Origin of the sequence: Spirosoma radiotolerans, from assembly GCF_000974425.1 — a bacterium.
GTDB classification, from domain to species: domain Bacteria; phylum Bacteroidota; class Bacteroidia; order Cytophagales; family Spirosomataceae; genus Spirosoma; species Spirosoma radiotolerans.
The window spans coordinates 6850687-6966029 of record NZ_CP010429.1 but is presented as its reverse complement, the minus strand read 5'-3'; the positions used below and the strand labels follow the sequence as shown (position 1 = coordinate 6966029).

The following is a 115343-nucleotide window of genomic DNA, read 5'->3' as shown; positions in this document are numbered from 1 at the left end:
AAAGAAGGCAGACCTGACCGGATCAGTAGCGGTCATTGATGTTAAAGAACTCAATCAGCAACCAACAGCTCAAATAACCGATCAGTTACAGGGACGCGCTTCGGGCGTTACGGTACAAACATCCGGTCAGCCTGGTCAGGCTCCGCAGGTGCGAATTCGGGGTATCAATACGTTTGGGAATAACACGCCCCTCTATGTAGTGGATGGCGTACCGACGACAACGATTAATGATCTCAATCCGAATGATATCGCTTCGATGCAAGTACTGAAAGATGCCGGTGCGGCTTCCATTTATGGGGCGCGGGCCGCCAACGGTGTAATCATTCTGACGACCAAACGGGGAAGTAAAAATGAAAAAGTAAAAGTCAGTTATGATGCGTACTATGGCACCCAGCGGGTTAAGCAGGGGAACGTGTGGAATACATTGTCCCCGCAGGAGATGGCTAACCTCAAATGGGTAGCCTTAAAAAACACGAATCCCGGCGAACCGATCAATGATGCCCAGTATGGAAGCGGAGCCACGCCTGTACTTCCTAATTATATTGCTCCGGCTGGCGCGCAGACTGTTGATGAAGCTTTGTATACTGTCGATCCGAATTATTCGGACCCCGATGACGTGAATAATTTTTACCGGATTGTTAAAGCTAACAAAGAGGGAACAGACTGGTACCATGCCATTTTTAAACCTGCTCCAATCACTAGCCACAATATTTCAGTAACCGGTGGCAGTGATCGGGGTAATTACCTGTTTTCGCTCAATTATTTCAATCAGCAGGGCACGCTGATTGATACCTATCTCAAACGCTACACGATCCGCTCCAATAGCCAGTATAACGTTAACTCTCACATCCGTCTGGGCGAAAATCTGGCTTATTCGGTTACGGATAATCCGCAGGTTTCGATCAACGACCCAGGCGGCACCATCGGTATGGCGTACCGTGCGCAACCGATTATTCCAGTATATGATATTCGGGGAAACTACGCGGGTGGCTATGGTCCGGGCTTGGGTGATGCGTTCAATCCGGTAGCCATGCAGGCACGAACGCTCAACAATCGGGGCTTGTCCAACCGTCTGTTTGGTAACGTATTCGCCGAGGTCGATTTTTTGAAACACGTTACGGCCCGCACTAGCTTTGGTGGTGAAATAGCGTCGTCCAGCTATCACTCGTTTTCATATCCTCAGTACGAGAACTCGGAAAACTCTAAAACAAATTCGTACAGTGAAAACGCTACCAGCAGCAATAACTGGACCTGGACAAATACGCTTACATACCGCAACACAGTCAAAAATGCCCATAACATAACCGTAGTTGTCGGGACTGAAGCGTACAAAAACCGCTATAGGGAGGTTGGTGGGACTACGTTGGGCTTTTTCTCGTTCGATCCTAACTACGTCAATTTATCCACCGGTTCGGGGACCAAAAACAATTACAGCGATATGAATCAGGATGCCCTGTTTTCTTATCTGGGTCGGTTAGACTATAATTTCAAAGAGCGGTACTTGTTGGGCGTTACGCTCCGGCGTGATGGATCGTCCCGTTTTTTAAATTATCAGTACGGCTGGTTTCCCGCTGTGAGCGCTGGCTGGCGTGTCTCCGAAGAATCTTTTATGAAGGGCATTTCCTGGATTGATGACCTGAAAATTCGGGGTGGGTACGGTATAATGGGTAATCAACTCAACGTAGATCCGGCGAATGCGTTTACGACCTACGCCAGTAGCCGGGTGTCCTCATACTACCCAATCACGGGGTCTAACTCAACCATCACGGAAGGCTTTGAGCGGAGCCGGATCGGAAACCCAGATGCGAAGTGGGAGAAAAACATCAATACCAACATAGGCATTGATGCCTCCTTAGTTAAAGGTAAACTCCAGCTAACCGTCGATTATTACCGTAAAGACATTCGCGATCTGCTTTACAATCCTGAGCGCACCGGCACATCAGGTCAGGGCCAGGTTCCATTTATTAACATTGCCCATATGAAAAACGAAGGGGTCGATTTGTCAGCAACTACTGACATCGATGTAACCCGGGATCTAAAACTGAATGCGACACTAACCTTTACTACGTATAATAATAGAATTCTTAACATTTCAAACAATACCCCTTATTTCGACGAACAATCGCTCAATTTCAACGGCAGCTACGTCATTCGTAATGCTGTCGGCCAACCACTGAGCCAGTTTTTTGGGTATCAAGTAGCCGGATTCTGGAATTCGCAGGAAGAAATCAATACTGCCAATGCCCAGGTTCAGCAAACCGCAGGCGATCCGAATGCCGTGTATCAAACTGATGTAGCGGTGGGTCGTTTCCGCTATGCCGATACCAATGGTGATGGTCGGATTACGGATGATGACCGGACATTTTTGGGCAATCCGAACCCCAAATTCAGTTATGGACTTAACCTAGGGGCTACCTATAAAGGCTTCGATTTCAGCATGTTCCTCTATGGGGTCTCGGGCAATAAAATCTGGAACAATCTGAAGTGGTGGCACGATTTTTCCAGCTCGTTCTACTCAGCCAAAAGCCATACCGCCTTATATGACTCCTGGACACCGGATCACCACGATGCCAAAGCCCCCATCCAGGAAACAGTTGGTTCATTTAGCACGGCCAGTGTACCCAACTCGTATTTTGTGGAGAATGGCGGTTATCTACGAGCTAGAAATGTTCAGCTAGGTTACACACTGCCGGCCAATACGTTGCAGAAATTAGGCGTCGGGCGGCTTCGAGTGTATGTACAGGCAGCCAACCTGTTTACAATTACCAAGTACTCGGGTTTAGATCCAGAATTGACCGGTAATACAACCAGCTTTGGCATTGATACAGGCGCTTATCCAAATCAGCGTCAATACCTGTTCGGAATTAATCTTTCCTTTTAGTCGTCGTTCCAACTCATTAAAAATATATCCATGAAACGGTTCTCATACGTATTCATTATAAAGACAACCTTACTCCTCAGCGTAATCTCATATTCCTGTAAAGACGATTTTTTGAAACAGCCCGCGCTGGGGGCTTTAAGCGATCAAGTTCTAACCGACGCCAAAGGTGTGCAAGCCCTTTTGGTGGCCGCCTATGCAGCCTTGGATGGTCAGGCCAGCGATGCTACTGCTTTTGGTGGTGGTGGTGCCTGGGAAGCCTCGCCCGACAACTGGATTTATGGCAGTCTGGCTGGTGGAGAAGCCCACAAGGGAAGTGATGGATCGGATCAAGCCAGTATTGATCCAATTGCCAAATTCAGTGCAGACGCCAGCAACGGTTTTTTTAACAGCAAATGGAAAGCCGTTTATGAAGGGGTGACACGTGCCAATACGGTATTACGGCTATTAAAAGGCGTTACAAATCTGACAGCTGCCGATCGCACTAACATCGAAGCTCAGGCACGCTTTTTACGGGCGCATTATTACTTCGACCTAAAGAAAATGTTTAATAAAGTCCCCTGGATAGACGAAATGACTACGGATTTAAATCAACCGAACACAGCCGATATCTGGCCTAAAATCGAAGCGGATTTTCAATACGCCTTTACTAACTTACCAGAAGGCCAGTCAGACGTTTCACGGGCGAACAAATGGGCGGCTGGAGCTTATTTAGCGAAAACGTTCCTATATGAGCATAAGTACACAGAAGCTCAAACGATCTTTACCCAGGTCATCAGCCAGGGGAAAACAACAAATGGCCTTGCTTATGGGTTGCTCCCTAAGTTTTTCGATAACTTCAATCCGGCTACTGAAAATGGTCCGGAATCAGTATTTGCTATTCAGAATGTAGCGAACGATGGAACAAATACTATTGCCAATGCCAATCAGGGCGATATGTTAAATTTCCCGTATAATGGGCCATTCAGCTGTTGCGGATTTTACCAACCGACGCAGGATCTGGTTAATTCATTCCGAACCGACGCTAACGGCTTACCCTATCTGGATGACTACAATTTGCATCCGATTAAAAATGATATGGGTCTTACTTCGGCTCAGGCATTTACGCCAGATACGGGACCGGTAGATCCGCGTTTAGATTGGACGGTTGGTCGTCGGGGATTGCCCTATTTGGATTGGGGCCTTCATCCAGGACAGGATTGGGTCCGGGCGCAGAGTTATGGCGGCCCTTATGGTCCCAAAAAGAATATTTACTGGCGAGCCACGCAGGCGCAGTATTCGGATCAGAATAGTTGGGCACCAGGTAGTGCGATTAACACCATGCTGATTCGGTTCTCGGATGTGCTCTTAATGGCAGCTGAAGCTGAAGCACAGATTGGTAATTTCAATAAAGCTCAGGAGTACGTAAATCTGGTACGCAAACGGGCTGCTAATAAGGAGGGCTGGGTGTATAAATACAATAATGACGCCGATCCGCTCGCTGGATTTTCTACGACACCGGCCGCCAATTATTCTGTTGCTCAGTACCCGGCTGGCACTTTTGCCGCGCGGGGCAAAGATTATGCCTTAAAAGCCATTTATCTGGAACGGAAACTCGAGCTGGGTATGGAAGGGCACCGTTTCTTTGATTTGGTTCGATGGGGTACTGCTGAGAAGACACTGAATGCTTTCTTTCAATATGAATCGACCATTACGACTGACATCCGGGGTGGTAAATTTGTGGCGGGCACTAAAGATTATTACCCAATACCACAGCGTCAGATCGATTTAAGTGGTCAGGGAGTACTTACTCAAAATCCGGGCTATTAAATGCCTAACATGAACATAATAGGGTAGTTCGTCATCTGAAATTGTCTGCAAGGTTAGGGAAATTCCAGTTGGTTCGAGTAAAAGTCACCATACCGAGCCACTGGAATTTCATTATTTAGGGTGACGTAGCCTTAGCAGCCAGATCTGTAGATGCTGCCGTTTCAAACAAATCCATTCCAACAATGGGTATACCGACTTGTCTGACGCCAGAATATCACTGGATGCATCGCCTACCTACCAGACTTGTTCCCGACTTAATTTAGGCCATTGAGAAAGTACAGATGCTAGACCTTCCATATTTCGAAGGCCGTCAATCCACCCCGTCTTAATAAACAAAAAATTGAGATTGGGCTTCAAGTAAGGACTTATTAAAAAAGTATGAATTGAAATCGATAAGATAAAATTCCGTTAAATTTGCCTTGAAGCTAATTATATTTTGTCATTAACCGATAAAGTATTTATTATTGCTTTTATAATGCTATAGGTAACCTACTTCTATGGACAATAATCAAAGTGACCTACACCTTATTTACTTAATAAAAGAGGATGATAGTAAAGCTTTGGACAGTCTTTTTCGGAAGTATTATTCCTCACTCTGCCAGTTTGCGGCCCAACTTTCTAAACGGGATGATATCGCTCAGGAAATTGTAGCCGATGTGTTTGTCAGGCTCTGGGAGAAGCGCAAAACGTTGAATCTTCAATACCATGTAAGAAGCTACCTCTACAAGGCGACCCGGTACACGGCTATTAACTACATCCACCATGAGCTGAAGGAATTTGAGGAATTAGATGATAACACCCAGGAAGAGACCTATACCCCCCTGGATGCGTTGATGTTTCAGGAACTGGAGATTTACGTAGCAAGCCGGATTAATCAACTGCCCGAAAAAAGAAGAATTATTTTTCAGTTAAACCGGTTCGAGGGGTTTACCTACAGCGAAATTGCGGATATTCTAAACATTTCGGTGAAGACCGTCGAGAATCAAATGGGGCATGCTCTCAAGCAGCTAAGAGTGCTTTTTAATCGCGTTGAACAATCCATGAATTAAAGCGTAATCCAGACATAACTGTCTTCCCCGATGATCTTCGTGCGATTTCCTCTCGGCACTCTCCTCTAGTTACCAGTCATGTATTCGTTCAGTCAGACCAGGCAGTCAAGAAGCCACCTGGTCACGGTTGCATGAAGTTATGCTCGAGTACGATAACATTCGGACCAGTGCCTTTATACGTACCGGGTAGTCGAGGCAACTTGCCACCAACTCCAATGTTACCATCAAGTAACAAGTTATTTATAGATCTACCTCTTACTTCAGTTTACGTTAAACGGTATACGTCCAAAAAATTTGAAAAATAAATTAGTTGGAATAGGGGTACGTCTGCTTTTTTTTTGTCTTACTACCAGAAAGTGAAAAAATACATGTCTGACTCTACGCCATGGGCTTTACTTGCAAAATATTTATCCGGTGAATGTAGTCAGGATGAGCGGCTTCAAGTTGAGCAATGGCTGGAAATTCCTGAAAACTTTACGCTTTTTCAATCGATTGAAGCTGCCTGGAGAAAAGTTACCCCACTTAGGGAAGCTGAACGGTTTTCCCTGGAAGAAGGACAAAATCGGCTTCTGGCCAAGTTGGAGGAGTCCCGCGTAACCCATGCTAAACCTAACGAATTTACCCTCAAACCGATTTATAAATGGGTCATGGCTGCCAGTGTTTCAGCATTACTACTGGTTTCCGTCTTTTGGAAAAACCAATCAGGCCTTTCGGTAAACAGAGAATCGTATCGGCCTATACAGCAAATTAGTCAGGCTGGTCAACGCAAGCAAGTCCGGCTGCCGGATGGATCATTGGTATGGTTGAATGAAAACAGTAGCCTTGTGTTTCCGGAAACATTCGCCGTTGATCAGCGCACAGTTACTCTAACAGGAGAAGGTTTTTTTGAGGTAGTACCCAATAAGAAGAAGCCTTTTATTGTACAGAGCGCGGGGCTGGCAACACGCGTTCTGGGGACATCATTTAATGTCAAAACGTATGCCGACAAATCCGTTGCTACCGTTTCGGTTGCTACCGGCAAAGTGGAAGTAAGTAAGGCAAAAGGAAGCAGTTGGGAAAAAATAGCTCAATTAATTCCACAACAACGGGTTGTAGTTAACCGGGAAAATAACCAAACGTATATAGATACCGTTAGCTTGTCGTCCATTGCTGCCTGGCGAATGAACAGCCTGAATTTTCGGAACAGTACAATGGGTAATATTATTCAGACACTTGAGAGTCATTACAACATTACGATTGAATTGGAAAATGAAGCCTTGAAGCAGTGCAAAATTATGGCCAGTTTCGAGCCTCGAGCCAGCCTGAAAGAGGTATTGTCGTTGCTTAGTCTGTCCGCATCATTCCAATATAAAATAGAGGGGAGCCTGGTGAAGATTTATGGCGGAGCCTGCCAGTAAATAAGTACTACATGTTAAAGTTGCTTTTAATGTAAAAAACTGATTTTCAGTTTTTAAGGGATGTCTTTGTCTATACGCTGAGATACACACACTTTTCTTAACCTTTGATCCTTATGTTATGCCATCAGCACATCTACTCCTGCTAACCGATTTGTTTATACGTTATCGACGGCGAGTTCCGCTGTTCATGGGGATAATTTTAGGGTTAATGAACCCAACTAGAGCTTCAGGCCACGTGATCTATCAAACCATCGATGAGTACAAGATTTCATTGACCTTAAAAGAGGCTAGCCTACAGGAGGCTTTTATTGCCATTGAAAAGAAAAGTCCTTTCAAGTTTATTGCTAGTGTCGATCGACTGAATAACCAGAAAAAAATTTCCTTATTGATCGAAAAAACCCCCGTAAAGGAAGTCCTGAACATGATTTTAAAAGGGACTGAATTAGTCTTTACGCAGGTTAAAACAAACATTATCATCACGGCGAAAAGCGCCAGCACGGTTTCCCAGAAAGCGATCCATCTGTCGGTTGTCCAGCCAGAACGGGCTGTCAAAGAAATCGATGGTACGGTTAAAGATGATAAGGGCACCCCACTGCCCGGCGTTAATGTGCTGATAAAAGGGAACAGCCGGGGCACATCGACAAATGCAGACGGACGCTATTCCATCACGGTAGACGACGAAAACACCACGCTCGTTTTCTCCTACATCGGCTACCGGAGCCTGGAAGTGGTTGTTCGGGATCGCTCGGTCATCGATGTGACCATGAGCGAAGAGGTCACCCAGATTGGGGAAGTCATTGTAACGGCGCTGGGACTGGAAAAAGATACGCGAAGCATCACCTATGCGACTCAAAATATTACCGCTCAGGAACTTAACAGCGTCAAGGATCCAAACCTGATCAATACGCTGGCGGGAAAAACGGCCGGAGTAGTAATCACCAAAGGCAGCGGAGGCCCCGGCTCATCGGCCCGGGTGCTGCTGCGGGGCAATAAATCCATTACGGGTAATAACCAGCCGCTGTATGTGATCGATGGCATCCCGATGAACAATGCCATGGGTTCGCAGGGCACGACCTTGTTTGGGGCTACGGACGGTGGGGATGCCATCTCGAACCTGAACCCGGAAGATATCGAGAGCATGCAGATTTTGAAAGGCGCTTCTGCAGCTGCCCTCTATGGTAGTCAGGCGGCCAACGGAGTAATTCTGATCAGCACCAAAAAAGGCAAAAAAGGAACCGCTAAAATTGATTTTTCTTCCACCGCTACCTTTGAAAACCCAATCGGTCTGCCGCAGACACAAACCAGCTACGGCCAAACCTCACCCGGTGTTAACGACAGCTGGGGAGCCAAAATTACCAATGGCAGCAATCGCCATATCCCGGATTTCTTTCGAACCGGCACCAATTACCTGAACAGCATTTCGGTTTCGAATGGCACGGATGTCAGCCAGTTTTACATCTCTTACGCCAATACAAAGTCGGGCGGCATTGTCCCGAAAAATGACCTGACCCGCCACAATATCAACCTGCGGGGAACGACGCATCTGCTGAACAACAAGCTGACGCTGGACGGCTCCGTCAATTACATCGAGCAGAAGGTCTATAACCGGCCGCAGTCTGGTTTTTACTACAGTCCCATCTTCAGTTTGTATTTGTTTCCCAGCGGGGATGACATGAGTAAGTACAGCGGGGCAAACTTTGAAGTCTGGAATAAGGACCGGATGATGTACGTTCAAAACTGGCCCTACATTCGGAATGAAGCCAGTTCTAACCAAAATCCGTACTGGATTCAGAACCGCAACCAGAGTGATCTGTTCAGAAATCGGACGATCTATTCCTTTACCGCAAAATATGCCATCCGAGACTGGCTCACCCTACAGGGCCGGGCTACCTACGATAAGGTGACAGATACGTACGAACAACGGATTTACGCGTCAACCGATCCGGTGCTGGCGCATGCCAACGGTGGCTACACCAAAAGTATCACCAATAATGATCAGCTCTATTCCGACGTGCTGCTAACCGGAACCAGAAACCTAAACAAGAATCTCTTTCTGTCTGCGACGGTAGGGTTCAGCAACACGCAGAATAGCTTAACCAGCATAAGCCTGGGCAGTACGTCCCAGACCGGGCTTTCGTATCCTAATTATTTCTCCATCTATGGCCTACAGGGGTTGTTTAATTCTACCGAAAGCGAGCAGAATCGGCTGAGTCAGGCCCTGTTTGGCACGGCCACCCTGGGGTATAAAGAAACGCTGTTTCTGGATCTGACCGCCCGAAACGAATGGTCTTCAACCGTCAGACAAGCCTTCTTTTATCCGTCGGTGGGCTTATCGTACGATTTAACGGAAACAGTTAAATCAACCAATGTACTATCATTCGCCAAACTACGGGCTTCGTACGCCGAAGTCGGGAACGCACTGCCGTTTGGAGTGGCGAATCTGACACCGCCGTATTCGCTGGGAAACGACGAAAACGTCAATGCCAGGGGGACGCTACCCTACTTTAGCGGCACGGATACGACCCGGTTAAAACCCGAACGGACCCGCTCCTTCGAATTCGGAACGGAACTGAAACTGTTCAAAAATCGACTGAATGTTAACCTGACGTATTACAACGCAACGACCTACGACCAGGTATTTCAAATTGCAGCCCCGGCGGGTTCGGGGGCGGCTAACTTCTGGATTAACGGCGGCACCATTCGGAATATGGGGGTGGAAGCCGTAGTCGGGTATAATGCCGAAATTGGCGGGCTCCGCTGGTCCCCAACAATTAATTTCTCCCGGAACATCAACCAGATTCGCGAACTGAGCACGCTCCTGAACGCCGAACGGTTCGTGCTGACCGATGCGGGCAATACACGGCTGGTGTCGCTTTTCCTGACCCGGCCCAAAGATGGTCATTACGGCTCCTACGGGGATTTGTTTGGCCGCACGTTCCAATACAATGAAGACGGATCGCAGAAAGTCGATAGCCAGGGGCTCCCTGTACTATCGGCCCAGCCAGATCAGTACGTGGGCAATGCGAACCCTAAATTTTTACTGGGTTTCAACAACCGGTTTGCTTACAAAAACCTTTCGCTGTCTTTCCTGATCGACAGCCGATTTGGGGGTAAGGTCGCTTCGATTACTGAGCAATGGCTGGATTTTAAAGGCTTATCGAAGCGGACCGGTGATGCCCGCGACAACGGTGGAGTCATGGTGAACGGCAAGCTCGTCGACGCCAAATTGTATTACTCGTACATATCAGGAAAAGGTGACCGGTCGGCTGCCGCCGAAAAGTACATGTTCGACGCAACAAACGTGCGGTTGCGGGAACTGGCCCTGGGCTATACGCTGCCGAAGTTCAGCAAAGCCATTAAAGACCTCAATCTTTCCCTGGTGGCCCGTAATCTGTTCTTTTTCTACAAAAATGCGCCATTTGATCCGGAGGTCAGCATCACCTCCGCCAATGGGTTGCAGGGTATAGAAGGCTTTAACATACCGGCCACGCGCTCATACGGTGTTACGCTTCGGGCTTCTTTCTAAACACGACAAATCTATCTTGGAATCATGAAATCGATAGCAACGAATTCTATACGCCATAAATTGATCCTGGGGGTAGGCTTGCTGGTCTGGGTGGCCTCCGCCTGCACCGACTACATGGAAACCCTGAATCAGGATAATAAACTGATTACGGATAAGCAGCTTGAAGCGGATGCCAATGAAGGCGGAATTTTGTTGCCGCTGATGCAGAACCGAATTGTGGCGACGGTCACGGGAACCTACCAGCTACAGCAAAATCTGAATGCGGACGTGTATTCGGGTATGCTGATGACGCCCACTCCTTTTCTGGACAACAAAAATAACACGACCTATTCGTTGGTCGATGGCTGGAATGGTACGGTCTGGAGCGGCCCCGCCGTAGGGGTACTGGATCAATGGTTACAGATGAAGAAGAAGGGGTTTGATACCAAATATCCGGATTTGTACGCCATTGCCCTTATGCTTAAAGTAGCGGCTGCGCACCGCATGGTGGATGTGCTGGGACCACTGCCATATACCAAATACGGCAACAGCAGCGAAGTTGCCTTCGATTCTGAAGAAGAAGCGTACAACGCTTTCTTCGCTGAACTCGATCAGGCCATTAACACCCTGACGGCCGCCGAAGATGCCAACCCAACGGCGGATTTGATTCGCTTTGCCAAATTTGATAAAACCAGCTACGCGGGTGATTATAAACAGTGGGTAAAAATGGCTAACACGCTACGTCTGCGACTGGCTGTCCGGATTGCCAAGGTAAGTCCGGCTAAAGCCAAGACGGAGGCCGAAGCCGCTGTTAATCATAAATGGGGTGTGCTGGCTGACGGGGATAAATCCTTTCAGGTCATTCCGACCAACACCCACCCCCTGGAGCAGATCACGTACTCCTGGTCGGATATCCGGCTGGCCGCACCGGTTGAAACGTACCTGACCGGCTTTAAAGATCCTCGCCTGCCGTATTATGCCGTCGGCGCTAAAGATGGCGCCGTGGCCGGCCAGATCAAAGGCATTCGAGCAGGCGTCGTGATTCCGGAGAAAGGCCGCTACCAAGGCTACTCCGAGCTGCTGTTTACCAAAACGACGCCGATCAAAATTATGGACGTTGCCGAAAGTTACTTCCTGCGGGCCGAGGGCGTCCTGCGCGGCTGGAACATGGGCGGTGGTTCCGCTAAAGATTTCTATGAAAACGGGATTCGGCTTTCCTTCAAAACGCTGGGCGTTGCGGGTGTGGATACGTACCTGAATAGCGTGAGTACGCAAACGGCTTATGTAGATCCGAAAAACGCCGACAATAACTCACCCGCGTTAACAAATATCACGGTGAAATGGGAAGATGGTGTCAGCCTGGAACGGCAGCTCGAACGGATCATTACCCAGAAATGGATTGCTATTTGGCCCGAAGGCGTGGAAGGCTGGTCGGAGTTTCGCCGAACCGGGTATCCAAAGCTCTATCCGATCAAAGTCAACAATAGCGGTGGTGCGATTCCGGATGGCGAATTCATCAAACGGCTGGTGTATCCCACCATCATCACCAACGCCAGTAAAGCCGCCGTCGATGACGCGGTAAAAAAACACCTGGATAATAAAGATAGTCCCTTTACGCCGATCTGGTGGGATATCGATTAGCGGGTACGGGCATACCTGTCTCTCTGGCTGCCCCCTCTTCCATGCAAGTAACTGATTAGTAGTATATGCGTAGTCGAATAATTGTTCCTTTTTTAGTGCTGGGCAGCCTGGGCGCGTTTGCGCTAAGTTCGTTTACCACGGGTACGTCCCCAAAGCCAGAAGCCGCCACAACGGCGACCGATACGCTGAGTCGGTGGAAAGCGCCAGCCTGGGCCGACACGTTAAAAAGCCCATTTCCGTATGAACCCCTGACCATTCAGCAGGGCGAAGAACTGTACAATTTATACTGTGCTTCCTGTCATGGTGAAACGGGTTATGGTGACGGGGCAGCGGGCAGATCGCTGGGCGCTACACCGGCCAATTTCCACAGCAATCCGGTAAAAAGCCAGAGCGACGGTGTTCTGTTCTGGAAACTCTCGACGGGTCGGGGCAACATGCCCGCTTTTAAAGAAGCTTTTGGCGACGAACAACGCTGGCAGTTGGTTGCCTATCTCCGAAAATTAGCCAATTCCAATTAGTCTTTTTCAATATGAAACTCTCAACGCTGTTTCTGCTAAAAGCCAGTCTGCTTAACCTGGCGCTCGTCAGTTCCGGACTGGTTATGGCTCAGACCTCCCCAGGGCAATCGACCCAGCCGCCGGTTGCCCTGCGCCCGGATATTCAAGTCGAACATTACATGAAGGTCGTCCCCGAAGCCGTACGGCTGATCCGGAATCCCGTCACTGGTGCTGTCTACTACACGACGTTTACCGGCGAGGTGTACCAGATTGTGGAGTCGCCGGGGCAGGCCCCTACTTCTCAGAAAGTTTTCTCCGCCGAAGACCATGGCATCACCCGATTGCAGGGCGCTGCTTTTTTAAAGAATACTTTGTTTCTAGCCGGCAACATTAGCGTGAACAACAACAAAGGCACCAAAGGCCGGATGGTTCGCTATGACATGCAGACGACGGGAAAGCCGGAGATGACGGAAGTGTTTAACACGGTGGAATACGGCACCAACAAAACAACCTTTGATCACGGTTGGAATGCACTGGAAATCAGCCCGAATCAGAAATATGTGTATGTGAACACGGGCGCCCGCACCGATCATGGGGAAGTCCAGGATAATGGGGGTGTCTACCCAAACGCGCGCGACAACGCGCTGACGGCCCGGATTTTTCGGTTCCCGGTGAAAGCCAAAAACCTGCTATTGACGAATGATGAAGCTAAGCTCAAAGCCGATGGCTACATCTACGCTGAGGGTATCCGGAACGCTTACGACATGGCATTTGACGCCGACGGTAAGCTGTTCGCAGTGTCTAACTCCGGCGATTATGACCACCCCGAAGATATGTTCTGGGTACGGCAGGGGCGTCATTACGGCTTTCCCTGGATCATGGGCGGCATTGAGAATCCACAGCAGGACCCCAACTGGCAGCCAAATCCCGATAATGATCCGTTTATGAGCAAGTTTGCCCATGCCTGGCTGATGCGCTATTTCCGGAATGACCCCGAATTTCCCAAGAAACCACAGGGAGTCTCGTTTACACCCTCCGTACAAAACCTGGGTCCCGACGCTAATGAATACCGCGACCGGGCAACCGGCAAGGTGATGGATGGCGACTCAACGGGCGTTACCGTTGGAACCTTCAACGCGCACAGCTCCCCGCTAGGCTTGCTTTTCGACACCCACAACGAGCTGGGGAGCGATCTCCAGGGCGATGGTTTTGTGATACGGTACGCAGGGGGCGGTAAAAACGGCGCCAACAATCCAAACCCACTGCGCAAGCAAGGTAAAGACCTGTTGCATCTGCACATGCTCTACGACAAAGCCACTGATAACTATAAAGTCAAGACGACCCGGATTGTCAACGGCTTTACCAGCCCCAGCGATGCGCTACAAATAGGCAATACGGTTTATGTAATCGAATATGGCGGCAAAGCTGGCGGAGACATATGGAAAATTACGCTACCCGCCAACGACAAACTTGCCCGGCGGAAAGATAAAAAGCAGAAGGTTTAACGGAATTACAAAAGCTCCGCCCCGCCACTCAATTATAGCCGGGCACCAAACAAACTCTTATCGATGAAGCGACTTATTTTCTTTGTTTTTACCTTACTCAGCGAACTGGCACTGGCTCAGGACTACGCTGTCGTGATTAAAGGCGGTCACGTTATTGACCCCAAAAACGGCATCGACGCTATCATGGATGTCGCCATTGCCGATGGTAAGATTGCGAAAGTCGCTAAAACCATTGATGCCCAGGGCGCCCGGCAGGTGGTCAACGCCAAAGGACTTTACGTAACACCCGGATTGATCGACCTGCACGCCCACGTGTTTTTCGGCACCAACCTGGATCAGACCTACAGCAATGGACCCAACGCCCTGCCTCCCGATGTGTTCACATTTCGCAACGGGGTGACGACCGTCGTGGATGCGGGCTGCTCGGGCTGGCGCGATTTTGAAACGTTTAAAAAGCAAACCATCGACATTTCTCAGACACGGGTGCTAGCCTTGTTAAATATTGTCGGTAGTGGCATGCGGGGCGGCAAGTTTGAACAGAACATCGAGGATATGGATTCTGAGAAAACGGCTGAGATGGCCAAACGCTACCCCGACCAGGTAGTGGGCGTTAAGCTGGCCCACTTCAACGGGTACGACTGGACACCAACCGACCGGGCGGTAGCAGCGGGTAAGCTGGCCGATGTGCCCGTTATGATTGACTTTGGGGGCAGCAAACCGACCTTGTCCATCGAAGAACTGTATCTGAAACACCTGCGTCCGGGTGATATTTACACCCACTGCTTCGGACAACTGGGAAGCCGGGAGCCGATTGTCGATGTGGCAACCAAACAAGTTAAGCCGTTTGTGTGGGAAGCCCAGAAAAAAGGAATCATCTTCGACGTAGGCTACGGCGGCATCAGCTTTGCCTTCTCGCAGGCCATTCCGGCCTTAAAAAGCCACTTTTACCCCAACACGATCAGCACGGATATTCACACGGGCAGCATGAACAACGCCATGAAAGATATGCTGAACGTCATGTCGAAATTTATGGCAATGGGGATGGATTTGCCGAGTGTAATCAAAGCCAGTACCTGGTCTTCAGCGCAAGCCATCAAACGTCCTCAACTAGGCCATTTGACCGAAGGGGCGGTGGCTGATGTCGCTATCCTGAATCTGGAAAATGGTCGTTTTTTGGCTCGTGACGTTACACCTTTTGGCTTTTTCGATTATACCGGCTATAAAGTGGAAGGCAAACAAAAGCTTAGTTGCGAGATGACCATCCGGAATGGAAAAATTGTCTATGACCTCAACGGTATTGCCAACCCAGTTGTCGTCACCCAGCGTCCACGCTCCTAGGCTGCTTTTAGTGCTGCGTTCGACAGCCCGCGCGCCCACTATTGCAACTAATACAACAAAACCACAGCCTCTATCTCAAGCGCTTCTGTAGTGCACACACGATATGGTTTTTCACCAGCTAGTTTCATTCCGGCTCGTCATATTTTGCTTAGTACTAATTGTTGACACCCACGCCCAAGACGCAGGTCAGCTCGTTGTCAGAAAGACCACTGATTTTAGCCTAACAAGTAACGGGTCAGCCAGCAATTGGGCCAAAACGGAGTGGGTGCCTATAACCGTACAGGAATCGTCGGGTACCGCCTTGGCCACGCGGGCTAAACTTTTGTACTCTGATACAGGGGTCTATTTTTTATTTTTCTGTGAAGATCAGAAACTCACTGCTACGCTCACCGAAGATTTCGCATCCTTGTTTAAAGAAGACGTTGTGGAAGTGTTTCTCTGGCCTGATCAATCAGTCCCTATTTATCTCGAATATGAGATTTCGCCCCTGAACTATGAACTGGCGATTCTGGTACCTAACTTGAACGGAAAATTTCAGGGCTGGCGACCCTGGCATTATCAGGGCGCCCAGCGGACAAGGCACGAAACCAGTGTGCAGGGGGGCGAGAAAAAAAGCCTGTCGGCCATTAAAAGCTGGATGGCCGAGTTTTTCATTCCCTACCGCCTGCTCCAACCGCTTGTTCAGACGCCACCCAAACCGGGTAGCCAATGGCGGGCGAATTTGTACCGAATTGATTATGATCAAGGATACACAACCTGGACCTGGCAAAAGACAACGCCCCGGACAGCTGGTAATTTTCACGAATTTAAAAAGTATGGCACCTTGATTTTCGAGTAATCTGGTCCGCCAGCTATCCGTTAACATCTTTATTTGTAACCCTTCAAATTTTATATTACGTATGCAAACGCAGCGCCGTTCACTCCTCAAACGATTATTTGCTTCCGCTGCCGGCGTAGCCGGTTTGGGCCTTACCATGACAAAAGCTGCCAGTCAGCAGGAGCCAGCCCCTGTGGCCGAAAAAGAAGCCTACAACGTAGTCAACCACCAGGACGTACCTCTTTTTTCGGGATCCACTAAACTTGGCAATCTAGTGTTTGTCGCTGGTAAAGGGTACCATAAAGAAGGCGATATTAAAATTCACACGGACGAGGTGCTCAAGGAGCTGGAAAAAGAACTCATCAAGGCCGGTTCATCTATGGAAAAAGTGCTGAAAGTAACGGTATTTCTGCACGACCTGAACGACTACAAAGCCATGAACGAGGTCTATAAAGGACGATTCGGCAGCAAGCCGCCCGTACGGACTACGGTAGCCGTGTATGGGGGCGTTCCCGGCGATTCACTGGTCGAAATGGATTGCATTGCCTACATCTAACCACTCTTTCCTACTGATTAATGAACCGAAGACCAATGGCCTCGTCTATCCGGGTGTGGATAGTTGCAGCCGCCTTATTGACCGTTACCGTAGCAAATCGATCCGTTGAGGATGAGCTTTTCAAAGCCCGCGTATTTACATCCGTGAACAGTTTCACCTCGGGGGTAGAAGGCCCCGCCGTTGATAAGGCGGGGATGCTTTATGCGGTTAATTTCGAGCGTCAGGGCACCATCGGCCAAATTACACCCGACGGACAGGCCAGTTTATTCGTCACCCTGCCGGAAGGCAGTATCGGTAACGGAATTCGGTTTAACCAACAAGGTGACATGTTTATCGCCGATTACCCCAAACACAACATTTTGCGGGTAGCCAACGGGGCAAAGCAAGTGACTATTTTCGCCAGCGAGCCCCGTATGAACCAGCCAAATGATATTGCCATCGATAACAAAGACCGCCTGTATGCCAGCGACCCAAACTGGAAAGCGAATACCGGTAATCTCTGGCGAATCGATCCGGATGGGAAGGTAACGTTACTGGAAGAGAATATGGGCACAAGCAACGGGGTTGAGGTGAGTCCCGACAGCAAAATCCTGTACGTGAACGAGTCGGTGCAGCGCAAAGTTTGGGCGTATGAGTTGTCTCCCGCTGGAACCATTCGGAATAAACGGCTGCTGATTGAATTCGGGGATTTTGGTATGGACGGCATGCGTTGCGACATAGCGGGCAATCTGTACATTGCCCGTCATGGCAAAGGTACGGTCGTAAAGGTTTCACCTGCTGGCAAAATTTTGCAGGAAATCGTGCTGACGGGTAAAAAACCGTCCAACATTACGTTCGGTGGCAAAGACAACCGTACGGCCTACGTAACCCTTCAGGACCAGGGCAATCTCGAAACGTTTCGCATTGATACGCCCGGCCGTCGCTAATAGGCATATTGCTCATAAACCCGTTGATGGTGACAATAAAAGCTAAACTCTATTGGGGCCTTGTGGCACTCACACTGCTGGTGGCGCTGGGTATGACAGCCACTGGTCATCTGGATCGGGCGGGGCCGCTACTTATCTTATTCTTTCTGAGTATTGCGCTGGCTTTCCGGACCAGCGACGCCCTGAAAGGGTTTGCCTACACGGTCATGATTTTTGCGGCTGTCACGACGGCGCTATATTACCCAGCCTATTTCGTTGACCTAAACGGATTCAAATTCAGCAGGCTGATTACCCCACTGATTCAATTAATCATGTTCGGAATGGGTACGTCGATGAGCGCGGAGGATTTTGTTGGGGTGATCAAAATGCCGAAAGGGGTGCTTATTGGCGTAGGTAGCCACTTCATCATCATGCCCACCATTGGCTTTACCATTGCGAGCCTGAGCGGTTTCCCACCCGAGATTGCGGCTGGTATTATTCTCATTGGTTGCTCCCCCAACGGGATGGCCTCCAATGTGATTTCGTATTTAGCCAAAGCCAACCTGGCCCTTTCTATTACCATAACGGCCATTTCGACCATGCTGGCCCCATTTCTGACACCTCTGCTGATGAAGCTTTTCGCCGGGGCACTCGTGGACATTAACGTACTGGATATGATGTGGGATATTTTCAAAATGGTGATCTTTCCGATTGGAGCCGGATTACTATTTAACCGGTTCCTGAGCGGGAAAGCCAAATGGCTTGATGAGGCCATGCCCCTGGTGTCGATGATCGGAATTGGCTTTATCATTACGATCATTACAGCCGCCGGACAGAACAAGTTACTAACTATCGGTCCTTCGTTGATTGGGCTGGTGCTGCTGCATAATCTGTTCGGCTATTTTCTGGGCTACTGGTCAGGCCGTTTGTTTCGCATGAACGAACGCGACTGCCGCACCATTGCCATTGAGGTGGGCATGCAAAATGGTGGGCTTGCCTCGGGACTGGCCAACCAGATGGGTAAAGTCGCGACAGTTGGTCTGGCACCGGCCGTCTTTGGGCCATTGATGAACATCACAGGTTCGATCCTGGCATCCTGGTGGCACCGGCATCCTCCCAAAGAGAACATGCCTGAATCAGAGCGAATTCTGGTTGATAATGTAGAGCGTGAATTACCATACCATGACAAATAAGACATTAGTGCGGTTCGCTGACTTCAGAGTCAGAGAGATGGCACTCATTGATAAATTAGTTCTTCACTAGTCGAGACAAAATTCGTTGACCTATGAAACGAAGAGAGATTCTAAAAGAATTAAGCTTACTACCCCTGGCGGGTGGTTTGCTTAGCGGTACGGATGCTTTGGCGGAGGGAAATACTCCAACAAACTGGCTTACAAAACCATCCCCGATGATGACAGCCGTAGCTGGTCCGTTGAAGGCGGGGCCACAGATCTACCAATCCATTGGGGTAGAACCTATTATTAACTGCCGGGGTACGTTTACCATCATTGGGGCTTCTATGGAACTGCCCGAAGTAAAGGAGGCCATGGAATACGCCAGTCGGTACAATGTGCAGATTGATGAACTGGCATTTGGTATTGGAAAACGGCTGGCCGAAATCACCGGTGCCGAATGGGGCATGGTTTCATCGGGCTGCGCTGCGGGCATGAATGAGGTAACCGCGGGCATTCTGGCGGGCGGGAACCCCGAAAAGCTCATCCGAATCCCCAACCTGGATGGGTTTGAAAAAACCGAAGTGATCATTCCCCGCTCGTCCCGCAATGTGTATGATCATGCCATCCGTAATTGTGGAGTGACCATCATTACCGTGAACAGCCTTGAGGAACTGGAAGCGGCAATCGGGCCCCGAACTGCCATGATCTATATGATGCCGGGACAGGAGCCCTGGACGGTGCAGAACGTGGCGAAACTGGCCAAACCCCGAAAAGTGCCCATTCTGGTCGATGCGGCCGCCGAGCGGCTGACCATTCCTAATATTCACCTCCAGGCAGGAGCTAGTGTAGTAGCCTATAGCGGAGGAAAAGTGATTCGAGGGCCACAAAGCGCCGGCCTGATGCTGGGCAACAAAGACATTCTGATGTCAGCCTGGCAGGCCAGCGCTCCGCATCATGGTCCCTGCCGCAACAACAAGATTGGACGGGAGGAACAGATTGGGATGCTGGCGGCCGTGGAAGCCTGGGCTGTTCGGGATCACCAGGCTGAAATGAACACCTGGGTATCCTGGCTGGAAACGATTTCGAAAAAAGTATCTGGTATCCCCAGTGTGCAGCTTGACCTGCGTAAACCGGCGGAAGGTGCTCTCGATAACGCTACACCCATGCTCACCATCAGTTGGGATGCAACCAAGCTCAATATCACCGGTCAGGAAGTGGCAGACGAACTGGCAACGACCAAACCCCGGGTGGCCGTAGGTGTGGGTTCCCGCCGGGGGCAGGCTCCAGCGGCCTCTTCCACGACTACCTCGATTTCCATTGCTGCTTATATGATGGGGGCAGGCAACGAGATCATTGTCGCCCAGCGCGTTCACGAGATTCTGAGCCGGAAGCGGAGTGGCCCGGCTGTAGTCGCTGAAATGAAAGCCCCCGCAGCCGATATTAGTGGCCGTTGGGAAGTCACCATTGAGTTTTACACCAGCACCAGTCAACACACGTTTATTCTTGAAAAACAAGACGGTAACTACGTAACCGGAACGCACAGAGGTGAGTTTGCCGACCGGGAATTAATGGGCAATATTGACGGGGATACGGTTCGCTTTCAAAGCCGCTACAGTGTACCGGGGGATAATCTGGTGATGACCTTTTACGGAAAACTAGCGGGCGACACAATCACCGGTGAGATTGATATGGTCGAGTATGTTACCGCGAAATTTACCGCGAAGAAGATAGCGTACTCAACGACTCGGCAGCGTATTAACGTACCCTCGGGTAGACCATTTTCGACCTAAGATGGGATTAAAGGCTGTATATAAGTAGCCTGAATAATCATAATTTAGCCGGGTAAAAAAGACATTCCTTAACGTGAATGATGGATAAATCATGATTTATCCATCATTCACGTTAAGGAACTAGTTTTCTTCATCACCACCCGCCGACTTGCCTTTCTTCACTTTAGCCCCATTCAAATTGCCGATTTTGTAGCTGAAGGTCAGGCGAATACTGGAGTTATAGATATACTGACGGAAATCCTGGTTGAACTGAGCCGAATTCAGCACCGAGGTGAAGCCCATGCCGTTGGTCAGAAAGTTCTCAGCAGCTAAACCCAGGCTACCTCGTTTGTTCGTAAATGATTTACGAGCACCCAATGAATACTGGGCAAATCCGATCCGATATCCTTGCAGCGCGATGTCTTTACCCCGATAGCCCAGATTGGCCTGAATAGCCCAGCCCTTGTCGAATTGAAGCTGTGTATCGAACCGCCCTCCCCAGCGTAAACCCGTGTTGCTTAGTGGAATCGATAGCCCCGATACATCCAGAGCCAGTCCACTAATGTACCGGTACATGATGTCGATGTTTGTATTGACGCTCCATCTGGGCGTAATAGTAATGGTTGCAAACAGGTTGGTGCCGTAATTATATTCCTTACCGATATTTGACCGGCGGCTAACAACCGCGCCAATCAGCGTGTCAGATCGCTGGCTAATCGACTGTATATCATCCTTGTTCAGTCGGGTGTAAAACGTCAGGTTCAGATACGTTTTTTTGACATAGGTGCTATACCCAAACTCAACCCGGTCGGTTATTTCCGGTTTTAAATACGGGTTGCCAATGGAAACGTTGTACGGATTAGCTGCGTTGAAGTTGGGATTTAAATCCTGAACGTTCGGGCGCTGAATCCGACGGTTGTAAGCTAGTTTGATCGTAGTTGTCTCGTTAAGCTTTTTCGACAGGTTAATGCTGGGAACCAGTTTGCCGTAATTCGGGATGGAAATGGGCACTTGCCCGCCAGTCTGGGACCCTCCAGTCTGGGCCTCAATGCTGGTGTACTCATAACGCGTTCCGACCTTAAGTGTGATCTTATTGTGCGTCGTGAGTGTATAAGACAGATAAGCAGCCCCAATGTTCTGATCATACAACAGGGAGCCATCCGGACGCTGGCTGTCTACGGAGTAATCAGACGTTGGTCCCGCCAGTAGATACTGATACTGGCTGTTCACCCTCCGGTAGGTTTCTTTTGCCCCAAACTCCAGTTGTTGAGTCTGACTAATAGGCGTTTGATAATCCACTTGCAGAATAAACTCCTGGCTGGTATTGAAATTCAGATTTCGTTGCCGGGTGGTCAGAATGCCCAGTGTATCCAGGTTATTCGCGTCAAAGTTATTGGTCAGATGGTTCTGGCTGTATTGGGTGGAAAGGCTTAGTTCTTTCTGCGGTCCATCGCCCGTGCCCGGAAAGGTGTGCAGGTAATCGATGTTCATATCGACCGAATTGGACAAATCCTGACTATTTACATCCCGTCTGTTGGGAGCCCTCACGATATCCCCATTGAGTAAACTGGTGAAGAAATGCTGGTCCCGACTTAAGTTACGTATCCCAAATCGAACGCCACCCGTAAGAGATTGATTTTTCGCGATGTCATAGTCCAGACCCAGGGCATACTGCCCGAATAAGCCCTTATCAAACCCATCAGCGTGTTGACGAGTCCGAATGGGGGCAATGGATTCACCCAGAAAAGTGGTCTGGTTTAAATCTGACCCTGAAGGGTTATACACGCCCCGACCATTGCCGTTCAGACTTACGCCCAATTTACCCTTTCGGAAACTACCATTCAGGCCCAGCGTACTCGTTCGATTACCAGCGCCACCATCTACATCGAGGTGCAATCCCTGCAAGGTATTTTTCTTTGTGATGATGTTGATAATACCACCCGAGCCTTCAGCATCATACTTAGCCGACGGGCTCGTGATAACCTCCACCGTTTTGATTAAATCGGCCGGAATCTGCCGTAGCGCATCGGCTAGATTTCCGGCTAGAATAGACGAGGGTTTATTATTGATCAACACCCGCACATTGGCATTGCCTTGCAGAGAAACATTACCCGACAAATCCACCGACAGCATCGGCACTTTTTTAAGAATGTCTGTGGCATCACCACCCTTAGCAGCCAAATCGACATCGGCGTTATACACCAGCCGGTCAACCTTATCTTCCACCAGGGCTTTCGTTCCGGCTACGGTTACTTCATTCAGTGTGCGCGTGCTGGCACTGAGTCGAATAACGCCCACATCTTTGGTCTGACCATTAACAAGCACAAGGTTATCAATCGGTTTGGCATTGTAGCCCAGAAAAGAGATCAGTAGTTTGTAGGTACCGGGTGCTAATTTGGTGAGCATAAATTTACCCTTATCATCGGCTACCGTACCATCAATAAGCTTGTTGGTAGCGATGTTATAGACAGCGATGTTGGCGTATTCAACCGCTTTGGTCAAAGTAGAATCGACCACATAGCCCGAAATTTTGGCGTTGCCTTTTGATAAAGTTTCTCCAATTGGCGTAGTAATTGGCGGACTCGATTGAACCGGAACCGACGGACTGGATGTAACGCCCGGCAGTTGAGCAAATAGACTGGTTGTCGTCAATAAAAGTAAAAAAGCAGTAGTTCTAAGCCACATGACTTGGTTTTGAAAATTTGGATGCTACGAACCGAGCAAAATTGCCCTTGTCTGTTGATGAATAGAAAAGAAAGGTGGCTAATGCCTTTTATCGGTGGGTGAATAGCCATAATGGCTGGTTGAATGAAAAATCAGAAACTGATTATCGATTTATACCGGCCTGGTTTCTGGCAACGTGACCACGAACAGCGACTGGTTGATCTTCAATTAGCCGTATTTTCACTGCGCTCTTCCTTATATCAGTCAAAGTACTATATCAAAACTGAACACATTTTGAAGTTAGCGGTAAATAGGTCTTACAAATCAACTACGACTCGATTATCAGCCCTTAGTTGTCCAGGAAATTCATAACTATATCGGCGGATTTATGCCTTACTCCCCGACTTGTTTGCCACACTGACTGTCATTCTGGCTAAGGTGGATATTGAAGGCGTCAATACCAATCTGGCTACATGCAAGTAGCAGGAATGGTCACTACAAAACCGGTATTGGCTAGTCCAATTAACATACATAAGGCTACATGCGTAACTGGTTTCAGGCTGTAGCCCCGGGTCAATAAATTTGTGGATCGATTTTAAATTCCGGCATTGTTGGCGCGGACGGGGGCCGTATACATATACGCCAAACACGCCAGGCGCCGGCATCTAACCGTCGGCCTAATAGCCAGCTCCGCTCAGGCAAAGGCGGTGCGTTTTGACTACTCAGCGTTATGGTTATTACGAACAAAAAGTATGGTATAGACCTTAGTTGTATGTATTACTTTTTTATGTCGGATCGATTCTGTTGGTGGTTACGGGTGTCATTTCCTGACGCTGTCGGGCGCGTTGCGAATCGTAAAACTTAGCCAGACAATAATAGAGAACCAGCTCGTAAGCACGTTGTTTTGACGGAAACAACCGGTTGACAATCATGTGCATCATGCTACTGCTGATGCTGAGAGACGTGCGGTCGGACTGAACGGTTTGTGCCAATTCCGATAAGGAAATCTGCTGATCGTCAACCCAGTTTTCAAAACCATTCGTCAGCGCAAATGGGCGGTTCAAGGCTTGTTCCAGTAACGGTTTATAGGCTCGGTAATGGTCGTTTAATTGCTGACGAAGCGCCGGACTACGCCCAAATTCAGTAAAAAACTGTTCTTTCATGTTATCCAGTATTGTACAACGCTCGTCAATAGTGGAAGATAAGCCAACCAGTAGTTTGTCTATTTTGTGGGCGGCAAAAGCAAACCGTAAGTTTTCATCAAAAGCCTCGCCGGTTTGTTGCATAAACTGAAGGGTACTGAGGCTATCGTGGTGAAAAAACCATTCATAAACAGGTATCTTGTCCATTCCGTATCGCTCCAGTTCACGCTGGTACGTGTCAGTCTGGATTCGGTGAACCAGACCACTCTGCACAAACGGGTGTAGCACCTGCTCAATACGTCGGATCACGTAGTGGTAAAACTCGATGTACGGATTCCCCCGAAACCGAAGCCGCAAGTGAGGATCCTGGTCTTTGTAACGAACAAAGAAAAACTGCTGGATCGTCTGTTGCTGAAGCAATTCCTGAATCGCGGGGTACAACTGATTAACAAGCAAGGCATCGGACGCTTTTTCACCTGCGTAAATTTTCAGGTACAACCATTCGCTACCAACCGAAAAACGGCGTTGCGGCATGTCGGTCGTGGCAGCGTTGATGGGCGCATAAGCCGGGGCCGACGGATTATGGAAAGGCAATACCAGTTCGTGGATGTAGGCTTTCCCCTGGCTATCGCGAACAGGACATTGGTCAGATTTGGCTAAGCATTCAACAGCCCGGATCGACTCCGTTCGGCGCAGTTCCTGTAACAACAAAGCCAGTGAAACATCCGTAGCCACGTCAATTTTCAGTTCATTATCGCCCTGCGCAATCACAAATTGGGCAGGCAGCCCCATTTCCTGAAGTTGCTGCCGTACCGCTGCCAAATTCTCGGCTTTAAACTGATCAGCGGCCAACTGCCAATTGGCCCGGCTTAGAATAATGTGCCGGTATCGAACGCGGGGCAGATACGCCTGTTGTGTCAGCAGTCCCCAATTCCAGCGTAAATCCAGGTACGCGTCCTGATACTGGAGCGTACTTAGAAACTGATAGACGGGCAGGCCACCCTTGACATTGTGGGCGTTGGACAGCCGGGGAATTACCCGTTTGTTCAGGCGCTTAGAACGCAGCACCAGGCGGTCGTTCCGAACGGAAAGATAAAGGTCTGATAACGGAATTTGGTAATCTGGCGCCACAGACGCTCGGCCAAGATACGGTATTTCATACTGGTAGAGCGTAGGGCGGTGACAGATATTGCCTGCTCTGGCCTCCGGAGAATGCACAATTTCGGCCAGAATTACGTCAGGATGACTGGCTTCTTCCAGTCTGGCGCATTGCTTTAACTGTTCAGCCAGGATAGGATCTGCTTGCCCAAAACGGCTGAGCAGATTAACCGCCGATGGCCCCTGACAGGATGTTAGCGCGAAGAGGTAATCATCGTGGTCGGTGCTATCAGCCGAAGAAGATAGCAAAGTACCGAAGGCATAAAAGCTGCTGGGTAGCGTGTGCATAGCCTCCTTAGGATTACCTACTTTACCCAGATCATCGTCCGTTAAAACAATCTCAGACCGCCCATACCGCAGTGCCTCAGTATACTTGTTCAATACAAATAACTGCCAGTTGGTCAGTACGGCGTCCTGGTCTTTTGCTATGCCCGCCAAGCTCAAACTATCGAGCATAGGCGCATTACCCACTCCTAATGTGGATGTGTCGCCGTATCCAACACCCATTTCATGGTCGAGGGCAAACGCTAGCGGTACTTCTTCAGCCTCGTACCGTAAATAAAACCGGTGCCTGAATTCATCAAGCGCACTGTTCTGATACGGTCGATTTAAGACCAGCAACGCTTTAAGTTGCTGTTGAAAATGATTGAGCCACCGCTCGCTTAGCTGACAGGTATCGGCGGGCAGGGCTGTATCGACCTGAATGAAATCGGTATGTGGCAGCGCAATTCCCTGTTCGGCAAGGTACGTTGGCAGGGCATTCAGCGCCAGCGGCCGACGGGTAAGCCGTTCATTAATTCCCGCGATCACCTGACGGGCGTTGATCACGGCAGAACAAGTCGTAAGTGTGGATAGCCGCTCATTAATAACATTCAGATACGCGTCGCCGGTAAGAGTTGGTTCAAGTTCAAATACCAATAGCTGACTGTTGATCAGTTCATTGACGTAGTCAATCGCATTGTCCCGATCAACCTGATACTGATCGTTCAGAAAATCAATCAGCTCAGCCTGCGTCACACCCGTTTGCGCAAAGGCGAAGAGGTCGGCCAGGAGTTTGTCGCTGCCAACGGCACTGATAAAATAGGTCCGGCCGGCTGGTTCGGGCTGCTGTTCAATGAATCGGAAGTAGTTGCCTGCCAGATACAGCGTGGTATTGAGAAATAGCTTTAACTGAGCGCGAATATCGGGCTGTGCCAGCAGCCATTCTTTAACCGCCTGGAGGTATTCAATGTCTAACCGGGCATGAGGAGCGATGCGGTCCAGCGATCCAGCCATGAATGACGTTTTTCCTCCGACAGAACCCAATGCATACCCGGCAAAAAGACCATAAGGCGTGCTACGGGTTGTCATTCGAATCAGGTACTTGTGCAGTGTATTGATTAGCTTGGCTTCGTCGGACAGTGTCTCACCCGATAGCCACCGCTCTACGCGATCATACAGCCGGGGCGAGGCTGTTGCCAGTGCCTGTCGCTGAACTGGATTAGTAAACCACTGCCTGATGACATCGGAGAGGTTATTGTGCCGATATTGCAAAGACTCGTAAAGAGATTGAAGGGAGTCAAGCGGGAAGAGCGTTCTTCTAAGTACGAAAAAGTTAAAACGTTGAATCATTGGAGGGAGAGTAAATACACCCTACAATATATCTATTTATTCTGGGATGGATATTAAAAAAAAGTCACATTTGACCCAATGTTAATATAACAAGTCGGCACTTAGTAAACAAATAATATACGATGCTTCTATTTATCTTTTCCTGTGGACTTCCTGTTGGTATGCCGCAATACAGTCGGTGAATTTTTTAAAGGAAAAGGGTTCGGTCAGAAAAGCAAACGGTTGCATGAACAGATTTGGGAACTGATGCTTTGGGAAGGGTGACGTAATAACGACACCCGGATGATGAATCAACTGAGCAGCTAGCTCGTCGCGGACATTTTCGTCAGGACAGGTCAGGTGCAGAAAAACAAAATCGCAGGTTAACCACCAGTTCGCTTCGGTAGTATACCCCTCCGGGCTGGTGGCCAGGCTCAATTCCTGACCACCAGCCCGGAGGACGTATTGACTTAACAGAGATTGGCTACCACCATCGTAATTGATCAATAAACAGTGCATAACGATGGGGTAGTGTTTCTTAAAGAGTGGATTTGATTGAATAAGCAGAATGCGTCACGCTTTTGGGTAAGGCATGCCTGCCTGCCCGGTTTCAACTAATCAGTAACAGTAAGCCAACAGGGAAGGCCCGATTTGGTGGAGCTTGTCCGAACCCCTACGGCGTTTAAATTGACAACGCGTTGTACTTTGATAGACGGGCGGTTTGTTTGTACTTGTTGCGCTTGCATGGGAATAAAAAGTTAAGGTTGAGATACAGGAAGATGTTAATTTTTTCAGATCCGTGTGCTGGCTGATTGATGAATCAAATATAACGGGTAGCGGATAAGAGAACCAACTCCCTTAGACTGGTGCATTCCCTTCTTCGACCAATGCCCTTTTTTTTTCGACCAATGAAAAAACAATTATGAATGGGGTGTCTCAACCGTCGCTGAGGCCAGCTGAAGAGTGAGCGTAACCGAGTAGCTATCAGCGGAATGCTCTACGTCGACCTGATGGGCATTGGGGTAGAGCAACGATAGTCGCTGCCGGACGTTGGGGAGACCAATTCCCCCTGATTTCTGATCGGGAAAATGCCGTTGTTGAGACGTCGCCAGACTATTCTGAACCGTAAAGACGAGCGTAGTCGCCTGTTCTATATGCGCTTCGACCCACACATAAGCTTCCTGCTGTTGCCCGCCAATGCCGTGTTTAAAGGCGTTTTCGACAAACGCCAGTAGAATAAGCGGAACAATGACCAGGTTTTCGTGCGTGCCCTCGCTGCTGAAAAGAATTTCGACCCGTTGCCCGTGCCTTGCCTGTTCCAGTTGCAGGTAGTTTTCAATATAATTCAATTCCTGATCGAGCGAAACGGTCGTGGCGTCGGTTTCATAGAGGTTATATCGCATAAGCTCGGCCAGGCGAAGGACCAGATTAGCCGCCTGCTCGTCCGCATTAATTACCCGGACATAAATACTGTTAAGGGCGTTTAGCAGGAAATGCGGATTTAACTGCGCTTTGAGCAGATCGAGTTCCAGCAGGTTATTTTCCTGGTTGAGCGCCAGATTGGTCAGTTCTGTCTGTCGAACGTCGAAGCCTAACGATAAATAATAACGGAACAGAGCGGCTAACAAAAACAGACTGGCATAAAAATAGGGATTTAGCAAAATAAGGCTAATGGCTTCCCACTTATACAACCATCCCAGTATGCCCAATTGATGAATCCGGTACCAGTAAAACAGAGAGGATGTGGACGTACCGGCAGCAATTTTCGATTCGCTTATGTGGGCTGCCGATTGTAGTAGCGGATAGGCACTATAGGTTAGCGTATGAACCGTTCCCAGCAGCACAACAGATCCAATTAAAAATGGAATCCAGCGCGCATTGTAGAGGTAACGTACAAATAACCAATGCACATTGACTTCGTAAATAAGCACAACCAGGCCACACATAGCGATGAGAACCAGGTTTTTTATCGGCTGTTCGTCAGGACGGATGTAGGCACCGTTTATCGCGAATATACTAATACCGATCAGCAACCAGACCACCAGTCGACGAACAATTCGCATGAGTATTGAACGGATGGAGTGGAATTTCATACAGCGAGTGTTGGGTCGGAACCGGCTTTTTCAGACACTGCGTCCAGTTCAAGCTGAAGGACAACCCGGTAATAGTCATCTGTTATGTCGTGCGTAACCGTATACCGGCCAGCATACTGAATATCCAGCCGCTTGTGCACGTTAGCCAACCCTACTCCTCCTGCCCGGCGAGCAGTGGTGATGGTTAGCCCCCTATTGAGGCTGTTTTCGACAACAAACCGCAGGACGTTTTTTTCCAGATGCGCATCAATAAGAATATAGGCCCCACCAGCCGCCGACTTAATGCCGTGCTTGAAGGCATTTTCAACGAACGCGCTGAGTATGAGCGGAGCAATCAGGCAACCAGTGGGTGTGGGTACGGCCGACGAATTGAACGATACAGCCAGTTGATGACCATGCCGGGCCTGCTCCAAAATTACATAACTCTTCAGGTAGTCCATCTCCCTACCCAGCGGTACCCTTGCCACGTTGGCTTCATACAAATTGTAGCGCATCAGTTCGGCTAACCTCAGCACCAGATCAGCCCCCTGATCATCGACGTCAATCATTCGGGAGTAGATGCTGTTGAGTGTGTTAAACAAGAAATGGGGACTAACCTGTGCTTTCAGAAAATTCATCTTCAACAAGGTGTTGTCCCGATCCAGTAATAACCGATTCCGTTTCAGGTCGAATTGTTTCTGGCGGAAAATCATCGTTCCCTGCATGATTTTGATACCCAGTGGAATGAGGGGAGCCACAAGAGTAAATGCAAAATTCCAGAGGAATACCCGCAACGATATAAAGCAGCCGAAGATACCCGCTGGCCCTAAAATAGATTGAATCCGGGTTATGTATTGAGTGGCTTTGGGCAAGGTTGGCTCTACATTGAAAATAGCCGTTCGGTTCAGCAGATAAGCCCCCCAGAAAGTCAGCAGGGAAATTAAGGTAAGCCAACCCAACCGGCGTTTGTAAAAAAAATTGGGTAACGCCCAGTACACGGTCCCGTAAAAAACGAGCATATTATGACTGACCAACAGCCCAACTAATGGAATAAGCACGGGCCAGTCGTTTCCCACAGTTAAGTGAACGATACCTACGTCAATACCAGCAATCAGCAGAATGTTAATTGCATGAAGCGTAATACGGGCTAGCAGAGGTAGGTGACTCGTCCGGGCAATGAGCCGATCAAGAAGGGTACGCTTCGCTGGTTTCACATCAGGTTTTCTTTCATCGCTTCCCATACAGATTCCCGGTAGGTTACCCCAATCGGTACGCGTTTTCCATCGATTGTGGTAATGAGATTACCGTCAATTTCGCGGATACTTCCTTTTCGAACGATATAAGACCGATTGACGCGCAAAAACTGCGCAGATGGCAGCATTCCTTCTATTTTCGTCATGGTCATGTGAGTCGTGATGGTCCGGGCGGGCAAATGAATAACCAGATAATCTTTCATGGCCTCCACAAAGATGATCTCTTCTGGTACCACTTTAATTAGTTTCTTATCTTCTTTTACCAGAAAGAAACTCGCCGACTCCGCCGTGGGCTGGCCGGTCTCCGTAACTGGACGGCTGGTTGAGGTAGCGGGCGAAGCCGATGGGCTACCTGGTAGTGGAACTGATGGCTGTAATTTCGTTACTGCTTTATTGATTGCCCTTAAAAAGCGATCAAACGCAACCGGCTTCAGCAGGTAATCAAGTACGTCCAGTTCGAACCCTTCCAAGGCATACTGTGGTGAAGCTGTAACCATAATAACTTGAGGGCGTGGCGCATTCAGAGACTTCAAAAACTCAATACCTGTCATTTCGGGCATTTCTATATCTAGCAGAATCAAATCAGGTTTTAATTCCTGAACAGCCAGAAGTGCCTCTACGGCATTATAGCTATAACCAACCAACTCCAGAAAGGGTACCCGTCGAATAAACTTTTCCAGTACCGCCTGGGCTGGTTGCTCATCATCAATGATAAAACATCGCAGGGTAAGCGCCATAATCTGAGTGAAGGGCTAAAATCAAATGTACATCATTTTTTGTTAAGTAGTCATGTCGAACAGCGATCACCAGATACGGTACAGCCGATAGCGTATTGACAATTCATTTAACCAATTTCGCCTTGCATATAAACACATGCAAGGCGAAATAGCCACGTACTCCCCTATATTTTTCTATACCTGAATGCCGTGCAACTAAGCTGCCAACTCCATTGTCCGAACGTTCCGAACCACTTCGTCGCAATTGGCACAAGCGCTGCCTCCTTCCTGATGATACCACCGGCAACGATCCCGGATGGCGCAGCTAACCAGTGTGGCTTCTGCTTTTCGGTTCATGGCTTCCACGATCTTGCCTACCAGACTACAACCCGCGCTTTCAGAACTCCAATGACCGCAGCCCGTTTTAGCGCAGTTACTGGCAAAGCGAAAGCGCTCTTCCGGGGCACGGCTCTGTTGCCGGGCGGTGTCGACGAACGTCTGGTCAACAATGACTGGTTCATCGAGGTATTGAATATGACCGGATGCATCCTGCACGCCAAAGAGGGCGGCACCGGGTTTTGCAGTTGAACTGGGACAAAGTAGAGAAGCCATGGGTCAGAAATTAAATGGTCATGTCAGGAGACGTTGGTGGTAACCAGATACCCAGCACGGGTAGGTCGATAATTGGGCTTTTTATATTCATGGGCGCTCCACCATTCACTTGATCCAGCACGTCTTGTGTAAGCTGCCCTTTCTCGTCCAGCTCGGCCAGTTTTTTCATAAACTCGGCCTGATTTTCTACCTTGCTCTGTAAGGCCTTAATCTTGTTGTTCATCGATTTTTTCATAATTTCTTTGATTGATTTAATTTATTTTAACTGTATTTATGTACGCTGTTTTTACTCCGCTATTCCGGCCAGTTAAGACAGAATGAGCCCAAGCCATTTTGGTAGACCGGGCAAACTAATGCCGCCATTAACCATGTTCAGCGCATCGTCGGTGGCTTGGCCTTCTTCGTCCAGTTCGGCGAGTTTTTTCATAAATTCCTCCTGGTTTCCGGACACCTCACGTAGTTGTTTTACTTTGTCTTTTATTTCTTCTTTCATGGCTTTTTGAATTGATTTATAGATTTTTAAATCGTCTATGAACAGAACAAAGGTTGCCATTTAACAATACTGACGCTATAACAAACGCTTGTAATTCAGTCGTTTATATTATTTCTTATTCCCGATAGTTATAAGCAGAAACCGCCACTGGCCGGGATCATTCTTAAGGCGATCCCGGCCAGTGGCGGCTTGCGTAATGAGATCAAGACTGTTATAAGTCCAGGCTCTTGATGTTATCTTTTGGATGCCGGTCAATCAATAGATTGAGGGGGTCAATACCCGCCCGTTCTGGCTTTTGATCAACCCGCACCGTAATCGTTTGCCTGGATTTCATGATGTGGTGCCGCTGGTAATACAATAGCTTTTCTGGTTGATTTCCTTTTGCTTTTGGCGCATACACGCCTACCCATATCCACTCGTTCAGGGGGCGGGGCGTTTCGTTGCCCAGACTGTCGGCACGTACTTTTTGAGCGTCCACGGTCAGGGTTACGTCGTAGGATTTTCCTACTGGCTTGGCGGCTACCTGGTCGGTTTTGAGTTCATACAGGGTAATCGCATTGACCCAGTCATCCAGTAGCCCTCGCAAACTGTCCGGTGTAACGGCCCGTAGTTCAGCCGTCAGGTCGGCGGCTGTGGGATATATGCCTGTTTTAGCCACTCGGGCCGTATTCCAGCGGTTACGGTAGTTCTGCAAAGCCTGGTTGATGGGTCCCTCACCCAGTTGATCCTGCAAGGCATAAAGTACCAGCGCCCCTTTGTTATAGTGGATGTACGACTGATTTTCGCATTGAGAGAGCGGTTGTTCTTTTCGGGTTTCTGCCTGACGACCCCGCAGATAATAATCCAGTTCATAGCCCAGAAACGCCTGCATCCGCTCGTTCGGATAGTGCTGTTTCATCACCATCAGTGCACTGTATTCGGCCAGGGATTCGGATAGCATGGCGCTGCCTTTCACGTTGGCTTCCGTCACCTGATGGCCCCACCACTGATGAGCGGTTTCGTGGGCTGTTACGAAAAAGGGCATATCGATGTCCTTCGTGTCATCAATATCAGCCACGAAGCCCATGTCCTCACCAAATGGAATCGTGTTGGCAAACGATTGGGCATAGCCTCGATACCGGGGGAACTCCATGATGCGCAGCTGGCGGTGCTGAAAGGGGCCGTAATTAGCCTGGTAATAATCCAGCGATGCCTTCAGGGCCCGCATCATGCGGTCGAGGTTATGGGTATGCCCCGGATGATAATAGATTTCCAAACTAACCGGCTTCCCGGACGACCCGGCGTACTGTTCCTTTTTGACCAGGTAATGTGCCGACACAATGGAATAGAAGTTAGCGATGGATGAGTCCATTTGGTAGTTAAAGTACCGTCGGGGCTTTCCATCAGGACCTGTTTTGGTCCATTCTTTCCGGAGGTAGCCGGGTGCAATGGCGGTTTGTTCGGGTGTGGTACTGATGGTCATGGCAAATCGAATCTGATCGGCATCATCCCCAAATACGCTCTGCCGTCGGCCTGTCGGGTCGTTTTGCGCACGCATCCGTTCCGTTGGCTTTAGGCCATTGTCTTTTCGCTTATCGTCGTCTTTTAGCTCGTAGCGTTCATTGTAGCCAATACTCGGGAAGTAATCGTTGGTAAAAAATGTACCATTCTGAACAATGTCGATATTGGCCCGGCCATTCTTGAAGCCTCTGGTCCGGTAGAGCACATCGAAATCGAGCCGTACACTGTCTCCCGGTTGCAGCGATCGGTCGAGGTGATAGATGTGGTACGCGAAATCAGCTACGTATCGATCATCGACCCGATTCGGTACCGAAAGCCGTAGCTGTTTCACCTGCATTTCATCCGCATCATAGGTTTGCAGATGAATTTCAGGAATGGGCCGCGCTGTCTTGTTTTTGAGAATATACCAGCCCGTTGCAGCAAAATCGCGGGTTTCAGGAAACAGATCGACGTTAATCGTTACACGGGTCAGACGTGGCTGGGGCAAGTCGGCAAACTTCTTCAGGGTCTTCTCATACCGACTCAGTTCAGCTTCAGCCGCTTTGCTATTTTTATACTCATTCAGTACGTTGGTGTTGTAGTAAACATAGGAGCCACTGGAGATAAAGACAACCAGCATCATTAGGCCAACGGTCAGCACAGGACGCGTTAACTGATGGCGGCCCATAAGCAGCCGCAATTTTAGTAGCTCCTCCGATCCCCGCACCGATAGCACAACCGCGCCGGCAAAGAGAAGTGCCCCAAACGCTGACCAGTAAAGCGTTGTCCAGGCGAAAGGAGCGACCTGATGCCCATAGCCGTTCATGTCTGAATACGTTCCCAAAGAAGCGGAATCGAATAGAAGCAACCGGTGTTCGATACCGAGGTATGACAAAACGCCCAACGCTACAAAAAACAGCACCAGCAGCGCATGTCCGGCAAACTTATTATTGACCAGCGTGTGGATAAAAAAGCCCAGCAGCATAAACGTCAGCAGGCTCAGCAATGAACCGCCATAAAGGCTCTTGGCATAAACTGACAAGTCGATGAGTGCACCACCTCCCCGAATGACCTGCATGAGCATACCCAACCCGACAGCCAGCGTAATCATCAGGAAAAACGCCAATCCCAGTCCCAGGTATTTACTCAGCAGCGGTACCCAATTAGGCACGGGCAAGGCATCACTAATGAGGTTGATCCGTACGTCACGCTCTTTCCAGATCAGGTCGCCAACGTATAAAATCATCAGGATAAACAGAAACAGGCCCGTGAATAACCCCATTTTACTCAGCATGACATAGGTGGTGGGTAGCGTTCGGGACCCGTACCAGCCACCGGCATTATCGAGGGCCGAAAAAAGGAACATGCCCAATCCGCCAATGCATAGCGCCAGAAAAGGAAGGTCTTTCATCACCACTTTGGCATAGAACAGGGTCAAATGCCCAAGATTGCTAAACCAGGCACCCTGCCCGAAGCTACGCCTAACCTGCGCCAACGGTCGACGTAACGCACTGGCATTCAAATCAGCTCTCTTTTGTGTTTCCTTTTTCCGTTTAAGCAGACCGTTCGTCGGTTGGTAAGAGAAGAACCGATATGTGGCAAGCAATGCTAATCCGGCGATACCCACCCACAACAGCCGATTCCAAAGCAGCATATCCGATAGCGGCAGAAGCTGGTTGTTCTGCTGGCTGATGGACCAGTACTGGGTGCTATATCCGACGGCCCGCAAACCGAATGGGTCGAGCAGAGCCGCCGTTTCGCGCCGGTCCATCTGGGAAAGCAGAGTGCCAGACAGTAAGTAAAGCATCAGAAAAACCATGCCCTGCGTAAAAACAACCAGCATTTTTCGGCTGAGCGCACCGACGGTAAAGAAAATACTGCCAACGATCAGTGCGTTTGGTACGATAATCATCCAGTACGGCTGCCAGTAGGTGGCTGCCTTGAAAGGTAATAACCGGTCGGCGTTGCGCCAGGGAGCAACCTCGCCCAGCATCAACCCTAGCGGGATAGCAGCCAGCGTAACGAGCAGAACGAGCATAGCCCCCAGGTAACGGCCCGTCAAAAACTCCCATCGGCGTATGGGCTTTGTAAAAAACAACGCATCGATGCGGCATTCAAAATCGCGCACCACCGACACACCCATGATGGCCGAACTAATGAGGACGCCCATCAGCATGAACAGAACCAGGCTGATGCGCGCCACCACCATAGTTGCATTATCTTTAATAGCTCCGCCCGATAATCCCTGAATCAGGTCGGTAGCAACGGTGGCGAAGCTAACGCCCAGCAGTAGCGCAAAAAACAAGTACGTTGCCGGGCGGTTTCGGCGGTAGGTGAACTCGAAGCGGAGAATGGATAACCAGTTCATAGAACAGACGGAGAAAACGGATGGACGAAAAAGAGCTTTGGATCAAACGGTCTGCGTATAGGCATCCACGTTAGGCAACCGACGCGGTCTCAATTGGCCGGGAACGATTGTGATTTCTGGCACCGGTTATTTCTGTAAAATAAACTTCTTCCAACCCGGCCTCAACGGGAACAAAGCCGTATCCAGGCATAGATGGAGCGTAGACGTAGATGACTGGTTCGCCGGCAATCATGCGCTCGTTGATGACTGTATGCATCTGCTGCATCAACTCTACATCCTGAGGACGCACAGACTTCTTCCAGATCTGGCCCTTGAGCCGGGCCATGGCCTCGAGCGGATGACCCGTCAGCAGAACCTGGCCTTTATTGACAATCGCCATCCGGCGGCACAGTTCCTGCACATCTTCGACGATATGGGTCGATAAAATGACGATGGCTTCCTGACCCAGCCCAGCCAGCAGATTTAGGAACCGGTTCCGTTCGGTGGGGTCCAGTCCCGCCGTAGGTTCATCGACAATGATCAATTTAGGATTCCCCAACAGCGCCTGAGCAATCCCGAACCGCTGGCGCATACCACCCGAATAACCACTCAGGTTGTTCTTCCGAACGTCCCACAGGTTAACGCGATGGAGCAGCGTTTCGACCGTCTCTTTACGTTCGGCGCGGTTATGAATACCTTTCAACACCGCCAAGTGATTCAGCAGGGTTATGGCATCGATGCGCGGATAAACCCCGAAATCCTGGGGCAAATAACCCAGTACCCGGCGTAATTCATCGGGTTGGCGAACAGCGTCAATATCCTGACCATCAACATCCTGCAAAACCACTCGTCCTTCGTCGGGCAATTGTAAGGTAGCAATCGTGCGCATTAAACTTGATTTACCGGCTCCGTTCGGGCCAAGCAGCCCAAACAACCCTGGTTCGATCGTTAACGATACGCCGTTCAGGGCACGAATCGAACCAGCAGACTGGCCGTTTTGGTATGTCTTGGTCAATTTATCGATTAGTAATTTCATGCTTGTAGGAGAATAAAAGTGAAAGAGGGCGCCAACCATGTCTGGTTTATCGCTTGCTCAGTCAAAGCAAGCTTTCGGGAACTGACCGCGAAAATTATTTCGACCAGTGCGTCTTTTTCATCGACCAATAGAGGAGTCATGTCGACGATGGCAACGTCCGCAGATCAGCTATATCTGCGTAGCATTCATCGTGCATGCGCGCGGCAATTCATCGTATAGGCCGATGGACCGGCTTTACCAAATGCGACTACTGCACCTTTTTATCCTGTTGCAAAACCGCAATAATCAAGTCGTTAAGTGGCAGGCTAAGCAGGTCAATGAGGCTAATGCCGTACAAAGAGGTTACCTGTTGCAGAACGGTCAGAGATAGCTCTGTCCGACCGGTTTCCTTTTTACTATAAGCGGCCTGGCTAACGCCTAACTGAAAGGCGACGTATTCCTGGGGATAGCCGTGGATTTCCCGGAGTTTGCGGATTTTGATAGCAATGTGGTTCATGAGATAGATTGAGAAAGTTTGTGTTGTTTGACCGACACAAATGAAAAGTAGTCGAACAGGAACAGAAACTTGTTTCGACAAATGCATTCAATCCATCGACCAATGCATCATTCCATCGGCTGATTGATTATTGCACTCACGGGCTATATCGATGAATGACAAGTACTTATACAAGATGAGAGAATGCTGGAAATAGAACCCATATAACCTATCTGAATAAACTATATCTCAAGGGGTTACGATACAACCGATGGTTATTGAATCTGGCCTGGGCAGAGGCAACCTTTGTTTCATCAAAACAGCACAAAAATTCAATTCTAAATCAATGTTAACCATAAAGAAAACAAGCCATGAAAAATCGTATCAACTCCGAATTCTCTTTTGAAGTCTGGATCAACAATGACTTTGACTTAATGGCCAACGAAACTGGCTCTTACGATGACAATTGGCTCGTCTCTGCCAGCGACCTCTTTGGCCAGATGGACTTACCGACGGATGACACAGCCAATTATTACGACGAAGCGGCTTAGTCAGTTACCAGTCACCTTACTACATGCTGAAGAATTTTGCTGGAATAGGTAAGAATCTTTCGCTACAGATGGAAATCCAACGGTAACTGGTCGTTATAACCTAATTGACTAAATTACAATGCTTAGTTATTGATAGTCAACTATTTGCCCTACAACTTTGTGCCATCAAAACAGGAATAACTAATACAAAAAAAGCCAAAATAGATACTTTATAAATCAATTAAGTCATGCAAAACAAATCAGTACATTCGAACGAATTAACGCCGTTGAGCGAAGTCGAGCTACAACAAACGACGGGCGGCAGTGACGACATGCCCGTGCTGGTAGACATTAGTTTTCCCCGCCCATTTCCCATCATTAAGTTTCCGCCTATCAAGTTCCCGCCTATCCGGTTACCATTACCACTGCCAATTGATCCAGTTACGCTGTAGGCCAGAAAAGTAATTAGTTATAGTCTAGCATAGAAGTTATACATAGTAAGCTAATCGTAACCTCAACCCGTCATACACCAACGCAGGTCTTTCAGGACCCTAAGAGCACATAGCTCGGCCTAGGTGGTGGCTACGGGATAGCTGATCACAGAAATTAACAGTCGCTTAACGGATGAATACAGGTGGGATAAGATCGGGTAACTCCCCCGCTCTATCTGGCGGGGGAGTTCTTACAATGACCAACCGATCCCAGCATAAATTAGTATCTAAAGCTATATGTTATAACCAATAGTTATTGATATAAAAAACTATATATCAGAAGTTTACATCATAATTCAACTAATACATAACCAGATATCATGACTAAAATGAATCTAGTAGTCGCGGCTGGATTACTGCTCCTGGCGACCGCCTGCAAAGAGAGTTCTCCGGTGTCACCTGCTCATATACTATCAGAAGGAAGCCCCCCCGTTCCAGAATTGATCATTCCATTAAACGATTCGGTATACGTGGACAAAGGCAAGGGTAAACCGATCAAGGAAAAACCCGAAGTGCCTGGCTCACTACGCCATGTCGACGTAATGCCCAAAGAGGTGATCGACGAAAAGTAGGCATGAAGCGACTCTTGCACAAACAGTGTGAACGAACCTAACATAATAAATCAATCCAAAATAAGATGCTAGTAGACTTAACAAAAACAGACTTAGAGACGATTCAGGGCGGAAATTGGCTCAACGACCTGGCTTGCGCAGCCGATACTGTTCTCGACGTATGCGATGACTTTCAAAATAATGGGTCAAACCGTCCATTTAAGAAATACGAATAAACAAATAAACCCATGCAAACAGACAACCAAATTCAGGAACTCACTCAGAAAGAACAACAGGAGCTGACAGGCGGCAACTGGCTGCAGGAGGCTGCGAAAGCTGTTGCCGATGCCATACTGGACATGATCAGCTACAAGGGGCCACAGGCCTAACGCTGGAACGACCGTACTCCACCTATTACGCTGGTGTGGAGTTTTCAATCACGAATTAATTAATGACCACAGGGTTAGCGCGTTATCTGCTGAATAACTCAAGGAAGATGCCTGTAATACGTTTGATAGCTATCGGGCACAGATCCCGTAGGTAACGATCAGGCAGACAGTTTTTACGAGCGATATCCTTCCCCTGGTGGAATAGATTGAGAGTGCCCTTGCAGCCAACGCATTCCGGATTAAGCCGATGCTGAAGGGATATTGTATACGTAATATTCTATCATTTTAACAAACCAAACAATGACTAATTTTAATTTTGACCAAGCTGAAGTTGTCGAATTAAAGGCCAACGAAATGACCGAAGTAGATGGCGGTGGTGCCATCGGAACGATACTCTGTATCGCTGGTGCAATTTGTAATTTTCTCGGACTGTAGGGTAAAGCAACTTGATTAACTACGATCTCAATACTTTGACGAATGTACCTAATTACCCTTAGCGGGAAGATGGCATAGGCCAGTATAAAATTCAGGTAGATTTCTTGTCGAAGAATGATGCAAATGTTAATCAGAATGCAATAACTTGACAATATCCTCCACAGCGAAAGTCGCCCAGACCAAGCAGGATTACGAACAATATAGTTTACTTATTTTATACTAATTTAATCAATCAGACAATGACTAATTTTAATATTGACCAAGCTGAAGTAGTAGAATTGCATGCCGCTGAAATGACCGAAGTTGAAGGTGGCGGTATCATCGGATTAGTACTCACTGTTGCTGGTATCATTTGCAATTATTACGGAGTATAAGGCCGATTAATCTGGCCATGGTTTCAGGTAATATAGTTCAATTCTTATTAACTATCAAAACAAATTAAACAATGACTAATTTTAATGTTGACCAAGCTGAAGTTGTCGAATTGAAAGATGCTGAACTGAAGCAGGTTGATGGCGGGAGCGTCCCCTGGGGCGAAATCCTCAAAAATATCGGTGAAATAGTTGACACAGCGGGTGGCTTTATCGATGGTTTATTAGGCCGCACACCACAGAAATAATAACTTTCTCAATTCTAATTATTTACTAAAAAACTATAACGACAATGACTACTTTTAGCGAAGTAAACGAATTGAACATTCAGGAAGCAAATGAAGTAAATGGCGGTGACTACACGCAGGGATACCACGCTGGTAGTGCTGTTCGCAATCTCATCACCGAAGTTGGTGCTGCGGTAGGTGGCTTTGTTTCTGGCCTGTTTGGTTATTAATTTATTGAAAATCTATATCATCTATTTATAATCTTTTTATAACATGAAAAATTTAACTGAGAAAGAACTTGTTGACATATATGGTGGTAACCCCACAGATACATACAATGCTTTTCATGAGGCTGGCAAAGCTGTTCATGACGCGGTTGTAAACGCCTATAACGCGGTTGTAGATTGGTGGAATAGCTAAGCCAATTACTAAATGCATTGATCAACCTGTGTGTACTGACAACGGTATATACAGGTTGATTTTTTCTGCAGAATTACCCTTTTTTTAAGATAATATTACGATTATTCAAACGGCGTATTTTTTCCGTCTGTTAACAGAAAACGGTTATTGCTTTGATCCACAAGGCAAAATTTTCCAATACTCAGTTCATTCCCAATAAATACCCTGATCGTCTGGTACTTTTGGGAAGTGAATCAATTATTCTCCCCTGTTATAAAGTACAACGGCCCGTTATTGAACGCCGTGTAGCACCGTCCGACCTTTGAGATAAGATTTTATCCCAAACGTCAATACGATGCAACATCAACTACACCCGCCTACCGTTATCGAGCATACGACGGAGGCTTACCTGCCTCAGGTTACGGTTCGGGGGCAGCTTATCTATTGCACAGTTACCCTTGCCATCGTTGCCGCCCTTTGCTCGCTTCCATTCGTACATACGGAGGTATCTGTGCAGAGCAGTGGCATGGTCCGTACGGTAGCTGAACGCAACGAACTTCGCCCTCTCGTGGCTGGCACAATCGCCGAAGTACTCGTCCACGACAATCAGCCGGTGCGCCGGAACCAGCCTATGATCCGGCTCCAAACCGAAGTACTGGACAGTAAACTCCGGCTGAACCGCTCGCAGCAAAGCGAAAAAAATCTCAACATCCACGACCTCGACCGGCTCGTGCACGCTTCCCGCCAAAACCTGCTGTCCGTATCGGGCCTGCAATCACCGGTAGTGCGGCAACAGTATGAACAATTCCGCTTTTTGCTTACTGAGAACACCCAAACGCAAACCAAACGTAAACGTGAGTTAGATGTGACCCAGCAGCTTTACCAGGACAAGGTATTGGCGAAGCAGGAGTTCGAAGACAAAGAATACACTTACAATACGGTGGTTGCGCAATACGCATCGCAGATAGAACGGCAGGTGAGCGAATGGCAGGCCAGCCTCAACCAACACCAGCTCGCCCTCGATGAACTCCGCGCTCAGGAACGTCAACTACTCAACGAGCAAAACCTGCATACCATCAAAGCCCCCGTGGCCGGTACAGTCAGTCAGTTGGGCGGCCGCTATCCTGGCTCCTATGTACAGCCCGGCGAAGTGCTCGGTGTGATCTCGCCCGATTCCAACCTGCTGGTCGAGTGTTACGTATCGCCAAAAGATATTGGCCTGCTACGGCCCGGTATGATTACCCGGATGCAGGTCGACGCCTTCGACTACAATCAGTGGGGCATGGCGCAGGGCAAAATTACCGAAGTCTCGAACGACATCATTGTGATGAACGATACGCCCGTGTTTCGGATCAAATGCCAGCTCGATCAAAACTTCCTCTCCCTTAAAGAAGGCTATAAAGGCTACCTCAAAAAAGGCATGACTGTGCGGGCGCGGTTTGTCGTCACGCGTCGCAGCCTGTTCGACCTCCTCTACGACAATGCCGACGACTGGCTCAACCCGAAGAACACCCCGGCCCTGGCTACGAAATAAAAGCAACTCCCTCCTCAAGAAATCATGGCAAAGAAAACGATAATCAAACAGCACGACATCACCGACTGCGGGGCGGCCTGTCTGGCGTCGATCTCGGCGCATTATAACCTGATGATGCCCATTGCCCGCATCCGGCAGATGGCGTCTACCGACCAGAAAGGAACCAATGTATTGGGCATGATTGAAGCAGCCCATCGGCTGGGTTTCCAGGCGAAGGGCGTACGGGGCACGTTCGAAAGCCTGAGCAAGATTCCCAAACCTGCCATCGCTCACATCATCGTCAAGGAAGTCCTGCACCATTTTGTGGTCATCTACGAGGTGACCGACAAACACATCGTTGTCATGGACCCCGGCCCTGGCAAATTCGTGAAACACACTCACGAAGAGTTTAAAAAAATCTGGACCGGCGTGTTGATTCTGCTGCTGCCCGATGATCAGTTTACGGCAGGCAACGAGAAAGTGTCGGCTATGCAGCGTTTCTGGCAATTGGTACGGCCACATCGCAGCGTGATGATACAGGCGCTCTTCGGCGCGCTGATTTATACCGTGCTGGGCCTCTCGACGTCGATTTATGTGCAGAAGATTGTCGACAACGTCATCGTGGAAGGGAACCGGAATCTGCTCAACCTGCTCAGTATCGTGATGGTGCTGATTCTGGTGCTACAACTCTTCATCGGCAGTATGAAAAGCATGTTTGCGCTCAAAACGGGGCAACAAATCGACGCCCGGCTGATTCTGGGCTATTATAAACACCTGATGAAACTGCCGCAACAGTTCTTCGACACGATGCGGGTGGGTGAAATTATTTCCCGCATCAACGACGCGGTGAAGATCCGGGCGTTCATCAATGATGCGGCTACAGGGCTGGTTGTCAATGTGTTTATCGTGCTGTTCTCCTTCGGCATGATGTTTACCTACGACTGGAAACTGGCAATGATTATGCTGGCGGTCATTCCCTTCTACGGCGCTATTTATTTGATTGTCAACAAGCTGAATAAGAAATACCAGCGGACACTGATGGAAGATGCCGCCGAACTGGAGTCGCAGTTGGTCGAGTCGCTGAACGCGATGGGCACCATCAAACGGTTCGGGCTGGAGGAGTTTGCCAATGTCAAGACCGAGACGCGATTCATCAAACTGCTCAAAACCATTTTCACCTCGGCCCGTAACTCGGTCTGGTCGGGCAACGCTACGGAAATCGTCTCGCGGTTGTTCACCATCGTACTCCTCTGGGTGGGGTCCGGCTTTGTCATCGACAATCAGATCACTCCCGGCGAGTTGCTTTCGTTTTATGCCCTCATCGGCTACTTCACGGGGCCAGCAAGCCAATTAATTGGCGCTAACCGAACCGTGCAGGACGCCCTCATTGCCGCCGACCGTTTGTTCGAGATTATGGATCTGGAACGGGAAGAGACCGAAAATAAAATCGAACTCAAACCGGAGATGATTGGCGATATCCGCTTTACCGACGTCTCATTTCGCTATGGTACCCGTACACAGGTATTCGATAACCTCAGCCTAACGGTGCCTCGCGGGAAGATCACCGCCGTTGTGGGCGAAAGCGGGTCGGGTAAGTCCACCATGCTGTCACTGCTGCAAAACCTGTATCCGCTCCAGAGCGGCAGCATTCACATCGGCGATTACGACATCAAGCACATCAGCAACGATAGTATCCGGCGTCGGGTGAGCGTGGTCCCGCAAAAGATTGACCTCTTTGCCGGAAACGTAATTGATAATATTGCCGTGGGCGAATACCAGCCCGATATGCAGCGGATTGTAGCCATATGCCAGCGACTTGGCATCACAGATTTCATCGAGAAACTACCCAATGGCTTTCATACCTACCTCGGCGAAAATGGGGCGAGTTTGTCGGGTGGACAGAAGCAGCGCATCGCCATTGCCCGGGCGCTGTACCAAAACCCGGATGTCTTGATCCTGGATGAAGCTACTTCCTCGCTCGATTCAATTTCGGAGCAGTGTGTACAGGAAACAATTCAGCATTTGCGTGAACACAACAAAACAGTCATTCTCATTGCGCACCGGCTGAGCACCGTGATGAACGCCGACAAAATTGTGGTTATCGAACAAGGGAAATTAATTGAAGAAGGGTCGCATTTCGAGTTGCTGGCTCAGCAAACCGCTTATTACAAACTCTGGGCCTCCCAGATGCCCCTGACCATTAACATGCTGGCTCAGTCGCCACTGGATTTACTCCAGATCAGCGCCAACGGCGATCAGCCCGTTTCGAGACTTGACAGTACCGACTCTAAAACTGCCTTAGCTGTATGAAAATCATATACCTGCTCCTGCTCGCGTTGAGCCTACTTAACCCGGCCAAGGCTCAGGGTACCGAACCCTCCCTGCCTGCATCCATCGAGCCGCGCTCGACTACATTGACGCTGGAACAGTGCATTACACTGGCGTTAGAAAATCAGCCAGTCCTGCGGCAGTCAGTTCTGCAAAAACAAGTAGCCGACAATACCGTGGAGCAGACTCGCAAAAGTCAGTTGCCAGTCATATCAGCCCTAACCAACCAGGGAATGAACTTCGGGCGTAACGTTGATCCATATACGAATGGTATTACCAACGCCCAGATTGCCACCAGCAACGCCGGATTGGGAGTAAATTGGACTGTTTTCAATGGTTTTCAGCTAAAAAATAATTTGCTTCAGCAAAGCCTGATCGCCCAGGCAAGTCAATTTGACGTGGCCGCCATCAAGAACAGCCTTACGCTTAATACCTTACTGGCTTATTTGCAGGTACTGTCGGCACAGGATTTACTAACGGCTAGCGCCGTGCAGGTATCGGTAGCGCAGGCTCAGGTTGAACGAACCGAAAAACTGGTAAAGATGGGCACCGTAGCTCCCTTCAATCTTTATGATGCCAAAAGTCAACTGGCAATCGATGACATGCAACAGGTACAGGCCAAAACGAACCTGAATGCGGCCCTGCTGGCCTTGTTGCAGGTATTGAACCTGCCCGCCACCACCCCGTTAGAACTTGTTCGGCTGTCGGACACGATGTCATCAATGCAGTCCGGCCTAGCCGATGCACACCATTTGTATAGCCAGGCTCGTACATTCATGCCTGAAGTGCTGGCCGCTGATCTGCGCACGAAAGCAGCACAAAAAGGAATCGACCTGGCCAAAGGAATCGCTTATCCAAGCGTAACACTGACGGCCAATTGGGGAACCTCGTTCTCCAGTGCGGCCCGACAGAATGTATTTGGCACCGACATGATTGAACAAACAACAACCGGCTTTGTCGATGTGGCCGGGCAGTCCTACCCGGTCAGAGTACTGGCTCCAGCGTCATCTGCGGAGCGCATTGGCTATTTTCACCAACTCGACAACAATCAGTATAAAAGTGTGGGTGTCAGCATCCGCATTCCGATCCTGAACGGATTTCAAGTGCGTTACCGAACGACCAACGCACGGTTACAGCAACAATTAGCCGAGTCGCAGGCCGAGGGTGTCCGGCGAAATCTGCGGCAGGCTATTGACCAGGCGGTCAATCAGTTAGAAAACGCTACCGATCGGTATAATGCTTTGAATCGGCAGGTTTCGGCATTAACCCAGTCGTTCAACGCTGCGGAAGCCCGCTATAACGCCGGTCTGCTAAACGCCGTAGACTACAATCTGGCGAAAAGCAATATTGACCGGGCGTCGATTAATTTGATTCAGCTTCACTACGAGACGATACTTCGGGAGAAGATCGTTGATTTTTACAAACGGGGCGAATTATAGGTACGCGTTGGTACCCATTCGGAGCGTAGCCCTGTAGCACAGCCTGGCTGCGATACGCAGCCAATGTGGGAGAGCCGTGGATTCGAATGCTGCCTTCCCAACAACAGGTCGTAAAAGAGATGCAACCACTGCATCTCTCTTTTTTTGCCCTTTCGATAGGATTTCCCTATCTGCCAGCGTCTTCATATGCGACCGTTTCCTCACTGTTTTGCAATAGCCAGAAATAATTTTAACTCTTTTTATGGAATTAGAGAGGCTACGGCATCTATCCTAAAAGAATTTAAGAAGCTCTTTTGGAAAGCACCTTTCAATAATCTTAACAATTATTTTATGACTCATGCTCCGCCTTAACCCGTTATGAATAAGGACTCCGAACAAATTTTTTTTTGTGTGGTAGTTGAAAAACAAGGCGTTATGCCGCCTTTGCCAAAGGCAGGCATTCGAACAAGAAGTGAGTTCTATCCAACTATATGTTGCTGGACTGCAATTAAGGCGAAACAATAGACTTTGAGAATTGTGTTGTTATTGGCAGAAAACACATATTTTTGTGGAGGTTTGAAGGCATTTCCTTTAAAAATTTAGATGCACAAACCGAAAGAGTCTAAATTTTTCACTTTTTTTACCGGGTAAACCAACTTTTAATATTTAACCCTACAGTCCAGTTCCAATGAAAACACAAACTCCTTCTCCAGCACCCGCCAAAGCAGCGGCACCAAAAAAGAAGTCAGGTGGTCTTAACCCCGCGTTCGTAATTCCGGTATTGTTGCTGATCGGTATCCTGACGTACATGTTCGTCTTCGGTGATGGCAGCCACTTCCAAGAAGGCGACAATACGAAAGAACCACTTCCAGGTGACTACTTCGGTACGGTTTACAAGGGAGGCTTTATCGTACCAATTTTATTTACCTGTTTTCTAACGGTACTGGTATTCTCGATTGAGCGTTTCATCACCATCGGCCGCGCAAACGGTTCGGGTTCTATCGATGATTTCGTTCGGAAAATCAAAGGCCAGCTTGACCGCAATGAAGTTGCTGCTGCTATCCAGGAGTGCGACCGTCAGAAAGGTTCGATTGGCAACGTTGTGAAAACAGCTCTGGTAAAGTATCAGCAGTTAGCTACTGACACGCAGCTAGACAAAGAGCAGAAGCTGGTAGCCCTGCAGAAAGAAGTAGAAGAAGCTACGACGCTTGAGTTGCCAATGCTGGAAAAAAACCTGACTATCATTGCTACCCTGGCTTCGGTTTCGACACTGATTGCCCTGCTTGGAACGGTACTAGGTATGATTCGCGCTTTCGCAGCCATGGGTGCTACGGGACAGCCTGATACAGGTGCACTTTCGACTGGTATCTCTGAAGCCCTTGTAAACACGGCTCTTGGTATCGGTACAGCCGCTATCGCTACGATCATGTATAGCTACTTTACGAGCCGTATTGACGTATTGACGTACAACATCGACGAGATCGGCCTGAGCATTCAGCAGAACTTTGCCGCTCATTATTAAAATTTAAGAATAACTTATGCCAGCAGTTAAAGTAAAACGCGCCAGTTCCGCAGTGGATATGACCGCGATGTGCGACGTGGCGTTCCTTTTGTTGACGTTCTTTATCCTAACGGCCCAGTTCCGGTCGCAGGATGCTGCCGCCATCGAAACACCTTCGTCCATTTCCGGAATCAAAGTCCCCGACAACGATATCATGACCATTGGTCTTGGTAGAGATGGCAAAGTCTATTTCGGTATCGACAATGCGCAGAACCGCATTGCCATGCTGGATAACATTGCTGCCGCTAAAGGGCTTACTTTTTCGAACAATGAGAAGAAAGAGTTTTCCCTGATGTCAAACTTCGGTCTGCCAATTAACCAGTTGAAATCTTACCTGAACCTTCCTAAAGAACAACAGGCTAAGGTAAAACAACCCGGTATTCCAACCGATTCGACCGGCGCAGCGCCAACGAATGAATTGAAAGAATGGGTTTACAATGCCCGGAAGGCTAACAACAATCTTCGAATTGCGTTGAAAGGCGATAACCTCGCTAAATTCCCCGAGTTCAAGAATGTATTGGCTACGCTACAAGCGCAAAATATCAACAAGTTCAACCTGATCACGGGCACAGAAGCGCCCCCGGCCGGTTGGAAAGCTGATTAATTGCCTAGCGATTGCGACTATAGTTGATTTTCACCACGCGAATCTGTTAAGAAAACATGGCAGAAATTAATACCGGTGGTGGTGGTGGTAAACATGATGGTGGTAAGGTACGGTCCAAAAAAGCGTCAACCCGTGTGGATATGACGCCCATGGTCGACCTGGGATTTCTCCTGATTACCTTCTTCATTTTGGCCACCACCCTGAGCAAACCATCTTCGATGACGCTCAACGTGCCGGATAAAACAAAAACAGAGGAAACGGAGCCGATCAAGGCATCCAACGTAATGACGATCTTTCTGGGGAAGGACAACAAAGCGCATTACATTTTCGGTAAAGCAGCTAACGAAGACCCCGAAGTAAAGACCGTTGGTTATGGCTACGAATTCCGCCAGGCACTTCAGGAAAATGCCCGGAAAGTAGGTGGCGAAAAGTTTGTTGTGGTTATCAAGCCAACAAAGCAATCAACCTATAAAAACATGGTTGATGTTCTGGACGAGATGGCCATTACCAAACTCAAGCGGTACGCCCTGGTGGATGTACTCACTCCGGACGAGAAGAAACTTCTCAAAGACAAAGTAAAATTAGACGCATAACACCATGGCAGAACTAGAATCCCCGGCAACACTCGATGATATCGTGTTTGCCAACCGGAACCGAGCGTATGGTGCCTATGATTTGCGGAAGTCTTATCCTAAAACTGTAACACGGGCCCTGATTATCGGTGGCATCCTGTTCACGTTAGGCGTATTGACACCAACGATTATAACCGCTCTAACTCCGGAGAAAACCGAACAGGCAATGGTCGAGGTGGACTTGATGAAGCTTCCACCACCACCTATTGACCCGAACGAGCCGCCACCACCGCCACCACCACCGGTAGAACTACCGAAGGTGAACACGGTGAAATTCCTTCCGCCGGAAGTAAAGCCGGATGAGGAAGTACCGGAAGAAACGCCACCACCGGCTGTTGAGGAATTGAAGGAAGCCGTTGCTGCCGAAAAAACGCAGGAAGGTGACCCAAATGCCGAAAACATCATTGCAGCCCCTGAAGCTTCAGCCGCTCCAACGAAAGTGGAAGTCGCTGTAGAAGCTGCCCCGAAAGAAGAGGAAATCTTTACGGTGGTAGAACAGCAACCTGAGTTCAGCGGTGGTATGGCTGCCCTTGGCCAATATCTGAGCAAAAACCTGCGCTATCCGGCAGCTGCTCAACGGGCTAACGTTTCAGGACGTGTGTTCGTTAGCTTCGTAGTAAATACGGATGGTAGTATTCAGGATGTACAAGTGCTGAAAGGCCTGGGCTTTGGCACAGATGAAGAAGCCCAACGCGTAGTAAAAGGCATGCCGAAATGGCGTCCTGGTAAACAATCAGGCCGACCAGTTCGGGTGAAATACAACCTACCGATTAACTTCACGCTGGAATAAACCCTATGCGCGGACAAAATCGAGGTCCAGCGCGGCTAACGCTGTATATATCAGTATTGGCTTCACTGGCATACTTGGGAGGAGGCATCGGACTGATTGCCTCCTCTCAGTCTTTTGGGGTGCTCCCAGAGCCCGGCCCGTTTCGGTACAGCATGGGAGCGTTGCTACTTATTTACGGCGCCTTTCGGGCGTACCGGGCCTATCAACGCTTTCAGGAAGATGATTAAACGATTTTTGGGTATTGCCATCTTAGCTGGTTTAATGAGCTGTGGCAATGGAAAACCGCCGTTAGACAATCCTTCGCGCGGTAACATCGTTATTGCTGCGGATGAATCCTTCCAGCCACTGGTCACTCAACTGACTTCGGCTTATGCCGGAATTTATCCAAACGTTCACTTTGATGTTGTCTTTAAACCTGAGCAGGAAGCGATTAACATGATGCTTCATGACAGTGCGCGGATCGTCTTTACGACTCGACCATTAAGGCCGAACGAACGGGCTGTACTTGATAAAAGCAAGATTAAAGGCGCGACGGAGAAAATTGCAACCGATGGCGTCGCACTCATTGTGAATAAGGCCAATACAGACAGCCTGATTTCCATGACCGAGTTACAACGCATTTTTAATGGGCAGACGAAAAACTGGAACCAACTAAAAAACGGTAACCAAAACAGCCCAATTACCCTGGTGTTTGATAACAATAATTCCAGTAATTTAGAATTTGTTTTGAACACCTTCAAGATTAAAAATGTTACTAACATACGAATTTTCACGACGCGCTCAAATCGAGAAGTTATAAACTTTGTGCGCAAGAATCCATCGGCATTGGGCTTCATCGGCGTCAATTGGATTAGCGATAGCGATGAACCCCTCTCAGTAGAATTAGCCAGCGACTTGCGCGTCATGGGCGTATCGGACAAGCCGAATCCAACGAAACGCGATGATTATTTTCAGCCGTTTCAGGAAGACTTAGGCATGCAGCGTTATCCATTACGGAGACCCGTCTATATAGTAAGCCGTGAAACGCATCCAGGATTGGGTGGAGGACTAATAAACTACATTGCCAGAGACGCAGGTTCGCTAATCATTCGTAAATTGGGCCTTTGGCCCAGAATTCCATATGATCGGATAATAAATCTGACTAAATAAGTAAGTTTTTTGGTTTACTTGTAATTTTTTAGATTTGCTAATTCGTTAAATAGGTACTAACCAAATTTCCTAATTTCCAACTTGAATTACATGATGAACAACCAGAAGCAATCGCTGATGACCATCCTGTTCGTTGGGGCAACTATGACGGCCCCTTTGATGGCGCAGGACGTCCAGACGGCCTTGAAAGATGTAGAGGCTGAGCGATATAATAAGGCGGGGCAAACGCTAACGCAGTTGGCCACCAGCTCGCCGACGGCTGACAATCAGTTTTATCTGGGCTATTATTACCTGAGAAGTGGGCAGCTGGACAAAGCAAAAGAAACGTTTCAGAAGGGTGCTGCCGCTGATGCTAAAAACCAGTTGAACAATATCGGACTGGCAGGCGTGGCCTTAGCCAAGGGTGACGGCGCAACAGCAAAGTCGCTGATCGATAACGCCGTTGCACAAACGAAAAGTAAGAATCAGGATGTTTTGATCCGTGGCGCTGAAATGTATACGCTGTCGGACCAACCCAAACAAAATGATCCTGCTGCTGCGTTGAGCCTATTAACTGTTGCCGACGAAAAGGATAAAAAGAACGAGAACGCCGAAATCGAAATGTTGATGGGCGATGCATACTTCCTGAAAAATGATGGCGGTAATGCCATTACGAAGTATGAAAATGCCCTGGCGATCAGCCCGAACCTAGCTGAAGCTAATTACAAAATCGGCCGTCTATACCTGCGCGGTAAAAACTATGCCAAAGCACAGGAATTCTTCAAACTGGCTATCCAAAACGATCCTGAGTTTGCCCCAACGTATCGTGCTTATGCCGATGCTCTAGCGAACTCGCGTGCGTACAAAGCAGCGGCTCAAAACTATGAGCTGTACGTACAAAAAAGTGGTACGACAGATCCTGAGCAATTACTTGACGTAGCTCGTTATAAATTTCTGGCACAGGACTACCAAGGAGCTGTTGCTTACCTGGATCAACTGAAGGGGAAAGTTAATAACCCAATCATTGACCGCATGTACGGATGGGCTTATAGCGCGTTGGGTAAGAATGCCGAATCAGTTGAAGCGCTTAACCGGTTCATTTCGACAGCACCGCAGAAAGTGATGGCTGACGATTATAAATACCTGGGCCGGGCAGAAGCGCAACTAGGTACTCCAGAGGGTGATTCGCTGAGCATTGTTAACCTGGAAAAGGCAGCTCCAATGGATACAACGGAGAACCTGTATCGTGAGATTGGTAAGAAATATTACGAAACCAAGCGTTACGATAAGGCGGCTAATTACTACGCCAAAACGATCCAGAATGATAAGAAACCACAAAACAATGATTATTTGTGGTTAGGTCTTGCCAATTATCAGTATGCGCCACGGGTTGGCCGGGATAGTTCGGCGGCTCCAATGGATACAGCTCAGATTCGGCAAGTAAAGCAACAGTACTATCTGCGGGCTGATTCAGCGTTTGCCCTTATGGCGCAAAAAATTGAATCAGATGGCAAAAAATACCCATTAGCTTACTACTACCGTGCGGGGGCCAATTACTATGCCTACCCCAAAGAACAGGAGAAAGCAGCTAGCTTGGCAGGCCCATTGTACGAAAAATTCATCGAGCAAGCTCTGTCTCCAGATTCGACGGACAAAACGGATTATAAGCGTTATCTGGTAACAGCCTACAAAGCATTGGCAGGCTTTGCTTTATTGAAGAAAGACGATGCCAAAGCGAAAGAGTATTTTGATAAAGTGCTGGCCATCGACCCCAATGACGAGAGCGTTAAACGGGCACTAGAAGGTCCTAAGGCAGCTCCAACGCCAACAGCGAAGCCTACTCCAAAGGCGCCCGTCAAAAAAAAAGTAGCCACTAAATAACTGGATTTTCTAGTTAACAGTCACAAAAGCGTAGGTTTGATACCTACGCTTTTTCTGTTTCTATGGAATAAAGCGCGTGGCTGTCAGGGAATAGAGTAATTTTACAAAAGGGTATCGTAACTTTGCGAGCGCATTTTTTGACAGATCGACACTACTACGAAAACCGTATGCTTAATCTTGTACTGTTTGGCCCCCCGGGCGCCGGGAAAGGAACCCAAAGCGAGTATCTAATTAAAAAGTATAATCTGATTCACCTCTCAACCGGTGACTTGTTACGATCACAAATTGCAGCCGGTACTGAGCTCGGTTTACAGGCAAAACAATTAATGGATCAGGGTTTATTGGTACCCGATGCGGTCGTGATAGGCATGATTGAGAGTAAATTACAGGAGAACCAGTCGGCTCCGGGGTTTATTTTTGATGGGTTTCCAAGAACGGTACGACAGGCCGAAGCGCTGGATGTGCTGTTAAGCCAGTATAATACGGAAATAACCAAAATGATCGCGCTTGTTGTGGATAGTGAAGAACTGACACGGAGGCTTCTACTCCGGGGGCAAACCTCCGGCCGACCAGATGACCAGAACGAAGAACTGATTCGACGTCGGGTAAAAGAATATAATGATAAAACTGCTCCAGTAGCCGACTACTATAGTCAGCAAGGGAAATTCGCAGCTATCGGCGGTATTGGTGAGATCGACACTATTTTCAAAGAAATATGTCATCAAATTGATGGGTCAGATAGCCAGTAATTAGCAATTATGGCTTCATCAAATTTCATTGATTACGTAAAAATAAATTGTCGCTCGGGTGCGGGCGGTGCAGGTTCTGTTCATTTTCGTAGAGAAAAGCACACGCCAAAAGGTGGGCCCGACGGGGGAGATGGCGGCCGGGGTGGCCACATTATTCTACGGGGCAACTCGCAATTATGGACACTTTTGCATTTAAAATACCGCAAGCATGTAAAAGCAGGTAACGGCGTGGCGGGCGAAGGGGGCCGACGGAGTGGCGCCCAAGGCGAGGATGTGATTCTGGAAGTGCCCCTTGGCACCATTGCCCGAGATCCGGAAACAACCGAAAAGTTAGCTGAAATAACGGAAGATGGTCAGGAAATTATTCTCTTTCCCGGTGGAAGGGGGGGCATGGGTAATGATCACTTCAAAACACCTACCCAACAAGCGCCTGATTATGCACAACCTGGTGAACCCGGTCGTGAAGAATGGGTCGTATTGGAATTAAAATTACTGGCGGATGTTGGCCTGGTCGGATTTCCAAACGCAGGCAAATCAACGTTACTATCTGTATTATCAGCCGCCCGGCCTGAAATTGCCGACTACCCGTTTACAACCCTTGTTCCTAATTTGGGGGTCGTAGCGTATAGGGATTATAAATCGTTTGTCATGGCCGACATACCGGGTATTATTGAAGGCGCTTCGCAGGGCAAAGGCCTGGGCCTACGTTTCCTGCGCCATATCGAACGCAACTCAATCTTACTTTTTTTGATTTCGGCGACATCCGAAAATATTCGACAAGAATATAATACGTTATTAAACGAGTTGCGCGAGTTCAATCCAGAACTTATGGATAAAACTCGTTTGCTGGCTATTACAAAGATTGACCTCATTGATGAGGAAACTCGCCTGAAGCTGGCCAATGATTTACCCAAAAAAGTACCCGTTGCCTATGTCTCGGCCGTTAGCCAGCGAGGCCTGGATGAATTGAAAGACATTATCTGGCAAAATCTGACAAGTATTGAGCCAGTTTAATTAGACCCATATTTGTTTATCAACAACTGGCTGGGCAGGCTGGTTGCGCCTTTAATTATTATGAAAAACGTCTCCGTAACCTTAGGTACGGCCTTTATTTTATTGCTCCCATTCCTGGCAATAGCTCAAATTCAGGTTTCTTTTCCTACAAGCCGAGCGGTTCTTCAACGAAATAATGCCAACCAGGCTACTATCCGTATTACGGGTTATTATACGGCGTCTGTAACCAGAGTAGAGGCACGATTACAGGCGCGTGATGGTCAGGGTACTTCGATAGACTGGCGAACCATTCAGGATAATCCAGCGGGTGGTGTATTCGCGGGCGATATAAGCGGGTCGGGTGGCTGGTATAACCTGGAAGTGCGGGGTATGAACGGTGATCAACAGGTTGGCAATACAACGACCGTTGAGCGGGTGGGCATTGGCGAGGTATTCATCGTAGCGGGTCAATCAAACGCACAGGGAATACATCAAAATGCGCCAAATCCACAAAACGATCGGGTAAATTGTGTAAACTACAGATATCCTGACAATGGTTTTCCAAACGATCCACCAGTCCCTGTTTTTACGCTACTCGATAATTCTCCCGGTTTTACGATTGCCCCCAGAGGTGTGGGAAGCTGGTGTTGGGGCCAGTTAGGGGATCTCTTGGTGAAACGGCTGAATGTGCCAGTTATGTTTTTTAATGCCGCCTATACGGGAACATCATCACAAAACTGGATTGATAGCGCCCCTGAAGGTGGTACAGCCTACGGTCCTGGTGGCGCTTATTTGCCTCGCCAGCCCTATATAAATCTTAAAATTGCGCTGCAATTCTACGCTAATACGCTCGGGGTCCGGGCTATTCTTTGGGAACAAGGGGAAACAGACAATTTGTTGAATATACCAACCAGCCAGTACATTAACCAGCTTCAGGCAGTCATTGCCCGCACCCGTACTGATTTTGGACAAGCTGTTCCCTGGGTTGTTGCCAGAGCCTCATATGGCGATAATTTCGGCGTTGACGCCAATGTGATTGCGGCCCAGAACCAAGTTATTGCCGCAACAGCCAATGTCTTTGCTGGCCCCGCCACAGATGCTATTCAGGTACCTCGAAACCGCCCTCCTCTCAATGATCCCGAGGGGTTCCACTTCGACTTCAATGGGCTTATTGAAGTGGCCAATGCCTGGAATGGTAGCCTGAATGATGCCTTTTTTCAAACTTCAACCCCATCGAGTCCCAAGCCCTCCCCTACTCTCTCGGTTGCCTGCGCCAGCAATAATAATCTGACGCTTGCCGTAAATGGGAGTTATTCAAGCGTGCAATGGGAGTCAGGCGAGTCGGGCAACACCATTACCAAAGGAGCGGGTACTTACCGGGCTAAAGTAAAAGATGCGTTAGGAAATACCCTTTTTACCGGACAGGCTAGAGTGTCTGATGCCCCCGTAGCCGCTACGACTGATAATCGCCCTCCTTCTGTATGTATTGGCAGTAGTCTGGCCCTAACCACAAATTACGATAACGTAACCTGGCTGAACCAGCAAAATAACCAAACAGTAGCTACCACACGATCATTCTCTACGGTTTCGGCGGGAGCATACTATGTTCGCTATAAGGATGTAAGCGGCTGTGATTTTACGTCGAATATTCTGAACGTTGCTGTAAACCCGTTGCCTGCTACGCCCACAATCTCTAATGAGAAATCAACTACCTTCTGCCAGGGTGATAACACAACCCTCCGCGCCAGCGCCGATAATATCCAGTATAACTGGAGTGATGGTCAAAATGGTAAAGTGATTAGTGTTGGTAGTTCAGGAAATTATTTCCTGACCGTAACCGACCAGAACGGCTGTACGTCGGCTCAGTCCAATACAATTGTGGTGACGGCGAATCCAGTGCCGGCAAAGCCAGTCATTGCGGCAAATGGCCCAACGACATTCTGTGCCGATCGAAATATTACCCTAACCGCGCCCCAAAACGTAGCTTACCAATGGACCAGCGGCCAAACTAGCCAAAGTATTACTCTGAATCAGTCGGGTAATTTTTCAGTACGAACCACCAATCAGTTTGGCTGTGCATCCGTACCGTCGGACGTTGTCACGATTAAAGTAAATCCCTTACCAGCCATTCCTTCTGTCAGCGCGGCTGGAGCAACCACGTTTTGTGAAGGTAACCGCGTTACTTTAAACGCGAGCAGCCCAATAGACATCGTTTGGTCAAGTGGACAAACAGACAAAAGCATTACAGTGGCTAGTTCCGGGAATTACGCGGCACAGGCGCGTGATCAGAACGGTTGCCTGTCGCCTTTCTCGTCTGTTCTGGCAGTAAAAGTTAATCCATTACCCGCCACACCAGTCATTCTGGCCAATCCATCACCAATTATATGCGAGGGAGACCGCGCCACCTTACGGGTCGACGGGAATTACACGGTCTTTTGGAGTACCGGCGATTCAACGCAGCGAATTATGACGGGAACACCGGGTACTTATTCGGCTAGTGTTCGTGATGTGAATGGCTGCCGGTCATTACAGGCAGGCTCTATTGTTGTTGAAACAAGACCGCTCCCTCCTCCTCCGACCATAAATATTATTGGTACATACACACTTGAGGCCGTAAGCTCAACGAATGGAACGCAATTTCGCTGGCGCCAGGGTAGCGACTCACTAGCCGCCCAAACAGCAATCATCAAAGCAAACCAATCGGGTGTCTATACAGCCCGTTCCTCTATCGTTTACTCGCAGACACTGACTTGTTTTTCGCTCCCGTCAGCGCCAATCACCTTTACACTTGACCCCAACAATAGAGGTCTGAGTATTTATCCAAATCCAAACCCGGAAAAGATTTTAACCCTGGAAACGCAGGCTAATCTTACGAATGCCACTATTACCATCTATACATTAACCGGCCAAGTGTCACTGACAGCTAACGTTCCTGTATTCGATGAACGTAAACAGCTTATCTTAACAAGCCTGCCATCGGGTTCTTATATTCTGCGTGTTCAGTCTGCCAGCTTCGACGTTTCTAAGCGAATTCTTGTTGGATTGTAATATTAATCGTACAGTGGCCGTTTAATCATAGAAATTAGCCTTAATTTTGCACTTTATCGGGAAAACTATTCTCGCTGAACAGTACTATAGTATATACTGAACAGTGGTCTGTTTTTTGCGTATACTATTGTCTATTACCCAATAGAGGTAATAGCTTATTATAAAGGGCTCTTGAGAAATCAAAAATGAAAAATCGTTATTTTCTAATTCATCTAGTAGCACTCGGTTTGATGGCCGTTAGTACCCGGATATCAGCTCAGACTGCCAGTCAGGTGATAAAAATTACGTATCCAGAAAGCCGGGCTATTTTCCAGCGCGAAAACGATAATACCAGTACCATTTATTTGTCGGGGAGCTTATACCAACCGGTCGATAGCGTTCAGGCTCGTGTTCAGGCCGAAGAAAGTGGTCAGGGCACAAATACGAACTGGGTCACTATCCAGCGAAATCCACAGGGTGGAATTTTTCAGGGCGCTTTACGGGCCAAAGGTGGATGGTATCGTCTGGAGGTTCAGGCCTTCATTGGCGGTGTTGCTACTGCCAGCGATGTGGTACGTAAAGTAGGGATCGGCGAAGTATTCATCATAACAGGCCAGTCAAACGCTCAGGGGTTTCAGAATTATGGGGCTGTAGGTGCTGGGGATGACCGGGTCAACTGTGTTACTTACGATAACAGCACGGCGAACTCATTAGGTGACCCACCAGCACCAACTTTCCAACAGTTGACCGCCACGTCCTTAATTGGCCCCCGTGGCCAAAGTGCTTGGTGCTGGGGATACCTGGGCGACTTACTGGTCAAGCAATACAATGTTCCTGTTTTATTCATTAATACTGCCTGGCAAGGTACGACCATTCAAAACTGGCGGGAAAGTGCCGATGGCAAGATTACAAAAAACTTATTCGCTTTAGGAACACCGAACGAAAATTTTCCAACCGGGATGCCCTACGCGAATCTGGTCATTGCGCTACGCTACTATTGTTCGCTTCAGGGATTAAGAGCCGTCTTGTGGCAACAGGGAGAGTTCGACAATTTCCCTCTACATTCTACCCGAAAAGATTATGCCGACAACATGCAATACCTGGTTAATAAGACGCGCGTCGATACTGACAGGTATCCAGCCTGGGTGCTTGCCCGCTCATCTTACAACAATGGACAGGTAAGTCAGGATATTATTCAGGCACAAAACGATGTCATTAACACGTATAATAACAACGTGTTTGCCGGGCCCTTTACGGATAATATCCAGATTCCCCGTTTCGATGACGTCCACTTTGGCAATCGAGCAACAAACAACCCCGGCGATAAAGGCCTCAACGATTTGGGCCAAGCCTGGTTCGCGAGTATGAATGCGGTTTTCTTCTCCAGTTCACGGCCATTACCCCCCCTACCGCAGCCTACGGTTAATGTAGCGTGTGCTACAGCTAATAATAGTATTACACTTAGCTTACCTAATCTGTACAATTCATATACCTGGAACTCGGGTCAGAAAACCCAGAGCATAACGATCAACCAGCCAGGTGTCTACCGTGCCGTTCTGAAAGACAAAGTAGGGAATACATATCTGTCGCCTGCGCTTGACGTACAAAGTCCTATTCAGCCCGCTACACCAACCATTTCACTGGCCAGTCAGCCGGGTACGGTGGTAGCGAATCAACTACAGGTTTGTGCCGATTCCAGCTTGTCTCTGCTGGCCAACACATCGGCAAACAGCACAGGTGTGTGGAGCGTAAGTACGACGACAACAGTCAGTAAGGCGATTAACTTGAATCAATCGGGGACCTATTCTGTGCAGGCAGTTAATGTATACGGCTGCAAATCAGCCCAGCCTGCCATAATAACCTTGAATGTTCGCCCTAAAGTACCGGTACCCAGTATCGAACAGATCGGGGCCTATAGCTTACAGGCGGTCTTACCCACTCCAACTGGTGGTCAGCCGGACTTATTCGACTGGCGTCGAGGGGCCGAAGTGATTCCACAGCGAAGTGCAGTTGTGAAAGTCGTTGTTTCGTCCAATTACTCAGCCCGCACCCAAACAACCTATACATTATCCAACAGCTCAACGCTAACTTGCTACTCGGATTTCAGTGTTCCTAAAGCGTTTACATTTGACCAGTCGAATGGCGGTTTGAGCGTATACCCAAACCCTGCCACCACTGGTTCGATTACAATAGAAACCATCGAAGACCTTAAAAACGCCGATGTCAGTGTCTTCTCTCTAAGTGGCCAGGAGCTTTTCTCAACGAAAGTACCATCGCTGGATGAGCGGAAAGCGATTGATGTTTCGGGATTAGCTCAGGGAATATACCTCATCCGGGTTCGTTCGGCTGGTTTTGATATATCCCGGCGAATTATTATCAATAGATAGCGCCATTTCTGCCACTTGTTTATAGAAGCCACTCTTTACAGGGTGGCTTCTGCCTTTTAGGCCTAATCTGCTTGTTTAGAGTTGATAAAATAACTCTTGTGGCTTATCTTTGAAAGATAGTGGAACGAACGCCTGCGCGTACATAAATGGCCCTATTGGTTTTATCGCTACCTTTGCGCCGTTCCTGTCAACTACTCCTATGAACGCAACTTATCTGCCGGCCGATTATCTGCCGGTGCTTATTCAATTAGGTCTGGCACTCGGTTTCATCGTGACAACGATGCTTGTTACCCACAACATCGGCCCTAAGCGCAACAGTCAGAAAAAGGATGACCCATTCGAGTGTGGTATCCCTGTGCAGGGTGATGCCCGTACCCCGATCTCGATCAAATATTTCCTGATTGCCATTTTATTTGTCCTGTTCGACGTTGAAGTTATCTTTCTTTATCCCTGGGCCGTTAATTTCAAGGGCTTAGGCATAACAGGATTTATCGAAATGGTGCTGTTTATGGGACTACTTCTGGCGGGTTTCTACTACGTGATCCGCAAAGGAGTTTTGAATTGGGAATAAGCGTATAAATGAATTTTAGAGCATATTTATTCGTTGTTACAGTAAGCAACTACAACGTTTTTTATGGCAACTGATATCAAGCTGGCTGAGGCCCCCGCGAGTTATGATGGCCCGGGATTTTCGGCTACTTCATTCGATAAAATTATTGGCCTAGCCCGGGCAAACTCGCTTTGGCCTTTGCCTTTTGCTACTTCGTGCTGCGGTATCGAATTCATGTCGACGATGGCATCGCACTACGACTTAGCCCGATTTGGATCGGAGCGGCCCAGCTTCTCTCCCCGTCAGGCCGATATGCTGCTGGTAGCTGGAACGATCGCCAAAAAAATGGGACCGATCGTCAAGCAGGTATATCTTCAAATGGCCGAACCCCGCTGGGTTATTGCCATTGGTGCCTGTGCGTCGAGTGGCGGCATTTTCGATACATACAGCGTTTTGCAGGGAATTGATCGCATTATTCCGGTGGACGTGTACGTGCCGGGTTGCCCACCTCGTCCTGAGCAAATTCTGGATGGCGTGATGCAGTTGCAGGAGTTGGCAAAAAATGAGTCGCTCCGTCGGCGCAATACGGAAGAATATACTCAACTGCTTAATTCATATAGCATTCAATAAACAGTAACGGGTGAATGGATCACCTTAATTTTTGCTCCATTCACCCGTTCGCTTAGTCACTCATTCACTACCTGATAATGCTGACCAACGAAGAGGTTGCGCAGATAATAATAAACCAGTTTGGCGAAAGCGTTACGGATTTTGATGATCCGTATAACCTATTAACGTGTTCGACCAGCCGGGATCAGATTATTCCGCTCGTTAAATACCTGAAGGAACATCCAACGCTGAAAATCGGCTTCCTTACCGATATTACAGCGATCCATTACCCAGATTCAGTTGGGAAGGAGTTTTGTGTGGTGTATCATTTGCACAGCCTGCAAAATAATTTCCGGATACGAATTAAGGTTTATCTGGCGACGGATGATATTCATATCCCGACTATGATTCCACTGTATGCCAGTGCAAACTGGATGGAACGGGAAACCTTCGACCTATTTGGCATTCTCTTCGATGGTCACCCCGACTTACGCCGGATTCTGAACATGGAAGAAATGGATTACCATCCCATGCGTAAAGAGTATCCGCTCGAAGACGCAACCCGGGAAGATAAAATTGATGCACTGTTTGGACGATAACTACTGGTGAAAGAGCGAAAAGCGGCATTAGCACGCATTCACTCTTTCGCTCTTTCGCTTTTTAAATATGGTTTCTGAAGAACTCGATATAGCGAATAAAAACTTACCTGCCGAGCAGGGTCCGGTTCAATACGTTAATGAACTGACAACCCTCAATCTTGGCCCGACTCACCCCGCTACCCACGGTATTTTTCAGAACATCCTGCAAATGGATGGTGAGAAGATCGTGTCGGGAGAGCAGACAATCGGCTACATCCACCGAGCCTTTGAAAAAATTGCCGAACGTCGGCCTTTTTATCAGATTACGACCCTGACCGACCGCATGAACTACTGTTCGTCGCCCATCAACAACATGGGTTGGCACATGACCGTAGAAAAGTTGCTGGGCGTCGAAGTCCCCAAGCGGGCGCAATACATTCGCGTTATTATGATGGAATTGGCCCGGCTGGCCGATCACCTCATTTGCAACGGTATTCTGGGTGTTGATACAGGGGCATTTACCGGCTTCCTGTACATTTATCAGGAGCGGGAAAATATCTATGAGATCTACGAAGAAGTTTGTGGAGCCCGACTGACTACCAACATGGGCCGTATTGGCGGCATGGAACGGGATCTTTCGCCCACGGCTATCCGCAAAATCAAAGAATTACTCGTTCGCTTCCCGAAAGTACTGGCTGAGTTTGAAAACCTCTTCAACCGCAACCGGATTTTTATGGATCGCGTCGTTAACGTAGGCGCTATTTCGGCAGAGCGGGCACTAAGCTACGGCTTCACAGGCCCAAACCTGCGGGCTGCGGGCGTTGACTACGATGTGCGGGTTATGAACCCTTACTCGTCGTACGAAGACTTTGAATTCGATATCCCGGTCGGTCAAAGTGGCGACACTTACGACCGGTTTATGGTTCGGAATGAGGAGATGAAGCAAAGCCTTCGGATCATTCAGCAGGCTATCGATAACCTGCCCGAGGGTTCATACTTTGCAGACGCCCCTCAGTATTATCTGCCTCCGAAACAGGAAGTTTATAAAAACATGGAAGCCCTCATCTATCACTTCAAAATTGTGATGGGTGAAATCGATGCTCCTGTTGGCGAGGTTTACCACGCAGTTGAAGGCGGCAACGGTGAGTTAGGTTTCTACCTGATCAGCGATGGCGGACGGGCACCTTACCGTTTGCACTTCCGTCGGCCCTGTTTCATTTACTACCAGGCTTATCCGGAAATGTGCAAAGGACTGACACTGTCGGATGCCATCGTAATTATGAGTAGCATGAACGTCATTGCCGGTGAGCTGGACGCCTAATCTTAAATTAGAAAGCGTTTGGCAACGTAATACAAGTGCTGCCATTGATGAAGCGAAAGCCGAGATGAATTTATCTCGAAAAGACAAGTTTGAACCAGCAACATTGACTTGGAAAGAAGTCTTGACGACGAATACCTGCTGTAAATAATGACAACTGAAACAACTAATCCCGCCGTAACATTTACGCCCGAGCGGGTTGCTAAAGCGCAGGAAATTATTGCCCGCTATCCGGAAGGCAAGCAAAAATCGGCCTTGTTACCATTGTTGCATTTGTTGCAGGAGCAGGAAGGCTGGACCAGCCCTGAAGGCATGGACTACGTAGCCCGAATGCTCAATATTCAGCCGATTGAGGTTTATGAGGTCGCTTCGTTCTACACCATGTACCACCTCAACCCGGTTGGTAAACACGTTATCGAATACTGCCGGACAGGCCCTTGCTGCCTGATGGGAGGTGAGGAAGTATACGCTCACTTAAAACAACGGCTTGGTATTGACACCGGGCAAACAACCGTAGACGGTCAGTTCACACTCAAAGAAGTCGAGTGTCTGGCGGCTTGCGGCATGGGGCCGGTCTTTCAGGTTCGGGAGAAATATTACATGAACCTCACCAACGAACGCGTGGATGAGATCATTGACGAATTGTCGAAATAACCAGTATGGCTACCAAAATACTAACCGAGCATATCAACGTTCCGGGCATTGAGACCTTCGATGTGTACCGGAAACAGGGCGGCTATACGGCCGTAGAAAAGGCAATCAAGACAATGACTCCTGAAGCCATTGTTGAAGAGGTAAAGAAAGCGGGCGTTCGGGGCCGGGGTGGCGCCGGATTCCCGATGGGGATGAAATGGAGCTTTCTGGCTAAGCCGGAAGGCATTCCGCGCTATCTGGTTTGTAATGCTGATGAATCGGAGCCAGGTACGTTCAAGGATCACTACCTGATGAAAAACATTCCCCATCTGCTCATCGAAGGGATGATTATCTCGTCGTTTGCCTTGGGCGCCAATAAGTCATTCATCTATGTACGGGGTGAATTGATGTATGTTATTCATATCCTTGAGAAAGCCATTGCGGAGGCAAAAGCAAAAGGTTTTCTGGGAAAAAACATCCTGGGAAGCGGCTACGACCTTGAGTTAGTCGTTCAACCCGGCGGTGGCGCTTACATTTGTGGTGAGGAAACTGCCTTGCTCGAATCGCTGGAAGGCAAACGTGGTAACCCGCGGAATAAGCCGCCCTTCCCAGCCGTAAAAGGATTATATCAAAGCCCAACGGTGGTTAACAACGTTGAATCTATTGCAACAACGTCATGGATCGTTAATCATGGTGGTGATGCGTATGCGGCTATTGGCATCGGACGTAGTACAGGGACTAAATTAATTTCAGCATCGGGCCATATCAATAAACCGGGTGTTTATGAAATTGATCTCGGCGTTCCAGTCGAAGATTTCATTTATGCGGACGAGTGGTGTGGTGGAATTCGTCCGGGTCATAAGTTTAAAGCACTCGTCGCAGGAGGATCATCTGTCCCCATTTTGCCTGCTAATCTGGCCTTGACGCTGGCGAATGGCGAAAAACGATTGATGTCGTATGAGTCACTCTCCGATGGCGGCTTCGCAACCGGCACTATGCTGGGATCAGGAGGCTTCATCGTTTTTGACGAAACCTCCTGCATCGTTCGAAACACCTGGAATTTCTCGCGTTTCTACCACCACGAATCCTGCGGACAATGTAGTCCTTGCCGCGAAGGAACAGGATGGATGGAAAAAGTGCTTCACCGGATTGAGTACGGACATGGGCACCAGCAGGACATTGATTTGCTGGTCGATGTGGCAAAGAAGATTGAAGGAAATACCATTTGCCCCCTGGGCGATGCGGCTGCCTGGCCGGTTGCCAGCGCCATCCGGCATTTCCGGGAAGAGTTCCAGTGGCACATTGACCACCCAACCGAAGCCACCCAACCGGGCGCTGTTTACCGGGGTGAAATGGCTCTGGTTTAACTATACGGCGGCTGAGATGCCGTTTTAGAACTGAATGATTTGCGGCTTTATGGCCGCAGTATACAATATGGAAGACGTAAAGCCGCAACTATTAAAAGTCACTATTGACGGAATTGAAGTTGAAGTGGAGCCAGGAACGACCATTTTACAGGCCGCTCGTAAGATAGGTCCGGCGGTAGCTCCTCCGGCTATGTGCTACTACCAGCCCTTGAAAGGTAGTGGTGGCAAATGCCGGGCGTGTCTGGTTCGGGTGGCAGCAGGGTCAGCCAAAGATCCACGGCCCATGCCAAAACTGGTTGCATCGTGCCTGACAGCTGTTCAGGATGGCATGATTGTCGAGAATGAAACCAGTCCGCAAGTAATTGATGCCCGGAATGGTATCGTTGAGTTTCTTTTATTGAATCACCCGCTCGATTGCCCTGTTTGCGATCAGGCTGGTGAATGTGATTTGCAAAACTTTGCCTTCGACCATGGCAAAGCGACGACCCGCTACGAAGAAGATCGCCGGACATTTGAGAAACGGGACATTGGCCCTTACATACAACTGCACATGACGCGTTGTATTCTGTGCTACCGTTGCGTATACACAGCCGATCAGATTACAAACAAACGCGTTCATGGCGTCATGAATCGGGGCGATGCATCGGAGATCAGCACCTATATCGAGAAAGCCATTGATAACGATTTTTCCGGAAACGTTATCGACGTATGTCCCGTTGGTGCATTGACCGACAAAACGTATCGTTTCAAAAACCGGGTTTGGTTTACGAAGCCGGTTGATGCGCACCGCGATTGCCCGACCTGCTCAGGGAAAGTAACCTTGTGGTATCGGGGGGAAGACGTGATTCGGGTAACGGCGCGCAAAAATGAGTGGAACGAAGTAACCGAGTTTATTTGTAACACGTGCCGCTTCGATACAAAGAAAACTAGTGACTGGACCATTGAAGGGCCAACCAAGATTTCCCGAAGTTCAGTTATATCAGCAAATAAATATCGGGCGGATACAATCAAACCAAGCTTTGGCGAACGTCTGGCAGCCGCCGATTATAAACCGATTCACGATGAACGCGATACGTCGCAATTGTCGATCCAGCAATTACCCGCTGAGCGTTTTGCTAAAGTATTGCCATCAGCCTTAGAACCAGAGGTTTAACTAATTTAACGTGGTGTCGGGTTCTAAAACTCGACACCCATTTCAAAAGTGTCGGATTCTCAAACCCGATACCACACAAAAATGGACTTAACCGTATTACTCGTTAAAGGCATCATTATCCTGGTCATTTTCGGGATAACGCTCCTGATCGCGACGTACTCGACGTACGCTGAGCGAAAAGTAGCGGCTTTCCTGCAGGATCGTCTTGGTCCAAACCGGGCAGGCCCCTGGGGACTGTTGCAACCCATCGCCGATGCGGGAAAAATGTTCTTCAAAGAAGATTTTATTCCTTCACAAGCCAGCAAGTGGCTATTTATTCTGGGCCCTTGTTTGGCTATGCTAACCGCGCTGATGTCAAGCGCTGTTATTCCGTTTGGCGATAGCATCCGCTTCGATAACTATTCCATTCCTGTACAGGGCATCGAAATCAACATCGGCGTGTTGTACATTTTTGGTGTTGTATCGCTGGGCGTTTATGGCGTGATGGTTGGTGGCTGGGCGTCGAATAACAAGTTTTCACTGCTGGGTGCTATCCGGGCTGCCTCCCAGAACATTAGCTATGAGATTGCCCTGGGTTTGTCGATGATCGCCATCCTGATGATGACCGGTTCACTATCCGTTCGGGCCATTGTTGATCAGCAGGCGAGTTTCTCTGAGTGGAATGTATTTACACAACCGATTGGGTTCATTATTTTTCTGACCTGCTCGTTTGCCGAGTGTAACCGTACACCCTTCGACCTGCCCGAGTGCGAAACAGAACTTGTTGGTGGGTACCATACCGAGTACAGCTCCATGAAACTGGGCTTCTACCTGTTCGCCGAGTACATTAATATGTTCGTTTCATCGGCATTCATCTCATCGCTGTATTTTGGTGGGTTCCATTATCCGTTCATGAACGAAGTTGGCAGCGCTCTCGAAAAATCAATGGGTGCAATCACTGGGCATAACATCGCAACGGCCATTGGCTTTGTGGTATTCTTCGGCAAAATATTCTTTTTCATCTTCTTCTTCATGTGGGTTCGCTGGACGCTACCGCGTTTCCGGTACGATCAACTCATGAACCTGGGCTGGAAAACTCTGATTCCCCTGTCGATTCTGAATGTCGTTTTGACCGGCGCGGGTTTATTATACAATTTCAAATACGCAACTTGGTTAATTGTTGTGGTAATGGTGGTCATGGTTCTGGTATCGTCAGCAAAAGCACCGAAACGCGAGGCTATTCCACAGGCAACAGTCTAAGTCAACTGATTTTTGGTTTATGGTTTTTGGTACCGGGTTAGCTTACGCATAACCAAAGCTGTAAACCAAAGCCAAAAAATTGAACACTAAAAAGAATGCAGTTAACGAATCGCTCAAAACAAGTCAGCAATAAGGAAATGACGCTGGCTGAGAAGATGTATCTACCTGCCATTGTTGGCGGGTTAGCCATCACGATCAGCCACTTTTTCCGGAAGAAGCCGACCATTCAATACCCCGAGGTGAAAAAATACCTTGGCCCAATTTACCGTGGCCACCACGTATTGAAACGAGATGAACAGGGCCGGGAACGTTGTACAGCCTGCGGCCTATGCGCGGTTGCTTGTCCAGCCGAAGCGATCTCGATGGTAGCGGCAGAACGCAAAAAAGGAGAAGAAGGACTATACAGAGAAGAAAAATACGCGGCTGTTTACGAGATAAACATGTTGCGCTGTATTTTCTGTGGCTTGTGCGAAGAAGCATGCCCAAAGCAGGCCGTTTACCTCCGCCACGACCGAATGGTACCGGTTTTCATGGAACGCGAAGATGTGATCTATGGCAAAGATAAACTGGTCGAAAAAATGGACGACCGGTATATCCGGATCGCTAACTCAGAAGTGCAGACCACTCCAACCGAACCAAGTCTAACGCGGGCGGCTACCTAGCCGCCCGTTGTCTCCCCTACCATTCTCTAGTTGATTGAGCTATGACTGAATTTATAACCTTTTTCAAGACATTAACCCCGACTGGCTATTTGTTTCTGGGTTTAACGGCGCTTACGCTGTTTAGCGCCATTGGTGTTGTAACAGCCCGGAACCCTATTTATAGCGTTCTGGCGCTTATCGCCACGTTCTTCTGCCTTTCGGGTCATTATATTTTGCTGAATGCTCAGTTTCTGGCGGCAGTAAATATCATTGTCTACGCAGGGGCTATCATGGTTTTGTTTTTGTTCACGATTATGTTTCTGAACTTGCGGAAAGAAGATGAAGAATCGAAAACAAACCTGACTAAAATGGCTTCGGTCGTTGTAGGCGGTATTTTGATGATTATGCTGATCACCATTTTCCGGGCTAAAAGCGCTCAAGTGCCAACGGTGAGTGCCGCAACGTTTAACAATAAAACGGGACTCGTTGAAAACCTCGGCCGGTTGCTGTACAGCGACTATATCTTGCCGTTCGAATTAGCCTCTGTTCTGTTTCTGGTGGCCATGGTGGGCGCTGTTATGCTTGGCAAACGTGAAGCTGGCGACCGCCATTTTTAACTGGAATTTCGTTGGTTTACGCGATTTCTCTACTTTTTAAGCCGCTCATTGAGCGGCTTTTTTCTTTTCAGTCATTGCGCGAGCGCCCCAAAAAGGTATACTCCACCAAAGTTGCACTTGTGAAAAGAAAATAGTATGCTTGCATAATAATTCGCGAATCTGGTGTAATTTTTCGCCTAAAAAATAAGTTATTGCCTTGAAGTACCTGCTTAATCAGTAAAACAACATCGCATTTTTATGGACGCATACATTGTAGCCGGATATCGTACAGCCGTGGGTAAAGCACCACGTGGGGGACTCCGTTTTACCCGCCCTGATGATATGGCGGCTGAAGTTATTAAGCATTTGTTAAGCCAGGTTCCTTCACTCGACCCGGCTCGGGTTGAAGACCTTATCGTTGGAAATGCCGTGCCTGAAGCAGAGCAAGGTATGCAGATTGCCCGATACATTGCCTTATTGTCGCTGCCCAACAGTGTTCCCGGTATGACAATCAACCGATATTGCGGTTCCGGGTTGGAAGCAATTGCCATTGCCTCCGCCAAAATTCACGCTGGTCTGGCCGACTGCATCATTGCTGGTGGCACCGAATCCATGTCGATGGTGCCGGTGATGGGTTGGAAAACAGCGCTTAATTACGAGATTGCCAAAGCACACCCCGATTATTACATTGGCATGGGGCTCACCGCCGAACAGGTTGCTCAGCAGTTCAATATCAGCCGCGACGCGCAGGATGAGTTTGCCTACGCGTCTCACCAAAAAGCACTGGCGGCTCAGAAAGACGGCAAGTTTGCTGATGAAATTGTCCCCATCAAGGTAAGTGAAACATATTTTGACGCCGAAAGTAACAAAAAGAAAACCCGCGAATGGACCGTTGCGCAGGATGAAGGTCCTAGGAAAGATACAAGTGCCGAAGGGTTGGCTAAGTTAAAACCGGTTTTTGCGGCTGGTGGATCGGTTACGGCTGGTAACTCGTCACAAACCTCTGACGGAGCCGCTTTTGTCGTCGTGATGTCGGAGCGCCTGGTTAATGAATTGAATCTACAGCCTGTTGCCCGCATGGTATCGTATGCTACGGCAGGCGTTGAACCTAAAATCATGGGTATTGGCCCTGTTGCGGCCATCCCCATTGCACTCAAAAAAGGCGGACTCAAACAGGACGATATTGACCTTATTGAACTGAATGAAGCCTTTGCGGCTCAGTCATTAGCGGTTATTCAAGAACTGGGCCTCGACCCCAGTAAAATAAATCCAAACGGTGGTGCTATTGCCCTGGGTCACGCACTCGGGTCTACGGGCGCGCGGTTGTCCGTGCAGTTACTCAATGAAATGCGCCGTCGGGACCAGAAATACGGGATGGTCTCTGCCTGCGTTGGAGGTGGACAAGGTGTTGCCGGAATTTTTGAACGACTGAACTAGAAAGGTTTATCAACCACAGAGGCACAAAGAGCACAGAGCTGTCCATTAGGAACCTCTGTGCTCTTTGTGCCTCTGTGGTTGATAAACTATTACTGCTAAAAAACTCATTATCAGATCCGTTTCATAGGTTTCAATAGTCAGCTTCTGACACTGCAGCGGTCTGCGAAAGTATAATTTCTTCTTACAGTCCACGCTTGACTAAAAATATTATTAGTATGCTTGCATACTAATTTTGAAATGATTTTATTTGTTAACGAATTAGTATGCAAGCATAATAAACTCTTTTCAATATGATCGCGGCAGAACCAAAAGCCTCTTTAAAAGGTGGCGAATTTCTGATCAAAGAAACGCAGGCATCACAGGTTTTTATTCCTGAAGAATTTACCGAAGAGCAGCAGATGATTGCGGCTACCTGCCGCGAGTTTCTGGAGCGGGAAATATGGCCACGTCTGAATGAAATTGACAATGCCAAATCGCCAGAACTGATTTCATCCCTTATGGACAAAGCCGGTGAACTGGGTATTCTGGGCACGTCCGTACCGGAACAGTACGGTGGTTTTGGCACAAATTTCAATACGTCAATGCTGGTCGCTGAAGTAACGGGCGCGGGCCATTCCTTTTCGGTGGCTTTATCTGCTCATACCGGTATCGGTACGCTACCCATCGTGTACTATGGCAATGAAGACCAGAAATCAAAATACCTTCCCAAACTGGCATCTGGCGAGTGGAAAGCAGCTTATTGCTTAACGGAGCCCGATTCAGGTTCAGACGCCAATTCAGGTAAGACCAAAGCAAAGCTGACCGAAGACGGCTCGCATTATATATTGAATGGTCAGAAAATGTGGATTACCAACGGTGGTTTCGCCGATGTGTATATCGTATTCGCTAAAATTGACGAGGACAAAAATTTGTCTGCTTTCATTGTTGAGCGTGGCTACGAAGGCATCACCATGAATGAGCCGGAGCACAAAATGGGTATCAAAGGCTCCGATACTCGTCAGATTTTCTTCAATGACTGCAAGGTTCCCGTTGAGAATCTTTTGTCGGAGCGTGGCAATGGCTTCAAAATCGCCGTCAACATTCTCAACATAGGTCGGATTAAGCTGGGCATTGCTGCTGTCGGCGGATCAAAAGAGGTAATCAATCATGCCATCCGCTATTCAAACGAGCGGAAACAATTCAAAACGGCCATTTCTCAATTCGGTGCGATTAAGCATAAACTAGCCGAGATGGCGTTGAAAGTATACGCGTCCGAAACCGCTTCCTACCGGGCTGGCCAGAACATCGACGACCTGATTGAAGACCTCAAAAGCCAGGGGCTCGACGACGCTTCGGCTAAGTTGAAGGCATTGGAGCAGTTTTCTATCGAGTGCGCCATTATGAAAGTACACGGTTCGGAAGTCCTGGATTACGTAGTCGATGAAGGCGTTCAGGTGTATGGAGGTATGGGCTATTCTGCCGATGCACCGATGGATCGCTCCTACCGGGATGCGCGCATCAACCGGATTTTTGAAGGCACGAACGAAATCAACCGGATGCTCGTCGTAGATATGCTGTTGAAGCGGGCCATGAAGGGCGAACTTGACTTGATGGGTCCGGCTATGGCCGTTGCCAAAGAGATCATGTCCATCCCCGATTTCTCCATGGAAGAGGAGGAAGGCTTATTTGTCGCTGAGAAAAAAGTTATTCGGAACTTGAAGAAAGCTGCCTTAATGGTATCAGGTGCTGCCGTACAAAAGTTCATGATGAACCTCTCAACCGAACAGGAAATCCTGATGAACGTGGCCGATATGGCTATTGAAATTTACGTGGCGGAATCAGTTTTACTACGGGTTGAAAAACTAATTGGTATAAAAGGCGAAGAAGCCGTTGCCCTGCAAAAACAAATGGCGCTGGTGTATTTACATGAAGCGGTTGAGAAAGTCAACAACTCTGGTCGGGCTGCAATTACGTCGTTTGCTGAAGGCGATGAGCTACGGGGCATGTTGATGGGCTTGAAACGATTCACGAAAATTGACCCAATGAATCTCAAAGACGCCCGTCGCCAGATTGCCGACGCCATGATTGCCGAGAATAAATACATTTTCTAGGAAACGTAAGCTCCGGCCTGCTTTTTTCTATAAGGTTGTAAATAAGCCGCTTCTCTGTTCTTAGAGAAGCGGCTTATTCATGTCGACCAGACGGTCAATTTTATTCATGGCTGGTTCCAGGCTTTGGAGTTCTCCGGGTTTATTTCTTTTTAAGCACTTTATCGGTGAGCACGTCATTTAGCACCTGCTCCCGGTAGTTTCGGCTGATGGGAATGCGGTGGGTCTGAATAGATAGTTCATTGCCCTCGATTCCGTCGATTTTATTAATAGCAACGATGTATGATTTATGCACTCGAATAAATAATTTATGATTTAAATCCTGCTCTATATTTTTCAAATAGAGCATTGTTACGTACCTGGCTTTCTGCGTGTAAATGGTCACATAATTCTGCAATCCTTCGATGAACAGGATATCATTGACTACTATTTTCTCGTATTTATTACCGCATTTGATAAAAAAGTAGTCGGCCTCACTTTCTTCTTTTGGCTGACTAGCCGACGTGGCTTTAGTGACCAATCGATGATAGTCACGAGCTTTGCTGGCGGATTTAAAAAAGCGGTCGAACGTAATGGGTTTGAGTAAGTAATCAAGCACATTTAACTGAAAGCCTTCCAGCGCAAAACTAGGGTAAGCCGTTGTGAGAATTACCAGCGGTGGCTTTTGTACCATCTTCAAAAAGTCGATCCCACTCATCTTCGGCATCTGAATATCCAGAAAAACCAGATCCACAGGTTGTTGGTCCAGTATTCTGAGCAAGTCGAGTGGATTTTCGCAGGTACCGGTCAGGTGTAGGAAATCAATGTCTCGTACATAATTCGCCAGCCCCTCCCGAGCTAATGGTTCATCGTCGACTAGTACACAAGTAAGCTTCATCGCGGTCTTCAGGCTATTTGTAGGGTGGGCGTTACAATACAATCCGAAAGGGTTAACGCCAGCTTTACTTCAAACTGATGCTGACCGTGCTGAATCGTAAGTTCATACTGTTCCGGATAGAGTAGATCCAGCCGTCGCTGTACATTTTTCAGGCCAATACCACCCTGACGAATCACTTCAGACGAAGCGTTGGGCGAGGTACTGTTAACTACAGAAAAATGTAATTTCTGACCATCCAGGGCAAGCTTTACCCGAATCCAGTTAGGCTTGTCTGCATGTTTAGAAACGTGCTTAACCGCGTTTTCGACAAAGGTCAGTAGAATAAACGGGGCGATGCTCCATTGTCCGCTAATGGACCTGGGTGATTCAAAACGAACGGTCACATTGCTGTTTTGACGAAGCTTTTCCAATTCGATGAAGTTTTCCAGGTACGTAACTTCGTTCACCAGCGGAATGTGCCGGTCGTTGCACTCATAGAGTTGATAGCGTAATAATCCGGAAAATTTGGCCAGTGATTCTGATGCCATATCCGGGTTTTTATGAATTAGGAAAAAGATGGAATTGATGGTGTTGAACAGAAAGTGCGGGTTGAACTGGTTTTTTAGAAATGTCAGTTCGGCTTCCAGTTTTTCTTTCTCTAAAAGTTGCTGCCGCTGCCGGGTCTGGATCCAATTTTTGGTCAGTTTAATACTCATGGCCAGCGTGGTACTGGCAACAGTCGATGGCAGTGCATTACTAAAAAACGTATTGAAACAGGCCGATTGACCATACAGATCGGCAATCGTTCGTCCACTCAAATAAGCACTGAAATAGTACCCACCAACAATGCAAAGCGTAGCCCATAATACGGTCAGAACCAGGCAGGCTATATACGTGGCGAACTGACTCTTCTCCAGGTATCTGGGAATTAAGTAATAAAGATTGAAGTAGACAGCCAGTGCCTGAAAAATAACATAGAAACTGTACTTGAGCGCGTAGGGTAAGACAACCAGCGACTCAAAAACTCTCACCGGATTGCCCAGCGTAACAACCCACCAGAGGTAATGATATAAAAACCAGAATGGAAGGTGATACAGCTTGTATTTCACAAACCAGCTCCGGCTTAATTGGCTATATGAGAATGCACGCGGCATGGGTAAGCAGAGTTTGTTTGATCAGCTAAGAGCCGTCCTAAGTTACACAGCCTGAGTGAGTTTATACCGATTATATACATGAGTTGACCAAACTAATTGACCAACGACCTGATTGACTAGACGACCGGCACATGGGTACCACTCCGGAAGTTTGTGTTTAGCATATCGTTGATTTTATGCACTTCGTCAACATTACCGGGTCAGTCGTCAATTCGTTTTCCGGTTGATTTTTGTTGGCCGTTTCTTTACCAGGCAGCCCAAATCAACCTTCGTATGCCTACATACAATTTATCAGTCAACGAAAAAAAATACGCCATTAACGCCGATGCTCAAATGCCATTGCTGTGGGTGATCCGGGATATTGTTGGATTGACCGGAACAAAATACGGCTGCGGTATTGCGCAGTGTGGCGCGTGCACGGTGCATCTCAACGGAGCTCCTATCCGATCCTGTTCTTTTCCCATATCCGCTGTAGAAGGTCAGCCCGTTACCACCATTGAAGGAATTTCCAGCAATAATACGCACCCGGTGCAAAAAGCGTGGATTGCCGAACAGGTTCCTCAATGCGGATACTGCCAAAGCGGTCAGATCATGTCTGCTGTTGCACTCTTAAAAACCAATGCGCATCCAACCGATGCCGATATTGACGCGGCCATGCAGGGAAATATCTGCCGTTGTGGCACTTATCCCCGTATCCGAAAAGCCATCAAGCGAGCCGCGGGTATACCTTTTAAAACCAATACGCATGGAAATCAGTAAACAGGAACTGTCCAGGCGGAATTTCATCTGGCAGACTGGACTATCGGGCATCGCCCTGACTCTTGGTGCTTGCCTGCCAGCATCCGGCAGAACGGCACCTGAGCTTATCAATATTCAAACCACCAGTACAGAAACGGCACTCCTCGCCTGGATCTCCATTGATACCACGGGTAAGGTGACCATTATGAATCATCGCTCAGAAATGGGTCAGGGGACGGCCCAGGCGATTCCGCAGATGATTGCCGAAGAACTGGAGGTGGCCATGCATCAGGTCAAGGTTGTATCAGCACCGGCTAACCCCAAAGCGTTCGGTCCTCAACCGCAAGAAGGAAGTTTTTCGGTACGGGGCTGGTACAAACAGTTGCTGCAAATTGGCGCTTCGGCCCGCGAAATGCTCATCGGAGTAGCCGCCAAACGGTGGAACGTGCCGCTATCCGATTGTTACGCAGCCCATGGGCAGGTCATTCATCGCCCAACGGCAAAGAAGATTGGATATGGGCAACTTGTGGAAGAAGCCGCCAGTGCAGAACCGCCACAACACGTACCATTGAAAAAACGGAAGGCATATACGCTCGTCGGGAAGCCCTTACACCGACTGGATATTCCGCTCAAGACAAATGGCAAAGCTCAATTTGGATTGGATAAGAAACTGCCGGGAATGCTATACGCAGTGGTCGAACGAAGCCCCCGGTTTCGTGGAAAAGTAAACGGGTTTGACGACACCCGAACGAAGGCAATACCAGGCGTAAAACAAGTCTTCATCGTGCATCGGCCCGTTTTTGGTGATCTATTCGAAGGTGTAGCGGTCGTTGCTGATTCGCTTTGGGCAGCCATGCGGGGACGAAAGGTACTAACCGTAGATTGGCATGATAACGGATTCGAGCACCTGGATAGTGAACAGATTTCGGCTCAAATGCGGGAAAACCTTAAAAAAGTTGGCCCATCAGTGGCCCTTGACGCAGCGTTGCAACAGGCTGATAAACAGATAGACGCTATTTATGAGACACCATACCAGTCGCATAGCTGCATGGAACCTCTCAACTGCACGGCTCATGTGCAGGACCATCGCATCGACATTTGGGGCCCGATTCAGGAAGCAAACTGGATACAAGCCGACCTGAGTGAGCGCATGAGCGTTCCGATAGAAAACGTCAGCGTAAACATGACCTTTCTCGGGGGTGGTTTCGGCCGCAAAGCCTTTCCAGACTATCCTTACGAAGCAGCTTTGCTCTCCAAAAAAATGAAGGCACCCGTTCAGGTTGTATGGACCCGGGAAGATGACATGAGCCAGGGACCGTTTCGTACTGGAGCGATGTATGCCTGCAAAGGAGGCATTGACAAGGCCGGAAAGATACTGGCGTTTCAGGCTATCACGGCGGCTCAGTGGATCGGGCAGGCATGGAGCCCCGAACCTTATCCTGAACCCAAGCCCTTACAGCACAACATGGGCACAATGGAAGGCATGCTGAGTCCATACCTGAACACAATTCCAAATTACAGTTTTGGGGGCGTAGGTACCCGCGCTCCCATGCCGGTTATGTGGTGGCGTTCGGTGTATGCATCTACCAACGGCTTTGCCTGTGAAAGTTTTATCGATGAACTAGCCCACGCAGTCGAAAAAGACCCGCTGGCATTTCGAAAAAAACACCTTAACAATACCCGATACACGGCTTTCATCGACCAACTGGTGACCGTAAGTGGGTGGGAATCGAGAGGGAAACAAACAGGTTGGGGAGTAGCCATTACGGAGTGTTTCGGTAGTATTTGCGGCCATGTGGTTCGGGTGTCCCGCCAATCGGATAAGAAACTAACCATTGATAAAGTAATTGCGCTTATCGACTGCGGCTGGTATGTTAATCCGGATACTATCCGGGCACAGGTAGAAGGCAGTATCGTTATGGGCCTGGGAGCGGCTATTAAGCATGCTACAACCTTCAGGGAAGGGAAAGCCGTGACGCAAAATTTCAATAGCTACGCAATGCCACGCCTAATTGATACTCCGGAAATTGAGGTCCATATCATGGAAAATGACGAAGGAGCCGGGGGCGTTGGTGAGCCAGGACTGCCTCCGTTTGCACCAGCGTTGTGCAATGCCATTTTCGACCTGACCGGCAACCGCATACGAACATTGCCGTTTAAGCTAGACGAATTGTAACAGGTAAAATTCTTTGTCACACGCTCAAGATCAGTTAGCATGTATAACAATGGTCAGCTAAACCGCCGGGATTTTCTGAAAATCGGTACACTTGCTACCGGTGGCTTGTTGATTGCGTTTGGTGTTCCGGTTGGGGCGAATCCTTTACTGACTGAATTACCTGCGGCACGAGCGGTCCTATTGAACGCGTTTCTGCGAATTGATACGGACAATAGCATTCATATTATTCTGTCGAAAGTTGAAATGGGACAGGGCATTTGGACAACCTTACCTATGCTGATTGCCGAAGAACTGGATTGCGACTGGAAGCACATACAGGTAGCCCACAGCCCATCGGGCATAGCCAGTGATTTCCTGGAAAACGTAGTCTATCGGTCGACGGGTGGGTCAGAGACGACCACTCAGGAGTTCGACCGCTATCGGATGGCGGGGGCCACAGCCCGCACGATGCTGGTGAGTGCGGCAGCCCGAAAACTTGGTGTGCAGCCCAATGAATGTCGAACGGAGAACAGTTATGTCATCGCTGGCGACCATCGGATTAGTTACGGTGCCGTAGCCTCCGAAGCGGCTAGCTCACCCACTCCAATCGTTACTCTTCGTGAGCCGAAAGACTGGAAATACATTGGTAAACCGCAGCATCGGCTGGATACACCCGCGAAAATTGATGGCCGGGCAACTTATGGTATCGACATCCAGTTTCCGGGTTTACTCACCGCTGTCGTAGCTCACTCACCCGTTTTTGGTGGTACTGTGAAGTCATTCGATGCGACGCAGGCAAGAGCGTTTCCTGGTGTACGTGAGGTTGTGCAGATTCCAACGGGCGTGGCCGTACTGGCAGATAATTTCTGGGCGGCTAAACAGGGGCGGGATGCCTTGAAAATTGATTGGAACCCCAGAGCGGATCCAATGATCAACAGTTCGTCACAACGGGAAACCTACAACGAACTGGCCAGAACGGAAGGGCAAATTATCCAGCGAAAAGGAGATGTGTCGACGGCCTTGAGCAGAGCTACTAAAACCATCGACGCGTCGTTTTATTTCCCCTATCTCGCTCATGCTCCTATGGAACCCCTCAACTGTACGGTACGGATTCAGGCAGGCACCTGCGAGGTTTGGGCGGGCACGCAGTCGCATCTACTGCATCAGGCCGAAATTGCGGCCTTTCTGGGCATGAAGCCTGAACAGGTTATAGTTCACCAACCGTTTATGGGCGGGAGTTTTGGCCGGCGCGGCTCGTTCAGTGACGATTGGATCATGGAAGCGGTCCATGTTGCTAAAGCCAGTAAAAAACCTATAAAACTGATCTGGTCTCGGGAGGACGACATCAAAGGAGGCTATTACCGGCCGGTTTACGTCCACCGGGTGCAGATTGGTGTTGGAGCCGATGGATTTCCAATGGCTTGGCAGCACCGAATCGTTGGTCAATCCCTGTTTTCTAATACGCCCTTAGCTGGGCTGATCGTTCAAAAAGGAATCGATTATAGTTCGGTTACCACAGGGGGGCCTTACGCTGATACCATTCCTGACCAGTCTTTTGCGTTGCATACTACAACGGCCAGCGTTCCGGTTCTTCCCTGGCGTTCGGTCGGTAGCACCCACACAGTTTTTGTCATGGAAACCTTGATAGATGAGTTAGCAGCGCTGGCAGAAACAGACTCCGTCGATTACCGACGTTCGTTACTGACAAATCACCCTCGCCATTTGGCAGTACTTAATCTGGCGACCGAAAAAGCCCACTGGGCCAGCCCCTTGCCCAAAGGCCGATTTAGAGGAGTAGCCGTTTGCGAAGCAATGGGAAGCTACGTGGCGCAGGTAGTCGAAGTATCCGTTATGAATCAGTCGGTACGTATCCATCGTGTGGTATGCGCCATCGACTGTGGTTTAGCGGTAAATCCTGACGGTGTTCGCGCCCAGATGGAAGGTGGAATCGTTTTCGGGCTTACGGCGGCTTTGTATGGCGAGATAACACTCGAAAATGGGCACGTGCAGCAAAGCAATTTTCATGACTACCGCATGTTACGCATGGATGAGATGCCGACCATTGAGGTTTACATTGTACCTAGTAACGGCAAAATGGGGGGTGCTGGCGAACCAGGTGTGGCGCCCATTGCCCCCGCTCTGGCCAATGCACTCTTTGCCGCTACCGGAAAGCGAATTCGACAGTTACCCATTAGCCTGGACAATTCCGGCAAGCCCTGATTGGAAGGATACTTCTGCCTAACGCTGGGCCTTGTTTTTTGAGTTACCCACACCTCAATAATAAGTGACGAAGTTAGAATCGTTTAAGTTATTTTCACTGGCCTACCTGGTAAATACCAGAACGAATAATCACTTTATCAATACGAGCCAGCCCTTAAACCGGAACTGGCTCGTTTGTTTATGATCATGCTTAACAAACGCAAACGTTACTGACATAGGGCTGTCAGCGCTCCACGCGATCTTTGTTATGGTCATTTACAAATCCCAACAAATCATGACAACACAATTGGAAATTCCCGAAAAAGCCCTTCAAATTAAAGAAATACCGGCCTTTACCGGTCTCTGCTTTACTACCCGCGCAACCTTGCCAACCTTATCGCGTCATACCAGCGATGTTGTTACTAGGCTGTATGCAGAAGCCAATCATCTCGGTCTGGAAGTAATAGGGCCGGTTCAATGGATTTACACGGGTGTCAACGGTGATGAAACGAATGAATTCCATCTGGACATTGCCCTGCCTATTCGCCAGCCGGGTAGTCAGCCAGATACATTTTCCTATCAGGTCTTTCCTTCGTTTCGATGCGCCTTTTATACCTATAGAGGCCCCTGGAGTGAATTTGGGCAGGTATATGATGCGCTTTTTAGGCAACTTTATCGGGATGGGAATCAGAACGATGGGTACGTGCGTGAGGTATACACTATCATTGATCTGGAAAATCCGTCGCGTTGCGTAACTGAGATCCAGCTTAAGCTCGCCTAAGGCTTTTACAGACATAGAATTACTTGGCACCGAAGTTGGTAGAAAATCCAGCTTCGGTGCTTTTTTTATGGACTCCAGAGCTTATTTAACCAACCTAGCATTAACGGGTCTCCCTAAACGGCTACTCATGAAAAATCAAGACTTCAATTCCCGGCGCACCTTCTTACGAAACCTTGGTGCAGGTGCATCGGCTCTTTCATTACCGCTTCTTGGCTATGGCGAAACGCTTTCTTTCCAGAACGAGCACAGCCGCATTTATTCACTAGCCAGCAACCTTGATTCGGCAGATTTGTCGCAGCCGGGTCGTAAACTGGGGATTGCGCTGGTCGGCCTGGGCAGCTATAGCAAAAACCAGTTAGCGCCGGCCTTACAGCTGACGCAGAATTGCCGCCTGGCCGGCATCGTGACCGGTACGCCTGCTAAAGCCGACGAGTGGATGAAGAAGTACAACATTCCGAAGGAGAACGTCTACGATTATAAAACCTTCGACCGGATCGCCGATAACAAAGACATCGACGTCGTGTATGTTGTATTACCCAACTCCATGCATGAAGAGTATGTTATTCGAGCGGCCCAGGCGGGCAAGCACGTTATCTGCGAAAAGCCTTTGGCAATCATGCCAAAGGCTTGCCAGAACATGATCGATGCCTGCAAAAAGGCGAACAAACAGTTGGCTGTTGGGTACCGCCTGCACTACGAGCCATTTACCAGAGAAGTGATACGGCTTGGGCAGGAGAAGGTATTCGGAGCCGTTAAGTTTGTAGAAAGCAGCGACGGTTTCCGCATCGGTGATCCAACGCAGTGGCGGATGAAAAAGTCAATGGCGGGCGGTGGCCCACTCATGGATGTCGGCATCTACGCCATTCAGGGCGCCCGGTACGTAACAGGCGAAGAACCCATTTCGGTAACCGCCCAGTTTTCGCCCAAAACCGAGCCGGATAAGTTTAAAGACGTTGAAGAGACTATGTTCTGGCAATTCCAGTTTCCGAGCGGAGCCGTTTCCAACTCAACCACGAGCTACACGGCGGGTGTTGAGCGGCTGCGGGCTTCCTGCGAGAAAGGCTGGTTTGAGCTATCTCCTGCTTTTGGTTATGGCCCGCTCAAAGGCATGACCAGCAAAGGTCCCATCGAGCAACCGGTTGTCAACCACCAGGCTGCCCACATGGATGGCGTTTGTAAAGATCTTCTGGCGGGTAAACAATTGCCCGACCACGTGACTGGTGCCGAAGGCCTACGCGACGTTAAACTCTTACAAGCCGTTTATCAGGCTGCCGAAACGGGCAGAAAGATCAATTTAAAGGCCTAGAAAGACTCTGCCCAGCTAGCGACATTTGGCTTAAGAAGCACACGTCACTAGCTGGGCAGCATAAATTAACAATTCCTAAAGCGTTTATCCCAGCGACTGCATCAGCACTTGAGCTTTACGAATGTTCGTATTCTGTCGATCTGTTTCGATAAGGCCGTCCCGGAGACGAATAATGCGGTGAGCATACTCAGCGATGTCTTCTTCGTGAGTAACCATGATGACCGTATTGCCCTTGCTATGAATCTGGTCGAAGAGGTCCATAATTTCGTAGGAGGTTTTGGTATCGAGGTTACCCGTTGGCTCATCGGCCAGCAAAATACTTGGATCATTGACCAGCGCCCGTGCAACGGCTACCCGTTGCCGCTGACCACCCGAAAGCTCATTTGGCCGGTGACCAGCCCGGTTCTCCAAACCTACATTTTTCAGCGCCATCATTGCCTTTTCAGTACGGTCGGCTTTGCTGTAGCCAGCGTAGATGAGCGGCAAGGCTACGTTCTCGAGCGACGTTTGTCGGGGCAGTAGGTTAAATGTCTGAAAAACAAAGCCAATTTCCTTGTTCCGGACCTCAGCCAGTTCATTTTCGCCCATGCCGCTCACATCCTGGCTGTTCAGAATGTACTGACCGGATGTGGGTGAGTCCAGACAGCCGACTATGTTCATCAGTGTGGATTTGCCTGAACCCGACGGGCCCATAAACGCAACATATTCACCCTTCTGAATACTAATCGTGATGGACTTGAGCGCATCGACTACTTCAGTACCCATTACATAACGCTTGGCAATACTGCGGGTTTCAATAATATTCATAGTTTGGCAGGCTGAATAGACAAATCTACTTTATTGTAGAAACTTCTCTCTACTCTTTTCGATTGACGCTAATTTTTCCTGATAAGTCGCCATAAATGCCTGATAATCGGTGGGCGTAGTGGCGGCCTGTAGCTTTGCTAATCCGCTCTCCGCGTAATCGGGCAGGCTTAACGACAGGCACAAGGTGATGTATGTCTTCAGCAGATCGGCATTGTCTTCATTGAAGGGAAGAGCCGTTAAGACGAGATCATAAGCCGATTTCGTTTGATTTTTCCGTTGAGCTAACTGCGCTGCTGCCGAAACAATGCGGGCATTCAAAGGGGCGAGTTGAAGAGCCTGCCGATACATTTTTTGCGCCTGATCAACGCGTCGCGTACGCTCGTACGTTTGTCCCAGCCAGTAATCCCGCTCAGCCTGATGCTGCGGTAAAATGAGCTCTTTCGCCATCGTCTCCGCCGAACCGACGCTCCGCCGAAAAGCCGATAAACGAATGGCTGCCACATTTCGCAGGGAAGTCGCTACGGGGTTTACCTGTTTCGCGTTGGGTAGGCCCGAAAGGACCAACTGGGCATTTCGCCACTGCATCTGCTCCAGATAATCGTTTATCAGGGCCACACCCGCCACCGTTTTCAGACTGGGGTCTAAAATCGTTTCCCAATAAGCTCCCCGGTTGGCGTCATCCAGTCGGTAAATGGCATAAAAAGCCTTTTCCAGATCCGTTTGGGGTTTACGTTCCTGATAGAGCACTTGTTTTAACGCGGCCACAGCCGAATCACTTTTAGCCGATATTTCCCAAAACGACTGCGCCAGGGCGGGATCATTGGCTTTGGTATAAGCCACGGCCCGATAATAGATCGATGTGGTATCTGTATTCTCGCCAAATGTTTCGGCAGCCTGACGATATAAACCCTGCTCCAGCAACCACAACCCCGCTATAGACCGATACGCTGCCCCATTACGCTGGTCATTCTCCGCTAGCTGGCCCAGGAGGCTAAAAGCAACGGGCTGATTATGGCTCTTGTATTCAGCTACAGCACGCGCCAGCAGTAAATCGTCCGTAAAATCTTGGTTGGCAGGATCTTGCGACAGGCGTTTAAGTGTACCCATTACGGCGCTGTCGGGAGTTTGTTCAGCGAGGGTATAATTGTATAAACTGGTAAAACGCCCAACACTTAATCCGTGCTTAGCGGACTCGCTCGCCAGCCAGGTAGGTTTAGTCGGTTGGCTGGTCGTTGTGGGATCAATTAGCCGAAGAGCCAGCGCATTGGCCTGATACGACTCGTAATCCAGCTTTTTCTGATCCGAAAGCAAGCTCGAATCAGCCGCTATAACGTTAGGATTGCGGGCATAAAAAGCCAATAAATTGGATTCCGGAACCTCGTCCCGCTCAGCCTGAGCCGTTGCCGATTTTAAGTAGTAATAAGCCGAATCAGCCACGCTTGTCCGGGCATACAGAAACCCAAGATTATTCTGCAACTCCCCACTTTTCGGGAATGCCCGAATACCCCGCTGGAGTGCTTTTACGGCCTCAAAAAATAGATTCGTTTGCAGATACGTCTGGCTTAACCCCACGTAATCCTGCGGATTTGGTTGCTTCAGGAGCGCCTGCTGGAAGAAGAAAGCAGCCGCCGTTTGATTATTCTGAGATAAGGCCAGCGAAGCCAGCGCGTAGTTTGACTTATGGTTCTGAAACTCCTGCTCTAACGCAAGTTGATAGAAGGCATTAGCCGATCGCAGCTCATTAGCAGCCGTATACAGATCACCCAGCCCGTTGTAATAACCCGCAATGCTCTGCCGGAACGCAATGGCCCCGCCAGACGCGACCAGCACAACGACACCAAACACGCCCACGACTCGAAACAGGCTTAACTCAAGCCGTTTTGGTTTGTACAATATCCGATAAACGGGCAGATTTTGCTGAAAGATTGGCCAGAAATTAATCAGAATATAGGCCACAAAAACAACGCCCATAGCCAGATGGGTGTATACAATTACATCCTCAAACATCTCCACAAGCGGATCATTGGCTGTGGCGAAGGCGTACCCAATAGTGAGCGTCGTGAGTAACGCCATTCCCAAATAGAAGTAAGCCCCGGCGTCGCGAAACGAAAAAGCGTCCTGCTGCTCGATTAGCCGCCGAAAGCCCCATACGCCCAGTGTGACGGAAATAAGATAGAGTACAAATGGGCTGATAGCCAGCACGTCCCAATCAATGAATTTGGTGTTTTTGAGCCAGATGAGCACCAGATTAATCAAATACAGGAAGCTGATGAACAGGAAATTATTCATTCCCAGCACCCGCCGTTGGCTCGTTGCGCCCTCGGTTGCTTCGGAACGCCCGGCCGATGTGAGCCAAACCAGCCCGGCAATGATTTCTGTGGCTATGAAGAAAATGAACCCGATGCTAAAGACCAGCAGCACCGGCATCCCATAACTCACAATGACCAAAGCCGGAAATTTAACGGGCGACAATACCCCCAAACTCCCTACAATAAGCGTCGTAAGCAGGGCAAAGATACTAAGCCGAACAAGGATGGTACGATCGGGCCGGAACGCATGGAAATAGTAGCTGACTGATCCGAAGATAAACGTCAGTAGTAGAAATAGATAATTGCTGCCCAGCCCCGGTATTTCGAGCATTTCCCACCGAAAGAAAGCCAGACCAAGGATCAGCACAGCCATACTGATGAGGTAGCGTATCCGGCTAAAGCGGGTAATGGCGCTCATCAGAAGCACAAATGAAAGGCAGATGCCAACCAGTAAACCCGTAGCTACACCCGGCCGTATCTCCATACGTGAGGGAATAAATTGCTCAGAAACGGCATACGCTTTTCCATCGACAGCATAGTCGAGCAGGCCATCGGAGAAGCTATGAAAAGTAATGGGTAATTCGTTCAGTTCGCTCAGTACGTCCCAATGAACAACGTTCGTAAGCCCCTTTGCCCAGACGATAGCCAGCAAAAGAATACTGATAATGAAGGCAATAAAGCTAAACAGATAGGTAAGCCGATACGGGCGGCCCCAATCTTTCCAGAAAAATAAAGATGACATGAAAGAGAAACGCCATTAGCCTCGGGTTAGTGTCGTTAAACTACACAGGTTTTTCGAAAGCTATCCCCTACCCGTCATCTTTGTCAGTTTCAACAACTTCTCAGCAACCTCTTCTGTTAATTGGCCGGGTTGCAAACGCCACTGCCAGCTCCGACCACCCAGGCCGGGTGTATTCATGCGATTCGTTTCGTCGAGATTAAGAATGTCCTGAATCGGTATAATCGCCAGCCGCGCTACTGACTGCATGGTCAGGCGGCAAATTTGGTCCACCACATTCTCTTCAGTTACCTCAATGCCGAGGTACTCGTTCATACGCGCGCGATGTTCTTCGTCAGACTCCCGAAACCAGCCCAGCGTCGTGTTGTTGTCGTGCGTGCCCGAATAGACCACGAAATTTTCGGCGTGGTTATGTACGGCATAGGTAGAGGTGGGCATGTCCTCACCGAATCCGAACTGGATAACCCGCATCCCCGGAATGCCGTAATGACGCAGATAGGCCTGAATGTCGGCCGCTTTGGCGCCCAAGTCTTCGGCAATAATGGGCAGCTGCACAAACTGCCGGTGCATGGCATGCATGAATGCCTCGATCGGTGCTTTCACCCATTCGCCAACTTGAGCCGTTGGTTCGCTGGCGGGAATCTCCCAGTAGACGGCAAATCCCAGGAAATGGTCTAACCGGGTCAGGCTATACAACGACATCTGGTGTCGCAGTCGACGCATCCACCAGGCGAATCCTGTGCGCTCGTGTTCAGCCCAATCATAAATAGGATTTCCCCAACGCTGCCCATCTTCGCTAAAATAGTCGGGGGGAGCACCCGCTACAAAGAGTGGCTGAAAATTAGTATCCAGTTTAAAGAGCGTTGGATTTGCCCACACATCGGCGCTGTTCAACTGGACATAAATAGGAATATCACCCATAAGGTGAATTTTCCGGGTATAGCAATAAGCCATCAATTCACTCCACTGCCGCATAAAAAAGTACTGAAGGACTTTTATGATTTCAATTCGATCATCCAGCAATTCTCTTTGCCTCGCCAGTTCAACGGGCTCGCGTCGAACAATTTTCGTAGGCCAGCGAATCCAGAAGGGCTCGCCCGTTGCTTCCTGCAAAGCGGAGAAAAGTGCATAATCGTCGAGCCAGTCAGCTTGCCAGCCACAGAACCGGTCATAGTCACTCCGTTGGGCTGGAGTTGCCTCACGCAGAAACGTCTGGGCGGCCTGCTCCAGCAAAGGTCGTTTTTTGATCCAGGCCGCGTGAAGTGTAGATGGAGCCTCTACGAGCGGTGCCGACAGGACAGTCGCCGTTGTATTATCCGATTCAGATGGAACTTCCGATATGGTGACGTCACGAACGGGTTGTTCATTGAAGACGGCTAACTCGTTTGGGTCCAGCAATTTTTCATCGGCCAGCTTTTCCAGACTGATCATTAAGGTGTTACCGGCAAAAGCCGATGGACTGCTATAGGGAGAGAAACCAGCGCCCGGATCAACGGGAGTTAAGGGTAAAATCTGCCAGTAGGTTTGACCGGCTTCTGCCAGGAAATCAGCAAAACGATACGCTTCAGGACCTAAATCACCGACGCCGTGAGCCGAAGGCAGTGATGTAATATGAAGCAATAAACCACTTGAACGTTGTTGCAGCATGAAAAGAGACGTTGTAAGTCGATAGCTTGATGAGCCGAATTTGTGAGCTTTAACCCGTATATAAATCGAAGAGAACAACAAGCTAAAGCCCATGAGCCAGCCCATCCATTAACGGCAGACTTGTTTTTGTACAAATCCGCTTAAAGCTACTTTTGTTTACTTTTTATCGTAAAAACCTTATTGCCAAACCTATTCCGGTAAGAATCAGCGAGAAAATGACTGGGTTGATCCTTGACCTTACGCGGTTTTTCTCCTACTTTTGCAGTCCCAAACAATGGGCAACATATAATTAAAAGAATATCCTATACAAATGAGTACGGCAACGGCAGTCAATACGGGTAAGATTACGCAAATAATCGGGCCGGTCGTGGACGTGAGTTTCGAGGGCGAAGGCTCACGAATTCCGGCCATCCTGGACGCCCTCAAAGTAACTAAAGCCAATGGACAACAGGTCATTCTGGAAGTTCAGCAACACCTAGGCGAAGACCGTGTTCGGACAATCGCGATGGACTCAACAGATGGCCTATACCGTGGTATAGATGTTATTGACTTGGGCCATCAGATTACGATGCCGACAGGTGAAGGAATCCGGGGCCGGCTTTTCAACGTCGTTGGCGAAGCCATTGACGGTATTCCGCAGCCTACCACTACGGGTGTTGGTTTACCTATTCACCGTACTGCACCAAAATTTGAAGACCTTGCTACCTCAACCGAAGTTCTGTTCACAGGTATCAAAGTCATTGACCTGCTGGAGCCTTATGCGAAAGGGGGTAAAATCGGTCTTTTCGGTGGTGCTGGTGTTGGTAAAACTGTATTGATTCAGGAATTGATCAACAATATTGCCAAAGCCTATGCAGGTCTATCTGTATTTGCGGGGGTTGGTGAGCGTACCCGTGAGGGAAATGACCTTCTTCGTGAAATGATCGAGGCAGGTATTATCCGGTACGGCGATGCGTTTAAACATTCAATGGAAGAAGGCGGCTGGGATTTGTCCAAAGTTGATTTGGCCGAAATGACCAACAGCCAGGCGACATTCGTGTTCGGTCAGATGAACGAGCCACCGGGCGCCCGTGCCCGGGTAGCGTTGTCAGGACTTACCATTGCAGAACACTTCCGCGATGGCGATGGTGAAGGCGAAGGTCGTGACATTCTGTTCTTCGTCGATAACATTTTCCGTTTCACGCAGGCGGGTTCTGAAGTATCGGCTCTATTGGGTCGTATGCCATCGGCCGTAGGGTATCAGCCCACCCTGGCTACTGAAATGGGGGTCATGCAGGAGCGTATCACGTCGACCAAACGGGGTTCGATCACATCGGTTCAGGCCGTTTATGTACCTGCCGATGACTTGACTGACCCAGCTCCGGCTACGACTTTTGCTCACTTGGATGCTACGACCGTATTGAGCCGCAAAATCTCTGAGCTAGGTATCTATCCAGCCGTTGACCCACTTGATTCTACGTCCCGGATTCTGTCGGCCGAAATTCTTGGCGACGAACATTACAACACGGCTCAGCGCGTAAAAGAAATTCTGCAACGCTACAAAGAATTGCAGGACATCATCGCAATCCTGGGTCTGGAAGAATTATCGGAAGAAGATAAACTGATTGTAAGCCGCGCTCGTCGGGTACAACGCTTCCTATCGCAACCGTTCTTTGTGGCGGAGCAGTTCACCGGCCTGAAAGGAGTTCTGGTTCCTATCGAAGATACCATCAAAGGCTTCAACCAAATCATTGACGGCAAGTACGATCACTTACCTGAAGCTGCCTTTAACCTGGTTGGTACGATTGAAGATGCCGTTGCTAAAGGCGAACGGTTACTGAAAGAGTCTGGTCAATAAACAATTCGGTAATTTAATGTTTTATTAACCGTTAAGCGGAAACTAATACTCCACTCCTGAGTCTAATGGTCTGAAAATAAAAACTTTCTTAATTTTTATGAAAACGATCAGATTAAAGAGTGGAGTCATTGTGTTATTGGCAAGCTTGTTCGTTGCTACGACAGTATCTGCCCAGCTGGCAACACCAGTAGCACAAATGGCGCTGGGGCTTGGCACGGTTAAATGGACGACAGTTCTACAAGATTCCTCATCGACGGTACACTTAGATAACGCCGTAGCAGCCTTGAATAAGGGCGATAAAGCTACGACAACTCAGGAGCTTCAGGCAGGAATTAGCGGCCTGGAAGCTGAAGCGCAGGCCAAGCCTACTTCGTTTAAAGATAAATTACTCGCTCAGGCGAACAAGCTAAAAGCCTTACTTCCGCTGATACCAACCGGTGCATTGGGCAACGGTGTATTAGGAAAAGCGGTTAGTTTAGCTAAACTTGCCTCAGGTGGTAACAAGCTCGAAGGTATTTTAGCGGCTGGTTCGTTGTTAGGAAAAGGCAGTCAGCTAACGAGCAGTTTATCTGGCATTGGCAGTGCGTTATCAGGCCTGGGTGGTGGTTCATCCGCAGGTCAATCGCTGGTATCAACCGCGTTGGCAACCGTCGGTAAACTTAATCAGGGTGGCTTGGCAGCCAAGGCGGCCGAACCAGTAGCCAAAAGCCAAATCAACAGCATACTTAATTTTGTAAAAGGAGCTTTATAAAAAGATGTATGCTATATGATGTATGCTGTATGACGAGCGTGTTCGACCGACATCATATAACATACATCATATAGCATACATCATACATCTTTCCCGTATGACAGTAGACATTATTACGCCCGACCGTAAGGTTTTTTCTGGAGAGGCCAATGCCGTTACATTTCCGGGTACTCAGGGCCAGTTTCAGGTTCTGAATAACCACGCGCCCTTGGTTAGTACCCTCGATAAGGGACAAATTGTCGTACAAACGGCTTCGGGTCAGCAAACCTTCACAGTGGACGGTGGCGTTGTCGAAGTACTTCAGAATAAAGTACTTGTGCTTGCCGAAGCGATCGTACTCTAACCAATATCTCTTTTTGCCTTAAAAGCGATTCACTTTACCCAAGTGGACCGCTTTTTTTATTGACAGTCCATCTCCTGTTATCTTTGCTATTTAGTCTTGACGAAAACATGACCACCAAACCGTTTATTGTCGGCATCACCGGCGGCAGTGCTTCAGGAAAAACCTCCTTTTTAAGAGGTGTCCTTAATGCCTTTAGCAGTGATCAGATCTGCTTGATTTCGCAGGACAATTATTACCTCAGCCGTGACGTAATTCCGGTAGACGACCAGGGAATTCATAATTTCGATTTACCTGAAACGATTGATCATCACCTCTACGCAAAACATATCGGTCAGCTCCGTAAAGGCGAAACCGTAATGCAGAAGGAATACACCTTTAACAACCCGAATATCGTTCCGAGGATGCTGACGTTTCAGCCCGCGCCCATCATTATTGTTGAAGGCATCTTCGTTTTTCACTTCCGGGAACTGGCTGACCAGATGGATTTGAAAATATTTATCGACGCTAAAAACAGCATTAAGCTCGAACGGCGCGTGAAACGGGATGCCGAAGAACGTGGCTATGACCTTGACGATGTGATGTACCGCTGGAAATATCATGTTAAGCCCACTTACCGGCAATTTATCAAACCCTACCGCGCCGAAGCCGACATTGTAATCCCTAATAATAATCACTACCAGAAAGGGCTGAATGTTGTTATTGAGTTTTTGAAAACGAAAGTATAACGCGATGGCTCGGCATTCCGACATCCTGTCTGCACAGTAACACCTAGCCGATAGAGCTAACAACCTTTACGTTACTTCACGGACAGGATGTTGAAATGCCGAGCCACCGCGTTACATTACACCTCAATCACAACCCCATCACTTTCCGGGTAGCCGGTGCAGGTAAGCACCCAGCCTTCGCGGAGGTCGCGCTCGGTCAATACGTCGTTGATGGTCATGTGGACGCTCCCTGACTGGCAACGGGCTATGCAGGTCGAACAGCGGCCACCCCGGCAACTGTAGGGCAACGCAATGCCTTCATCCAGCGCTGCCTGTAAAATAGATTTATAGGCTGGCACCTGAATGTCGACCTCACGGGTTTCGGCTTCACGTTGCCGAATGCGAAGTAACACCGTCCGGTCCTGGGCAATGAGGGGGGGTGGCGTTAAAACCACTGGTTCAATGACAAAATTTTCCCGCCGGATCTGATCAGGGCGAAACCCACTGAAAACAATCGTGAATTGAATCATCCGCATGTAGTCGGCCGGCCCGCACGTGCAGAAACCAAGCGTTTGCCGATCCGATGCACCGACCAAATTGGGTAATAATCGCTCGAGCATGACATTGTTTAATCGTCCGCGAAGGCCCGTCCAGTCGTCGGAAGGATTGCTCAACAGATGCAACAAGCGAAAGCGGTCTGGGTACTGGCGCTGAAGATCAGCAAGCTCTTCCCGAAAAATAATGGTTCGTTCGCTAGAATTGCTATACAGCAGCGTTACTCGTCGGTGCGGTTCTGTCCATAAGACCTGCTTGATCATAGCAAATAAAGGGGTTATACCGCTTCCAGCCCCTATCATGACCAGATCGCCCGACAGATTCTCATCAAGAACAAACCGTCCTGCCGGATGCAGACTTGTCAACACATCCCCGACCTGCAACGTATCGAGCAAATAGCGAGAGACCTCTCCGTTCTGAATTCGCTTAATTGTCAGGCGTAGCCCCTCGTTTGCCGCTGAGCTGAGTGAGTACGACCGCCGAACTTCATGCCCGTTATGCTGAAGAAGGAGTGTCAGAAACTGGCCGGCCCGATGCCGAGCTGGCCGGCCGTCGACAGGCTCAAGAAAGTAGCTTTTGGCATCTGACGTCTCTGAATGAATACGAACAATGCGAAGTTGAAGAAGGTCGTCGGTCATGAACAGGGCTGCTTTATGCCAAAACTAACCAAATGTTATCCTTTGTTTGAAAGCCCGACTGATTTCGTGAAATTCGCCCCGTCGCCGGTAACATTTTCATATATTAAACAGGTTGTGGGTTATTCGCGTAGCGACGTAATGTTTGTAGCCAGCGCGTTGATCACACCAGATTAAGCATTGACAGAATCAGTAGGTGTTGTCGCTGATAGCGTGACCTTTTATCATGATTCGTTGTTTAGTATAAAAATCGCCTTTAACACCACTAATGGAAGCACTACTGGAAGAAGTTCAACGCGTCGGCTACGTCAACAAACCCGTTGCCGAAGACATAGATTTAGTAGCCGAAATTAATCGGCTTAAGAAAGAAAAGAATGCGGTTATTCTGGCTCACTATTACGTCGATGGGGCTATTCAGGATATTGCCGATTATATTGGTGATAGCCTTGGTTTATCGCAGCAGGCAGCCGCTACACCCGCCGACATGATTGTGTTTTGTGGTGTACACTTCATGGGCGAAACGGCTAAAGTACTATCGCCGGAGAAAAAAGTCGTTATTCCTGATCTTAACGCGGGTTGCTCACTCGCCGACTCGGCCCCGGCCGATAAGTTTGCCGAATTTAAGGCGCAGTACCCCGACCATATTGTGCTGTCATACATCAATTGTTCGGCCGAAATAAAGGCGCTGTCTGATATTATCGTCACCTCGTCCAACGCGCTGAAAATTGTTGAGAGCCTGCCTAAAGATCAGAAAATTATTTTCGCGCCCGATGCCAACCTTGGTCGTTTCGTATCGAAGAAAACGGGTCGTGACATGGTCCTTTGGGATGGTGCCTGCATTGTTCACATCGACATTTCGCTGGAGAAGCTGCACAAGCTCCGAACTGACTACCCGGAAGCGAAGTTCATTGCTCACCCCGAGTGTCAGGAGCATATTCTGAGTGAAGCTGACTTTGTGGGCTCGACAACGGCGTTACTTAAATACGTGGTCGACAGTCCGGAGCAAACGTTTATTGTGGGTACTGAAGCGGGCATTCTGCACAAAATGAAGGAAGCCGTACCGCACAAAAAGATCATTCCGGCCCCAGCCAGCCAAAACAACACCTGCGCCTGCTCGGAGTGTCCGTACATGAAGATGAACACGATGGAAAAGGTCTATAACGCCATGCTCTACGAACAGCCGGAAATCATTGTACCGGAAGACGTGCGTCTGAAAGCGTACGAATCGGTGGCACGTATGCTGGAGTTGAGCAAATAAGGACACTAAATCCAAGCCAATTGCTAATAAACGTATGAACTGGCAAGCTTACCTTATATCAGACCCAACCATCATGTAAGCCTGTTATCAAGGGTACCCGCGTCCCGGTTGACTTAGTTTTGGAAAAGTTGGGGAATGGCGAAACGATAGCTCAGTTGTTAATCTAATATCCTCGTGTGACGGAAGAAGCAATGTATGCCTGCTTACTGTTTGCTTCAGAAACAGTGAAAACCGAAATCGTATTTTAATAGCTTTATTCAATGCAGAATGTAATCATACACCCTCTTGATCAGGAAGAGTTACAGCTTGTAACGCAATTGATGAAGCGCATGAAGATGAAGAAAGATTATTGAAGAAACTGTGTTTCTTTTATTTACGATAAAGTGAAGCTGACACAATCACAGACAAAAAGTTAAAACGTCGGCTTAAGAATGCTGACTTACTTTGAATTAATCAATGCCCCATCAATTCGATTTTCTAGTTATTGGCTCCGGTATTGCGGGCCTGAGTTATGCCACTAAACTGGCCATGCACTTTGAGAAGTTGCAACAGGATATCCGCATCGGCGTCATAACGAAAGTGCAGGCCGACGAAACCAACACCAAATACGCCCAGGGTGGCATTGCGGCTGTATGGTCGGAGGACGATTCGTTCGAAAAGCATATCGAAGACACAATGGTGGCGGGCGATTTCCTGAGTGACCGGCACATTGTTGAGATTGTGGTCAATGAGGGCCCCGGCCGTATTCAGGAGCTGATTAGCTACGGCACGCGCTTCGATAAAGAACATGATGGCGATGAATATGACCTGGCCAAAGAAGGTGGCCACTCCGACTTTCGAATTCTTCATTTCAAAGACATCACCGGGGCTGAAATTGAGCGCGCTTTGCTCGAAAAAGCGAACTCCCTGAAATCAATCGAAATTTTCACTCATTTCTACGCCGTCGAACTGATTACCCGCCATCAGCTTGGCGAGACGGTTCATCGGTACGACACCGATAACAAGTGTTTTGGCGCTTATGTGCTGAATACACAAACCGGCAAAGTTGAGCTGTTTCTGGCTAAAACAACCCTCCTGGCAACGGGTGGCATTGGCAATATCTACCAGAATACAACCAATCCCAGCATTGCTACCGGCGATGGTATCGCTATGGCTTACCGCGCCAAGGGCATTGGGAAGGACATGGAGTTTATCCAGTTTCACCCCACGGCGCTGTATGAACCAGGCAAGAAGCCTAATTTCCTTATTTCTGAAGCCGTACGTGGCTTTGGAGGTATTCTTCGTACGCGTAAGGGAGAAACCTTCATGGAAAATTATGACCCGCGCCTTTCTCTGGCTCCACGCGACATCGTGGCTCGCGCCATCGACTCAGAAATGAAAAAGGCCGGTGATCCGCACGTTTATCTGGACGTAACCCACTGCGACTATGAGAAGTTTATCGAGCATTTCCCAAACATCACGGCTTACTGCCGCGACCATTTGGGGCTCGACTTACGGAAAGATTACATCCCGGTTGTACCGGCTCAACACTACCTCTGCGGAGGCATTCGGGTGAACGAATGGGGCCAAACAAATATTCAGTTTTTGTATGCGGTGGGCGAATGCTCCTGCACGGGTTTGCACGGCGCTAACCGACTGGCCTCAAACTCGTTGCTCGAAGCGGTTGTCTTTGGCCATCGGGCCTACGAAAAAACCGTCGAGCTCCTCGATCAGGCCATTTTACCGGATAATATTCCTGACTGGAACGACGCCGGTACGACTCACCCCGAAGAACTGGTGTTAGTCACCGAAATGAAAAAAGAGCTGGAGTCGATTATGTCCAACTATGTAGGCATCGTGCGAACCAATCGGCGTTTGAAACGGGCCATGGATCGGCTTGAGCTTATTTATCTGGAGCACGAAGAATTGTACCGGCAATCAAAAGTATCGGTGCCCATTTGTGAGCTTCGGAACATGATCGAAGTGGCGTATTTAGTCATTAAAATGGCGATGGCGCGTCGCGAAAATAGCGGCCTTCACTTTAATCTGGATAATGTAAAGTAAAGGTATCGGACAGCCTCCGGCTGTCCGATACCTTTACTTTACTCGTCGCGGTAATTTTCGCGGAGCGGCACCTGTGAGCAAACGCTCGGAAAACCACATGAAAATTGCCCCCGGAAAACACAAGGGATGAAATGGGCAAAGTTTAAGCTGATGTCAGTACCTTTGGCCGACCTCTACTTAGCGTTATTTTCTATAATGGTTCCTTATCAGGTGGTTTTGCTGACCTGCGGGAGCGTTAATTTCCTACAGTTCTACACATCCGGAATTCATGAATCAGCAAGACATCATTGACTTCATCAATCAAAGCGACAGTCCGAAAATCAAATATGCATTTACTGATATCGACGGCGTGTTGCGGGGCAAAATCATTCATCGTCAGAAATTTCTGGACGGCTTGACCGATGGTTTTGGCTTTTGTGATGTAGTTTGGGGATGGGACTCGGCTGATACACCCTATGACAATGGAAAAACCACGGGCTGGCACTCGGGTTACCCCGATGCGCCGGTTCGTCTTGATCTGGCCACTTTCCGCCAGATTCCCTGGGAAGACAATATTCCGTTCTTTGTCGCTGATTTCAGCCCTGGGCCAACCGGCCAGCCCAATCAATATGCCTTAGCTGCCTGTCCGCGAAGTCTGCTCCGGCGCATAGCCAGTCAGTGTCAGGCTATGGGCTTTCATGCCGAATACGCTCAAGAATTTGAGTGGTTTAATTTCCGCGAAACACCCAGGAGCTTGCAGGACAAAAACTTTCAGCAACTGGAGCCCCTCACGCCCGGCATGTTCGGGTACTCCATTCTACGGCCCTCGCTCGAAAGTACGTTCTACCACGATTTGTTCGATTTACTAGCGCAGTTCGACGTGTCGCTGGAAGGCTTGCATACGGAAACCGGGCCGGGGGTTTACGAAGCCGCCATCATGCACGACGAAGTTGTTCGGGCCGCCGACAAAGCCGCTCTCTTTAAAACAGCAGTTAAAGAAATTGCCTATCGGCATGGCATCGTGGCCACGTTTATGGCAAAATGGAACGCTGATTTACCGGGCTGTAGCGGCCATATTCACCAAAGTCTCTGGAATCCCGAGCAGACGAAAAACCTGTTTTATGACCCGGCCGCTCCCAACCACATGAGCGAGATCATGCGCCAGTTCATAGCTGGTCAATTGTACTGCCTGCCTCATATTACACCCATGTTTGCCCCGACGATCAACAGTTACAAACGGCTGGTGGAGGGCGCCTGGGCACCCACTACCGTTACCTGGTCAATTGACAATCGAACAACGGCGCTTCGCATTCTTAACCATAAAGAAGCGTATACTCGTGTTGAGCACCGGGTATCAGGAGCCGACACAAATCCTTATCTGGCCATTGCCGCGTCTCTGGCTTCAGGATTGTACGGCATCCGTCATAAGCTATCTCTCGACATTCCGGCTTCGGTTGGCAATGGGTACGCCGACACCAGCAACGGCACCTTGCCTAGAAATCTGGCTGAAGCTACTCAGGTCATGGCCAATTCGTCGGTAGCGGTTGAACTGTTTGGTTCAGCGTTTGTTGACCATTTTACTCGTACGCGCGACTGGGAATGGCGGCAATACATTCGCCAGGTGAGCGACTGGGAATTGAAACGATATTTTGAAATTATATGACAGGTTTTTGGTTTACAGTATTCAGTATTTCGTTGGCTGACTCGCTAGTATCCCATGCGTTAACCAACCGCATACCTTAAACTGAATACCAAAAATCCACGGCCAAATATGCGTCTCGTTGATTATTCATCTATTATAAAAAAAGCCTGGGCAGAATTTGATGGATCGGTTCAGGTACAGACCATCGAAGATATAAGTGCCAAGGTTTCGACTAATCACGTTTTCAGAGTTACGTTTGAGGATGGTGATCACATCATTGCCAAGCTTTCTTACTTCGGCACCTACGAACAGTTTCTGGAAGATCACCGGATTATTCATGCGTTAGCGAACAACCTGCTTTATCCATTCGAGAACGTATTGGCGAAGTCGCTGGTTCGTGACGGGCAGGTCTATACATACCGGCACAAAGACGGCTTTCTAGACGCCTGGGTTGTATTTTATAATCCTATTCGGATTCAGTTGAAATTGCCCCGTCGGTTAGAAGAGCACCACATCCGAATGCTTGGCCGGGAGGTGGCCCGCTTTCATAAAGCTTGCTCGCGGGTTAGTCCGGTGCTGCCCAAATCCAGTAAAACGTTACGTTCAGACATCTGGGACTTGCTCGATCTACTGGAAACCGAAACCGGTCAGTTTGAACACCGGATGCATACCGACGAACTGAAACGGCAGTGTGAGTTATTTCTGGAAAATCGGCAGAAACTGGTTGCCAAATCAGTTGAAACTATGCCCGTCTTTGTCGACTGGAACATTGGTAATTTTTCGGTTACTGATAATCTGGAACTATACTCCCGCTGGGATTATGACTGGTTCAGGATCAGCTACCGGGTCATGGATTTTTACTTTTTCAGCCGGGTTGTTTCCAACGCGGGCGACCGAACCGTGTTCAGTTACGTCATTGGGCCGCTCATGGAAGACCGGTTTCTACTGTTCTTACAAGAATATCACCGCGTGTTTCCACTAACGGAAAGCGAAATTCGTTTTCTGCCGGAAGCTTATCGTTTTTTTATACTCAACTACGTCATCAAATACGGTCGTTATTTTTTTCACCGGACCTACGCCATCAAACTTCAGCGAGAGGCCTACGACATTTACTTTCCATCGATTGAGACGTTCGATGCGGAGAAGATTCTGAAGGCGTTGGGTATTTAGCTACCGTATGGTCAACAGCAATGCCCGCCTAGGCCTCACTTCACGAAGCCTGGGTGGGCTACATTGACACTTTATTGCCCCGGCCCCAAGAGCTAGTGACCAAGTTGCGTCCATTCGTCTAAGAACGAAAGAAACCAACCGAATCATGAACAAATCACCACTAGCCGTTACACTGAGCACGCTCGCGCTAACATGCTCAGTACTAGCCTTCGTTTCGTGCTCGAAAAGCAACGATACCGTTTCGCCCACGACAACAACGGGCAGCACCAGCACAACGACAACAACCGGTAGTACGAGCACAACGACTACAACATCCATTGGTACGGGTGTAGCGGACGTTTATAAGAAGATTTATGGAGCGTCTCAAATTTATGTAGAAGGCGATTACATTGTCATCAAGTCAACGGGTTTACCAGATCATAAAACACCTTACTATAAAGGTACTCAGTGGGCATCTAGTCTTTATGTAGCAGATACCCGTTCTGGTTTTCAACAGAACTCGAATACGATTTCTTCATTCAGTTACACCTTTAAGATTCCTAAAAATCCGGTAGTAGCCTCTACGCACAAAGCGCTCGGGGCAGCTACCATTGGCGTTGCTATTAATGGCGTCCCACTTTTTAACCAATACCAGATGGAAGGCAACCTACTAACTCCCGGAAAAGATGAATATGTTTCCTTCGATTTGTATGGCGGCCATCCTACTCCGTTCAGTGAATATCATTACCATATTGAACCAAACTACTTAACAGCTACCAAAGGCAGCAGTGCGTTGATTGGGTTTCTACTGGACGGTTTTCCCGTATACGGTCCGGTCGAGAATGGAAAAACGCTAACCAGTAGCGATCTGGATGTTTACCACGGGCATACTACCGCCACCGCCGATTACCCGAATGGCACTTATCATTATCATACTACCGCCGATGCTCCGTATATCAATGGGAATGGCTATTATGGCACGGCTGGTTCCTGGTCGAAGTAACAAAATTTGGTGGCTGGCTGGCGCCCTGGTTGCCTGCCAGCCATCGCCCGAAACGCCCGTTTATTTCGATGCGAATAAGGACCCAATCCGGGTCAGCGAAGGGATTACATCCAGAAAGGGCAAACCCGTTTCGGGGATTGTCTTTGCAACCGATGCTCAGGGCGATACGCTCTTCACCGTGCCTTTTCGGGATGGCAGGGAAAACGGACTGGCTCGTTTTTTTTATCCGGGCAGACGTCGTCAGGCCGAACGACTCTATGTTAATGGCTGGAAAGAAGGAACACACCGAGGCTGGTATTCAAATGGGAGGCCCCAATTTGAATACCATTTTCATAACGATTTATTCGAAGGTAGTTATAAGGAATGGTTTCCGAATGGGAAGCTGTTCAGAAACATGCACTACGAAAAAGGCGAAGAATCGGGCATTCAGCAAAGCTGGTACACAACGGGAAAAGTGAAAACGAACTACATCATCAAAGACAACCGTCGTTATGGGTTGTTGGGCACCAAACACTGCAAAAATGTGGCGGACAGTATTTTCAGGAAGTAGCGTAGTAGCGATTATCCTTTTGCTCATTGCCTGCGGGAAGGAAACAAGCCCGAAACTACCGTATTATAATACGCCCGACTTCAGCCCGATTTTTGTTGAATCGGCAAGCGAACTGGCCGAAAAGATTCCGCACACGATCAGCAATTTTTCGTTCAGAGATCAGAATGGCGTTACCATTAGCGAGAAGGATATTGAAGGCAAAATCCATGTGGCTGATTTTTTCTTCACCTCCTGCGGGAGTATATGCCCCCGTATGACCAAGCACATGAAACTAGTCGAAAAGGCTTTTCCGGCTAACAAGAATGTGGTGTTGCTCTCTTACAGTGTAACCCCCTGGATTGACAGCGTTAGCCGCCTTAAGGCCTACAGTCGGGCCAACAACATCCAATCTGAAAACTGGCATCTATTAACAGGTTCTAAAGCCGCTATTTATCAACTAGCGCGCCAGTCGTACTTTGCCGAAGAGGAATTAGGGTTTACTAAAGACAGCACCGAATTTTTGCACACGGAGCATTTCTTACTGGTCGATAAACAGAAACGCATCCGAGGTATTTATAACGGCACACTCGAACTTGAGATGCAGCAGCTTATTGCCGACATACAGAGCTTATTAAAGGAAAACTGATTGAAGAATCGGCCTATATTGTATTTTTACCAATATTCTTCTGGAATTCCAGCGTCAAAGCAATCGACGTGAACACGCAAGATTGCTTATGGCTATTCATCTTTTACGCGTGCTCCATGCAACTGACTGATTTCAAGACTGTAGCGGCTAAGTATAAAGTGATTTTCTTCGATGCCTTTGGTGTCCTGAAAAATTCGGAAGGCCTCTTACCAGGCATTGAACATACCTTCGATTGGCTCAAAGAAAACGGAAAAGATTTTTACGTTCTCACGAATGATGCTTCGCGCAGTCCACAGGAGTTAGCTGAGTCGTATTATAAGCAAAACTTTTATGCGATCCCGCCAGAACGCATTATTTCGTCAGGCATGCTGGCACGGGAATATTTAGACCTTAAAGTATCTAGTGGTACGGTCGCCTATCTGGGAACGGAAAAATCGGCCCATTACCTCGAAACCACTGGTCTCAAAACACTACCCATCAGCCAGGTCGATTTAAAAGACGTAGCTGATATAAACGCACTGGTTTTGCTCGACGATGAAGGCTTCGACTGGAATACGGACCTGACCAAAACGGTTAATTTGCTCCGAAAGCGCAACATACCAGTCATTGTCGCCAATACCGATTCTACCTACCCAGTATCAAAAACCCGCATTGCCATTGCCATCGGAGCGGTAGCCAGAATGATTGAAACCATTGTAGGAAAGCAGTTTATTCAATTTGGCAAGCCCGACGCACAACTCTTTATGTTTGCCTATGAGCGGTTAGAGAATGCGCCCCAGATTAGTAAGAGCGACGTTTTGATGGTAGGAGACACCCTCCGAACGGATATTCTGGGGGGCAATAAGTTTGGCCTGGACACCGTCCTGGTGCTCACAGGAAACACGCAACCGCAGGATGCCGAGGTTCTTATTCGGAGTACGGGTATCATTCCTACCTACGTTTGCAAGTCAGTTGTAATTCGTTAATTCAGCCTATATTTTTAGCATAAAGCACTAATTACAAGAGCATTAAGCTACCAAAAGAAGTATAAACGAACGATTTTAGGATTAAAAAATTGTTTGATAATACAAAGGTAAATACGTTTCTTTGCGCAGTTTTTTAACTCGAACAGACTACTAAAATGTCGGACATTGCACAGAAAGTAAAGAATATCATTGTTGAAAAATTAGGCGTTGAAGAATCAGAAGTAACGCCTGAGGCAAGCTTCACCAACGATTTAGGGGCCGATTCACTCGACACTGTTGAGTTGATCATGGAATTTGAAAAAGAATTCAACCTGCCTATCCCCGACGACGAGGCTGAAAAAATCTCTACGGTTGGCCTGGCCATCGAATATCTGGAGAAAAATATCGGCAAATAAGTCTCCAAGAGATTTAACAGACGTCATAACGAATTATCTCGGTACCTATCCAATTTCTGCATTGGAGTGGGTACTGAGTTGTGAAGCCAACGCCAACAAATACGGTATCGGCGTTGTTTTTCTTTTTTCATTACGTAGTAAACCCGTATGACAATCAAGCGAGTAGTAGTGACCGGCCTCGGTGCGTTGACACCAATCGGCAATGATGTAGCCTCTTACTGGAACAGCTTAGCCGCCGGTGTAAGCGGGGCCGGTCCCATTACGAAGTTTGACGCCAGCAAATTTCGCACGCGCTTTGCCTGCGAACTGAAAGGCGTAGACGTTACGCAGTACATTCCTCGTCAGGAAGCCCGCAAAATGGATGCGTTCACGCATTATGCACTTATCGCTACTGACGAAGCCGTAAAGGATTCGGGTGTGAACCTCGATTCGATCGACAAAAATAAGGTCGGTGTTATTTGGGGATCGGGTATTGGCGGCCTCAAATCGTTTGAGGACGAGATGATCGATTACGCCAAAGGAGATGGCACACCCCGCATCAACCCGTTCTTTATTGTCCGCATGATTGCGGATAGCGCATCCGGTCAGATTTCGATGCGCTATGGATTCCGGGGAACCAACTATGTAACGGTTTCGGCTTGTGCTTCCACCAACAATGCCATCATTGATGCGTTCAACTACATTCGGTTGGGCCGCCTTAACATGTGCGTGGTCGGTGGTTCCGAAGCTGCTGTTACCAGAGCCGGTATTGGTGGTTTCAATGCCAACCGGGCCCTGTCTGAGCGCAACGATTCCCCCGAAACAGCCTCACGGCCTTACGATAAGGACCGTGACGGATTTGTGCTGGGCGAAGGAGCCGGGGCGCTTATCCTGGAAGAGTACGAACATGCCCAGTCTCGGGGTGCCAAAATTTACGCTGAACTGATTGGTGGTGGTATGTCATCAGATGCTTACCACATCACAGCCCCTCACCCGGAAGGCTTAGGGGCGTTTCTGGCCATGGAAGATGCGCTTCGGGATGCTAACATTGCACCCGATGAAATTGATTACATCAACACACACGGTACATCGACCCCTATTGGCGATCCACAGGAGCTGAAAGCTATCCACCAACTGTTCGGGGAGCATTCGTTCAAGTTGAACATCAGTTCGACAAAGTCGATGACGGGCCATTTGCTGGGCGCTGCGGGTGCGGTTGAAGCGATTGCCGGTATTAAAGCGCTGGAACACCAACTGGTTCCACCAACGATCAACCACGTCACCAACGATGAGGAAATCGACTCTCGCTTTAATTTAACGTTTAATACGGCACAGGCACGCCCAATCACAACGGTGATGAGCAATGCCTTTGGATTTGGAGGTCACAACGCCATCGTTATTTTCCGTAAACTTAGCTGAGTCGTGCAAATCGCTCTGCCACGCAGTTTATTCAACCCCCTCGACTGGTTTCGGTCTGGCAACGCTGATCCTCGTAAGAATCTGCGTCGGTCAATCGCCCATATCATTGGTGCACGCCCTTCTAATTTAGGACTTTACCAACTCGCCTTACGCCATACATCGGCGTCGAAAGCGACGGCGATCGAAGGGTTTCGAGAATCGAACGAACGGCTGGAGTATTTAGGCGATGCCGTTTTGGGTATGGTTATCGCCGAGTTCCTTTTTAAAAAATACCCGTACAAAGACGAAGGCTTTTTGACCGAGATCCGCTCACGCATTGTCAACCGCGAGACGCTGAACGGTATTGCCCGAAAAATTGGACTCGATCAGCTTATTGAATACGACGGCAGCCGAACTCGTAGTTTACCGGCCCGCACATCCATGTATGGTGATGCACTCGAAGCGCTGGTTGGAGCGGTGTATTTGGACAAAGGATTTCGGTTCTCCCGCCGGTTTATCCTGAAGGATTTGCTGGCTCATTATGATATTGAGTCTGTTGTTCAAAACAATGGAAACTACAAAAGCCGCCTGATTGAATGGGCGCAACGGGAAGGAAAAGAAATCCGCTTCGAAATCGTATCGGAGAAGGGCAATAGCCATTTTCGCGAGTTTATATCACAAGTACTTGTCGACGACGAGCCTTTCTCAACGGGCAGCGGCTACAGTAAAAAGAAAGCCGAACAGGCTGCCGCCGAGAAAGCTTTTGAGCTGCTAGCGCTTAAATAGGCCGTTTACTCTCCCCACACATAGCCTACGAACATAAGGCTATCATTGCCAACTTTGCAGACATTAGTACCAAGAGATGCCTCTACAGGCCATTTTGACAGTTCAAATTCCTTTAACTTCCGTTTAAAGCTGCCAAAATAACTGACAGCTGATTGATGAACGAACTGGCACAAAGTTTGAAAAATAGTTAGCATAATTAGTAAACCTATTTTCAAACCTAAAACCATACTTGTCATGAATCCGTTAACGCGCACGAACAACCACTTTCCGTCGTTGATCGAGAATTTTTTCGGACGCGACATGAACGACCTCTTTAACACGAATGGCTCTGGAGTGACAAACGTCCCAGCCGTAAATGTAGTTGAGCACCATGATGGCTTCCGCATTGAAGTCGCTGCTCCCGGCCTTAAAAAAGAAGATTTCAAGCTTAATCTGAACCACAATAACCTCACAATTTCGGGGTATCGGGAGAATCAGAAAGAAGAGCAGGAAAAAAGTGCGGAACGTTATACCCGCCGGGAGTTCAGCTACTCGTCTTTTCAGCGAACGTTTACGTTACCCACCTCAATAGACGCCGAACACATTCAGGCAACCTACACCGATGGGCTTCTAAAAATTGAGGTTCCCAAGCGCGAAGAGGCCAAAGTAAAACCACCCCGGCAAATCGAAATAGGTGGTTAAGAAGGCCTATTTTTGATCAAAAAAAAAGCCCGATGAGCGTCGTGCTCACGGGCTATTTCGTTACCTAATTATACGGCAACAAAGCCCTGTTAAATTTTGTTAAGGACGCACAGTAGCCGGATTTTTCAGACGCTACTTTCCGTTATAGTATCAGACAGACAACCACTGCCTTTAACACAAAAAGAAAGCAATTAGATTTTCCCATTTATTATGAAAAGCAACTGGAAATTATTGGCGTTAATGGCACTCCTGTCGAGTGTTGTAACGTTGGCTGCTTACAACCTGTTGGGCTTCAACAACCGGGATGTAATTTTTAACGAATCGTCGCCAATACAGACGATTACTGGGCGATTAGCCTCCATGCCCGGAAATAACCCAAGTGGTGTTCCCGGCGATTTCTCTACTGCGGCCGAAGCCGTAACACCAATGGTTGTGCACATCCGGACCACCATGACTCGTACAGTACGCCAACAACAGGTTCCTGATATTTTCCGGGAGTTTTTTGGGGATGAGTTCGGTGGTGGTAGCCAGCGGCAGCCACGTCGTCAGCAAGGTCAGGCTTCCGGTTCTGGTGTTATCATCAGCAAGGATGGCTATATCGTTACGAACAACCACGTTGTTCAGGACGCCGATGAAGTAGAAGTCATCATGACCGATAAACGGAGCTTTAAAGCCAAAGTTATTGGCACCGACCCACTAACCGACTTAGCTGTTATTAAAGTAGATGCCAACAACCTGCCAGCTATCACGCTGGGTGATTCCGATGCGTTGAAATTAGGCGAATGGGTATTGGCTGTTGGTTATCCACTCGATCTGGAATCGACCGTTACCGCTGGTATCGTTAGTGCCAAAGGCCGTCGGATTGGTATTTTAGACCAGAATATCAGCAAGACAGATGCGAAGCCTGATTCTCCAGTAGAAGCATTTATTCAAACCGATGCGGCTATCAACCCAGGTAACTCGGGTGGTGCGCTGGTTAACCTGCGTGGCGAATTAGTAGGCATCAACTCAGCTATTGCTTCAGCAACTGGATACTATAGCGGCTATGGTTTCGCAGTACCTGTATCGCTGGTTAAGAAAGTATCGGCTGACTTGCTCAAATATGGTAACGTACAACGCGGCTATATCGGCATTCTGCCAATCGAGCTGAACAGTACAGTAGCTAAAGAAAAAGGCGCTAAAATTGGTCGCGGTATTTATGTTGAGAGCGTTGTCGAAAAAGGCGCTGCTGAAGCCGCTGGCCTGAAAAAAGGCGATGTTATTGTGAAAATGGAAGGACAGACGCTTGATTCTGATGCGCAGATGCGTGAGATCATTGGCCGTCGTCGTCCAGGTGATATTGTTAATGTAACCGTTAACCGGGACGGAACCGAGCGTGACTTTAAAGTTGAGCTACGTAACCGTAATGGTGGACGGGATGTTATCAAGAAAGCCGATGTAACAGCCGCTAACACCTCCTTAAATACACTGGGTGCCAGCTTCGAAGATTTATCGGCACAGGATGCTAAACAACTGGGCATTACCGGTGGCGTTCGGGTGAAGAAAATCACAGATGGCAAACTGGCTGAAACCGACGTAGAAGAAGGATTTATCATTGTAAAAGCAAACGGTAAGAACGTTAAAACAACGAAAGACCTTCAGGCAATCATGTCATCGGTGAAAGAAGGAGAAGGGCTGATGCTTATCGGTATGTACCCTAACAGTTCGCGGATGTACTACTACGCAGTGCCTGTGTAAGCAGTAGTTGATTATAATTTAAGTAATAGCGTCGGGTTGTCAAATCCGACGCTTTTTTTATGCACAAAAAAGCGGTCAGGTTGTCAAACCCGACCGCACAAAAAGAGAGCCCAGTTACGAACTGGCTGGTGTCTATTCGAAATAATTCAGAACCTGATGACCACTGCTGGCCAGAAGCTGATCCCGACGGAACAAGTTAATATCAGACGTCATCATGTCTTTAACAAGCGCAGGAAGGTCATATTTCGGCTTCCAGTTCAGTTTTGACATCGCTTTAGTAGGATCACCCAGCAACAGGTCGACTTCTGTTGGGCGGAAATAACGAGGATCGACGCACACAACGGCCTGCCCAACTTCAACCGGGAAATCAGGGTTGGTCGAGCTTACAACCGTACCTACTTCATTGACGCCTTCGCCAGTAAAGGCCAGTTCAACGCCAATCTCCGAGAATGACATCCGGACAAAATCCCGCACGCTGGTTGTTACACCCGTTGCAATAACGAAATCTTCAGGTTTTTCCTGTTGTAGAATTAGGTACATAGCCTCAACATAGTCTTTGGCATGGCCCCAGTCGCGCAACGAGTCAAGATTTCCAAGGTATACTTTATCCTGTAAGCCAAGGCCAATACGCGCTACAGCCCGCGTAATTTTACGTGTTACGAACGTTTCGCCCCGCAGTGGCGATTCGTGGTTGAACAGAATACCGTTACAAGCATACATATTGTAGGCTTCACGGTAGTTTACCGTAATCCAATAGCCATACAATTTAGCAACGGCATAGGGCGAGCGAGGATAAAATGGCGTCGTTTCTGATTGAGCGTGTCCCTGAACACCTCCGTAAAGTTCAGACGTTGATGCCTGATAAATACGGGTTTTTTCTGTCAGACCGAGCAGCCGAACTGCTTCCAGTATACGCAGTGTACCAATTCCATCTACCTGAGCCGTGTATTCCGGCTCATCGAAACTAACCCGTACATGCGACATAGCGCCTAGGTTATAGATTTCGTCCGGCTGAACTTCCTGAATAATGCGGATTATATTGGTCGAATCGGACAGGTCGCCGTAATGAAGCTTTAGGTGTACGTTTTTTTCGTGTGGATCTTCGTACAGATGGTCAATGCGCTGCGTGTTGAAAAGCGAGCTCCGGCGCTTAATGCCATGAACTTCATATCCTTTTTCTAACAGCAATTGAGTTAGATAAGCTCCATCCTGTCCGGTAATTCCGGTAACTAATGCTTTTTTCATATTAGTACAAACTGGTCAAGACCAACGCCTAGAGGTGTATCAAATAGGTCAAAGGTAATGTCCGGTGACCAAATTTTATAACTTATTTTATTAACAGGCTACGGCGAATATCTACTTTGTCGGGTTGCAGTTGGGCCGATTCGATCAGGCGCCGTATCGATGCATAGTATCGTTCGGCATCCATTCGGCGCATGAAGTCGCCTACTTTAAGCTTATAGGTTGGCTGATTATAACTCAGGTAAGGGCTTAACTCGGGGAATTCCTGTGAAATAAGCAATCGGGCAGCATCAACCTCTTTTCGCTGCGTACCTACATAAACCTGAATACGAAAGCCGGGCGCATATCGTATCGAGCGGTTTTGTGTAGCAATTGTATCGAGTACCATATCGAGCCGCCGGTTGATGTGCAGAGCTTCTACGGGGGCGCCTGGCTTACGCGTCTCTGTTTTGCGAGGGGCTGGTGCAGGGGTTGGCGCCGGTGGTGGTGCATTGGTTGGAATAGCGGTTGCTGTCGGGTTATAGACGGGACGTACCGACGATAGATCTTCGTTGTAACTATTGTAATCAACAGCCGTTGTAACCGAGCGGCTAGTGGCACAACCCGTCATGAGCAACAAACTAAACGCAATACTTTCCGCAAATCGGCAACGCATAACCATGTTTGAATTAATGGGTAAAAATAATCATTTGCGGCTGGAATAAATCAAACCAGTAATTATCTGTATAAACCCCTCCTATAATTTGGTTAATTTTGACCGTTTATTACGCTTAGTACATGTTGAACATACAAAGTCACGTATCGCTCAAACCATACAACACGTTTGGAATTAATGCCAACGCACGGTATTGGGTTGAAGTTAATAGTGAGGAAGACCTTCAGACGGTACTTCAATTGAATGACTTTCTTAATCAACCTAAATTAATCCTCGGTGGTGGCAGTAATGTGTTATTATGCCATGACTTCGACGGGTTGGTTGTTAAAGTTAATATTCAGGGTATTGATGTCATACGCGACGACGACGATCATGTTTACATAACGGCTGGCGCGGGGGTCAATTGGCACGAACTGGTTCTGTTTTGCGTTAGCCATGGCTACGCAGGCCTGGAAAACCTGTCGCTCATACCCGGCACTGTGGGAGCCGCCCCTATGCAGAACATCGGTGCTTACGGTGTTGAGCTGGAGCAGGTATTCGAGTCGCTCACGGCCATCCATACGCTCACCAGCGAAAAGAAAACCTTTACCCATGCCGACTGCGCCTTTGGTTATCGGGAGAGCGTTTTCAAGCGGGAATTAAAAGGCCAGTACATCATTACCAGCGTTACGTTTCAGGTAGACAAGCGGCCAACCTTTCATACACGCTATGGCGCTATTCAGGAAACGCTGACCGAAATGGGCGTAACGGACGAAACCTTATCCATTAAGGCAATCAGCGACGCCGTTATCCGAATTCGACGCAGCAAACTACCTGACCCAACTCAAATTGGGAATGCGGGAAGTTTTTTCAAAAATCCTGAAATTCCCAAAGATCAGTTCGAGAGCCTGAAAGCAACGTATCCAACCTTGCCGGGCTATCCCGTAGGCGACGATGTGGTGAAAGTACCGGCGGGTTGGCTAATCGAGCAGGCTGGCTGGAAAGGGTACCGCTCGGGCGATGCGGGGGTTCATGCCAAGCAGGCTCTGGTACTGGTCAACTATGACAAGGCTACCGGTGATGAAATTATGGCCCTGGCCCGGAAGGTTCAGCAGTCTGTACTGGAGAAATTTGGCGTACCGATTTCCCCGGAAGTAAATGTCATTTAAGCAATAAAATACAGCAGGGAAGACAAGCTTGTCTTCCCTGCTGTATTTTATTGCTCGTCCAATCCGTTCGTTTAGTCGAAACAGAGGGAAGCGGCTCCCAGCAGACCGGCGTCATTGCCGAGTGTAGCCCGCTTGATGCTCAAGCCATTTTTGTAGTAAGGATTCAGCCAATATTCGAGCGTTTTGTTGACAGCGGGCAGAATATAATCGAACGAGGCAGACAGCCCTCCGCCAATCAATACTTGCTTGATGTCTAACACTTTAATGAGCGAGGCTAGCCCTTCGCCCAGCATTTCGCCGACTTCCGTCCAGATCTGGAGCGCCAATTCGTCCCCTTCAGCTGCAGCTGCCACTAAGCCTGTTGTCGAAATCGATCCATCGTCGGCCAGATGCGTTTCACCTTTGTATTCTTTCCGACGCTCATTCGCTAAGTCGAGCAATTCTTTTTTACCGATATTCCGTTCCAGTACCCGACCGTTGCGGGAAGGGATATGACCAGGCTCCATGGCATTACCATCGCCCCCGGTGAATATTTTCTTATTGATAATCGCAGCCCCACCAACACCCGTACCGAGCGTGATAAAAATGTAGTTTTCTGTGATTTTCTCTTCAGCAAAGTAATATTCACCCAGCGCGGCTGCATTGGCGTCGTTCGCCAGAAAAAATTGAACTCCCGGAAACCGCTTGCTCAGCAAATCGACCATCGGAATGTCGTTAATTTCTGGAATAGCCGTGATTTCGAGAGGAATTGTTCGCTCTCGATTGAGCATGCCTGGCAAACCGATACCGACTTTTTTTACCTCTTTGTTGGCTAATAATTGCAAGGCAACGGCGTCACCGAAGCGATCTACAAAGTGTCCTGATTCCCGCCAGCTAATGGTGTCATGGCTATAGAAATTAGAAATTTTACCGGTATTGGCATCGACAATACCCATTTTGACGTTCGTACCGCCGACGTCGATACCCAGATACTCAACGGAAGCCATTCTTTATATTGGTCAGTTTATGGTGAACAATTAGCAGGTTAGGAATAGAAAATCGGGCGCAAGATACAAAAAGTAGGTAGTCCATAGCCATTCGTTGGTGGCCGTTTGTTTAGTTCCTATCCGTCTGAGCCTTTATTCGGATTAAATATCGCCTAATTGAGGGCGAATAAGTACTTCTTCAATAACGGCACTCTTTGAGAGTGAATACGCTGCCCAGGTACTATCGGCCACATCATTGGGTTTTAAAAAACGTTCTTCGGGCAAATCCGTTCCGGCCCAGCTATCGGTAAGCGTAGCCCCCGGCAAGATGGCCGTTACCTTTACATCGTGTATTTTCAGTTCTTCGCGCAACACCCGGCTCATGCCCAGCAACGCGAATTTAGAAATACAATAAGAGCCTCCATTCGTGTAGGCCGTAATGCTGGCCGTAGAGCACATCATAAAAATATGTCCCCTCCGACGGGCCACCATATCACCCACCAGCCCGCGGGTCAGGTGATACGCGCTGGCGACATTGGTGCTCATCAGTTGCTCGAATGTACCTTCGGCTTCGTCCTGAATCTGGCCCGGCAGAAAAACACCCGTATTGTTAACCAGCACGTCGACTGGCCGGTTGAGCGAATGAATATAGTTAAGCAGGGTATTGACGCCATCACGCGTCGACAGATCGGCGGCAACCGGTAAGAAACCGGGTTCTTCCAGACCCGCCACCGAACGGGCACAAACGATAGCATCGAAACCTTCGGCTACAAATCGGTTGGCAATCGCGCGACCGATGCCTTTGGAGCCACCGGTTACCACAATTAATGGATTCATAAATAATGATAATCTAAGTCAGCCTGCACAGCAAAAGCTGCTTTGCGTTAAAACCACTATCCATCGGGATAAGCAGTGTCGCAAGTTACGCCAGAAACCATTCTCTCTTTACGGGGGTTCTCCCGAATGGATACCAATCAGACCACCATCAACGAGGTTCAACTGTTTTCTACACGCTTATATGTCACGATTAGGTAGTTATTTTATCTTTTTAGGTACCCTCTTCCGCAACCGCGAGAAATTCCGCGTTTACATGGGCCTTATTCTGAATGAATGCATGTCAATTGGCGTCGGGTCTATCTTTATTGTTGCGTTGGTCAATATATTTATCGGCGCTGTTACCTGCGTACAAACGGCCTACAACCTGACCAATCCGTTTGTACCGAAATACATTATTGCTCTCATTGTGCGCGACAGTTCCATTCTGGAGCTGGCTCCTACCCTATCGTGTATTGTACTGGCCGGTAAAGTGGGGTCAAACATTGCCAGTGAATTAGGAACGATGCGCATTACCGAACAGGTTGATGCGCTGGAAGTTATGGGGATCAACTCAAGTTCTTACCTGATATTGCCCAAAGTAATAGCATCGGTGCTTATGTTTCCGCTGCTGGTTATTATGGCTGCCTTTCTGGCCATTTTGGGCGGTTATATCGCGGGCACGCTGGCAAGTGTCATCTCTTCCGAAGATTACATTACAGGTTTACGTTTCGATTACAAGCCTTTCGGTGTTGCGTTTGCCCTGATTAAAACCACTGTATTTGCTTTCCTGATCTCGACTATTTCAGCTTATCAAGGCTACAATGTTAGTGGCGGTGCCCTCGAAGTAGGTGCCGCGTCGACGTCGGCAGTCACCAACAGTTGCATTGCCATTGTAGCCGCCGACTTTGTGCTCACGCAGTTATTACTTACCTAGTAGTCAAAGAGTGAATGAGCGAAATTTGACGCATCAGCCACACTTATCCTCATTCACCCTTGCGCTCGTTCATTCGTTAAAATGATTGACATTAAAAACATTACGAAATCCTTCGGCGATCGGCAAGTGCTGGCGGGAATTGACGGTAGCTTCAAACCAGGCGACACAAGCCTGATTATCGGGGGGAGTGGCACCGGCAAGAGTGTGCTGCTAAAGTGCATGATTGGCCTCATCAAGCCTGATTCCGGCCAAGTTTTGTATGATGGACGCGACTTTCTGACCAGCGACCTGGATGCCCAAAAAGCAATTCGACGCGAAATGGGTGTTCTGTTTCAAGGTTCGGCGCTGTTTGACTCGAAAACTGTTCTGGAAAACGTTCGCTTCCCGCTCGATATGCTCACCGATCAATCGGAGAGCGAAAAGGTAGACCGCGCGCAAGAGTGCTTACGGCGAGTTGGGCTTGAAAAAGCGGGCGACCGGATGCCATCTGAAATTAGTGGCGGGATGAAAAAACGGGTTGGTATTGCCCGCGCTATCGTCTTGAATCCCAAATACTTATTCTGCGATGAACCGAACTCCGGCCTGGACCCGCTAACGTCCATCAAAATTGATCAGCTCATTTCAGAGATCACGGATGAGTATCAAATCACAACCGTTGTGATCACTCACGATATGAACTCAATGATGGAGATTGGCGAGCAAATTATGTTTCTTTATGAAGGGCACAAGCTCTGGCAGGGAAATAGCAGCACGCTCACCCATTCTAACGTAAAGGAATTGAATGAGTTTATCAATGCCAATAAGCTGATTCGAGAAATGGAAAAGTAAGAACTTGTCTACAAGTCATCTCTTAAAACGTTAGTTGTAGTCCTAACTTTCTCAGAACCGCCATCGGACCTGTATTTTCACTTCTGATTTATGAGGTGCGTTGATTTGGTCGAGGTCGGAGCCAACGGTGTCCTGATTGGTGAGGTCTGTTCTGGCCCAGCGCACCCAAACATCCAGATGGCGACTCAGGTTATACTGGGCCAATAAATAATGCCGGACGCCCTGATTAAAGTAAGCGGGAAAGGAGAAGGCATACAGGACATCGCGCTCATAAACATATTGACGGCTATCGTAATCATCTGTACCAAACAGGGCAACCCTTCCACTCAGACTAAATTTTCGTACTTCCAGCGTTGCATCCTGCACCAGCACAAACCCACGTGAGGGCAGTTGTCCCGCATACCGAAAGCTACCCCACTGCACCCGCGAACGTAGCGATAAGCCATGCCTCAGCTTATAGTCCGCGTTCAGGACGTAGTTCCGGCGTGTAGTTCCCACTACGTCTTTAACTTTATCTACAGTTAAGTTTTTCTCTTTGTGTTCTTCATGGTAGAGCGCGTAAAAGGTCGTTTGTCGGCTAGGCGAGTAGCGGGCCTGTAACAAATAATCAAACCCTTTCGAGGGCTTATCCACTAAATACTTTAGCCAAGGGAAGCTGAAATAATCAATAAAGCCGCCCAATGTCAGCCGACGATAAATGGTGTATTTCACACCGACGTAAGCCCCCGATTCGTTGATTGTCCGGCTCCCCTCACTGAATCCGTTACTATAAAAACTATGAAAGTTGCGGTCATAATGCCGTATAGTTACCGACATATCAACTTTTTTTGTCAGACTAACCAACGCCCCGGCCACGACTCCAATGCCGCCCGAATTCGTCTCAGAGCCACTGCTGCGGGCTAGTTCACCAAACAGATTCCAGTTACGCCAGATGTATCCACCGTGTAGGCCAGCCACTACATTTTGCCTGCCCGTAAACTCATACTGATTATAAGCCAGATCGCGCCGACGGAAAAAAGTGTTAAAACTGGTGCGTAGCACCGTTAGCCCAAGGTGAACCTGTTGGCGATTGTGATAGAGCAGGTGCAGCCCAACGTTTGTTTCCGGCAAACTTCCCTGATCGTCGCGCTCAGATAGCGTCCGGTGTAAACCTGATGTTTGTAGTGACGTAGCGATGACGCCCGCCCCCAAACTATCGGCCGCAATATTGGCGTCGCGCCGGTTTCGAGCCGCCATGAGGGTTAAGTCCAGTTCGGGGTGCAGGCTATATGTAGCTACTACACCCCGGAAGTACCCATATTCGGTGAGGGATGTGAAGGGCCGGGCACCCAGGGTTGGCCGACGAATGGTCTGCACTGTTTCGGCGCTTTTGCCCAGCACAAAGCCTGCCGAAAGAATCAGTCCCTGCCCAATTTGCAGTTGATAATCACCAATTAGTAAATTTTTCCACTTACCCCGATTCTGCACCTGCGCGTGAAATGAAACATAATCAATGCCGTATCGACGGGCCGAAGGCTGCCACTCCAACTGTTCACCGGGGTCCTGTTCCACAGTCAGGCCTATGCTAAACGCACGCGGACGGCTGTATCGGTAGCGGGCATACCATTGACCCGGACTACCCAGATACCGAGTCGGGAGGTTTCCTTTTTTATCGGGCGTAGCGTCCGAAAATCCCTTTTGCTGCTCAATAAGTCGTTCGTAACGAACAATTAGGTAGTTATCCGTTGGGGTCGTATAAGCACCGAACAATCCCTGGTTACCGGCTACCGTTACAAAGGGCAATAACCGCCGAATAGTCGAGACATCGAAGTCGGGGACAGCCTGTAGCTCATAAATGGATAACAGATCACCGAACTCAGCCCGGTAGGTGGCCAGACTGCTCAGTTGGCGTTGTGTAAAGAGGTATGTTGCTTCCAGCTCATCGCGCGTGGCACTATTCAAGTCAAGCGGATTAGCATAAAGTTGTGCCAGGCCATCGTACACCGATTGATAATCGACGCCTTCGGTTTGCACTGGGAATAAATCCTGTAGGCGCTGGCTCAGTGCATCGGCCGGTCGGTCAGAAACTCGATAGTCAGGTCTGTTAGCCTGGCAAAAAGCTGAACAAACGATCAGCCATGCAGCTATAGTAAGCAGATAAACGTTTCGCAAAGGCCTTTATAACCGAATGGATATGAAAGGCCTAGGACGAATACTGAGCAAAAAGGTTACATCTGTTAGTTGATGATAGAACGCTGATTTTTATGGCCAATATGATAAGATTATGATTTGACGGAGAAAAAGTGTCAAAAGACTAAAATAATACCCTGATGAGCACCTTTCAAAAATCATTCTGAATCATAAAAATCAGCGTGCTATTAATTTGAGATTCGAAAATTAAATCAGTCGCCTAAAGCAAACCCAGCGGCACAGAAAAGCCGTTGTATAAAGGCTTCTCTGTGCCGCTGGGTTTGTAGTTCTGGTCTCAGGCAAACCGGCGTTTCAGAATCTCAACCAGTTCACTTACTTCATCGCTGCTCATGTCCCACAAATACTGGGAAGCATAGCGGTAGGAGATTA

At 48.5% G+C, this 115343-nt stretch carries 99 protein-coding genes (2 of these 99 only partly in view); 75 read left to right on the top strand and 24 right to left on the bottom strand.

The genetic code is table 11. The features are described from left to right. The 14 genes from SD10_RS28330 to SD10_RS28265 form a co-directional block, all read left to right on the top strand. Window positions 1-2881, top strand: the 3' portion of a protein-coding gene (locus SD10_RS28330; RefSeq protein WP_082111713.1) for a SusC/RagA family TonB-linked outer membrane protein. Its footprint begins 440 nt before the window's first position; 2881 of the gene's 3321 nt are visible here — the last part of the coding sequence; its start codon lies beyond the left edge, outside the window; its stop codon occupies window positions 2879-2881. Between the two features lie 30 nt (window positions 2882-2911). Next, window positions 2912-4687: a RagB/SusD family nutrient uptake outer membrane protein gene (locus SD10_RS28325; protein WP_046578793.1), complete on the top strand. Its 1776-nt coding sequence runs from the start codon at window positions 2912-2914 to the stop codon at window positions 4685-4687. 497 nt (window positions 4688-5184) lie between these two features. Beyond that, window positions 5185-5736, top strand: coding sequence for an RNA polymerase sigma-70 factor (locus tag SD10_RS28320; protein ID WP_046578792.1), 552 nt, complete (start codon window positions 5185-5187; stop codon window positions 5734-5736). 368 nt (window positions 5737-6104) lie between these two features. After that, complete coding sequence (locus SD10_RS28315; RefSeq protein WP_046578791.1) at window positions 6105-7133, top strand: FecR family protein; 1029 nt, start codon at window positions 6105-6107, stop codon at window positions 7131-7133. 208 nt (window positions 7134-7341) lie between these two features. Further along, complete coding sequence (locus SD10_RS28310) at window positions 7342-10659, top strand: SusC/RagA family TonB-linked outer membrane protein (RefSeq protein ID WP_046578790.1); 3318 nt, start codon at window positions 7342-7344, stop codon at window positions 10657-10659. 24 nt (window positions 10660-10683) lie between these two features. After that, window positions 10684-12279, top strand: coding sequence for a SusD/RagB family nutrient-binding outer membrane lipoprotein (locus tag SD10_RS28305; RefSeq protein WP_052731316.1), 1596 nt, complete (start codon window positions 10684-10686; stop codon window positions 12277-12279). Between the two features lie 65 nt (window positions 12280-12344). Beyond that, the gene (locus tag SD10_RS28300) at window positions 12345-12797 is read left to right on the top strand and encodes a c-type cytochrome (protein WP_082111711.1); all 453 of its coding nucleotides are present in this window, start codon (window positions 12345-12347) and stop codon (window positions 12795-12797) included. Between the two features lie 11 nt (window positions 12798-12808). Continuing rightward, complete coding sequence (locus SD10_RS28295) at window positions 12809-14281, top strand: PQQ-dependent sugar dehydrogenase (RefSeq protein ID WP_227699091.1); 1473 nt, start codon at window positions 12809-12811, stop codon at window positions 14279-14281. A gap of 63 nt (window positions 14282-14344) precedes the next feature. Continuing rightward, the gene (locus tag SD10_RS28290; protein ID WP_046578788.1) at window positions 14345-15619 is read left to right on the top strand and encodes an amidohydrolase/deacetylase family metallohydrolase; all 1275 of its coding nucleotides are present in this window, start codon (window positions 14345-14347) and stop codon (window positions 15617-15619) included. 265 nt (window positions 15620-15884) lie between these two features. After that, window positions 15885-16457, top strand: coding sequence for a carbohydrate-binding family 9-like protein (locus SD10_RS28285; RefSeq protein WP_262507345.1), 573 nt, complete (start codon window positions 15885-15887; stop codon window positions 16455-16457). Between the two features lie 61 nt (window positions 16458-16518). Further along, window positions 16519-16992, top strand: a complete 474-nt coding sequence (locus tag SD10_RS28280) for a RidA family protein (protein WP_046578784.1) — start codon at window positions 16519-16521, stop codon at window positions 16990-16992. A 20-nt stretch (window positions 16993-17012) separates the two neighbouring features. Continuing rightward, on the top strand, window positions 17013-17918 hold the full coding sequence (locus SD10_RS28275) for an SMP-30/gluconolactonase/LRE family protein (protein WP_227699090.1): 906 nt from the start codon (window positions 17013-17015) through the stop codon (window positions 17916-17918). 26 nt (window positions 17919-17944) lie between these two features. Then, window positions 17945-19090 carry a bile acid:sodium symporter family protein gene (locus tag SD10_RS28270; RefSeq protein WP_148562526.1) on the top strand — a complete coding sequence of 382 codons (1146 nt, stop codon included), beginning with the start codon at window positions 17945-17947 and terminating at the stop codon, window positions 19088-19090. A 92-nt stretch (window positions 19091-19182) separates the two neighbouring features. Next, window positions 19183-20862: a PLP-dependent transferase gene (locus SD10_RS28265; protein ID WP_046578782.1), complete on the top strand. Its 1680-nt coding sequence runs from the start codon at window positions 19183-19185 to the stop codon at window positions 20860-20862. 120 nt (window positions 20863-20982) lie between these two features. Here SD10_RS28265 and SD10_RS28260 read toward each other — a convergent pair whose 3' ends face one another. The 12 genes from SD10_RS28260 to SD10_RS28205 form a co-directional block, all read right to left on the bottom strand. Next, complete coding sequence (locus SD10_RS28260; protein ID WP_046578780.1) at window positions 20983-23526, bottom strand: TonB-dependent receptor domain-containing protein; 2544 nt, start codon at window positions 23524-23526, stop codon at window positions 20983-20985. A gap of 764 nt (window positions 23527-24290) precedes the next feature. Then, window positions 24291-27416, bottom strand: coding sequence for a lantibiotic dehydratase (locus tag SD10_RS28255; RefSeq protein WP_046578777.1), 3126 nt, complete (start codon window positions 27414-27416; stop codon window positions 24291-24293). Window positions 27417-27548: 132 nt separating this feature from the next. Next, window positions 27549-27914, bottom strand: coding sequence for a hypothetical protein (locus SD10_RS28250; RefSeq protein WP_046578776.1), 366 nt, complete (start codon window positions 27912-27914; stop codon window positions 27549-27551). 401 nt (window positions 27915-28315) lie between these two features. Further along, window positions 28316-29488, bottom strand: a complete 1173-nt coding sequence (locus tag SD10_RS28975; protein ID WP_082111709.1) for a sensor histidine kinase — start codon at window positions 29486-29488, stop codon at window positions 28316-28318. Then, window positions 29485-30708, bottom strand: coding sequence for a sensor histidine kinase (locus SD10_RS28970; protein WP_052731314.1), 1224 nt, complete (start codon window positions 30706-30708; stop codon window positions 29485-29487). The genes SD10_RS28975 and SD10_RS28970 overlap by 4 nt, the downstream gene beginning before the upstream one ends. Next, window positions 30678-31457, bottom strand: a complete 780-nt coding sequence (locus SD10_RS28235) for a LytR/AlgR family response regulator transcription factor (protein WP_046578775.1) — start codon at window positions 31455-31457, stop codon at window positions 30678-30680. Before SD10_RS28235 ends, SD10_RS28970 begins: the two co-directional genes overlap by 31 nt. A gap of 195 nt (window positions 31458-31652) precedes the next feature. Then, entirely contained in the window at window positions 31653-32048 is a 396-nt protein-coding gene (locus SD10_RS28230; protein WP_046578771.1) for a hypothetical protein, read from the bottom strand. 10 nt (window positions 32049-32058) lie between these two features. Then, window positions 32059-32283, bottom strand: a complete 225-nt coding sequence (locus SD10_RS28225) for a hypothetical protein (RefSeq protein ID WP_046578770.1) — start codon at window positions 32281-32283, stop codon at window positions 32059-32061. A gap of 72 nt (window positions 32284-32355) precedes the next feature. Then, window positions 32356-32541, bottom strand: a complete 186-nt coding sequence (locus SD10_RS28220; RefSeq protein ID WP_148562525.1) for a hypothetical protein — start codon at window positions 32539-32541, stop codon at window positions 32356-32358. A gap of 211 nt (window positions 32542-32752) precedes the next feature. After that, window positions 32753-36388: an ABC transporter permease/M1 family aminopeptidase gene (locus SD10_RS28215; protein WP_046578766.1), complete on the bottom strand. Its 3636-nt coding sequence runs from the start codon at window positions 36386-36388 to the stop codon at window positions 32753-32755. A gap of 70 nt (window positions 36389-36458) precedes the next feature. Then, window positions 36459-37403: an ABC transporter ATP-binding protein gene (locus tag SD10_RS28210; protein WP_046580272.1), complete on the bottom strand. Its 945-nt coding sequence runs from the start codon at window positions 37401-37403 to the stop codon at window positions 36459-36461. Window positions 37404-37650: 247 nt separating this feature from the next. After that, on the bottom strand, window positions 37651-37899 hold the full coding sequence (locus SD10_RS28205) for a helix-turn-helix domain-containing protein (protein WP_046578764.1): 249 nt from the start codon (window positions 37897-37899) through the stop codon (window positions 37651-37653). Between the two features lie 350 nt (window positions 37900-38249). On the opposite strand from SD10_RS28205, the gene SD10_RS28200 reads away from it, so the two are divergent. The 35 genes from SD10_RS28200 (at window position 38250) to SD10_RS28055 (ending at window position 72493) form a co-directional block, all read left to right on the top strand. Then, window positions 38250-38429, top strand: coding sequence for a hypothetical protein (locus tag SD10_RS28200; RefSeq protein WP_046578763.1), 180 nt, complete (start codon window positions 38250-38252; stop codon window positions 38427-38429). Between the two features lie 227 nt (window positions 38430-38656). Then, window positions 38657-38860 carry a hypothetical protein gene (locus SD10_RS28195; RefSeq protein WP_046578761.1) on the top strand — a complete coding sequence of 68 codons (204 nt, stop codon included), beginning with the start codon at window positions 38657-38659 and terminating at the stop codon, window positions 38858-38860. 368 nt (window positions 38861-39228) lie between these two features. Then, a complete protein-coding gene (locus tag SD10_RS28190) occupies window positions 39229-39471 on the top strand; it encodes a hypothetical protein (RefSeq protein WP_148562524.1) in 243 nt (80 codons plus the stop codon). A 227-nt stretch (window positions 39472-39698) separates the two neighbouring features. Continuing rightward, window positions 39699-39839 (top strand): hypothetical protein, encoded by a 141-nt coding sequence (locus tag SD10_RS29790; protein WP_158500605.1) that lies wholly within the window; start codon window positions 39699-39701, stop codon window positions 39837-39839. 300 nt (window positions 39840-40139) lie between these two features. Next, window positions 40140-40274, top strand: a complete 135-nt coding sequence (locus SD10_RS30355; protein WP_262507344.1) for a hypothetical protein — start codon at window positions 40140-40142, stop codon at window positions 40272-40274. Between the two features lie 239 nt (window positions 40275-40513). After that, on the top strand, window positions 40514-40648 hold the full coding sequence (locus SD10_RS30350; RefSeq protein WP_262507343.1) for a hypothetical protein: 135 nt from the start codon (window positions 40514-40516) through the stop codon (window positions 40646-40648). 71 nt (window positions 40649-40719) lie between these two features. Continuing rightward, entirely contained in the window at window positions 40720-40893 is a 174-nt protein-coding gene (locus tag SD10_RS29580) for a class IIb bacteriocin, lactobin A/cerein 7B family (protein ID WP_148562523.1), read from the top strand. 44 nt (window positions 40894-40937) lie between these two features. Beyond that, window positions 40938-41102: a hypothetical protein gene (locus SD10_RS29785; RefSeq protein WP_158500604.1), complete on the top strand. Its 165-nt coding sequence runs from the start codon at window positions 40938-40940 to the stop codon at window positions 41100-41102. Between the two features lie 43 nt (window positions 41103-41145). After that, a complete protein-coding gene (locus tag SD10_RS29780) occupies window positions 41146-41292 on the top strand; it encodes a hypothetical protein (protein ID WP_158500603.1) in 147 nt (48 codons plus the stop codon). A 334-nt stretch (window positions 41293-41626) separates the two neighbouring features. Then, complete coding sequence (locus tag SD10_RS28185) at window positions 41627-42805, top strand: HlyD family secretion protein (protein ID WP_046578758.1); 1179 nt, start codon at window positions 41627-41629, stop codon at window positions 42803-42805. Window positions 42806-42829: 24 nt separating this feature from the next. After that, window positions 42830-45094 (top strand): peptidase domain-containing ABC transporter, encoded by a 2265-nt coding sequence (locus tag SD10_RS28180; RefSeq protein ID WP_046578756.1) that lies wholly within the window; start codon window positions 42830-42832, stop codon window positions 45092-45094. Beyond that, the gene (locus SD10_RS28175) at window positions 45091-46551 is read left to right on the top strand and encodes a TolC family protein (protein ID WP_052731313.1); all 1461 of its coding nucleotides are present in this window, start codon (window positions 45091-45093) and stop codon (window positions 46549-46551) included. The genes SD10_RS28180 and SD10_RS28175 overlap by 4 nt, the downstream gene beginning before the upstream one ends. Before the next feature lie 667 nt (window positions 46552-47218). Continuing rightward, window positions 47219-48052 carry a MotA/TolQ/ExbB proton channel family protein gene (locus SD10_RS28165; protein ID WP_046578753.1) on the top strand — a complete coding sequence of 278 codons (834 nt, stop codon included), beginning with the start codon at window positions 47219-47221 and terminating at the stop codon, window positions 48050-48052. Between the two features lie 16 nt (window positions 48053-48068). Then, window positions 48069-48695 (top strand): ExbD/TolR family protein, encoded by a 627-nt coding sequence (locus tag SD10_RS28160; RefSeq protein ID WP_046578750.1) that lies wholly within the window; start codon window positions 48069-48071, stop codon window positions 48693-48695. Window positions 48696-48751: 56 nt separating this feature from the next. Further along, entirely contained in the window at window positions 48752-49288 is a 537-nt protein-coding gene (locus SD10_RS28155) for an ExbD/TolR family protein (RefSeq protein ID WP_046578748.1), read from the top strand. Window positions 49289-49292: 4 nt separating this feature from the next. Further along, window positions 49293-50117, top strand: coding sequence for an energy transducer TonB (locus tag SD10_RS28150; protein ID WP_046578746.1), 825 nt, complete (start codon window positions 49293-49295; stop codon window positions 50115-50117). Window positions 50118-50122: 5 nt separating this feature from the next. Next, window positions 50123-50344: a hypothetical protein gene (locus tag SD10_RS28145; protein ID WP_046578745.1), complete on the top strand. Its 222-nt coding sequence runs from the start codon at window positions 50123-50125 to the stop codon at window positions 50342-50344. Further along, window positions 50337-51266, top strand: coding sequence for a PstS family phosphate ABC transporter substrate-binding protein (locus SD10_RS28140; protein WP_046578744.1), 930 nt, complete (start codon window positions 50337-50339; stop codon window positions 51264-51266). Before SD10_RS28145 ends, SD10_RS28140 begins: the two co-directional genes overlap by 8 nt. Window positions 51267-51356: 90 nt before the next feature. Next, window positions 51357-53126, top strand: a complete 1770-nt coding sequence (locus tag SD10_RS28135) for a tetratricopeptide repeat protein (RefSeq protein ID WP_046578743.1) — start codon at window positions 51357-51359, stop codon at window positions 53124-53126. 167 nt (window positions 53127-53293) lie between these two features. Further along, the gene (locus SD10_RS28130) at window positions 53294-53875 is read left to right on the top strand and encodes an adenylate kinase (RefSeq protein ID WP_046578742.1); all 582 of its coding nucleotides are present in this window, start codon (window positions 53294-53296) and stop codon (window positions 53873-53875) included. Between the two features lie 9 nt (window positions 53876-53884). Then, window positions 53885-54889 (top strand): GTPase ObgE, encoded by a 1005-nt coding sequence (gene obgE, locus SD10_RS28125; RefSeq protein ID WP_046578740.1) that lies wholly within the window; start codon window positions 53885-53887, stop codon window positions 54887-54889. Window positions 54890-54949: 60 nt separating this feature from the next. After that, window positions 54950-57916, top strand: a complete 2967-nt coding sequence (locus SD10_RS28120) for a T9SS type A sorting domain-containing protein (protein ID WP_046580269.1) — start codon at window positions 54950-54952, stop codon at window positions 57914-57916. A gap of 185 nt (window positions 57917-58101) precedes the next feature. Beyond that, the gene (locus tag SD10_RS28115) at window positions 58102-60282 is read left to right on the top strand and encodes a T9SS type A sorting domain-containing protein (RefSeq protein ID WP_046578739.1); all 2181 of its coding nucleotides are present in this window, start codon (window positions 58102-58104) and stop codon (window positions 60280-60282) included. Window positions 60283-60481: 199 nt separating this feature from the next. Next, entirely contained in the window at window positions 60482-60853 is a 372-nt protein-coding gene (locus tag SD10_RS28110) for an NADH-quinone oxidoreductase subunit A (RefSeq protein ID WP_046578737.1), read from the top strand. A 63-nt stretch (window positions 60854-60916) separates the two neighbouring features. Further along, window positions 60917-61462, top strand: a complete 546-nt coding sequence (locus SD10_RS28105; protein ID WP_046578736.1) for an NADH-quinone oxidoreductase subunit B — start codon at window positions 60917-60919, stop codon at window positions 61460-61462. A gap of 77 nt (window positions 61463-61539) precedes the next feature. After that, window positions 61540-62040, top strand: coding sequence for an NADH-quinone oxidoreductase subunit C (locus SD10_RS28100; RefSeq protein ID WP_046578734.1), 501 nt, complete (start codon window positions 61540-61542; stop codon window positions 62038-62040). 67 nt (window positions 62041-62107) lie between these two features. Next, window positions 62108-63340, top strand: coding sequence for an NADH-quinone oxidoreductase subunit D (locus SD10_RS28095; protein ID WP_046578732.1), 1233 nt, complete (start codon window positions 62108-62110; stop codon window positions 63338-63340). 147 nt (window positions 63341-63487) lie between these two features. Beyond that, entirely contained in the window at window positions 63488-63991 is a 504-nt protein-coding gene (locus SD10_RS28090) for an NADH-quinone oxidoreductase subunit NuoE family protein (RefSeq protein ID WP_046578731.1), read from the top strand. Window positions 63992-63996: 5 nt separating this feature from the next. Further along, window positions 63997-65337, top strand: coding sequence for an NADH-quinone oxidoreductase subunit NuoF (nuoF, locus tag SD10_RS28085; protein ID WP_046578729.1), 1341 nt, complete (start codon window positions 63997-63999; stop codon window positions 65335-65337). Window positions 65338-65404: 67 nt separating this feature from the next. After that, complete coding sequence (locus SD10_RS28080) at window positions 65405-66490, top strand: 2Fe-2S iron-sulfur cluster-binding protein (RefSeq protein WP_046580267.1); 1086 nt, start codon at window positions 65405-65407, stop codon at window positions 66488-66490. 81 nt (window positions 66491-66571) lie between these two features. Beyond that, window positions 66572-67729, top strand: a complete 1158-nt coding sequence (nuoH, locus tag SD10_RS28075; protein WP_046578728.1) for an NADH-quinone oxidoreductase subunit NuoH — start codon at window positions 66572-66574, stop codon at window positions 67727-67729. 95 nt (window positions 67730-67824) lie between these two features. Further along, a complete protein-coding gene (locus SD10_RS28070; protein ID WP_046578725.1) occupies window positions 67825-68391 on the top strand; it encodes a NuoI/complex I 23 kDa subunit family protein in 567 nt (188 codons plus the stop codon). 41 nt (window positions 68392-68432) lie between these two features. Continuing rightward, entirely contained in the window at window positions 68433-68987 is a 555-nt protein-coding gene (locus SD10_RS28065) for an NADH-quinone oxidoreductase subunit J family protein (RefSeq protein ID WP_046578723.1), read from the top strand. A gap of 237 nt (window positions 68988-69224) precedes the next feature. Beyond that, entirely contained in the window at window positions 69225-70403 is a 1179-nt protein-coding gene (locus SD10_RS28060) for an acetyl-CoA C-acyltransferase (protein ID WP_046578721.1), read from the top strand. A gap of 290 nt (window positions 70404-70693) precedes the next feature. After that, entirely contained in the window at window positions 70694-72493 is a 1800-nt protein-coding gene (locus tag SD10_RS28055) for an acyl-CoA dehydrogenase family protein (RefSeq protein ID WP_046578719.1), read from the top strand. Between the two features lie 139 nt (window positions 72494-72632). Here the strand turns inward: SD10_RS28055 and SD10_RS28050 are convergent, their stop codons facing one another. Both SD10_RS28050 and SD10_RS28045 read right to left on the bottom strand, forming a co-directional pair. Then, window positions 72633-73367, bottom strand: a complete 735-nt coding sequence (locus SD10_RS28050; protein WP_046578718.1) for a LytR/AlgR family response regulator transcription factor — start codon at window positions 73365-73367, stop codon at window positions 72633-72635. A gap of 8 nt (window positions 73368-73375) precedes the next feature. Further along, the gene (locus SD10_RS28045) at window positions 73376-74500 is read right to left on the bottom strand and encodes a sensor histidine kinase (protein ID WP_046578717.1); all 1125 of its coding nucleotides are present in this window, start codon (window positions 74498-74500) and stop codon (window positions 73376-73378) included. 273 nt (window positions 74501-74773) lie between these two features. Here SD10_RS28045 and SD10_RS28040 point away from each other — a divergent pair, with 273 nt between their 5' ends. The 5 genes from SD10_RS28040 (at window position 74774) to SD10_RS28020 (ending at window position 81679) form a co-directional block, all read left to right on the top strand. Continuing rightward, window positions 74774-75259, top strand: a complete 486-nt coding sequence (locus tag SD10_RS28040) for a (2Fe-2S)-binding protein (protein WP_046578716.1) — start codon at window positions 74774-74776, stop codon at window positions 75257-75259. Continuing rightward, a complete protein-coding gene (locus SD10_RS28035) occupies window positions 75246-77414 on the top strand; it encodes a xanthine dehydrogenase family protein molybdopterin-binding subunit (protein WP_046578714.1) in 2169 nt (722 codons plus the stop codon). Before SD10_RS28040 ends, SD10_RS28035 begins: the two co-directional genes overlap by 14 nt. Before the next feature lie 39 nt (window positions 77415-77453). Then, on the top strand, window positions 77454-79613 hold the full coding sequence (locus SD10_RS28030) for a xanthine dehydrogenase family protein molybdopterin-binding subunit (RefSeq protein WP_046578712.1): 2160 nt from the start codon (window positions 77454-77456) through the stop codon (window positions 79611-79613). A 274-nt stretch (window positions 79614-79887) separates the two neighbouring features. Continuing rightward, a complete protein-coding gene (locus SD10_RS28025) occupies window positions 79888-80373 on the top strand; it encodes a GyrI-like domain-containing protein (protein WP_046578711.1) in 486 nt (161 codons plus the stop codon). Window positions 80374-80500: 127 nt separating this feature from the next. Next, entirely contained in the window at window positions 80501-81679 is a 1179-nt protein-coding gene (locus tag SD10_RS28020) for a Gfo/Idh/MocA family protein (RefSeq protein WP_046578709.1), read from the top strand. An 84-nt stretch (window positions 81680-81763) separates the two neighbouring features. Here SD10_RS28020 and SD10_RS28015 read toward each other — a convergent pair whose 3' ends face one another. From SD10_RS28015 to malQ, 3 genes are read right to left on the bottom strand one after another with little or no spacing between them, the layout of a single operon-like run. Beyond that, window positions 81764-82486 (bottom strand): ABC transporter ATP-binding protein, encoded by a 723-nt coding sequence (locus SD10_RS28015; protein ID WP_046578707.1) that lies wholly within the window; start codon window positions 82484-82486, stop codon window positions 81764-81766. 30 nt (window positions 82487-82516) lie between these two features. Next, window positions 82517-85537 (bottom strand): tetratricopeptide repeat protein, encoded by a 3021-nt coding sequence (locus tag SD10_RS28010; protein WP_046578706.1) that lies wholly within the window; start codon window positions 85535-85537, stop codon window positions 82517-82519. Window positions 85538-85597: 60 nt separating this feature from the next. Then, window positions 85598-87181, bottom strand: a complete 1584-nt coding sequence (malQ, locus tag SD10_RS28005) for a 4-alpha-glucanotransferase (RefSeq protein WP_082111762.1) — start codon at window positions 87179-87181, stop codon at window positions 85598-85600. 310 nt (window positions 87182-87491) lie between these two features. Between malQ and atpD the strand changes: the two genes are divergently transcribed. From atpD to udk, 4 genes are all read left to right on the top strand, one after another. Then, complete coding sequence (gene atpD, locus SD10_RS28000) at window positions 87492-89018, top strand: F0F1 ATP synthase subunit beta (RefSeq protein WP_046578704.1); 1527 nt, start codon at window positions 87492-87494, stop codon at window positions 89016-89018. A 97-nt stretch (window positions 89019-89115) separates the two neighbouring features. Next, entirely contained in the window at window positions 89116-89769 is a 654-nt protein-coding gene (locus SD10_RS27995; protein WP_046578702.1) for a hypothetical protein, read from the top strand. A gap of 97 nt (window positions 89770-89866) precedes the next feature. Then, a complete protein-coding gene (gene atpC, locus SD10_RS27990) occupies window positions 89867-90112 on the top strand; it encodes an ATP synthase F1 subunit epsilon (protein WP_046578701.1) in 246 nt (81 codons plus the stop codon). Between the two features lie 107 nt (window positions 90113-90219). After that, the gene (udk, locus tag SD10_RS27985; protein ID WP_046578698.1) at window positions 90220-90837 is read left to right on the top strand and encodes a uridine kinase; all 618 of its coding nucleotides are present in this window, start codon (window positions 90220-90222) and stop codon (window positions 90835-90837) included. A gap of 116 nt (window positions 90838-90953) precedes the next feature. Here udk and SD10_RS27980 read toward each other — a convergent pair whose 3' ends face one another. After that, window positions 90954-92009 carry a 2Fe-2S iron-sulfur cluster-binding protein gene (locus SD10_RS27980; protein WP_046578697.1) on the bottom strand — a complete coding sequence of 352 codons (1056 nt, stop codon included), beginning with the start codon at window positions 92007-92009 and terminating at the stop codon, window positions 90954-90956. Between the two features lie 265 nt (window positions 92010-92274). On the opposite strand from SD10_RS27980, the gene nadA reads away from it, so the two are divergent. From nadA to SD10_RS27910, 14 genes are all read left to right on the top strand, one after another. Continuing rightward, on the top strand, window positions 92275-93264 hold the full coding sequence (gene nadA / locus SD10_RS27975) for a quinolinate synthase NadA (RefSeq protein ID WP_046578696.1): 990 nt from the start codon (window positions 92275-92277) through the stop codon (window positions 93262-93264). An 86-nt stretch (window positions 93265-93350) separates the two neighbouring features. Continuing rightward, the gene (locus SD10_RS30200; protein ID WP_227699261.1) at window positions 93351-93431 is read left to right on the top strand and encodes a DUF433 domain-containing protein; all 81 of its coding nucleotides are present in this window, start codon (window positions 93351-93353) and stop codon (window positions 93429-93431) included. A gap of 289 nt (window positions 93432-93720) precedes the next feature. After that, entirely contained in the window at window positions 93721-95307 is a 1587-nt protein-coding gene (gene nadB / locus SD10_RS27970; protein WP_046578694.1) for an L-aspartate oxidase, read from the top strand. A gap of 268 nt (window positions 95308-95575) precedes the next feature. Next, window positions 95576-96949 carry a glutamine synthetase family protein gene (locus SD10_RS27965; RefSeq protein ID WP_046578693.1) on the top strand — a complete coding sequence of 458 codons (1374 nt, stop codon included), beginning with the start codon at window positions 95576-95578 and terminating at the stop codon, window positions 96947-96949. A 108-nt stretch (window positions 96950-97057) separates the two neighbouring features. Beyond that, window positions 97058-98098 carry an aminoglycoside phosphotransferase/kinase family protein gene (locus SD10_RS27960; RefSeq protein WP_046578690.1) on the top strand — a complete coding sequence of 347 codons (1041 nt, stop codon included), beginning with the start codon at window positions 97058-97060 and terminating at the stop codon, window positions 98096-98098. 145 nt (window positions 98099-98243) lie between these two features. After that, a complete protein-coding gene (locus tag SD10_RS27955; protein WP_046578688.1) occupies window positions 98244-99080 on the top strand; it encodes a YHYH protein in 837 nt (278 codons plus the stop codon). Beyond that, window positions 99043-99630 carry a toxin-antitoxin system YwqK family antitoxin gene (locus SD10_RS27950; RefSeq protein WP_227699089.1) on the top strand — a complete coding sequence of 196 codons (588 nt, stop codon included), beginning with the start codon at window positions 99043-99045 and terminating at the stop codon, window positions 99628-99630. Before SD10_RS27955 ends, SD10_RS27950 begins: the two co-directional genes overlap by 38 nt. Next, window positions 99602-100255 (top strand): SCO family protein, encoded by a 654-nt coding sequence (locus SD10_RS27945; RefSeq protein ID WP_046578685.1) that lies wholly within the window; start codon window positions 99602-99604, stop codon window positions 100253-100255. Before SD10_RS27950 ends, SD10_RS27945 begins: the two co-directional genes overlap by 29 nt. A gap of 116 nt (window positions 100256-100371) precedes the next feature. Beyond that, window positions 100372-101220 carry a TIGR01459 family HAD-type hydrolase gene (locus SD10_RS27940; protein ID WP_046578683.1) on the top strand — a complete coding sequence of 283 codons (849 nt, stop codon included), beginning with the start codon at window positions 100372-100374 and terminating at the stop codon, window positions 101218-101220. Between the two features lie 155 nt (window positions 101221-101375). Then, window positions 101376-101615 (top strand): acyl carrier protein, encoded by a 240-nt coding sequence (locus SD10_RS27935; RefSeq protein ID WP_012929621.1) that lies wholly within the window; start codon window positions 101376-101378, stop codon window positions 101613-101615. 147 nt (window positions 101616-101762) lie between these two features. Next, the gene (gene fabF, locus SD10_RS27930; protein ID WP_046578680.1) at window positions 101763-103013 is read left to right on the top strand and encodes a beta-ketoacyl-ACP synthase II; all 1251 of its coding nucleotides are present in this window, start codon (window positions 101763-101765) and stop codon (window positions 103011-103013) included. 3 nt (window positions 103014-103016) lie between these two features. Next, the gene (gene rnc, locus SD10_RS27925; protein WP_082111708.1) at window positions 103017-103778 is read left to right on the top strand and encodes a ribonuclease III; all 762 of its coding nucleotides are present in this window, start codon (window positions 103017-103019) and stop codon (window positions 103776-103778) included. A gap of 234 nt (window positions 103779-104012) precedes the next feature. After that, window positions 104013-104459, top strand: coding sequence for an Hsp20/alpha crystallin family protein (locus tag SD10_RS27915; protein ID WP_046578675.1), 447 nt, complete (start codon window positions 104013-104015; stop codon window positions 104457-104459). Between the two features lie 210 nt (window positions 104460-104669). Then, window positions 104670-106196 carry a Do family serine endopeptidase gene (locus SD10_RS27910; RefSeq protein ID WP_046578673.1) on the top strand — a complete coding sequence of 509 codons (1527 nt, stop codon included), beginning with the start codon at window positions 104670-104672 and terminating at the stop codon, window positions 106194-106196. A gap of 132 nt (window positions 106197-106328) precedes the next feature. Here SD10_RS27910 and gmd read toward each other — a convergent pair whose 3' ends face one another. Both gmd and SD10_RS27900 read right to left on the bottom strand, forming a co-directional pair. Then, the gene (gmd, locus tag SD10_RS27905) at window positions 106329-107441 is read right to left on the bottom strand and encodes a GDP-mannose 4,6-dehydratase (protein WP_046578671.1); all 1113 of its coding nucleotides are present in this window, start codon (window positions 107439-107441) and stop codon (window positions 106329-106331) included. 82 nt (window positions 107442-107523) lie between these two features. After that, on the bottom strand, window positions 107524-108093 hold the full coding sequence (locus SD10_RS27900; protein ID WP_227699088.1) for an SPOR domain-containing protein: 570 nt from the start codon (window positions 108091-108093) through the stop codon (window positions 107524-107526). Window positions 108094-108215: 122 nt separating this feature from the next. Between SD10_RS27900 and murB the strand changes: the two genes are divergently transcribed. After that, window positions 108216-109241: a UDP-N-acetylmuramate dehydrogenase gene (murB, locus tag SD10_RS27895; protein ID WP_046578669.1), complete on the top strand. Its 1026-nt coding sequence runs from the start codon at window positions 108216-108218 to the stop codon at window positions 109239-109241. A 71-nt stretch (window positions 109242-109312) separates the two neighbouring features. On the opposite strand, the gene SD10_RS27890 is transcribed toward murB, so the two are convergent. Both SD10_RS27890 and SD10_RS27885 read right to left on the bottom strand, forming a co-directional pair. Continuing rightward, window positions 109313-110227, bottom strand: coding sequence for an ROK family protein (locus SD10_RS27890; RefSeq protein ID WP_046578667.1), 915 nt, complete (start codon window positions 110225-110227; stop codon window positions 109313-109315). A gap of 141 nt (window positions 110228-110368) precedes the next feature. After that, the gene (locus SD10_RS27885; protein ID WP_046578665.1) at window positions 110369-111043 is read right to left on the bottom strand and encodes an SDR family oxidoreductase; all 675 of its coding nucleotides are present in this window, start codon (window positions 111041-111043) and stop codon (window positions 110369-110371) included. A gap of 181 nt (window positions 111044-111224) precedes the next feature. Here SD10_RS27885 and SD10_RS27880 point away from each other — a divergent pair, with 181 nt between their 5' ends. Together SD10_RS27880 and SD10_RS27875 are read left to right on the top strand one after the other, a co-directional pair. Then, a complete protein-coding gene (locus SD10_RS27880) occupies window positions 111225-111956 on the top strand; it encodes an MlaE family ABC transporter permease (RefSeq protein WP_046578664.1) in 732 nt (243 codons plus the stop codon). A gap of 81 nt (window positions 111957-112037) precedes the next feature. Beyond that, complete coding sequence (locus SD10_RS27875) at window positions 112038-112784, top strand: ABC transporter ATP-binding protein (RefSeq protein WP_046578662.1); 747 nt, start codon at window positions 112038-112040, stop codon at window positions 112782-112784. Window positions 112785-112835: 51 nt separating this feature from the next. Here SD10_RS27875 and SD10_RS27870 read toward each other — a convergent pair whose 3' ends face one another. After that, entirely contained in the window at window positions 112836-114935 is a 2100-nt protein-coding gene (locus SD10_RS27870) for a ComEA family DNA-binding protein (RefSeq protein ID WP_046578660.1), read from the bottom strand. Between the two features lie 313 nt (window positions 114936-115248). Continuing rightward, on the bottom strand, window positions 115249-115343 hold the end of the coding sequence (locus tag SD10_RS27865) for a hypothetical protein (RefSeq protein ID WP_046580257.1). 1210 nt of this gene lie beyond the right edge of the window; the window shows 95 of its 1305 coding nt (coding positions 1211-1305); its start codon lies beyond the right edge, outside the window; the stop codon is at window positions 115249-115251.

Excerpts from the sequence above, each read along its gene's own strand:
- atpC (WP_046578701.1), top strand. The coding sequence starts at position 89,867 with ATGACAGTAGACATTATTACGCCCGACCGTAAGGTTTTTTCTGGAGAG.
- SD10_RS27995 (WP_046578702.1), top strand. The coding sequence starts at position 89,116 with ATGAAAACGATCAGATTAAAGAGTGGAGTCATTGTGTTATTGGCAAGC.
- SD10_RS28040 (WP_046578716.1), top strand. The coding sequence starts at position 74,774 with ATGCCTACATACAATTTATCAGTCAACGAAAAAAAATACGCCATTAAC.
- SD10_RS29780 (WP_158500603.1), top strand. The coding sequence starts at position 41,146 with ATGAAAAATTTAACTGAGAAAGAACTTGTTGACATATATGGTGGTAAC.
- malQ (WP_082111762.1), bottom strand. The coding sequence starts at position 87,181 with ATGCTGCAACAACGTTCAAGTGGTTTATTGCTTCATATTACATCACTG.
- SD10_RS28185 (WP_046578758.1), top strand. The coding sequence starts at position 41,627 with ATGCAACATCAACTACACCCGCCTACCGTTATCGAGCATACGACGGAG.
- SD10_RS28160 (WP_046578750.1), top strand. The coding sequence starts at position 48,069 with ATGCCAGCAGTTAAAGTAAAACGCGCCAGTTCCGCAGTGGATATGACC.
- SD10_RS28205 (WP_046578764.1), bottom strand. The coding sequence starts at position 37,899 with ATGAACCACATTGCTATCAAAATCCGCAAACTCCGGGAAATCCACGGC.
- SD10_RS27885 (WP_046578665.1), bottom strand. The coding sequence starts at position 111,043 with ATGAATCCATTAATTGTGGTAACCGGTGGCTCCAAAGGCATCGGTCGC.
- SD10_RS27980 (WP_046578697.1), bottom strand. The coding sequence starts at position 92,009 with ATGACCGACGACCTTCTTCAACTTCGCATTGTTCGTATTCATTCAGAG.
- SD10_RS27890 (WP_046578667.1), bottom strand. The coding sequence starts at position 110,227 with ATGGCTTCCGTTGAGTATCTGGGTATCGACGTCGGCGGTACGAACGTC.
- SD10_RS28220 (WP_148562525.1), bottom strand. The coding sequence starts at position 32,541 with ATGAAAGAAGAAATAAAAGACAAAGTAAAACAACTACGTGAGGTGTCC.
- SD10_RS27965 (WP_046578693.1), top strand. The coding sequence starts at position 95,576 with ATGAATCAGCAAGACATCATTGACTTCATCAATCAAAGCGACAGTCCG.
- SD10_RS28300 (WP_082111711.1), top strand. The coding sequence starts at position 12,345 with ATGCGTAGTCGAATAATTGTTCCTTTTTTAGTGCTGGGCAGCCTGGGC.
- SD10_RS28320 (WP_046578792.1), top strand. The coding sequence starts at position 5,185 with ATGGACAATAATCAAAGTGACCTACACCTTATTTACTTAATAAAAGAG.
- SD10_RS28970 (WP_052731314.1), bottom strand. The coding sequence starts at position 30,708 with ATGGGAAGCGATGAAAGAAAACCTGATGTGAAACCAGCGAAGCGTACC.
- SD10_RS28070 (WP_046578725.1), top strand. The coding sequence starts at position 67,825 with ATGCAGTTAACGAATCGCTCAAAACAAGTCAGCAATAAGGAAATGACG.
- SD10_RS29785 (WP_158500604.1), top strand. The coding sequence starts at position 40,938 with ATGACTACTTTTAGCGAAGTAAACGAATTGAACATTCAGGAAGCAAAT.
- SD10_RS27960 (WP_046578690.1), top strand. The coding sequence starts at position 97,058 with ATGCGTCTCGTTGATTATTCATCTATTATAAAAAAAGCCTGGGCAGAA.
- SD10_RS28310 (WP_046578790.1), top strand. The coding sequence starts at position 7,342 with ATGAACCCAACTAGAGCTTCAGGCCACGTGATCTATCAAACCATCGAT.
- SD10_RS28020 (WP_046578709.1), top strand. The coding sequence starts at position 80,501 with ATGAAAAATCAAGACTTCAATTCCCGGCGCACCTTCTTACGAAACCTT.
- SD10_RS28010 (WP_046578706.1), bottom strand. The coding sequence starts at position 85,537 with ATGTCATCTTTATTTTTCTGGAAAGATTGGGGCCGCCCGTATCGGCTT.
- SD10_RS27915 (WP_046578675.1), top strand. The coding sequence starts at position 104,013 with ATGAATCCGTTAACGCGCACGAACAACCACTTTCCGTCGTTGATCGAG.
- SD10_RS27955 (WP_046578688.1), top strand. The coding sequence starts at position 98,244 with ATGAACAAATCACCACTAGCCGTTACACTGAGCACGCTCGCGCTAACA.
- SD10_RS30350 (WP_262507343.1), top strand. The coding sequence starts at position 40,514 with ATGACTAATTTTAATATTGACCAAGCTGAAGTAGTAGAATTGCATGCC.
- SD10_RS28280 (WP_046578784.1), top strand. The coding sequence starts at position 16,519 with ATGCAAACGCAGCGCCGTTCACTCCTCAAACGATTATTTGCTTCCGCT.
- SD10_RS28175 (WP_052731313.1), top strand. The coding sequence starts at position 45,091 with ATGAAAATCATATACCTGCTCCTGCTCGCGTTGAGCCTACTTAACCCG.
- SD10_RS28215 (WP_046578766.1), bottom strand. The coding sequence starts at position 36,388 with ATGAACTGGTTATCCATTCTCCGCTTCGAGTTCACCTACCGCCGAAAC.
- SD10_RS28235 (WP_046578775.1), bottom strand. The coding sequence starts at position 31,457 with ATGGCGCTTACCCTGCGATGTTTTATCATTGATGATGAGCAACCAGCC.
- SD10_RS28230 (WP_046578771.1), bottom strand. The coding sequence starts at position 32,048 with ATGGCTTCTCTACTTTGTCCCAGTTCAACTGCAAAACCCGGTGCCGCC.
- SD10_RS28065 (WP_046578723.1), top strand. The coding sequence starts at position 68,433 with ATGACTGAATTTATAACCTTTTTCAAGACATTAACCCCGACTGGCTAT.
- SD10_RS28115 (WP_046578739.1), top strand. The coding sequence starts at position 58,102 with ATGAAAAATCGTTATTTTCTAATTCATCTAGTAGCACTCGGTTTGATG.
- SD10_RS28190 (WP_148562524.1), top strand. The coding sequence starts at position 39,229 with ATGAATCTAGTAGTCGCGGCTGGATTACTGCTCCTGGCGACCGCCTGC.
- SD10_RS27910 (WP_046578673.1), top strand. The coding sequence starts at position 104,670 with ATGAAAAGCAACTGGAAATTATTGGCGTTAATGGCACTCCTGTCGAGT.
- SD10_RS28120 (WP_046580269.1), top strand. The coding sequence starts at position 54,950 with ATGAAAAACGTCTCCGTAACCTTAGGTACGGCCTTTATTTTATTGCTC.
- SD10_RS28100 (WP_046578734.1), top strand. The coding sequence starts at position 61,540 with ATGCTGACCAACGAAGAGGTTGCGCAGATAATAATAAACCAGTTTGGC.
- SD10_RS27880 (WP_046578664.1), top strand. The coding sequence starts at position 111,225 with ATGTCACGATTAGGTAGTTATTTTATCTTTTTAGGTACCCTCTTCCGC.
- SD10_RS28135 (WP_046578743.1), top strand. The coding sequence starts at position 51,357 with ATGATGAACAACCAGAAGCAATCGCTGATGACCATCCTGTTCGTTGGG.
- SD10_RS27900 (WP_227699088.1), bottom strand. The coding sequence starts at position 108,093 with ATGCGTTGCCGATTTGCGGAAAGTATTGCGTTTAGTTTGTTGCTCATG.
- udk (WP_046578698.1), top strand. The coding sequence starts at position 90,220 with ATGACCACCAAACCGTTTATTGTCGGCATCACCGGCGGCAGTGCTTCA.
- SD10_RS28090 (WP_046578731.1), top strand. The coding sequence starts at position 63,488 with ATGACAACTGAAACAACTAATCCCGCCGTAACATTTACGCCCGAGCGG.
- SD10_RS30355 (WP_262507344.1), top strand. The coding sequence starts at position 40,140 with ATGACTAATTTTAATTTTGACCAAGCTGAAGTTGTCGAATTAAAGGCC.
- SD10_RS28055 (WP_046578719.1), top strand. The coding sequence starts at position 70,694 with ATGATCGCGGCAGAACCAAAAGCCTCTTTAAAAGGTGGCGAATTTCTG.
- SD10_RS28315 (WP_046578791.1), top strand. The coding sequence starts at position 6,105 with ATGTCTGACTCTACGCCATGGGCTTTACTTGCAAAATATTTATCCGGT.
- nadA (WP_046578696.1), top strand. The coding sequence starts at position 92,275 with ATGGAAGCACTACTGGAAGAAGTTCAACGCGTCGGCTACGTCAACAAA.
- SD10_RS28195 (WP_046578761.1), top strand. The coding sequence starts at position 38,657 with ATGCAAAACAAATCAGTACATTCGAACGAATTAACGCCGTTGAGCGAA.
- SD10_RS28155 (WP_046578748.1), top strand. The coding sequence starts at position 48,752 with ATGGCAGAAATTAATACCGGTGGTGGTGGTGGTAAACATGATGGTGGT.
- SD10_RS28015 (WP_046578707.1), bottom strand. The coding sequence starts at position 82,486 with ATGAATATTATTGAAACCCGCAGTATTGCCAAGCGTTATGTAATGGGT.
- SD10_RS28265 (WP_046578782.1), top strand. The coding sequence starts at position 19,183 with ATGAAACGAAGAGAGATTCTAAAAGAATTAAGCTTACTACCCCTGGCG.
- atpD (WP_046578704.1), top strand. The coding sequence starts at position 87,492 with ATGAGTACGGCAACGGCAGTCAATACGGGTAAGATTACGCAAATAATC.
- SD10_RS28200 (WP_046578763.1), top strand. The coding sequence starts at position 38,250 with ATGAAAAATCGTATCAACTCCGAATTCTCTTTTGAAGTCTGGATCAAC.
- fabF (WP_046578680.1), top strand. The coding sequence starts at position 101,763 with ATGACAATCAAGCGAGTAGTAGTGACCGGCCTCGGTGCGTTGACACCA.
- SD10_RS28325 (WP_046578793.1), top strand. The coding sequence starts at position 2,912 with ATGAAACGGTTCTCATACGTATTCATTATAAAGACAACCTTACTCCTC.
- SD10_RS28290 (WP_046578788.1), top strand. The coding sequence starts at position 14,345 with ATGAAGCGACTTATTTTCTTTGTTTTTACCTTACTCAGCGAACTGGCA.
- SD10_RS28260 (WP_046578780.1), bottom strand. The coding sequence starts at position 23,526 with ATGTGGCTTAGAACTACTGCTTTTTTACTTTTATTGACGACAACCAGT.
- murB (WP_046578669.1), top strand. The coding sequence starts at position 108,216 with ATGTTGAACATACAAAGTCACGTATCGCTCAAACCATACAACACGTTT.
- SD10_RS28030 (WP_046578712.1), top strand. The coding sequence starts at position 77,454 with ATGTATAACAATGGTCAGCTAAACCGCCGGGATTTTCTGAAAATCGGT.
- SD10_RS28180 (WP_046578756.1), top strand. The coding sequence starts at position 42,830 with ATGGCAAAGAAAACGATAATCAAACAGCACGACATCACCGACTGCGGG.
- SD10_RS27875 (WP_046578662.1), top strand. The coding sequence starts at position 112,038 with ATGATTGACATTAAAAACATTACGAAATCCTTCGGCGATCGGCAAGTG.
- SD10_RS28105 (WP_046578736.1), top strand. The coding sequence starts at position 60,917 with ATGGCAACTGATATCAAGCTGGCTGAGGCCCCCGCGAGTTATGATGGC.
- nadB (WP_046578694.1), top strand. The coding sequence starts at position 93,721 with ATGCCCCATCAATTCGATTTTCTAGTTATTGGCTCCGGTATTGCGGGC.
- SD10_RS28305 (WP_052731316.1), top strand. The coding sequence starts at position 10,684 with ATGAAATCGATAGCAACGAATTCTATACGCCATAAATTGATCCTGGGG.
- SD10_RS29580 (WP_148562523.1), top strand. The coding sequence starts at position 40,720 with ATGACTAATTTTAATGTTGACCAAGCTGAAGTTGTCGAATTGAAAGAT.
- SD10_RS28140 (WP_046578744.1), top strand. The coding sequence starts at position 50,337 with ATGATTAAACGATTTTTGGGTATTGCCATCTTAGCTGGTTTAATGAGC.
- nuoH (WP_046578728.1), top strand. The coding sequence starts at position 66,572 with ATGGACTTAACCGTATTACTCGTTAAAGGCATCATTATCCTGGTCATT.
- SD10_RS28025 (WP_046578711.1), top strand. The coding sequence starts at position 79,888 with ATGACAACACAATTGGAAATTCCCGAAAAAGCCCTTCAAATTAAAGAA.
- SD10_RS28295 (WP_227699091.1), top strand. The coding sequence starts at position 12,809 with ATGAAACTCTCAACGCTGTTTCTGCTAAAAGCCAGTCTGCTTAACCTG.
- nuoF (WP_046578729.1), top strand. The coding sequence starts at position 63,997 with ATGGCTACCAAAATACTAACCGAGCATATCAACGTTCCGGGCATTGAG.
- SD10_RS28045 (WP_046578717.1), bottom strand. The coding sequence starts at position 74,500 with ATGCCGCGTGCATTCTCATATAGCCAATTAAGCCGGAGCTGGTTTGTG.
- SD10_RS27940 (WP_046578683.1), top strand. The coding sequence starts at position 100,372 with ATGCAACTGACTGATTTCAAGACTGTAGCGGCTAAGTATAAAGTGATT.
- SD10_RS28095 (WP_046578732.1), top strand. The coding sequence starts at position 62,108 with ATGGTTTCTGAAGAACTCGATATAGCGAATAAAAACTTACCTGCCGAG.
- SD10_RS28165 (WP_046578753.1), top strand. The coding sequence starts at position 47,219 with ATGAAAACACAAACTCCTTCTCCAGCACCCGCCAAAGCAGCGGCACCA.
- SD10_RS28110 (WP_046578737.1), top strand. The coding sequence starts at position 60,482 with ATGAACGCAACTTATCTGCCGGCCGATTATCTGCCGGTGCTTATTCAA.
- SD10_RS28080 (WP_046580267.1), top strand. The coding sequence starts at position 65,405 with ATGGAAGACGTAAAGCCGCAACTATTAAAAGTCACTATTGACGGAATT.
- SD10_RS28050 (WP_046578718.1), bottom strand. The coding sequence starts at position 73,367 with ATGAAGCTTACTTGTGTACTAGTCGACGATGAACCATTAGCTCGGGAG.
- SD10_RS27935 (WP_012929621.1), top strand. The coding sequence starts at position 101,376 with ATGTCGGACATTGCACAGAAAGTAAAGAATATCATTGTTGAAAAATTA.
- SD10_RS28150 (WP_046578746.1), top strand. The coding sequence starts at position 49,293 with ATGGCAGAACTAGAATCCCCGGCAACACTCGATGATATCGTGTTTGCC.
- SD10_RS28255 (WP_046578777.1), bottom strand. The coding sequence starts at position 27,416 with ATGATTCAACGTTTTAACTTTTTCGTACTTAGAAGAACGCTCTTCCCG.
- SD10_RS28975 (WP_082111709.1), bottom strand. The coding sequence starts at position 29,488 with ATGAAATTCCACTCCATCCGTTCAATACTCATGCGAATTGTTCGTCGA.
- gmd (WP_046578671.1), bottom strand. The coding sequence starts at position 107,441 with ATGAAAAAAGCATTAGTTACCGGAATTACCGGACAGGATGGAGCTTAT.
- SD10_RS27945 (WP_046578685.1), top strand. The coding sequence starts at position 99,602 with ATGTGGCGGACAGTATTTTCAGGAAGTAGCGTAGTAGCGATTATCCTT.
- SD10_RS28270 (WP_148562526.1), top strand. The coding sequence starts at position 17,945 with ATGGTGACAATAAAAGCTAAACTCTATTGGGGCCTTGTGGCACTCACA.
- SD10_RS27950 (WP_227699089.1), top strand. The coding sequence starts at position 99,043 with ATGGCTATTATGGCACGGCTGGTTCCTGGTCGAAGTAACAAAATTTGG.
- SD10_RS28250 (WP_046578776.1), bottom strand. The coding sequence starts at position 27,914 with ATGCACTGTTTATTGATCAATTACGATGGTGGTAGCCAATCTCTGTTA.
- SD10_RS29790 (WP_158500605.1), top strand. The coding sequence starts at position 39,699 with ATGCAAACAGACAACCAAATTCAGGAACTCACTCAGAAAGAACAACAG.
- SD10_RS28225 (WP_046578770.1), bottom strand. The coding sequence starts at position 32,283 with ATGAAAAAATCGATGAACAACAAGATTAAGGCCTTACAGAGCAAGGTA.
- SD10_RS28130 (WP_046578742.1), top strand. The coding sequence starts at position 53,294 with ATGCTTAATCTTGTACTGTTTGGCCCCCCGGGCGCCGGGAAAGGAACC.
- SD10_RS28275 (WP_227699090.1), top strand. The coding sequence starts at position 17,013 with ATGAACCGAAGACCAATGGCCTCGTCTATCCGGGTGTGGATAGTTGCA.
- SD10_RS28035 (WP_046578714.1), top strand. The coding sequence starts at position 75,246 with ATGGAAATCAGTAAACAGGAACTGTCCAGGCGGAATTTCATCTGGCAG.
- SD10_RS28210 (WP_046580272.1), bottom strand. The coding sequence starts at position 37,403 with ATGAAATTACTAATCGATAAATTGACCAAGACATACCAAAACGGCCAG.
- obgE (WP_046578740.1), top strand. The coding sequence starts at position 53,885 with ATGGCTTCATCAAATTTCATTGATTACGTAAAAATAAATTGTCGCTCG.
- SD10_RS28145 (WP_046578745.1), top strand. The coding sequence starts at position 50,123 with ATGCGCGGACAAAATCGAGGTCCAGCGCGGCTAACGCTGTATATATCA.
- SD10_RS28060 (WP_046578721.1), top strand. The coding sequence starts at position 69,225 with ATGGACGCATACATTGTAGCCGGATATCGTACAGCCGTGGGTAAAGCA.